This is a genomic window from Nonomuraea sp. 3-1Str, assembly GCF_031570565.1.
Classification (GTDB): Bacteria; Actinomycetota; Actinomycetes; order Streptosporangiales; family Streptosporangiaceae; genus Nonomuraea.
The window spans coordinates 115,343-226,336 of record NZ_JALHBK010000014.1; the positions used below are offsets into that span (position 1 = coordinate 115,343).

At 72.1% G+C, this 110,994-nt stretch carries 116 protein-coding genes, 3 tRNA genes and 1 pseudogene (1 of these 120 running past the window's edge); 50 read left to right on the plus strand and 70 right to left on the minus strand.

The features are described from left to right. A protein-coding gene (locus tag MTP10_RS22860) for an SDR family oxidoreductase (RefSeq protein ID WP_310711621.1) crosses the window boundary here: on the minus strand, positions 1-498 show its 5' portion. 291 nt of this gene lie to the left of the window's left edge; only the first 498 of its 789 coding nucleotides appear in the window; the start codon lies at positions 496-498; its stop codon lies beyond the left edge, outside the window. Positions 499-590: 92 nt separating this feature from the next. On the opposite strand from MTP10_RS22860, the gene MTP10_RS22865 reads away from it, so the two are divergent. The 3 genes from MTP10_RS22865 (at position 591) to MTP10_RS22875 (ending at position 3,538) form a co-directional block, all read left to right on the plus strand. Continuing rightward, positions 591-965, plus strand: a complete 375-nt coding sequence (locus MTP10_RS22865; protein ID WP_310711622.1) for an FKBP-type peptidyl-prolyl cis-trans isomerase — start codon at positions 591-593, stop codon at positions 963-965. Positions 966-1,080: 115 nt separating this feature from the next. After that, entirely contained in the window at positions 1,081-2,604 is a 1,524-nt protein-coding gene (locus tag MTP10_RS22870) for an ATP-dependent DNA ligase (protein ID WP_310711623.1), read from the plus strand. Between the two features lie 322 nt (positions 2,605-2,926). Beyond that, positions 2,927-3,538: a septal ring lytic transglycosylase RlpA family protein gene (locus tag MTP10_RS22875; RefSeq protein WP_310711624.1), complete on the plus strand. Its 612-nt coding sequence runs from the start codon at positions 2,927-2,929 to the stop codon at positions 3,536-3,538. A gap of 151 nt (positions 3,539-3,689) precedes the next feature. On the opposite strand, the gene MTP10_RS22880 is transcribed toward MTP10_RS22875, so the two are convergent. Beyond that, on the minus strand, positions 3,690-4,283 hold the full coding sequence (locus tag MTP10_RS22880; protein WP_310711625.1) for a DUF1707 and DUF4870 domain-containing protein: 594 nt from the start codon (positions 4,281-4,283) through the stop codon (positions 3,690-3,692). Positions 4,284-4,415: 132 nt separating this feature from the next. Between MTP10_RS22880 and MTP10_RS22885 the strand changes: the two genes are divergently transcribed. Continuing rightward, positions 4,416-4,760 (plus strand): hypothetical protein, encoded by a 345-nt coding sequence (locus MTP10_RS22885; protein ID WP_310711626.1) that lies wholly within the window; start codon positions 4,416-4,418, stop codon positions 4,758-4,760. A 57-nt stretch (positions 4,761-4,817) separates the two neighbouring features. Here MTP10_RS22885 and MTP10_RS22890 read toward each other — a convergent pair whose 3' ends face one another. Further along, entirely contained in the window at positions 4,818-5,603 is a 786-nt protein-coding gene (locus tag MTP10_RS22890; protein ID WP_310711627.1) for an IclR family transcriptional regulator, read from the minus strand. A gap of 126 nt (positions 5,604-5,729) precedes the next feature. On the opposite strand from MTP10_RS22890, the gene MTP10_RS22895 reads away from it, so the two are divergent. Genes MTP10_RS22895 through MTP10_RS22935 form a run of 9 tightly spaced genes read left to right on the plus strand, consistent with a single transcriptional unit; the run spans position 5,730 to position 14,190 of the window. Then, positions 5,730-6,704 (plus strand): ABC transporter substrate-binding protein, encoded by a 975-nt coding sequence (locus MTP10_RS22895; protein ID WP_310711628.1) that lies wholly within the window; start codon positions 5,730-5,732, stop codon positions 6,702-6,704. Further along, on the plus strand, positions 6,697-7,683 hold the full coding sequence (locus MTP10_RS22900) for an ABC transporter substrate-binding protein (protein WP_310711629.1): 987 nt from the start codon (positions 6,697-6,699) through the stop codon (positions 7,681-7,683). Before MTP10_RS22895 ends, MTP10_RS22900 begins: the two co-directional genes overlap by 8 nt. Positions 7,684-7,709: 26 nt before the next feature. After that, positions 7,710-8,543 carry an ABC transporter permease gene (locus tag MTP10_RS22905; RefSeq protein WP_310711630.1) on the plus strand — a complete coding sequence of 278 codons (834 nt, stop codon included), beginning with the start codon at positions 7,710-7,712 and terminating at the stop codon, positions 8,541-8,543. Further along, complete coding sequence (locus tag MTP10_RS22910) at positions 8,540-9,268, plus strand: ABC transporter ATP-binding protein (RefSeq protein WP_310711631.1); 729 nt, start codon at positions 8,540-8,542, stop codon at positions 9,266-9,268. Before MTP10_RS22905 ends, MTP10_RS22910 begins: the two co-directional genes overlap by 4 nt. Further along, the gene (locus MTP10_RS22915; protein WP_310711632.1) at positions 9,265-10,707 is read left to right on the plus strand and encodes a hypothetical protein; all 1,443 of its coding nucleotides are present in this window, start codon (positions 9,265-9,267) and stop codon (positions 10,705-10,707) included. Before MTP10_RS22910 ends, MTP10_RS22915 begins: the two co-directional genes overlap by 4 nt. Position 10,708: 1 nt before the next feature. Continuing rightward, positions 10,709-11,206 (plus strand): NADPH-dependent FMN reductase, encoded by a 498-nt coding sequence (ssuE, locus tag MTP10_RS22920; RefSeq protein ID WP_310711633.1) that lies wholly within the window; start codon positions 10,709-10,711, stop codon positions 11,204-11,206. Then, positions 11,206-12,048, plus strand: coding sequence for an LLM class flavin-dependent oxidoreductase (locus tag MTP10_RS22925; RefSeq protein WP_310711634.1), 843 nt, complete (start codon positions 11,206-11,208; stop codon positions 12,046-12,048). Before ssuE ends, MTP10_RS22925 begins: the two co-directional genes overlap by 1 nt. Next, positions 12,038-13,291: an LLM class flavin-dependent oxidoreductase gene (locus tag MTP10_RS22930; RefSeq protein ID WP_310711635.1), complete on the plus strand. Its 1,254-nt coding sequence runs from the start codon at positions 12,038-12,040 to the stop codon at positions 13,289-13,291. The genes MTP10_RS22925 and MTP10_RS22930 overlap by 11 nt, the downstream gene beginning before the upstream one ends. After that, complete coding sequence (locus tag MTP10_RS22935; protein ID WP_310711636.1) at positions 13,288-14,190, plus strand: ABC transporter substrate-binding protein; 903 nt, start codon at positions 13,288-13,290, stop codon at positions 14,188-14,190. The genes MTP10_RS22930 and MTP10_RS22935 overlap by 4 nt, the downstream gene beginning before the upstream one ends. 143 nt (positions 14,191-14,333) lie before the next feature. Here the strand turns inward: MTP10_RS22935 and MTP10_RS22940 are convergent, their stop codons facing one another. Then, positions 14,334-15,404, minus strand: a complete 1,071-nt coding sequence (locus MTP10_RS22940) for a DUF4192 domain-containing protein (RefSeq protein WP_310711637.1) — start codon at positions 15,402-15,404, stop codon at positions 14,334-14,336. 303 nt (positions 15,405-15,707) lie between these two features. Here MTP10_RS22940 and MTP10_RS22945 point away from each other — a divergent pair, with 303 nt between their 5' ends. Continuing rightward, positions 15,708-15,887, plus strand: a complete 180-nt coding sequence (locus MTP10_RS22945) for a hypothetical protein (protein WP_310711639.1) — start codon at positions 15,708-15,710, stop codon at positions 15,885-15,887. On the opposite strand, the gene MTP10_RS22950 is transcribed toward MTP10_RS22945, so the two are convergent. The 13 genes and pseudogenes from MTP10_RS22950 to MTP10_RS23005 form a co-directional block, all read right to left on the minus strand. Beyond that, positions 15,884-16,420: a hypothetical protein gene (locus MTP10_RS22950; protein WP_310711640.1), complete on the minus strand. Its 537-nt coding sequence runs from the start codon at positions 16,418-16,420 to the stop codon at positions 15,884-15,886. The two genes, MTP10_RS22945 and MTP10_RS22950, sit on opposite strands and share 4 nt — an antisense overlap. Before the next feature lie 110 nt (positions 16,421-16,530). Then, on the minus strand, positions 16,531-18,120 hold the full coding sequence (locus MTP10_RS22955) for a NucA/NucB deoxyribonuclease domain-containing protein (RefSeq protein WP_310711641.1): 1,590 nt from the start codon (positions 18,118-18,120) through the stop codon (positions 16,531-16,533). Next, complete coding sequence (locus MTP10_RS42010; RefSeq protein ID WP_397334493.1) at positions 18,066-18,362, minus strand: IS3 family transposase; 297 nt, start codon at positions 18,360-18,362, stop codon at positions 18,066-18,068. Before MTP10_RS42010 ends, MTP10_RS22955 begins: the two co-directional genes overlap by 55 nt. Beyond that, positions 18,343-19,536, minus strand: a complete 1,194-nt coding sequence (locus MTP10_RS22965; RefSeq protein WP_310711642.1) for an IS30 family transposase — start codon at positions 19,534-19,536, stop codon at positions 18,343-18,345. Before MTP10_RS22965 ends, MTP10_RS42010 begins: the two co-directional genes overlap by 20 nt. A gap of 10 nt (positions 19,537-19,546) precedes the next feature. Beyond that, positions 19,547-20,389 (minus strand): IS3 family transposase, encoded by an 843-nt coding sequence (locus tag MTP10_RS22970; RefSeq protein ID WP_310711644.1) that lies wholly within the window; start codon positions 20,387-20,389, stop codon positions 19,547-19,549. After that, positions 20,386-20,673, minus strand: coding sequence for a transposase (locus MTP10_RS22975; protein WP_310711645.1), 288 nt, complete (start codon positions 20,671-20,673; stop codon positions 20,386-20,388). The genes MTP10_RS22970 and MTP10_RS22975 overlap by 4 nt, the downstream gene beginning before the upstream one ends. A gap of 270 nt (positions 20,674-20,943) precedes the next feature. Further along, positions 20,944-21,078: pseudogene (locus MTP10_RS42015) on the minus strand (IS481 family transposase); the annotation flags it as partial. Positions 21,079-21,118: 40 nt separating this feature from the next. Continuing rightward, positions 21,119-21,244: a hypothetical protein gene (locus MTP10_RS22980; RefSeq protein WP_310711646.1), complete on the minus strand. Its 126-nt coding sequence runs from the start codon at positions 21,242-21,244 to the stop codon at positions 21,119-21,121. A 114-nt stretch (positions 21,245-21,358) separates the two neighbouring features. Further along, positions 21,359-22,105, minus strand: coding sequence for an EI24 domain-containing protein (locus tag MTP10_RS22985; RefSeq protein WP_310711647.1), 747 nt, complete (start codon positions 22,103-22,105; stop codon positions 21,359-21,361). Positions 22,106-22,115: 10 nt separating this feature from the next. Then, entirely contained in the window at positions 22,116-22,697 is a 582-nt protein-coding gene (locus tag MTP10_RS22990) for a nucleoside triphosphate pyrophosphatase (protein WP_310711648.1), read from the minus strand. Positions 22,698-22,713: 16 nt separating this feature from the next. Next, the gene (locus tag MTP10_RS22995) at positions 22,714-23,277 is read right to left on the minus strand and encodes a DUF937 domain-containing protein (RefSeq protein WP_310711650.1); all 564 of its coding nucleotides are present in this window, start codon (positions 23,275-23,277) and stop codon (positions 22,714-22,716) included. 99 nt (positions 23,278-23,376) lie between these two features. After that, positions 23,377-25,305 carry an ATP-dependent zinc metalloprotease FtsH gene (gene ftsH, locus MTP10_RS23000; RefSeq protein ID WP_310711651.1) on the minus strand — a complete coding sequence of 643 codons (1,929 nt, stop codon included), beginning with the start codon at positions 25,303-25,305 and terminating at the stop codon, positions 23,377-23,379. A 36-nt stretch (positions 25,306-25,341) separates the two neighbouring features. Further along, positions 25,342-26,220, minus strand: a complete 879-nt coding sequence (locus MTP10_RS23005) for a hypothetical protein (protein WP_310711652.1) — start codon at positions 26,218-26,220, stop codon at positions 25,342-25,344. 170 nt (positions 26,221-26,390) lie between these two features. Between MTP10_RS23005 and MTP10_RS23010 the strand changes: the two genes are divergently transcribed. Beyond that, positions 26,391-27,362: a DUF3616 domain-containing protein gene (locus tag MTP10_RS23010; RefSeq protein ID WP_310711653.1), complete on the plus strand. Its 972-nt coding sequence runs from the start codon at positions 26,391-26,393 to the stop codon at positions 27,360-27,362. A 23-nt stretch (positions 27,363-27,385) separates the two neighbouring features. Here MTP10_RS23010 and MTP10_RS23015 read toward each other — a convergent pair whose 3' ends face one another. Both MTP10_RS23015 and MTP10_RS23020 read right to left on the minus strand, forming a co-directional pair. Continuing rightward, positions 27,386-28,075: an aminoacyl-tRNA hydrolase gene (locus MTP10_RS23015; RefSeq protein WP_310711654.1), complete on the minus strand. Its 690-nt coding sequence runs from the start codon at positions 28,073-28,075 to the stop codon at positions 27,386-27,388. After that, a complete protein-coding gene (locus MTP10_RS23020; RefSeq protein WP_310711655.1) occupies positions 28,072-29,337 on the minus strand; it encodes an MFS transporter in 1,266 nt (421 codons plus the stop codon). The genes MTP10_RS23015 and MTP10_RS23020 overlap by 4 nt, the downstream gene beginning before the upstream one ends. Positions 29,338-29,409: 72 nt before the next feature. Here MTP10_RS23020 and MTP10_RS23025 point away from each other — a divergent pair, with 72 nt between their 5' ends. Both MTP10_RS23025 and MTP10_RS23030 read left to right on the plus strand, forming a co-directional pair. Beyond that, positions 29,410-30,360 carry a helix-turn-helix domain-containing protein gene (locus MTP10_RS23025; protein ID WP_310711656.1) on the plus strand — a complete coding sequence of 317 codons (951 nt, stop codon included), beginning with the start codon at positions 29,410-29,412 and terminating at the stop codon, positions 30,358-30,360. Positions 30,361-30,520: 160 nt separating this feature from the next. Beyond that, positions 30,521-31,828 (plus strand): MFS transporter, encoded by a 1,308-nt coding sequence (locus MTP10_RS23030; protein WP_310711657.1) that lies wholly within the window; start codon positions 30,521-30,523, stop codon positions 31,826-31,828. Positions 31,829-31,834: 6 nt separating this feature from the next. Here the strand turns inward: MTP10_RS23030 and MTP10_RS23035 are convergent, their stop codons facing one another. Beyond that, positions 31,835-32,728, minus strand: coding sequence for a LysR family transcriptional regulator (locus MTP10_RS23035; RefSeq protein WP_310711744.1), 894 nt, complete (start codon positions 32,726-32,728; stop codon positions 31,835-31,837). Between the two features lie 80 nt (positions 32,729-32,808). Here MTP10_RS23035 and MTP10_RS23040 point away from each other — a divergent pair, with 80 nt between their 5' ends. Beyond that, positions 32,809-33,753: a reductase gene (locus MTP10_RS23040; protein WP_310711658.1), complete on the plus strand. Its 945-nt coding sequence runs from the start codon at positions 32,809-32,811 to the stop codon at positions 33,751-33,753. A gap of 1 nt (position 33,754) precedes the next feature. Next, on the plus strand, positions 33,755-34,672 hold the full coding sequence (locus tag MTP10_RS23045) for an aldo/keto reductase (protein WP_310711659.1): 918 nt from the start codon (positions 33,755-33,757) through the stop codon (positions 34,670-34,672). Between the two features lie 10 nt (positions 34,673-34,682). Here the strand turns inward: MTP10_RS23045 and MTP10_RS23050 are convergent, their stop codons facing one another. Next, positions 34,683-34,829, minus strand: a complete 147-nt coding sequence (locus MTP10_RS23050; RefSeq protein WP_310711660.1) for a hypothetical protein — start codon at positions 34,827-34,829, stop codon at positions 34,683-34,685. A 75-nt stretch (positions 34,830-34,904) separates the two neighbouring features. Here MTP10_RS23050 and MTP10_RS23055 point away from each other — a divergent pair, with 75 nt between their 5' ends. The 6 genes from MTP10_RS23055 (at position 34,905) to MTP10_RS23080 (ending at position 43,582) form a co-directional block, all read left to right on the plus strand. Next, a complete protein-coding gene (locus tag MTP10_RS23055) occupies positions 34,905-35,807 on the plus strand; it encodes a LysR family transcriptional regulator (RefSeq protein WP_310711661.1) in 903 nt (300 codons plus the stop codon). Positions 35,808-35,882: 75 nt separating this feature from the next. After that, positions 35,883-36,347, plus strand: a complete 465-nt coding sequence (lepB, locus tag MTP10_RS23060; protein ID WP_310711662.1) for a signal peptidase I — start codon at positions 35,883-35,885, stop codon at positions 36,345-36,347. 45 nt (positions 36,348-36,392) lie between these two features. Next, a complete protein-coding gene (locus tag MTP10_RS23065; protein ID WP_310711663.1) occupies positions 36,393-39,359 on the plus strand; it encodes a BTAD domain-containing putative transcriptional regulator in 2,967 nt (988 codons plus the stop codon). Between the two features lie 78 nt (positions 39,360-39,437). Further along, the gene (locus MTP10_RS23070; protein ID WP_310711664.1) at positions 39,438-39,632 is read left to right on the plus strand and encodes a hypothetical protein; all 195 of its coding nucleotides are present in this window, start codon (positions 39,438-39,440) and stop codon (positions 39,630-39,632) included. 115 nt (positions 39,633-39,747) lie between these two features. After that, entirely contained in the window at positions 39,748-40,254 is a 507-nt protein-coding gene (locus MTP10_RS23075; RefSeq protein WP_310711665.1) for a hypothetical protein, read from the plus strand. 91 nt (positions 40,255-40,345) lie between these two features. Continuing rightward, positions 40,346-43,582 carry a BTAD domain-containing putative transcriptional regulator gene (locus MTP10_RS23080; RefSeq protein ID WP_310711666.1) on the plus strand — a complete coding sequence of 1,079 codons (3,237 nt, stop codon included), beginning with the start codon at positions 40,346-40,348 and terminating at the stop codon, positions 43,580-43,582. Here the strand turns inward: MTP10_RS23080 and MTP10_RS23085 are convergent. Beyond that, entirely contained in the window at positions 43,567-44,268 is a 702-nt protein-coding gene (locus MTP10_RS23085) for a hemerythrin domain-containing protein (RefSeq protein ID WP_310711667.1), read from the minus strand. The two genes, MTP10_RS23080 and MTP10_RS23085, sit on opposite strands and share 16 nt — an antisense overlap. A 116-nt stretch (positions 44,269-44,384) precedes the next feature. On the opposite strand from MTP10_RS23085, the gene MTP10_RS23090 reads away from it, so the two are divergent. From MTP10_RS23090 to MTP10_RS23100, 3 genes are all read left to right on the plus strand, one after another. After that, a complete protein-coding gene (locus MTP10_RS23090; protein WP_310711668.1) occupies positions 44,385-45,332 on the plus strand; it encodes a hypothetical protein in 948 nt (315 codons plus the stop codon). Between the two features lie 209 nt (positions 45,333-45,541). After that, positions 45,542-47,140, plus strand: a complete 1,599-nt coding sequence (locus MTP10_RS23095) for an alkaline phosphatase D family protein (protein ID WP_310711669.1) — start codon at positions 45,542-45,544, stop codon at positions 47,138-47,140. A 14-nt stretch (positions 47,141-47,154) separates the two neighbouring features. After that, on the plus strand, positions 47,155-48,108 hold the full coding sequence (locus tag MTP10_RS23100) for a discoidin domain-containing protein (protein ID WP_310711670.1): 954 nt from the start codon (positions 47,155-47,157) through the stop codon (positions 48,106-48,108). Positions 48,109-48,202: 94 nt separating this feature from the next. Here MTP10_RS23100 and MTP10_RS23105 read toward each other — a convergent pair. From MTP10_RS23105 to MTP10_RS23120, 4 genes are all read right to left on the minus strand, one after another. After that, a tRNA-Ala gene (locus MTP10_RS23105) sits at positions 48,203-48,275 on the minus strand. Positions 48,276-48,365: 90 nt separating this feature from the next. After that, entirely contained in the window at positions 48,366-49,835 is a 1,470-nt protein-coding gene (locus tag MTP10_RS23110) for a von Willebrand factor type A domain-containing protein (RefSeq protein ID WP_310711671.1), read from the minus strand. Positions 49,836-49,990: 155 nt separating this feature from the next. Beyond that, positions 49,991-50,533: a TIGR03086 family metal-binding protein gene (locus tag MTP10_RS23115; RefSeq protein WP_310711672.1), complete on the minus strand. Its 543-nt coding sequence runs from the start codon at positions 50,531-50,533 to the stop codon at positions 49,991-49,993. Positions 50,534-50,566: 33 nt separating this feature from the next. After that, on the minus strand, positions 50,567-51,586 hold the full coding sequence (locus MTP10_RS23120; RefSeq protein WP_310711674.1) for a 3-oxoacyl-[acyl-carrier-protein] synthase III C-terminal domain-containing protein: 1,020 nt from the start codon (positions 51,584-51,586) through the stop codon (positions 50,567-50,569). Between the two features lie 42 nt (positions 51,587-51,628). Here MTP10_RS23120 and MTP10_RS23125 point away from each other — a divergent pair, with 42 nt between their 5' ends. Further along, positions 51,629-52,648 (plus strand): helix-turn-helix domain-containing protein, encoded by a 1,020-nt coding sequence (locus MTP10_RS23125; protein WP_310711675.1) that lies wholly within the window; start codon positions 51,629-51,631, stop codon positions 52,646-52,648. Between the two features lie 21 nt (positions 52,649-52,669). Here the strand turns inward: MTP10_RS23125 and MTP10_RS23130 are convergent, their stop codons facing one another. The 11 genes from MTP10_RS23130 to MTP10_RS23180 form a co-directional block, all read right to left on the minus strand. Continuing rightward, the gene (locus tag MTP10_RS23130) at positions 52,670-53,062 is read right to left on the minus strand and encodes a DUF3224 domain-containing protein (protein WP_310711676.1); all 393 of its coding nucleotides are present in this window, start codon (positions 53,060-53,062) and stop codon (positions 52,670-52,672) included. Between the two features lie 56 nt (positions 53,063-53,118). After that, a complete protein-coding gene (locus MTP10_RS23135) occupies positions 53,119-54,348 on the minus strand; it encodes an FAD-binding protein (RefSeq protein ID WP_310711677.1) in 1,230 nt (409 codons plus the stop codon). Continuing rightward, a complete protein-coding gene (gene araA, locus MTP10_RS23140; RefSeq protein ID WP_310711678.1) occupies positions 54,348-55,805 on the minus strand; it encodes an L-arabinose isomerase in 1,458 nt (485 codons plus the stop codon). Before araA ends, MTP10_RS23135 begins: the two co-directional genes overlap by 1 nt. Beyond that, positions 55,802-56,449, minus strand: a complete 648-nt coding sequence (locus tag MTP10_RS23145) for an L-ribulose-5-phosphate 4-epimerase (RefSeq protein ID WP_397200707.1) — start codon at positions 56,447-56,449, stop codon at positions 55,802-55,804. The genes araA and MTP10_RS23145 overlap by 4 nt, the downstream gene beginning before the upstream one ends. Positions 56,450-56,457: 8 nt before the next feature. Then, entirely contained in the window at positions 56,458-58,107 is a 1,650-nt protein-coding gene (araB, locus tag MTP10_RS23150) for a ribulokinase (RefSeq protein ID WP_310711680.1), read from the minus strand. A gap of 42 nt (positions 58,108-58,149) precedes the next feature. After that, entirely contained in the window at positions 58,150-59,148 is a 999-nt protein-coding gene (gene yjfF / locus MTP10_RS23155) for a galactofuranose ABC transporter, permease protein YjfF (RefSeq protein ID WP_310711681.1), read from the minus strand. After that, a complete protein-coding gene (locus MTP10_RS23160; protein ID WP_310711682.1) occupies positions 59,145-60,158 on the minus strand; it encodes an ABC transporter permease in 1,014 nt (337 codons plus the stop codon). Before MTP10_RS23160 ends, yjfF begins: the two co-directional genes overlap by 4 nt. Beyond that, a complete protein-coding gene (locus MTP10_RS23165; RefSeq protein ID WP_310711683.1) occupies positions 60,155-61,663 on the minus strand; it encodes a sugar ABC transporter ATP-binding protein in 1,509 nt (502 codons plus the stop codon). The genes MTP10_RS23160 and MTP10_RS23165 overlap by 4 nt, the downstream gene beginning before the upstream one ends. 68 nt (positions 61,664-61,731) lie before the next feature. Further along, positions 61,732-62,712 (minus strand): ABC transporter substrate-binding protein, encoded by a 981-nt coding sequence (locus MTP10_RS23170; protein WP_310711684.1) that lies wholly within the window; start codon positions 62,710-62,712, stop codon positions 61,732-61,734. Between the two features lie 106 nt (positions 62,713-62,818). Beyond that, positions 62,819-63,802 (minus strand): LacI family DNA-binding transcriptional regulator, encoded by a 984-nt coding sequence (locus MTP10_RS23175; protein ID WP_310711745.1) that lies wholly within the window; start codon positions 63,800-63,802, stop codon positions 62,819-62,821. Positions 63,803-63,989: 187 nt separating this feature from the next. Beyond that, positions 63,990-64,994: a LacI family DNA-binding transcriptional regulator gene (locus MTP10_RS23180; RefSeq protein ID WP_310711685.1), complete on the minus strand. Its 1,005-nt coding sequence runs from the start codon at positions 64,992-64,994 to the stop codon at positions 63,990-63,992. Between the two features lie 124 nt (positions 64,995-65,118). Between MTP10_RS23180 and MTP10_RS23185 the strand changes: the two genes are divergently transcribed. From MTP10_RS23185 to MTP10_RS23205, 5 genes are read left to right on the plus strand one after another with little or no spacing between them, the layout of a single operon-like run. Beyond that, entirely contained in the window at positions 65,119-66,381 is a 1,263-nt protein-coding gene (locus tag MTP10_RS23185; RefSeq protein ID WP_310711686.1) for a sugar ABC transporter substrate-binding protein, read from the plus strand. Next, positions 66,378-67,292, plus strand: coding sequence for a sugar ABC transporter permease (locus tag MTP10_RS23190; RefSeq protein ID WP_310711687.1), 915 nt, complete (start codon positions 66,378-66,380; stop codon positions 67,290-67,292). The genes MTP10_RS23185 and MTP10_RS23190 overlap by 4 nt, the downstream gene beginning before the upstream one ends. Further along, positions 67,289-68,053, plus strand: a complete 765-nt coding sequence (locus MTP10_RS23195; RefSeq protein WP_310711688.1) for a carbohydrate ABC transporter permease — start codon at positions 67,289-67,291, stop codon at positions 68,051-68,053. The genes MTP10_RS23190 and MTP10_RS23195 overlap by 4 nt, the downstream gene beginning before the upstream one ends. After that, positions 68,046-69,902 (plus strand): beta-L-arabinofuranosidase domain-containing protein, encoded by a 1,857-nt coding sequence (locus MTP10_RS23200; RefSeq protein WP_310711689.1) that lies wholly within the window; start codon positions 68,046-68,048, stop codon positions 69,900-69,902. The genes MTP10_RS23195 and MTP10_RS23200 overlap by 8 nt, the downstream gene beginning before the upstream one ends. 24 nt (positions 69,903-69,926) lie before the next feature. Then, complete coding sequence (locus MTP10_RS23205) at positions 69,927-73,961, plus strand: Ig-like domain-containing protein (RefSeq protein ID WP_310711690.1); 4,035 nt, start codon at positions 69,927-69,929, stop codon at positions 73,959-73,961. An 87-nt stretch (positions 73,962-74,048) separates the two neighbouring features. Here MTP10_RS23205 and MTP10_RS23210 read toward each other — a convergent pair whose 3' ends face one another. Genes MTP10_RS23210 through MTP10_RS23255 form a run of 10 tightly spaced genes read right to left on the minus strand, consistent with a single transcriptional unit; the run spans position 74,049 to position 80,245 of the window. Further along, a complete protein-coding gene (locus MTP10_RS23210; protein WP_310711691.1) occupies positions 74,049-74,363 on the minus strand; it encodes a gas vesicle protein K in 315 nt (104 codons plus the stop codon). 5 nt (positions 74,364-74,368) lie between these two features. Then, the gene (locus tag MTP10_RS23215) at positions 74,369-74,692 is read right to left on the minus strand and encodes a gas vesicle protein (RefSeq protein ID WP_310711692.1); all 324 of its coding nucleotides are present in this window, start codon (positions 74,690-74,692) and stop codon (positions 74,369-74,371) included. A gap of 1 nt (position 74,693) precedes the next feature. Next, positions 74,694-75,584: a GvpL/GvpF family gas vesicle protein gene (locus MTP10_RS23220; protein WP_310711693.1), complete on the minus strand. Its 891-nt coding sequence runs from the start codon at positions 75,582-75,584 to the stop codon at positions 74,694-74,696. Then, on the minus strand, positions 75,574-76,077 hold the full coding sequence (locus MTP10_RS23225; protein WP_310711694.1) for a gas vesicle protein: 504 nt from the start codon (positions 76,075-76,077) through the stop codon (positions 75,574-75,576). The genes MTP10_RS23220 and MTP10_RS23225 overlap by 11 nt, the downstream gene beginning before the upstream one ends. A gap of 2 nt (positions 76,078-76,079) precedes the next feature. Further along, positions 76,080-76,610: a gas vesicle protein GvpO gene (gvpO, locus tag MTP10_RS23230; RefSeq protein WP_310711695.1), complete on the minus strand. Its 531-nt coding sequence runs from the start codon at positions 76,608-76,610 to the stop codon at positions 76,080-76,082. 4 nt (positions 76,611-76,614) lie between these two features. Beyond that, the gene (locus tag MTP10_RS23235) at positions 76,615-76,872 is read right to left on the minus strand and encodes a gas vesicle protein GvpG (protein WP_310711696.1); all 258 of its coding nucleotides are present in this window, start codon (positions 76,870-76,872) and stop codon (positions 76,615-76,617) included. Positions 76,873-76,878: 6 nt separating this feature from the next. After that, positions 76,879-77,670: a GvpL/GvpF family gas vesicle protein gene (locus MTP10_RS23240; protein WP_310711697.1), complete on the minus strand. Its 792-nt coding sequence runs from the start codon at positions 77,668-77,670 to the stop codon at positions 76,879-76,881. A 2-nt stretch (positions 77,671-77,672) separates the two neighbouring features. Further along, on the minus strand, positions 77,673-78,095 hold the full coding sequence (gene gvpJ / locus MTP10_RS23245) for a gas vesicle protein GvpJ (RefSeq protein WP_310711699.1): 423 nt from the start codon (positions 78,093-78,095) through the stop codon (positions 77,673-77,675). 39 nt (positions 78,096-78,134) lie between these two features. Continuing rightward, positions 78,135-79,322 carry an SRPBCC family protein gene (locus MTP10_RS23250; protein ID WP_310711700.1) on the minus strand — a complete coding sequence of 396 codons (1,188 nt, stop codon included), beginning with the start codon at positions 79,320-79,322 and terminating at the stop codon, positions 78,135-78,137. 5 nt (positions 79,323-79,327) lie between these two features. Then, positions 79,328-80,245 (minus strand): hypothetical protein, encoded by a 918-nt coding sequence (locus MTP10_RS23255; RefSeq protein WP_310711701.1) that lies wholly within the window; start codon positions 80,243-80,245, stop codon positions 79,328-79,330. Between the two features lie 220 nt (positions 80,246-80,465). Between MTP10_RS23255 and MTP10_RS23260 the strand changes: the two genes are divergently transcribed. The 3 genes from MTP10_RS23260 (at position 80,466) to MTP10_RS23270 (ending at position 83,751) form a co-directional block, all read left to right on the plus strand. After that, positions 80,466-81,104, plus strand: a complete 639-nt coding sequence (locus MTP10_RS23260) for a cadmium resistance transporter (protein WP_310711702.1) — start codon at positions 80,466-80,468, stop codon at positions 81,102-81,104. Between the two features lie 82 nt (positions 81,105-81,186). Beyond that, on the plus strand, positions 81,187-81,969 hold the full coding sequence (locus MTP10_RS23265) for an SDR family oxidoreductase (protein ID WP_310711703.1): 783 nt from the start codon (positions 81,187-81,189) through the stop codon (positions 81,967-81,969). A 282-nt stretch (positions 81,970-82,251) separates the two neighbouring features. Continuing rightward, positions 82,252-83,751, plus strand: a complete 1,500-nt coding sequence (locus MTP10_RS23270; protein ID WP_310711704.1) for a serine/threonine-protein kinase — start codon at positions 82,252-82,254, stop codon at positions 83,749-83,751. Between the two features lie 71 nt (positions 83,752-83,822). Here the strand turns inward: MTP10_RS23270 and MTP10_RS23275 are convergent, their stop codons facing one another. The 6 genes from MTP10_RS23275 to MTP10_RS23300 form a co-directional block, all read right to left on the minus strand. Beyond that, positions 83,823-84,251 carry a type II toxin-antitoxin system VapC family toxin gene (locus tag MTP10_RS23275; RefSeq protein WP_310711705.1) on the minus strand — a complete coding sequence of 143 codons (429 nt, stop codon included), beginning with the start codon at positions 84,249-84,251 and terminating at the stop codon, positions 83,823-83,825. Further along, positions 84,248-84,535, minus strand: coding sequence for a hypothetical protein (locus MTP10_RS23280; RefSeq protein WP_310711706.1), 288 nt, complete (start codon positions 84,533-84,535; stop codon positions 84,248-84,250). The genes MTP10_RS23275 and MTP10_RS23280 overlap by 4 nt, the downstream gene beginning before the upstream one ends. Before the next feature lie 191 nt (positions 84,536-84,726). Beyond that, positions 84,727-84,799: transfer RNA gene (locus MTP10_RS23285), tRNA-Ala, on the minus strand. Between the two features lie 63 nt (positions 84,800-84,862). Then, on the minus strand, positions 84,863-85,465 hold the full coding sequence (locus MTP10_RS23290; RefSeq protein WP_310711707.1) for a Clp protease N-terminal domain-containing protein: 603 nt from the start codon (positions 85,463-85,465) through the stop codon (positions 84,863-84,865). Between the two features lie 4 nt (positions 85,466-85,469). Next, the gene (locus tag MTP10_RS23295) at positions 85,470-85,727 is read right to left on the minus strand and encodes a helix-turn-helix domain-containing protein (protein WP_310711708.1); all 258 of its coding nucleotides are present in this window, start codon (positions 85,725-85,727) and stop codon (positions 85,470-85,472) included. A 93-nt stretch (positions 85,728-85,820) separates the two neighbouring features. Further along, a complete protein-coding gene (locus MTP10_RS23300) occupies positions 85,821-86,240 on the minus strand; it encodes a MarR family transcriptional regulator (protein WP_310711709.1) in 420 nt (139 codons plus the stop codon). Between the two features lie 69 nt (positions 86,241-86,309). On the opposite strand from MTP10_RS23300, the gene MTP10_RS23305 reads away from it, so the two are divergent. Further along, entirely contained in the window at positions 86,310-87,092 is a 783-nt protein-coding gene (locus MTP10_RS23305) for a dienelactone hydrolase family protein (protein WP_310711710.1), read from the plus strand. A gap of 39 nt (positions 87,093-87,131) precedes the next feature. On the opposite strand, the gene MTP10_RS23310 is transcribed toward MTP10_RS23305, so the two are convergent. The 5 genes from MTP10_RS23310 to MTP10_RS23330 form a co-directional block, all read right to left on the minus strand. After that, on the minus strand, positions 87,132-87,959 hold the full coding sequence (locus MTP10_RS23310; protein ID WP_310711711.1) for a metal-dependent hydrolase: 828 nt from the start codon (positions 87,957-87,959) through the stop codon (positions 87,132-87,134). After that, positions 87,956-89,269: a CynX/NimT family MFS transporter gene (locus MTP10_RS23315; protein ID WP_397334496.1), complete on the minus strand. Its 1,314-nt coding sequence runs from the start codon at positions 89,267-89,269 to the stop codon at positions 87,956-87,958. Before MTP10_RS23315 ends, MTP10_RS23310 begins: the two co-directional genes overlap by 4 nt. A gap of 144 nt (positions 89,270-89,413) precedes the next feature. Next, complete coding sequence (locus MTP10_RS23320; RefSeq protein ID WP_310711714.1) at positions 89,414-90,076, minus strand: SRPBCC family protein; 663 nt, start codon at positions 90,074-90,076, stop codon at positions 89,414-89,416. 31 nt (positions 90,077-90,107) lie between these two features. Next, complete coding sequence (locus MTP10_RS23325; RefSeq protein WP_310711715.1) at positions 90,108-90,488, minus strand: hypothetical protein; 381 nt, start codon at positions 90,486-90,488, stop codon at positions 90,108-90,110. Next, the gene (locus MTP10_RS23330; RefSeq protein WP_310711716.1) at positions 90,485-90,850 is read right to left on the minus strand and encodes a hypothetical protein; all 366 of its coding nucleotides are present in this window, start codon (positions 90,848-90,850) and stop codon (positions 90,485-90,487) included. Before MTP10_RS23330 ends, MTP10_RS23325 begins: the two co-directional genes overlap by 4 nt. 79 nt (positions 90,851-90,929) lie before the next feature. Between MTP10_RS23330 and MTP10_RS23335 the strand changes: the two genes are divergently transcribed. Further along, positions 90,930-91,427 carry a DUF523 domain-containing protein gene (locus MTP10_RS23335; protein ID WP_310711717.1) on the plus strand — a complete coding sequence of 166 codons (498 nt, stop codon included), beginning with the start codon at positions 90,930-90,932 and terminating at the stop codon, positions 91,425-91,427. Between the two features lie 15 nt (positions 91,428-91,442). On the opposite strand, the gene MTP10_RS23340 is transcribed toward MTP10_RS23335, so the two are convergent. Further along, positions 91,443-92,222, minus strand: coding sequence for a hypothetical protein (locus tag MTP10_RS23340; RefSeq protein WP_310711718.1), 780 nt, complete (start codon positions 92,220-92,222; stop codon positions 91,443-91,445). A 200-nt stretch (positions 92,223-92,422) separates the two neighbouring features. Here MTP10_RS23340 and nhaA point away from each other — a divergent pair, with 200 nt between their 5' ends. Further along, entirely contained in the window at positions 92,423-94,219 is a 1,797-nt protein-coding gene (gene nhaA, locus MTP10_RS23345; protein WP_310711719.1) for a Na+/H+ antiporter NhaA, read from the plus strand. A gap of 49 nt (positions 94,220-94,268) precedes the next feature. After that, positions 94,269-94,589 (plus strand): hypothetical protein, encoded by a 321-nt coding sequence (locus MTP10_RS23350; protein WP_310711720.1) that lies wholly within the window; start codon positions 94,269-94,271, stop codon positions 94,587-94,589. A 7-nt stretch (positions 94,590-94,596) separates the two neighbouring features. Here the strand turns inward: MTP10_RS23350 and MTP10_RS23355 are convergent, their stop codons facing one another. Next, a complete protein-coding gene (locus MTP10_RS23355; protein ID WP_310711721.1) occupies positions 94,597-95,049 on the minus strand; it encodes a hypothetical protein in 453 nt (150 codons plus the stop codon). A 44-nt stretch (positions 95,050-95,093) separates the two neighbouring features. Here MTP10_RS23355 and MTP10_RS23360 point away from each other — a divergent pair, with 44 nt between their 5' ends. Further along, the gene (locus MTP10_RS23360; protein WP_310711722.1) at positions 95,094-96,107 is read left to right on the plus strand and encodes a YafY family protein; all 1,014 of its coding nucleotides are present in this window, start codon (positions 95,094-95,096) and stop codon (positions 96,105-96,107) included. On the opposite strand, the gene MTP10_RS23365 is transcribed toward MTP10_RS23360, so the two are convergent. Continuing rightward, a complete protein-coding gene (locus MTP10_RS23365) occupies positions 96,081-97,037 on the minus strand; it encodes a GNAT family N-acetyltransferase (protein WP_310711723.1) in 957 nt (318 codons plus the stop codon). The genes MTP10_RS23360 and MTP10_RS23365 overlap by 27 nt on opposite strands. A gap of 101 nt (positions 97,038-97,138) precedes the next feature. Here MTP10_RS23365 and MTP10_RS23370 point away from each other — a divergent pair, with 101 nt between their 5' ends. The 3 genes from MTP10_RS23370 (at position 97,139) to MTP10_RS23380 (ending at position 99,766) form a co-directional block, all read left to right on the plus strand. Next, positions 97,139-98,251 carry a MerR family transcriptional regulator gene (locus MTP10_RS23370; protein WP_310711724.1) on the plus strand — a complete coding sequence of 371 codons (1,113 nt, stop codon included), beginning with the start codon at positions 97,139-97,141 and terminating at the stop codon, positions 98,249-98,251. 82 nt (positions 98,252-98,333) lie between these two features. Beyond that, complete coding sequence (locus tag MTP10_RS23375) at positions 98,334-98,810, plus strand: sigma-70 family RNA polymerase sigma factor (RefSeq protein WP_310711725.1); 477 nt, start codon at positions 98,334-98,336, stop codon at positions 98,808-98,810. Further along, complete coding sequence (locus MTP10_RS23380; protein WP_310711726.1) at positions 98,807-99,766, plus strand: DUF523 and DUF1722 domain-containing protein; 960 nt, start codon at positions 98,807-98,809, stop codon at positions 99,764-99,766. The genes MTP10_RS23375 and MTP10_RS23380 overlap by 4 nt, the downstream gene beginning before the upstream one ends. Positions 99,767-99,863: 97 nt before the next feature. Here the strand turns inward: MTP10_RS23380 and MTP10_RS23385 are convergent, their stop codons facing one another. Then, positions 99,864-100,418, minus strand: a complete 555-nt coding sequence (locus MTP10_RS23385; RefSeq protein ID WP_310711727.1) for a fasciclin domain-containing protein — start codon at positions 100,416-100,418, stop codon at positions 99,864-99,866. A 195-nt stretch (positions 100,419-100,613) separates the two neighbouring features. On the opposite strand from MTP10_RS23385, the gene MTP10_RS23390 reads away from it, so the two are divergent. Next, positions 100,614-101,279 carry an AIM24 family protein gene (locus MTP10_RS23390; protein ID WP_310711728.1) on the plus strand — a complete coding sequence of 222 codons (666 nt, stop codon included), beginning with the start codon at positions 100,614-100,616 and terminating at the stop codon, positions 101,277-101,279. A 438-nt stretch (positions 101,280-101,717) separates the two neighbouring features. Here the strand turns inward: MTP10_RS23390 and MTP10_RS23395 are convergent, their stop codons facing one another. Next, a complete protein-coding gene (locus MTP10_RS23395; RefSeq protein ID WP_310711729.1) occupies positions 101,718-102,245 on the minus strand; it encodes a VOC family protein in 528 nt (175 codons plus the stop codon). Between the two features lie 48 nt (positions 102,246-102,293). Continuing rightward, positions 102,294-103,475 (minus strand): MFS transporter, encoded by a 1,182-nt coding sequence (locus MTP10_RS23400; protein WP_310711730.1) that lies wholly within the window; start codon positions 103,473-103,475, stop codon positions 102,294-102,296. A gap of 86 nt (positions 103,476-103,561) precedes the next feature. Here MTP10_RS23400 and MTP10_RS23405 point away from each other — a divergent pair, with 86 nt between their 5' ends. After that, positions 103,562-104,530 (plus strand): helix-turn-helix domain-containing protein, encoded by a 969-nt coding sequence (locus tag MTP10_RS23405; protein ID WP_310711731.1) that lies wholly within the window; start codon positions 103,562-103,564, stop codon positions 104,528-104,530. 54 nt (positions 104,531-104,584) lie between these two features. After that, positions 104,585-104,839, plus strand: a complete 255-nt coding sequence (locus tag MTP10_RS42020) for an epoxide hydrolase N-terminal domain-containing protein (RefSeq protein WP_397334494.1) — start codon at positions 104,585-104,587, stop codon at positions 104,837-104,839. 192 nt (positions 104,840-105,031) lie between these two features. Here the strand turns inward: MTP10_RS42020 and MTP10_RS23415 are convergent, their stop codons facing one another. Together MTP10_RS23415 and MTP10_RS23420 are read right to left on the minus strand one after the other, a co-directional pair. After that, complete coding sequence (locus tag MTP10_RS23415; protein ID WP_310711732.1) at positions 105,032-105,703, minus strand: SGNH/GDSL hydrolase family protein; 672 nt, start codon at positions 105,701-105,703, stop codon at positions 105,032-105,034. A gap of 194 nt (positions 105,704-105,897) precedes the next feature. Then, positions 105,898-106,947, minus strand: coding sequence for a helix-turn-helix domain-containing protein (locus MTP10_RS23420; RefSeq protein WP_310711733.1), 1,050 nt, complete (start codon positions 106,945-106,947; stop codon positions 105,898-105,900). Between the two features lie 200 nt (positions 106,948-107,147). On the opposite strand from MTP10_RS23420, the gene MTP10_RS23425 reads away from it, so the two are divergent. Beyond that, complete coding sequence (locus MTP10_RS23425) at positions 107,148-108,014, plus strand: polysaccharide deacetylase family protein (RefSeq protein WP_310711734.1); 867 nt, start codon at positions 107,148-107,150, stop codon at positions 108,012-108,014. Between the two features lie 211 nt (positions 108,015-108,225). Here the strand turns inward: MTP10_RS23425 and MTP10_RS23430 are convergent, their stop codons facing one another. Beyond that, positions 108,226-108,816 carry a TetR/AcrR family transcriptional regulator gene (locus MTP10_RS23430; RefSeq protein ID WP_310711735.1) on the minus strand — a complete coding sequence of 197 codons (591 nt, stop codon included), beginning with the start codon at positions 108,814-108,816 and terminating at the stop codon, positions 108,226-108,228. Positions 108,817-109,033: 217 nt separating this feature from the next. On the opposite strand from MTP10_RS23430, the gene MTP10_RS23435 reads away from it, so the two are divergent. Beyond that, entirely contained in the window at positions 109,034-109,654 is a 621-nt protein-coding gene (locus tag MTP10_RS23435; RefSeq protein ID WP_310711737.1) for an L-threonylcarbamoyladenylate synthase, read from the plus strand. A 56-nt stretch (positions 109,655-109,710) separates the two neighbouring features. Here the strand turns inward: MTP10_RS23435 and MTP10_RS23440 are convergent. The 3 genes from MTP10_RS23440 to rsfS all read right to left on the minus strand — a co-directional run bounded on the left by MTP10_RS23440 (position 109,711) and on the right by rsfS (position 110,923). Continuing rightward, a tRNA-Ala gene (locus MTP10_RS23440) sits at positions 109,711-109,783 on the minus strand. Positions 109,784-109,901: 118 nt separating this feature from the next. Further along, complete coding sequence (locus MTP10_RS23445; protein WP_310711738.1) at positions 109,902-110,531, minus strand: histidine phosphatase family protein; 630 nt, start codon at positions 110,529-110,531, stop codon at positions 109,902-109,904. Then, positions 110,528-110,923, minus strand: a complete 396-nt coding sequence (rsfS, locus tag MTP10_RS23450; RefSeq protein WP_310711740.1) for a ribosome silencing factor — start codon at positions 110,921-110,923, stop codon at positions 110,528-110,530. Before rsfS ends, MTP10_RS23445 begins: the two co-directional genes overlap by 4 nt. Positions 110,924-110,994 lie beyond the last annotated feature (71 nt).

Here is a 110,994-nt window from a genome sequence, read left to right on the forward strand (position 1 = left end):
CAGCTCCAGGGCGAGCGACCTGGTCAGGCTCTCCACCGCCGCCTTCATCGCCGCGTAGATCGCGAATCCCGGCGCCGCCTGGTGCGCCTCGCTGGACGTCACGTTGATGATCGACGCCCCCTCGCCCATCATCGGCAGCAACCGCCGGATCATAGCGGTGACCTGGGTGAAGTTCTCCTCGATGAGGGTGCGCTCGCCGCGCTCGGACGTGCCGGCGAACGGGGCGTGGAACGTGCCGCCCGCGTTGTTGACGAGGATGTCCACCCTCCCCCACCGCTCACGTACGGCGCCGGCGAACACCTCGGCGGACACCGGGTCGCGCACGTCCAGCGTCATCGCCAGGTCGCCGCCGGGCGGCGTGACGCGGTCGCACACCGCCACCTCCGCGCCGAACGCCGCGAACGCCTCGGCGATCGCGCGGCCCAGCCCGCGCGCCGCGCCGGTCACCACGGCGACGCGCCCGGTGAGCAGGATCCCGTCGGGTGAAAGGGCGGCCATGGACGTCGACGATATCCCGAGCACATAGAGTCGTCGGGTTGTCCGTTCACAAGGTCAACACCAGCATCAGCCATCGTCAACAGGAGCACTTCGTGGCACTCGAGAAGCCGGAAATCGACTTCCCGGAGGGCGAGCCGCCCGCCGACCTGGAGATCGTCGACATCGTCGAGGGGGACGGCCCCGAGGCCAAGCCCGGCCAGAACGTCAGCGTCCACTACGTGGGCGTCGCCTTCTCGACCGGTGAGGAGTTCGACGCGTCGTGGAACCGCGGCCAGGCGTTCGAGTTCCCGCTGGGCGGCGGCCGGGTCATCGCCGGCTGGGACCGCGGGGTCGCGGGCATGAAGGTGGGCGGACGGCGCAAGCTCGTCATCCCGCCGCACCTCGGTTACGGGAACAGCGGCGCCGGCAGCCGTATCAAGCCGGGAGAGACGCTCATCTTCGTGGTGGATCTCCTGGGCGTGCGCTAGCCGTCGCGGACAGGCGGGCCGGCCGGGTCTCCCAGGCCCGGCCGCCCCGCTTCGCGACTGAATCGATGCACCCCGAGGTGGGGAAATGTCGGTGTCGTGGGGCACCATAGGCGATGTGCTACTGATCGACGTGGTGCGGGTCTCGGAGGCGGTGACGCGGACATCGGCGCGCCTGGGCAAGATCGGCCACCTGGCCGAGCTGCTCGGCAGGGTGGGCCCCGGCGAGGCGGAGATCGCGATCTCCTACCTGTCCGGCGAGCTGCCCCAACGCCAGATCGGTGTCGGCTGGCGCACCCTCCAGGACCTGCCGCAGCCCAAGCTCGCCGCCACGGCCACACTGGCCGGCGTCGACACGCGGCTGAGCGCGATCAAGGGCGTGTCCGGGCAGGGCTCGCAGTCCGCCCGCAAGGCGCTGGTCGACGAGCTGTTCGCGGGGCTGACGAGCCAGGAGCAGGCGTTCATGCTGCGGCTGCTCAGCGGTGAGCTGCGGCAGGGCGCCCTCGACGGCGTGATGATCGAGGCGGTCGCCAAGGCGTCCGGCGCGCCCTCGGCCGACGTGCGGCGGGCGCTGACGCTGCGCGGCTCGCTGCCCGCCGTGGGGGCGGCCGCGCTGGCGGGCGGGACCGAGACGCTGCGGGAGTTCCGGCTGGAGGTGGGGCGCGCGGTGTCGCCCATGCTGGCCGGCAGCGCGCCCAACGTCGCCGCCGCCCTGGCCAAGGCGGGCGCGCCCGCCGCGCTGGAGTGGAAGCTCGACGGCATACGCGTGCAGGCGCACCGGTCGGGCCCGGACGTCAAGGTGTTCACCCGCACGCTCGACGACATCACCCCGCAGGTTCCGGAGCTGGTCGAGGCCGTGCTGGGCCTCCCGGTGGACGACGTGGTGCTCGACGGCGAGGTGATCGCGCTGCGCCCCGACGGGCGGCCGCACCCGTTCCAGGTGACCGCGAGCCGGGCCACCAGCAAGCTCGACGTGGCGCGGCTGGCCGAGCGGACGCCGCTGAGCGTGTTCTTCTTCGACGCGCTGCGGGTGGGCGGCGAGGACCTGCTCGACCTGCCGTACGAGCGCAGGCAGGAGGCGCTGAGCGGCACGGTCCCGCCGGCGCTGCTCACGCCCCGCCTGGTCACGAGCGACGTGGCCGAGGCGGAGCGGTTCTTCGCCGACGTGGTCAGGGCCGGGCACGAGGGCCTGGTCGTCAAGTCGCTGACCTCCCCGTACGCCGCGGGCCGCCGGGGCGCGGGGTGGGTGAAGGTGAAGCCGCGGCACACGCTCGACCTCGTCGTCCTGGCCGCCGAGTGGGGGCACGGGCGGCGCCAGGGCAAGCTGTCCAACCTGCACCTGGGGGCCCGCGACCCGGAGGGCGGGTTCGTGATGCTCGGCAAGACGTTCAAGGGGCTGACCGACGAGCTGCTGGCCTGGCAGACGGAGCGGTTCCTGGAGCTGGCGGAGGGGCCGACCGACGACTGGACGGTGACGTTGCGGCCCGAGCTGGTGGTGGAGATCGCCTTCGACGGGGTGCAGCGCTCGCCCCGCTACCCGGGCGGCATGGCACTGCGCTTCGCCCGCGTGCTGCGCTACCGCCCCGACAAGCGGGCTCAGGACGCCGACACGGTGGAGACGGTCCGCTCGCTCATGCTGTGACGCGCGGGGCCGCGGCCGTCCCAGCCGCTTGATCAAGAGGCGACAAGAAACCATCAACGCCTCAAATGATCAAATATCGGTCTAACTGCGAATACGCGGCGATCATCCCACCAGAGAGCGCCATTTTGCGATCTCTATTACAGAGTGGGATATATCACTCACCATCACATTAACTTGCCTTTACCTGCCCGCGGTCGCATATGTTCGTCCACGCCGCCGGGGCTCGCCGCCCCGCCCGCGGGATCGGCCGACGTGCGCCCCCTTCATCCTCCCCCGTCTGGCCTTTCCCTGTCCTGTCCCCTAGCTAGGACTGTGGTTTACCTTGGGCCAGCATTCGCAGAAGCCGTTCCACGACCGCCCCCTGAGCCGCCTGACGGCTCCCGGCAAACGCCGCTGGACCACCGTGGCCGCCGGCGCAGCCCTCCTGGCAGCCGCGTCCACCACCGCCTGGGCCGCCGTCTCCGACGACGAGCCGCCCACCGCCGCGGCGCTCGCCTCGAACCCCTCCCCCGCCACGGCAGCGGCCACCACAGCCGCTCCCAGCCCGCCGGCTCCCAGCCCGGCCGCCACGGCACCGTCCGTCCCGGCCTCTCCCCCCACCGCCGCGGCCAAGCCCCCGGCTCCCGCCAAGCCGAGGCCGGCCGCCGCCCCGGTCGCCGCGGCCAAGGTCAAGACCGTCAGAACCAAGACCGTCAAGGCCAGGAGCACCACAGCCAAGAGCACCAAGGCCAGGACGAAGAGCAAGGTCCTGTCGAGGGGGACGTGCGGCGCCTCCTACTACGACGAGGGCCAGATGACGGCCAGCGGCGAGCGGTTCAACCCGTCGGCGATGACCGCGGCCCACAAGACGCTCCCCCTGGGCAGCCGCGTCCGGGTCATCAATCCCCGCAACGGCGACTCGGTCACGGTCCGCATCAACGACCGCGGCCCGTAGGTGGGCGGCCGCTGCCTCGACCTGTCCCGCGCCGCCTTCGCCGCCATCGGCAGCACCGGAGCGGGCGTGATGCGCGTCAGCTACGAGGTCCTGGCGCGCTGAGACCGGGATCACCCGCCCCCGCACCCCCCAACCGCCCCGGACGAGCGGGCTACTTCACCATGCGCAGCGTCAGCGGGTAGCGGAACGCGTTCTCCGACAGGGCCGAGATGCCGCCGACGATCGAGAGCACGAACGCCACCACCCAGATCACCGGTACGAGCACGATGCCGACGAACGTGAGCGGGAGCAGGATCGTCGCCCCCACCAGCGTGAGCTGGAAGTTCAGCGCCTCCACCGCGTGGCGGCGGATGTAGGGGGACGTCTTGCCGGCCGTGAGCATGAGGATGAGCGGCCCGACGACGGGGAAGCCGACCAGCGCGAGCAGGTGGGCGGCCGAGGCGCCGAACCGTTCGGCGCCGTCGGCCGGACCCTCCCGGCGCATCGGCGCGGGCGGCGGCACCAGCGCGGGGATGGCCTGCGTGCCGTACAGCTCGGTCATGATGGGCATCAGGTCGCCGTGCGTGCGCGCGGTCATCGCCTGCTCCAGGCGGTCGTCGAACTCGAACTTGTCGAACCGCCCCTCCGCGTAGGCCGTCTTGACGTGCTCGACGACGTGTTCACGGTCCTGGTGGGTGACGCGCAGGTGTGCCTGCGGCACCTGCCCCGGGCCCGGGGGTGTGGGGACCCCAGCCATGGCAACCATGCCTCTCCTTCGGTCGAGCTGTCACTGCCCATACTGCTTCATGCGGGATTTGCTGACCATCAGGAAAATCCCGGAGGCATCCCCTAGATCAGCCCCGACGCGCCGGTCGCTTCGACGGTATAAAAAGGATCCATGAGATGGCGAGACCGCTATGGCATCCGGCGGCTGCGCGGTTCCCGGATCGCGAAATTCGACCGCGAGGCGACGGACGCCGACATCGAGGCGCTCATCGCCTTCGCCAGGTCGCGGCGGGGCGTCGAGTTCTACGTGGAGCCCGAGACGTTCGCCACCGACACGACGGCCGTCGCGGTGGCCGACGACGGCGAGTGGACCCGGCGCCGGGTCGGCTCTCCGGGAGTGATCCACAAGGTGGCCCGTGATCTCGCCCTCCCGGTGTACGACGTCCAGCTCACCGGCTATCCGGCGCGGATGAGGGCGTACAACGAGCGTCGCCGTCGCGAGCAGGACGGGGTCTGAGCTTTTCCCACATACCGTTTTTGCGCCTTTTGTCGTAAATGACGTGTTTAGTGCTTCTCATACTGAAAAGCGGTCCGCGGTGCGCGGCCTTCGCTCGCCGGGCGGAAGCAGGAGCACCTCCAGTGCCCTGGCGCAGGCCCGCGCGTGCGTGACGAACCAGCCGATCCGCGCGTCGCTCATCACCTGCGGCGTGGAGCGCACCGCGAGCGCGTACCGCACATGGCTGAGCCGGTCGAGCACCGGCACCGCGATCGTCCGGACCCCGTCGTAGGACTCCCCGTCGTTCAGGGCGTACCCGGCCTCACGGACCCTGTCCAGCTCGGCGCGCAGCTCGACGTGGTCCACGATCGTCCGGTCGGTCAGGGCCGGCAGCGGGCCGAGCGCCTCCAGGTCCACCTTCCGCTCCGGGGCCCAGGCGAGCAGCACCTTGCCCAGCGCCGTGGAGTGCAGCGGCCGGCGCAGTCCGGCGCCGCTGTCGGGATCGAGTGAGCCACCGCTCAGGATGACCGCGTACCTGTCGTTGCGCACGGCGAGGTCCACGGTCGCGGACGTGACGCGGGCCAGCTCGGCGAGCTCGGGCGTGATCCGGTGCAGCCCGCGCCGGTGGAAGGAGAGCTGCCCCAGCTCGATGATCGACGGACCCAGACGGTAACGGCCGGTCCGCGCCTCCTGCTCCAGGAAGCCCGCGCCGGTGAGAGTTCTGGCCAGGCGGTGCGCGGTGGAGGTCGGCAGCTCCATCCTGCGTGACAGGTCGGACAGGCTGAGGGAGGTGTCCCCTCCGCCGAAGCAGTCGAGCATGCCGATCGCCCTGCGGACGGCCTGGACGCCGCCATCTGCTGCCATGCGGGAAACTCCGGTTTCCGAGTAGGGAGAGCCAGGACCAGGTGGGGGCCGGTCCGGCGGGGAGGGCTTCCCGCATCGCGGGACATACTTTGCATTTCCTACCAATTTACTAGCAAACTCTCCGGCATGAGCACAGCCGCACTCGACACCCTCTGGTTCACCCGCTGTCCCGTTCCGACCGCGACGGGCATCGCGGCGGACCAGGGCTGGCTGGCCGCGGAGTTCGCCGCCGACGGGATCGCGGTCCGGTCCCTGCAGGACGACTCGCCGGGCGTCCCCCGTGAGACGCACTACACCCACGCCCTGACCGGCCTGTTCCGCGAGGGCGGCAATGTGCCCGCGCTGTGGGCGCGCTCGCGCGGCGAGGCCACCCGGCTCATCGGTCTCACCTGGATCGAGGAGCGGCAGGCCGTCCTGGTGCGCGGCGGCACCGCCCTGGAGAGCGCCGAGCAGCTCAAGGGCCTGCGCCTGGCCGTCCCCCGGCACCGCATCGCGATCGACTTCTGGCGGGCCATGGCCCTGCACGGCTTCCACGGCGCCCTTTCCCTGGCCGGGCTCGGCCTCGGCGACGCCGAGCTGGTCGACGTCGAGGCCGAGCCGGGCGGCGGCCAGTGGGAGGCCGAGCTGGCCGCGCTGGTCCGCGGCGAGGTGGACGCGGTCTACGTCAAGGGCGCGCTCGCCGTCGAGGCCGCCCTGCGCCACGGCGCGGAGGTCGGGATCGACCTCGACGCCGTCCAGGACCGGCGGGCCAGGGTCAACAACGGCACACCTCGCCCGATCACCGTGCACCAGCGTCTCCTGGACGAGCACCCCGAGGTGGTCACCCGCTTCCTGGGCGTGCTGCTGCGCGCCGCGGGCTGGGCCGCGGAGCATCCGGCGGAGGTGGCGAGGATCCTCGGCGCGGAGACGGGCGCGGGTGCGGCCGGCGTGGCCGCCGCCTACGTCCCCGGTGCCTCGCTCCACCTCGACCTGTCCGCGGAGCGCCTCGACCTGCTGGCCCGGCAGGAGCGTTTCCTGCGTGACCACGGCTTCCTCGCATCGCCCGTGGACGTCGCGGCCTGGGCCGATCACACCCCTCTGCAAGGAGTCACCCATGCGTAAGCTGCTGCTCGCCGTCCCCCTGCTCCTCCTGGCGGCCGCCTGCGGGGGCACCGGGGCCGCGGCCGGCCAGGAGCAGGTGGTCGTCAGGATGGCGGACCCCGGCAACAGCGGCTTCCTGGCCGTCGCGAAGAAGGACGGCAGCCTGGACGCCGCGCTGGCCAAGGTCGACGCCAAGGTGAAGTGGGCCGGCGACTTCCCCGTGTTCGCGCCCGCCGCCCAGGCGATCAACGCCGGCTCGCTCGACGTCGCCACCGGCTCGATCACGTCCGGGGTCACCGCGCTGGCCGTCAAGCCCAGCTTCAAGATCTTCGCCACCGTGCCGCCCGACCTGGCGGGCGAGGGCATCGTGGTCAAGAACGGCTCGCCGATCAAGTCGGTCGCCGACCTGGCCGGGCGCAGCGTGGCCGTCGGGCACGGCGGCACCAGCGAGTACCTGCTGCTCAAGGCGCTGCAGACGTTCGACGTGCCCGTGGACAAGGTCAAGCGGGTCTACCTGCAGCCGCCGCAGACCGCGCCGGTCTTCGGCTCGGGCAAGGTGGACGCCTGGTCGACGTTCTCGACCTTCCTCATCCCCGCCGTGACCGACCTGGACGCCCGTGTCCTGGCCGACGGCGAGGCGATCAAGTCCGACAACTACGTCATCTACGTCGCCGCCAACACGCTGCTCCAGGAGCACCCGGAGGTGGTCAAGGCCCTGTTCTCGTTCCTTCGCGAGGGCAGCGCCAAGGAGATCGCCGACCCGGCGGCGTACCTGAACGTCTTCACCCAGGCGGGCCCGCAGGCCGTTCAGGGGGCGCAGAAGGACCTGGTGGTCGACATCCAGAGGAAGGGCAAGCCCGCCCAGGCCGTCACCCCCACCGAGATCGCGAAATATCGGGACGTCGCGACCTTCTTCTACGACCAGAAGGTGCTCACCGCACCTCTGGACGTCTCCCAGCACGTCGTGGACGTCACCACGCTCGGGAACGCCAAGCCATGAGCCCCGTCCCCCGGCACCACGAAGCCATGAGCCCCGCCGCCGCGCCCACCGTCGAGGGGCTTGTCGCCCCGAACCCGCCCCGCTCCACCGGCCGCCATCCCGCGGTGACGCTCGCACTGCGGGCCATCGGCCCCGTGCTGCTGCTCGCCGCCTGGTACGCGGCCACCGCCTCCGGCGTCCTCACCGAGGACGTGCTCGCCGGCCCGCAGGACGTCGCCGCCACCTTCGGCGAGCTGTGGGCCGACGGCCAGCTCCCCGAGGCGCTGCGCGTCTCGGTCACCCGGGCGGGCCTCGGCCTGGTGCTCGGCGCCTCCACCGGGCTGGTCCTCGGCGTGCTCGCCGGCTTCACCCGGCTCGGCGAGGAGCTGGTGGACTCCTCGATGCAGGCGCTGCGCGCGATCCCGTTCCTGGCGCTGACCTCGCTGTTCATCGTCTGGTTCGGCATCGAGGAGGCGTCCAAGATCCTGCTGATCGGCGTCGCCTGCACCTTCCCGATGTACGTCAACGTCTCCAGCGGGGTGCGCAACGTGGACCGCAAGGTCGTCGAGGCGGCCCGCTCGTTCGGGCTCGGCCGCCTGGCGATCGCCCGCGAGGTCGTGCTGCCGGGCGCGCTGCCGTCGATCTTCTCCGGGTTGCGCCTGTCCACCACGCTCAGCGTGATCGCGCTCATCGCCGCCGAGGAGATCAACGTGACGGCCGGGCTCGGTTACCTCATGGCCAGGGCCACCGACTACCTGCGCACCGACATCCTGGCGCTGTGCGTGCTGCTGTACGCGGTGATCGGGCTGCTGGCCGACCTGACGCTGCGGGTGGCCGAGCGGGCGGCGATGCCCTGGCGCAAGGCGGTGACGATCCGATGAGCCTGGCCGTACGGACCAGAGGGCTGCGCAAGGTCTTCGGCGAGCGGGCCGTGCTCGACGGGGTGGACCTGGACGTGCGACGCGGGGAGTTCCTGGCGCTGCTGGGGGCGAGCGGCACCGGCAAGACCACGCTGCTGCGCGTCCTCGCCGGACTGGACGCCGCCACCGGCGGGACGGTGCTCGTGCCGCCGGTGCGCACGGTCGTCTTCCAGGAGCCGCGTCTCATCCCCTCCAAGCGCGCCCTCGCCAACGTGATCATCGGGCAGGGCCGAGCCGCCCGCGCCAAGGGGCTGGCGGCCCTGGCCGAGGTGGGCCTGAGCGGGCACGCCGACGCCTGGCCCGCGACGCTGTCCGGCGGCGAGGCCCAGCGGGTCGCGCTGGCCAGGGCCCTGGTACGCGAGCCGGAGCTGCTCCTCCTCGACGAGCCGTTCGCCGCCCTCGACGCCCTCACCCGCCTGCACATGCAGGACCTGATCGCCGAGCTGTGCGCCCGGCACCGGCCGGCCGTGGTGCTGGTCACGCACGACGTGGAGGAGGCGATCCTGCTGGCCGACCGGATCGCGGTGCTGCGCGAGGGCAGGTTCGTCACGGACCTGCGGGTCGGCCTCGACCGGCCGCGGGACCGTACCGACCACGACTTCGTCGAGCTGCGCCGCCGGCTCCTCGCGGACCTGGGCGTGGACACGCACGCCGGGGCGGACACGCACACCGGAGTCGCGCCATGACGCGCTGGATCGACGAGAACGCCCCCGCGCTGACCGGGCTCGCCGACCGGATCTGGGCCTACGCCGAGCCGTCGCTGCGCGAGTGGCGCTCGACGCTGGCCACCGCCGAGCTGCTGCGCGCGCACGACTTCGCGATCGAGTGGGGCACGGCCGGCCTGCCCGCCGCGTTCGTCGCCACTCACGGCGACACCGGCCCCGTGCTCGGCTTCAACGTCGAGTACGACGCCCTGCCCGGCCTGTCGCAGCGCGCCGGCGTCCCTCGCCACGAGCCCGTCGTCTTCGACGGCGACGAGTACGCGCCCGCCTACGGCCTCGGCCACGGGTGCGGGCACAACGCCCTGGCGGCGGCTTCGGCAGGCGCGGCCATCGCCGCCGCCAGGGCTCTGCGTGGCCGGGCGACGGTCAAGGTGTTCGCCTCCACCGGCGAGGAGCAGCTCGTCGGCAAGGCGTACGCGGTGCGCGACGGCGCGTACGACGGGCTCGACGCCTTCCTCGACTGGCATCCCGCGCCCGTCACCGCGACGGGCTGGGACGTGACCAGCGCGCTGTACTCGTCCACGTTCTCCTTCCTCGGCTCCCCCGGCCACGGCTCGAACCCGCTGGGCACCCGCAGCGGCCTGGACGGCGCCCTGCTGCTGGCGGGCATGGTCGAGCGGCTGCGCGCGGGCAACGTCTCCCCGTCCGGCCGGATCAGCTACGCGATCGGCGGGGGCGGCGCGCCCAACGTCACCCCCGACCTGCAGACGGTGTGGGTCTACGTCCGCGAGTCCACCCACGCCGCGGCGAAGACGCTCCACGACAAGGTCGTGGCCTGCGCCGGTGCCGCCGCGACGGCCAGTCAGACCCGGCTGGAGCACCGCCTGGTCACCGCGATCCGGCAGGGACTCGGCAACAGGGCGGGCGCGGAGCTGCTGCACCACACGATGAGCGACCTCGGCCCGCCCGCGTTCACCGACGCCGACCAGGAGTTCGCGGTGCGGCTGCAGGAGGAGATCGGCAGGCCGCGCTCGGGCCTCGCGACCGGGATCCTGCCGCTGCGCCCGCCCGCGGAGCCGAGCCTGGGCGGGCCGTCCAGCGACACCTCGGAGGTGAGCTGGACGGCGCCGCACCTCAGCCTGACCGCCGCCGTGGTCCCGCTCGGCGTTCCGCTGCACTCGTGGGCGGCCACGGCCTCCACCGGCACCCCGATCGCCCACGCCGGGCTGCTGGCCGCGGCCCGCTACCTGGCGGCGGCGGCCGTCACGCTGGTCGAGCAGCCGGAGACGCTCGCGGCGGTCAAGCAGGAGTTCGACGGCCGTGAGCGCGGACCCGGCCCGCTGCCGGCGCACGCCGAGCCTCCGCGTCCGCTGCCACCGGCCGAGTTCCTCGAAGAGACGGGCCAGTCGGCGCCGCCTCCCAGGACGCCGCCCGTTTCCGCTGAACTCCTAGGAAAGATCTGACATGACCGTCTTGTTCATCTCGGGCAGCCCGTCCGCCGCCTCGCGGACCGGCCGGCTGCTCGACCACCTGGCGGAGCGGCTGGAGCGGCCCGCCGAGATCCTGCGCCTGCGTGACCTGCCCGCCGACGCCCTGCTGCGCGGCGACGCCGTCCATCCGGAGCTGGAGGAGGCCGCGCGCCTGGTGGCCGCGGCCGCAGTGATCGTCGTCGCCACCCCCATCTACAAGGCCGCCTACACCGGCCTGCTGAAGGCGTTCCTGGACGTCCTGCCGCAGGGGGCCTTCTCCGGCAAGACGGTGGTGCCGGTGGCCACGGGCGGGACGGTCGCGCACCTGCTCGCCGTGGACTACGCCCTGCGGCCGGTGCTGAGCGTGCTGGGCGCGCGGCACGTCACGCGGGGCCTGTTCGTCCTGGACACCCAGATCGAGCCCTTCGCCGAGGAGCTGCGCCCACGTATCGACGCGCTCCTGGACGAGCTGCCCGTGGCGGCGGTGGCGTGATGGCCCGTTTCCACATGGTCCTGCCGACCAGAGGCGTCGTCCGGGCGGAGCTGCCGGCCTTCGTCACCGACGTGCGGCCCGCCGCCTCCGACCCGGCCGGGCGCGCCGCCGTGGCCGCCGACCTGGCCGGGCTCGCGGGCGCGCTGGTCCCGTTCGACCCCGGCGGGCAGGAGTCGCTGACCGTCGCGGCGAACGCCCTGCGCCGCACCCGCCACCTGCGCGTCGTCGCGGAGTTCCACCCCGGCGTCGCCACCCCCGTCTACGCGGCCAAGCTCTCGGCCTCTCTGCAGCGCTTCGCGGCCGGCCGGCTGGGCTGGCGGCTCGCGGTGGAGCTGGACCCGGCGGTGGCCAGGGCGCAGGGCGACTTCCTGACCGGCGCCGAGCGCTACGCCCGTGCCGACGAGTTCCTGACCGTCGCCAAGGGCGTCTGGCGCGAGCCCTTCGACTTCCGGGGCGACTTCTACGAGGTGGCCGCGGGTGGCTTCGCGCCGCCGCTGTCCGTGCCGCCCTTCCCCGAGGTTCACCTGTCGGGCACCTCGCCCGAGGCGCTGGCCCTGTCGCGGCGGCACGCGGACGTGCACGTCTTCTCCCCGGAGGACGACCTGGACGCCCTCGTCCCCGAGCTGCCCGGCCTGCGGTACGGCATGAGCCTGCCCTCGCCCGACCGCTCGGAGGACAGTCGCTCGGAGCACAGTCGCGTCGAGCCCAGTCGCCTCGAGCACAGTCGCTTCGAGCACAGCGTCGAGGACTACGCGCGGCGGGGCGTCACCGAGTTCTTCGTCCAGACCGAGGACGTCTACCGCCTCGGCGAGCACGTGAAGGAGCGGGCTCTTGCCGGTTGACATCTACTGGCGCATCCACATGGAAGGCGACCAGCCCTCGCTGCGCCGCCGGGTACGCAGCCGCGGCGGCTTCGCCCCCGGCGGCACGGCGCCGGGCGTCAGGGACGGCCGCGACGACGGCTACAGCCACGCCGACTACATGGCCGAGGTCGCCAGGGCGGCCGAGGAGTCGGGCTTCGTCGGCGGGCTCCTGCCGAACTTCCCGCACACCGACGACCCCTGGGCGGCCGCCGCGACGCTGGCCCGCGAGACGACGTCGTACCGCTTCATGGTCGCCTTCCAGCCCGGATTCCTGCATCCGGTCCAGGCCGCCAGGATGACGGCGACACTCCAGCGGGCGACCGGCGGCCGGATCGTCTACAACGTGATCTCCGGCGGCGGCGGGCCCGCGCAGCTGTGGTGGGGTGACAAGGTCGACCACGACGACCGCTACGCCCGCACCTCCGAGTTCCTCGACGTGCTCAAGGGCGTCTGGGCGGGCGGCCACACCCATCACGGCCGCTTCTACCAGGTCGAGAACGCCGGGCTCCCCGAGGAGCTGGCCGGCCAGCCGTTCCCGGAGATCTTCTTCTCCGGCTCCTCCCCGGCCGCCATCGCCGCCGCCGGTCGGCACGCCGACTACTACCTGTCGTGGCTGGAGCCGTTCGAGGCGCTGAAGGAGAAGTTCGACGCCGTGCGCGCGCACAGCGACACGCCGCCCCGGTTCGCCGTGCGCGTGGACCTGCTCGCACGGGAGAGCGAGGAGGAGGCATGGGAGGAGGTCAGGCAGGGCTGGCAGGCCCGCACGAGCACGGCGCACAACGACCGGCAGGGCACCCCCGCCGGCGGGCGGCAGGACTCCGCCGGCGTGCCGCAGGATTCCGCCGGTTCGCGGCAGGACTCCACCGGCGTGCCGCAGGATTCCGCCGGTGCCGGCCCGAACTCCGCTGCTGTGGTGCCGGGCTCCGCCGGGCGGCAGCAGGGCGATTCTGTCGGGGTGCGGCGTAGTCACTCCTTCCTGGCCGACGTGGGTGACGACTACCGCCGGCTGGAGGTCGCGCCCAACGTGTGGGGCGGGTTCGGCGCGCTCCGCGACGGCCCGGCGTTCGGTCTGGTCGGGGACTACCGGCAGGTCGCCGAGCGACTCGACCAGCTCCTGGACCTCGGCGTGGACGCCTTCATCCTGGCCGGCATCCCCCATCTCGAAGAGGCCCGCCGCGTGGGCCGCCATGTGTTGCCACTCCTGAAAGGACGTAGGTCATGACCACCAGAGTCGGCTTCTTCCCGCAGAACAACACGCTGTGGGTGGCCCGCCACCGCGATCTGCTGCCCGATGTGGAGTGGGTGGACCTCAACGCCCTGGGCCGGGGCGAACGGGTGGACCCCACCCGGGCGCTGCCCTCGGCGCACGGGGACCACCTGTTCGACGGCGGGTACGACTTCATCGGCACCGGCTCCACTCCCCCGGTCACCGCCCAGGCCAAGGGCCACGACATCGTGTACGTGGCGATCTCGGGGCCGCGCGTCGAGAACGGCCGCCTGGTCGTGCGGGACGACTCGCCGATCGGCTCGGTGGCGGAGCTGAAGGGCAAGCGGGTCGCGCTCGGCCACGGCTCGTGGCAGACCACGCTGCTGCTGCTCGCGCTGGAGCGGGCCGGGCTCGGCTGGGGCGACATCGTGCCCGTGGACGCCTACGGCAACGCCGCCGAGCTGCTGGTGAACGGCGACGTGGACGCCTGGGTGGGCTCGTACCCGTACCTGACGCCGGTCGAGTCGCGCACCAGGACGCTGGTCGAGACGGACGGCCTGTTCAGTCACCGCTCGCTCTGGTTCACCCGCCGCGACTTCGCGCGGGAGCAGCCGGAGGAGCTGGCCCGGATCGTGACGGCGCTGCAGGAGGCCGACCGCTGGACCGAGGAGCGCCCGCGCGAGGCGGCGGCGCTGTTCGACGGCGACCTCGACGCGTGGGAGCACGCCCTGCGCACCCGTCCGTGGGGACTGCAGCCGGTGAGCGAGGAGTTCGTGGCCGAGCAGCAGCACGCCGCCGACCTGTTCCACGCCAACGGGCTGATCGAGCGGAAGATCAGGGTCGCGGACGCCGTGCTCCCCGAGATCGGCGAGCTGGTGCTGCGGACGGGCCGGTCGATCACCCCCTCGGTCTGAGCCCTCCGAGCCCGATCGTGAGCCGCCAGAACGCTCGGACCGGCGAGCGTGAGCCGTGTCCTGGGCCTGTTGCCACCGGGATGGACCTGCTGCCGCAGGGATGGGCCTGTTGCTACCGGGATGAAGGGGCTGGCGCCGGGAGGTCAGGCGGCGTGCGGCTCTTCCTCCTCCAGGGCGGCCAGGAGGGGGAGGAGCCAGCCGGAGTGGGCGGGGCCCATGGCGGTGTCGAGCTCGGCCGGGGTGGGCAGGCGGCCCCGGAGCGTGTCCGGGGAGAGCAGGCTCTGCAGGGCGTGCATGAGCAGGTTGGCCATGGAGTAGCCGGGGTCGATGGCGAGGGCTCGCTCCAGGGCGACCGTGGCCAGGGTGCTGTCGCCCGAGCGCCAGCAGGCCATGGCGAGCAGCGACGCGGCGGGCGGCACGAAGCGGGGCTCCAGGCGGCGCGTCAGGTCCTTCCAGAGGCCGAGGTGGGTGCCGTCCATGAGGGTCCAGGCTTCGTCGCGCACGCGGACGACGGCGAGGTCGAGGCCGAGCCGGGCCGCCACGGCGTCGTCGAGGCGGTCCCCGGCGGCGTGCGTGGCCAGGGCCGCGCGGACCCTCGCCAGGCCGGCGGAGACGAACGCTCCCGCGAAGGCGTCCGCGTCGCCGGACGCCGTGAGCCCGGCCCGCAGCTCCGCCACCGCGTCGGATGTCGCGCGCCGCATCGCCAGGCGGACGGGGCCCGTGAGCGGCGCGCTGGTGCGTTCGAGGGATCGGCGGTCGGGGAGGGCCACCAGGCCGCGCACCGTCGCCTCGGCCGCGACGCGACTGGCGCGCGGGTCGTACGGCATGCCCTGGGGAGGGCAGCACTGCGGCAGGTCGCACACGTACGACCAGTAACGCCCTTCATGGGCCCGCAGCGCCTCGTCGACCTCCACCCCCGCCCGGGCCGCCAGTGATCTCGCCTCGTCGATCGCCGGGGTGACCTGCTCCCCCGGCCCGTAGCCGACGACGATGATCCGCTCGACGTGCTCCCGCTCCCACAGGCGCGACAGCGGGGCCAGCGTGCCCGGCGGGAACGGGAGGTCCCAGCGGACCGCCACCTTCGCCCGGCCCTGGGCGAGGCCGACCACGATGAGGCTGTGGTCGGGGTGGAAGCCCACGAGGTAGGGGACGGCGGCGAGGATGTCGGCGGGGCCGGCCAGGGTGAGGCACGGCTCGGAGGTGTCGGTCGTCATGGGGACGAGAGTGCCGGGTGGTGAGCGGCGGCCGAAGGGCCGAACGGTGTTCTGGGGATGAACCGTGGGAGGCGGACCGAAGCTGTGGACAGCGGCCGGGCTTGCGGCCAGGGGATCCGGTGTTCGTACGCCCGGATTTTCAGGTGGATCCGGATCTGCTGGATTTCGTGATGTCGCGAAAGTTCCGCCATCCGGCGCGGAGCTCGAGAGAAGACTATGCAACGGATATCCGCATGCTGCTGGACTGGTTGTGGACTCGCGTAGCCGGATGGGCAAAGCGCGACCTGGCGCGACCGCGCGCATGTGCTGTTCAGCTTTGCCGCGGCGATCGTGTGTGGCGCACGCAGCGCGCTGGAGGCCGAGCGGCTGCAGGCCCATCAGGTGGCGCTGTTTGGAGCGCCGTCGGACTCCACCACCCACCGCATGGTGGCCGGCATGGACGCGCCGATGCTCGCCCGTATCGCCAAGGTGCGGGCCGTTTAATCAGGGAATGTAACGCCGACGTGTGTGGATCGCATCCATTCTTCGTCAATAGCAGCTTGCAGCAGCGCTTCGGCGGTGATAAGAATGGCGCGGCTCCAGCGATTATCCCATGTTTCCGCGTCGGCGGGCGTAGTGGCGATCCATTGTTCGACGCTGGCTATATTAGGATCCGGGTACCAGTCCCGTTCGCTTGCGTCGAACCGCACTACGCGACCGTCGTGAGCATAATAGGAAACTATCGCCGGGACGTCGCCGCACCATGCGGCGCTTAGACAAGGACCGCACTGCGCCAGGGCGGGAAGAATCTGCGGCGTGGGAGAATCGACGCTGTAATCCATGATGATGGTGCCGTTGCCGAGACGCCCGATGAGCATATCGATATCGCCGCCTAGGAAGTTCATCGGCTCCGTGATCTCGGGCGATATGCCGTAGGCTGCCAGGACCTCCTCGGTCGTGGTGGCGGAGCACCAGGTAAGTGCGAGGACGTTAGTGGTGTACCCACGGAACCAGCGAGTATAGCTCTCATCAATCATGGCTCTTCCTTTGGTCGACGTGTGGTGCTGTCGGCCAGGTTTATGGTTGACAGATCGGCGTGCCGTCCGCCGCTTGGATGATGAGGTGGCGGCGGACGGCGACGCTTCAACTATCTACAGCTCGCGCCGAAGCCGGAGGTATCGACTTGAGCGATGTCTGGTGGAGGGACATCTTCGGGCGGTGTTTCGCCCTTCTTGGTCGCATCGACCCAGAAGGGATCCTTTTCTAAGATGCGTTCCCGGTCGTACCAGCCGTTGAGCAGTCCGCCCGCAGTGTTATTGTCTCTGCACTCGACGATTGCGACCGAAATATTATAGCCCGCAGAAGCGGCTCCCTCGTATGTGGAGGCGAAGGGATACTCGTCGCATGAGGGTTTTTGTAGGCCGCTTGGAATTGGGGCTAGTTTGCACACTTTTTTCCGGGCTATGTCATTCTGCCCCGGAACGGTGTCTGGATCGCTACGGTCTCCCTCAGCTCTGGTCAGGCACCTGTTGTTTTCAGATGCGCATCCAGGATCGTTCTCGCTGTAGCGGCCGGGGATTCTTTTCCTTACGGGGGACAGCGGCACGGTGTCGTCCGGTTCGTAGAGAGCCTTCCAGATGTGTGCCGCGGTTTGGTCAACACCAGTCATTTTTCCGGTTACAGGATCCGGTGTTTGTGCCCGGTTGCCGTCGAGGTGCCAGACTGGCCGCGAGCTCCAGACGACACAACCGCCGGTGTGATTCAGGATCCTGGGAGAGCTGTCACAGCGGAACTCGACGCGGTCGGGGGAGAGCCATCCGAGCCGCTTGTTTATATCATCGGTTTCCGGGTAGTAGACTGAGGGCTTGATACCGCAGAATCCCTTATAGTCCGGCGCTGGAAACCAATCCTTCGGCGAGGTCAGGGTGATCAGTCGATCGGCGCCGCGAATCCAGTCACCTATATCTTCGGTGATTTTCTGCTTATCGGCGAAACATCCGCCGGAGTTGCTGAGGCGTATCGAAACGGGGCGACCTGCAGCTTCAGGGAAGCCGTGTGGATAAAATTGATCGATCTTGATCCATACCTTCATCTGACGGCTGTGGATCCCCGCTTCGCCACGGGCTGCTGTCGGGTCCGCAGTGCCCGCAGAGTGTCCCACGTACGTGTGGACGACGATGCTGACGCGGGCCGACCATGCTATTCCGGTGGGGAGGTCATTTTCAACAAGGGTTTCACCGATGCGGCCAGTGAAACACACGTTAAAGGAATTTTTTATCCAGCGCCACGTTGCAATACTCTCTTCCCGTGACAGCTGGCAATCGCCCTGTTTATCAATGCGGTCGTAGTTGAAACTCTGGACCGCTTGGGTACCTGCGAGCGGACTCTCTGCTAATGAGGCAGTAGGTGCGCCGGTGCGAGTAGCCTTTTGCTTCGTCTCTGGGCCCCGACTAGGCAAGGGACCGTCAACAGGCTCTTCCTTGGTCGGCGTTTGGGCCGACTGTTGCTGCTGAATGGTGAGATCCTGCCAGCGTGTCCAGCCTCCGGAGGAGTCGGCGACGCGGGAGCGCCATCTGACCTTCCCAGCGTCTTGAAGTTTGCCCTCGGGGATCTGCAATGTAACCCGGGCTTCCCCAGGCTTGGCGGTGCCCTGTCCCGACCAGGTCAGATGTTCGTCCCTGATCACCTTTCCGGCCTTGAACGATTTGGTGGGCTTGGCGGCGATCTCCACTTCCACCTTCGCCTCGCCGCTGCGCCCGGTTCGATATAGCTGAAGACGGCCCTTTCGGCTTCTGACCTGGTGTGGAAGGTGCGCCAGTCGATAAGTTCGCACTCCAGCGAGGCGAAGAAGCTCTCGGTGATCGCATTGTCGAAGCACGTCCCGGTTCGGCCCGTCGAGGGGCGCACCCCGGCCTGCTTACGCCGCTGGCCGAAGGCGATCGAGGTGTACTGCTCGGGTTCAAGGAGTCGTTGCAACACTGCCTGTCAGCAAGCATAGGGGCTCGTTGAACGCCTCGGCGGGAGTACGCCAGCCGAGGGTCTTACGGGGGCGGCTGTTAAGTGTGGCGGCGACTGCATCCAGATCGTTTCGGGTGTGCCTGCTGAGGTCGGTGCCTTTGGGAAAGTACTGCCGAAGCAGGCCGTTGGTGTTTTCGTTCGTGCCGCGCTGCCAGGGACTGTGCGGGTCGCAGAAGTAGATCTCCAGCCCGGTGTCGATACGCAGTTGAGCGTGCTGAGCCATCTCCGCGCCCTGGTCCCAGGTCAGCGACCTGCGCAAGTGCTCGGGCAGCGTGATGATCGTGGCCGCAATGGCGTCGCGCACGGCTTCGGCGCCGTGCCCAGCGAGCGCCGGGCCGTTCTTGACCCGCTCGCTCTCGCCGTGGCCGTCTATCCGGGGTAGATGCAGCAGCATCGTGTACCGGGTAGTGCGCTCGACCAGTGTGCCGATCGCGGAGCTGTCCAGACCGATGATGAGGTCGCCTTCCCAGTGCCCGGGCACCGCTCGATCGGTGACTTCGGCGGGCCGCACACTGATCAGTACCTCTTCGGTGACGAACTTCTTGCCCCGGCCACGGGTCCGGGCCCGAGGCACTCGCAGTGCCCGGCCTGTGCGCAGGCAGGCCGTCAGCTCCCGACGCAACGCGCCGCGGCCCTGGACATACAGGGCCTGGTAGATGGCCTCGTGAGAGATCCGCATCGTCTCATCCTCGGGAAAGTCGACCAGCAGCCGGTTCGCGATCTGCTCCGGACTCCATGACGTCGCCCAGCGCCGGTCCTGGCGGCGCCCGTGCCGTCGCCCGATCCAACGGACCTGTGGTCCTTCGATCTCGCTGCCGTCCGGGGCGCGGACGATGCCGGCCAGCCGGTCCTGCACATACTGCTGCAGCCGGTCGTTGTCGGCGAGCTTGCACGTCTTGGGCCGGCGCGCTTGCCGGTCGGCGTGCCACTGCGCGACCGAGGCCCGGTAGTCCAGGCGGCCGCCACGGGTCGCCGCGTTGCGCCGCAGCTCCCGCGAAATCGTCGACGCGGCCCGTCCCAGGCTGCGGGCGATGTCCCGCACTCCGCACTTCTTGGCACGCAGCAGGGCGATCTCCTCGCGTTCGGCGAAGGACAGGTAGCGGCCTGACAGTGGCTCCAGGCTGATCGGCGGCATACCGCCACCCTCACGAAACCACCGCGGCCCCAACGGCATCGACACGCCGCACGCGACGGCGGCCTCCTCGCTCGACCGCCCTTCGGCGATCAGCCTCCAGAACCGCTGCTTCTCCTCGCGCCGGTTGACCGGCGGCCGGCCCGGTGACCGAAGCGGCGGACGACCAGCCTGAAGCGCCGCACGCGCCCTTCCCTGCGCCACAACATCCTCCTCGAGAATCGAGGTGTTGCGACGACCAGTTGAATTCGCCCTGACTGCCCTTATCGCTGTGATGAATCACCCCGGCCTGCGGGCGGCGCTGGTGGATCGCCATCGCCAGCGCGTCGGTCACCAGTTCGGTGCGCATGTGCTCGGCCATTGCCCAGCCGACGATCCGGCGGGAGAACACATCCAGCACCACCGCCAGGTAGACCAAGCCCTGCCAGGTCGGCACGTACGTGATGTCGGCCGTCCAGACATGGTTCGGCTCATCGGCGGAAAACCGGCGTTTGACAAGGTCGGACGCGGATGCAGCGTGCTGGTCAGTGATGGTGGTGCGGCACCCCTTACGCCTGCTCACCCCGGCCAGCCCGGCGGCGCGCATCAACCGGGCCACCCGCTTGCGGCCTACCCGCTCCCCGTCGATCTCGCGCAGATCGGCGTGGATGCGCGGTGCCCCGTAGATGTCATCCGAGGCCTGGTGATGCCGCTGGATCTTTCGGGTCAGCTCGGCGTCGCGACGGGCCCGTGCCGACGGGCCACGCCGCAGGCGAGCGGCCCACGCGGAGCAGCCCTGGCGCGACACACCCAGCACCCGGGCCAGCAGGGAGACCTCGTGGTGGTCCTTCTCCGCATGGATCAGCCGGAATCTCATCTCGGCAGATCCGTCTCCCGCGCGAAGAAAGCCGCGGCCTTGCGCAAGATCTCCTTCTCCTCGCGGAGGATCTTGTTCTCACGACGCAGCCGAGCCAGTTCCTCCTTCTCGGCGCTGATAAGCCCGTCCTGACGGCGGCCATCATCGAGGTCGGCCTGGCGCACCCAGGTACGGATCGACTGCGCGGAGGGCTGGAACTCCGTGGCCAGTTCCTCCGGCGTCCGTCCGTCACGCACCAGCTCCACCATCTGCCGGCGAAACTCCGGCGGATAGTTGTTGGGCACTGCAGACTCCTTCTTCCAGGAACCAGGGTTCCCCAGAGATCAGGTGTCCACCAAACCGGGCCAACTCCACGTCCGGCACCAGCCGTTGCTTGAAGGCATCCACGGATGATCTAACGATCGACGTCCAAATGAGTCACGATCTAAGCCCCTCTTCCGATTCTTGCGACGGCCACGAGACCTTACGCCAAGACCCCCGCTGGGGGCTCATGATCGTCGGCCAGCCGACTCCTCTCTCCGGCGAGTGCGTATTGGAGGACGTCGGCAACCGGGCTAGCTGTATTGACCCGCAGGGTTGTTGACGCGGGTGATCGGTGGTTGCCCTCCGAGTGCGGTGTGGCAGTGGTGGTGGTTGTAGGTGTGCAGGAAGTCTTGCAGAGCTGCGGTGCGTTCGTCGTTGCTGGTGTAGGAGCCGGGCAGCACCCGCTTCGACGTCTGAACACGACGCCTAGAACTGAACACAGTGACTTGACAGAGAATGGTCGGAGTGGAAGCCCACGAGGTAGGGGACGGCGGCGAGGATGTCGGCGGGGCCGGCCAGGGTGAGGCACGGCTCGGAGGTGTCGGTCGTCATGGGGACGAGAGTGCCGGGTGGTGAGCGGCGGCCGAACGGCCGAACGGTGTTCTGGGGATGAACCGTGGGAGGCGGACCGAGGCTGTGGACAGCGGCCGGCGCGTGACCCCCTGGTCAGGCCCGCGTCACGTCGCCCGCCGCGAGCTCCGTCCGTACCAGCAGGGCGGCGCCCGCCACCGCCGCGGGCATGGCCACCACCGCCACGAACGGCACCAGGAACAGCACGAACACCGCCACCCCGAACCCCAGGGACAGCCCCTTACGCCCTCTCAGCAGGGCGAAGCGCTGCTTGCGGGCGTACCCGCGGCGCTCCAGCGACAGCGTGGTCAGCTCCGCCGACAGGAAGAAGCCCGACACCGCCGCCCCCAGCACCGGCACCACCGTCTGCCCGACCACCGGGATGAAGCCCAGGAAGAACAGCGGCACGCTGAACACCAGCACCCAGCCCAGCGTCACCAGGCTGTCCCTGATGGACCGCGGCAGCGTGCGCCACCACGGCTGCTCCACCTCTCCGGACACCTCGTCCACGGCCGCCGAGAGCTTCTCGTAGAACGGCTCGCCGATGGCGAGGGTCACCGCCGTGAAGGTGATCACCGCCAGGGCGAGGCCGCCCAGGAAGAGCATCACCTGCACCATCACCCGGAACGCGTCGCGCCACGACCACGTGTCGGCGAACGGCGTCAGCCACTCGGCCAGGCCGGCGGCGTTGGTGCCGAGGTAGACGAGCCCGGCCACGTAGACGGCGAAGGCGATGAACGCGGGGATCAGCCCGAACAGCCACCACCGGCCGTGCCGGGCGACCCATCCCACACCCTGGAAGAAGAAGCCCACGCCCGCCAGGAAGTCGCGCACTGATCGCATGCCCGGCAGGCTAGCGCCAGAACGACGTCACCGCGTAGCCGAGATCCTCGAACAGCCGCCGGACCAGCGGCAGGGAGATGCCCAGCACGTTGCCGTGGTCGCCCTCGATGCTGTCGACGAACCAGCCGCCCCGGCCCTCGATGCTGAACGCCCCGGCCAGGCCGAGCGGCTCTCCGGTGGCGACGTAGGCGGCGACCTCCTCGTCGGTGGGCTGGCCGAAGCGGATGACGGTGGTGCCCACTTCGGCGACCTCCCGGCCGGCGGCCACGTCGATCACGCAGTGGCCGGTGACCAGGCGTCCCGTCCGGCCGCGCAGGATGCGCCACCGCTCGGCGGCCTCCTCCGCGGAGGCGGGCTTGCCGTACGGCCTGCCGTCGAGCTCCAGGATCGAGTCGCAGCCGATGACCAGCCCCTCGTCCAGCCCGCCCGCCACGGCCGCGGCCTTGGCCCTGGCCAGCTCCAGGGCGAGCGCGGCGGGCGAGTAGGCGGAGTACGCCTCCTCGTCGACCCCGCTGACGATCACCTTGGGGTCTAGCCCGGCGCTGCGCAGAAGAGCCAGGCGGGCGGGAGAGGCTGAGGCCAGAACGATCACTGTTCCAGCTTACCGGTCACCAGTCGACCTGCGGCCGGGGCCTGGTGCGGGCCCGGGGCGGCGCCGGAGGGCCGTAGACGCTGTCGAGCAGCCCCGCGACGAAGGCGGCCAGGTGAGCGGGCAGCGCGGCCTGCTCGCGGCGCAGGACGACGGCGACGTCCCGGGCGTCCATGTCCTGCTCGGCGGCATGACCGGCGAGCACGGACATGACCATGGGCGCGAGGAGCGGAAGGGTCTTCATGAGGACGGCCGGGTCGGCGCCCGCGAGACGGGCCAGCTCGACGGAGGCCTGTTCGGTGCCCTGCGCGCCGAGCACGTGGCCGAGGATGCTCTGGCCGTCGCGCGTGAGCGACGCTATGTCGCTGTTGAAGGGGTCGGCGTCGACATGGTCCTCCAGCGCGGCGCGCAGCGCCTCGGCCCCGTCGGGGTCGTAGGCGTTGCGGGCCATGCCGCCGACGATCGTGCCGGTCACCGCCTGGAGCACGGTGCGCGTCGTGGCCGTGCAGGCGCCGAGCATCCCGGCGAACTGCTCCAGGCCCGGGTCGCCGAGCCGGTCGAGGATCTCATCGGTCAGGGTCATGAGAGTCCCCCGTTCCTTCTGCGGAGGCGTTCCCCTGACCGGACCCGGCTACTGTCCCTTTTCTGTTAAGACTCGGAAAAACCAGCCCTGAACGGGCTACTAGCTCTCGATCGGCTGGCGCTCGCGGCCCACGCCCGCCGCCGCGTAGGCGTCGGCCTCGTCGAGCGTCTCGTGCTGCAGCAGCGCCGCGACGATGGCCTCCAGCTTGTCGCGGTTCTCCCGCAGCAGGTCGAGGGCCCGGATGTAGCACTCGTCCACGATGCGCCGCGCCTCCTCGTCCACCATCGCGAGCGTGGCGGGCGAGGCCTGGGGCTGCTGGCCGTCGGACGGCAGGATGGTCAGCGGGCCGACTTTCTCCGACATGCCCCAGCGGCCGACCATGCCGCGCGCGATCATGGTGACCTGCTCCAGGTCGTTCTCGGCGCCGGTGGTGACCACGCCGAAGATCACCTCCTCGGCGGCCATCCCGCCGAGCGCGCCGACGATGCGGCCGCGCAGGTACCGCTCGTCGTAGGCGTAGCGGTCGGTGTCGGGAGTGGACAGCGTGACGCCGAGCGCCCGCCCGCGCGGGATGATCGAGATCTTGCGCACGGGGTCGGCGCCGGGCTGGAGCATGCCCAGCAGGGCGTGGCCCGCCTCGTGGTAGGCGGTGCGGGTGCGCTCCTCCTCGGGCATCACGATGCTGCGCGCCGCGCCGAGCTGGAGCTTCTCCAGCGCGTCGGCGAAGTCGCCGCTGGTGACCTTCTCCTTGCCGCGCTTGGCGGCGAGCAGCGCCGCCTCGTTGACGAGGTTGGCCAGGTCGGCGCCGGTCATGCCGGGAGTGGTGCGGGCGATCTGGTCCAGGACCACCGTGCCGTCGAGCGGGACGCTCCGCGTGTGGACCTCCAGGATGGCGGTACGGCCGGCGGCGTCGGGCAGCCCCACCTGGACGGTCCGGTCGAAGCGGCCGGGCCGCAGCAGGGCGGCGTCGAGGATCTCGGGCCGGTTGGTGGCGCCGATGACGATCACGCCCTCGGCGCCGGAGAAGCCGTCCATCTCGGTGAGGATCTGGTTGAGCGTCTGCTCGCGCTCGTCGTGGCCGCCGATGCCGCCCGCGCCGCCGCGGGCCCGTCCGATGGCGTCGATCTCGTCGATGAACACGATCGACGGCGCGACCTTGCGCGCCTCCTCGAACAGGTCTCGCACGCGCGAGGCGCCCACACCGACGATCATCTCGATGAACTCGGAGGCGCTGGCGGAGAAGAACGGCACCTTGGCCTCGCCGGCCACGGCCCGCGCCAGCAGTGTCTTGCCCGTGCCGGGAGGGCCGGCGAGCAGCACGCCCTTGGGCAGCTTGGCGCCGAGCCGGCGGTACTTGCCGGGGTCCTTGAGGTAGTCGACGATCTCGACGAGCTCGTTCTCGACCTCGTCGATGCCGGCGACGTCGTCGAACGTGACCCGCACCTGACCGGCCTCGACCGGCTTGGCGGCCTTCGACTTGCCGAGCCCGCCGAGTCCGCCGCCGCCCATCATGCTGGCCCCCCGGCGCATGATGAAGATCCACAGACCGGCCAGGAGCAGGACGGGCAGCAGCGACAGCAGGAGGTTGAGGAAGAAGCCGCGGCCGCCGTTGATGGGCTCGGCCTTGATCTCCACGCCGGACGACTGGAGCTGCTGCGAGAGCTGGTCGGTGTCGGCGAAGGCGGGGATCTCGGTGCGGAACTGGGTGTAGGTCTGGTTGTCGCTGTCGGGGTCCTTGGCGGGGGTCCTCAGGTCACCCTCGACGGACAGGCCGGTGGCGTAGATCTCCTTGACGTTCTTCGCGGTCACCTGCTGGGTGAACTGCGTGTAGGAGACGGTCTCGACCTGGCTGTTGTCGAAGAACGACGACACCAGGAAGAAGGCTGCGTACACCACCAGAAGGGTGACGGCGAACCGCCACCAGTTGATCTTGGGCCGGCCCCCGGGCGTGCCCGGCAGGCCCTCGGCCCGCCATGGCGGCTTGGTCTTGCCCTTCTCGGGGGCCTGCGGCGTTCCAGAGCGTTCCACGGCGTCACTCCCCAAATCGCCGCATACATGATCCTTTTACCCTAGAACACGAACCCCGGAAATGACGCGGGTCACATCCCCCCATCGCTTCCGCTGCGTGTCGGGCACTGTCACGAACGCCAGGCCGGGCTTCCGCATTCCCCCGTCGAGCACGACCACCGCCGCACGGGAGCTGTGCCTGCCGTACTTCACCCGGTACATCAGCATCCAGCCGTTCCTGACCGGCTGGGAGGCGAGCCAGCTGATCGTGGCTCCCTCGGGGTGGTGGTTGAGCGTCCAGCGCGCGGCCAGCAGGGCGCTGTCGCGCGGCGCCTTCTGCGTCTCGATGGGCAGCGGGCACGTCACGAACATGCCGCGGGTGCCGGCGCCGCGCACCTTGGGGAGCACCTGCCGGGTCGTGAACGGGGCCGGGCCGGACAGCTTCCACGGCTTGCCGAGCCTCGGCAGCGCCAGGCCGGTGCGCCTGTCCTCGACCGGACGGCCGGCCGCCGCCTTGAGCCGGACCCTGACGGTCCTGGCGGGCAGCGCGGGGAGCCGGGCGTCGGCGTGCAGGGCCTCCATGGCCGTGTAGCCGGGGGCGAGCGAGGTGCCGGGCGTGGGTGCCGGCCGGCCGGTCGCCGCGAGGGGCGTCGTGGTGAGAGGCGTGGGGGCCGGAGCCGATGTGACGGAGCTCGCGGGGGCCGGCTCGGTGGGGGCCGAGACCGGGGACACCTCCGCGGAGGGGACACCGGACGAGAGGGGGCCGGACGGGAGAGGGCCCGACGAGAGGGGGCCGGACGAGGACGGCCGGGCCGATGGCGCGGTGATCGGCCCGGCGGCGACCTCGTCCGGCCCCTGCGGGAGCACGAAGACCACCCCCGCGGCGACGGCCGCCGCCGCGGCGAGGACGGCCAGCCCCCGGTACACGTCCCGCATCCGCAGATCGCCGATGCGGGAGCGCCTGGGCGGAGAGGCAGGGGGTCCCGAGCGCGCAACAGTAGTCACATCGGAACGCTTGGTCCCGTCATCCCCTTCGAGCACGACGGGAGCGTACGACATATCCCGCCATTCCGCTGGAGAAGCGACCGAAGTGAAATCATGGCCCCGTGGAACAGGTGGAGCTCCGATTCGACCCGGCCTCGCGCGAGGCCCGTACGCACACGAACCTCTCGGCGCTCCTGCAGGACGAGACCGGCCTCTGGGTGGCCGGCGACGAGACCGCGACCGTCGAGCACCTGGTGTGGACGGGCGAGCGGTACGCGGGACAGCGCACGTTCTTCCTGGCCGACTACGTGCCCCTGCCCGCGGGGCGGCACGACGAGGCCGACATCGAGGGCCTGGCCCGCGCCGACGGCCATCTGTGGGCCGTCGGCTCGCACAGCCTGAAGCGGCGGCGGGTCAAGTCCAAGGACCCGGCCAAGGCGGCCCGCCGGCTGGCCACGGTGGTCAGGGAGGAGAACCGGTTCGTCCTGGCCAGGCTGCCGCTGGACCCGGTCGCCAACGCCCCGCTGCCCGGCTCGGTCCTGTCGGGCGCCGACAACCTCGCGGCGCGGCTGACGGACGACCCGCACCTGGCGCCGTTCCTGGCGCTGCCCGGCAAGGACAACGGGCTGGACATCGAGGGCGTCGCGGTCGTGGGCGAGCGGGTGTACCTGGGCCTGCGCGGGCCGGTGCTGCGCGGCTGGGCGGTGGTGCTGGAGATCCGGCCGGTGGAGGCGGGCGACCAGCGGTTACGGCTGGACGGGCCGGTCCGCAAGCACTTCCTCGACCTCGGCGGCCTCGGGGTGCGCGACCTGGCCGTGGACGACGGCGACCTGCTGCTGCTCACCGGGCCGAGCATGAGCCTCGACGGGCCGGTGCGGGTGGTGCGCTGGCGGGTGCGGCACGCGGGCGACGTGGTGCCGGCGGACGAGCTGGAGACGGTCGCCGACCTGCCGTACGGGGTGGGCTGCGACCATCCGGAGGGCCTCGCGGTCCTCAGGGACGGGCGGCTCATGGTGGTCTACGACAGCCCGTCCCCCGCGCGGATCACGCCGGCCGGCGGGGTGCTGGCCGACGTCCACACCGTCCCCCGCTGAAGCCGCACCCGGACCAACCCCGGCTACGGCTGGGACACGCGCCCGTACAGCCACGGCGCCTCCGCCACGAACGTGCACGACCCGGGCTCGATCTCGGTGAACCCGGCGTCGCGGACCACAGGCAGCCCGGCGGCGACCAGGGCGGCGAAGTCGTCGCGGGCCGCCGTGCGGGCGCTCACCGTGAGGCCCCGCGCCCGCCAGGCGTCGCGCTCGGCGGGGCTGCTGGCCCACCAGGCGAGCTGGGCGGCGTGCCCGGCCTGGGCCATGGCCTTACCCGCCGACATGGACAGCCCGGGGTTGGCCCACAGGACCGGCGGCTCGACCGGCCGGAGTTCGCGGGTGTCGGTCAGCTCGGTGCCGGACACCTGGAGCCGCGCGAGGTCGCGCGGCCACGCGTCGAGCGGCACGGGAGGGTGGACGCGCACCTCGGCCGTGCGGTGCCCGACGGTACGGCCGGGCAGCGCCTCGGCCCTGCGCCACTCGGCGCCCCTGGCCCGGCGCACCACCTTGCGGATCCTGCCGGTGGACTGCCAGGCGTGCAGCTCGTCCGCCCACTCCCCCGGGTCGTCGAGCAGGCTCAGCACGGCCATCGCGGCCGCCTCCAACGCGTCGGTGCGCTCGGGGGGCGCGGCCCGCTCGATCCTGACGACGAGGGGCAGGACCATCAGGTCGGAGACGTTCGGATCGGAGTCGTTCGGATCGGAGTCGTTCATCGCCCCCTAGCATGCCGGATGGCCAGAGACATGCCGGTGGCGGCCAGGCACAGCAGCCCGGAGCCGTACCACGCGAGGTCGTAGGCGCCGAGGTGGTCCCGGGTCAGGCCGGCGGCGACGGCCGCGATGGCCGCGCCCACCTGGTGCGCGCCGAACACCCAGCCGAACACGATCGCGCCGTCGGCCCCGTAGACCTGCCGGCACAGCGCCACGGTCGGCGGCACGGTCGCCACCCAGTCGAGGCCGTAGAACACGATGAAGATCAGCATGCTCGGCTCGGTGGTCGCCGCGAACAGGCTCGGCAGCACCATCAGCGACAGCCCGCGCAGCCCGTAGTAGACGCCGAGCAGCACCCGGGGGTTCATCCGGTCGCTGAGCCACCCGGAGGCGATCGTGCCGGCGACGTCGAAGATCCCGATGACGGCGAGCAGGCCGGCCGCGGTGGGCTCGGCCATGCCATGGTCGTGCGCGGCGGGGATGAAGTGGGTGCCGACCAGGCCGTTCGTGCTGGCACCGCAGATCGCGAAGCCGCCCGCGAGCAGCCAGAACGGCCGGGTCCGCGCCGCCGACCGCAGCACCGACAGCGCCCGGAGCGCCGCGTTGCCCGCGGCCGGCCGGACGAGCGGGGCGCCGGGCTCGGCGCCCAGGGCGGTGGTGCCCACGTCCTCGGGCCGGTCGCGCAGCAGCCACCACACGAACGGCACCACCGCCAGGGCGGAGCCGGCCACGGTCAGCGAGGCCACCCGCCAGCCGGGCCCCTGCGCCAGGTGCGCCAGCACAGGCAGGAACACCAGCTGCCCGGTGGCGCCCGCGGCGGTGAGCACGCCGGTGACCAGGCCGCGGTGCCGGACGAACCAGCGGTCGGTGACGGTCGCGACGAAGACCAGCGCCATCGACCCGGTGCCGAGGCCGACGAGCACGCCCCACAGCAGCAGGAGCTGCCAGCTCGCCGTCATCAGGACGGTCAGGCCGCTGCCGGCGGCGACGAGCAGCATGGCCGCGGCCACGACGCGGCGCATGCCGAAGCGGTCCATGAGGGCGGCGGCGAAGGGCGCGGTCAGGCCGTAGAGCACCAGGTTGATCGACACGGCGAGCGAGATCGTGCCCTTGGTCCAGCCGAACTCCTGCTGGAGGGGGGTGATCAGCACGCCGGGGGTGGCGCGGAAACCGGCGGCGCCGAGAATCGCCACGAACGCGACGGCCGCGACGAACCACGCGCGGTGGAGCCCGCGCGTGCCGGCAGGGGTGGTGCTCAAGGTCATGGGCCCCATCCTGGAGGGACCCGCGCCATGGCCGCGAGTGGCCAGAAAGCCATCATGTGAAAGAATCGGGCCATGGCACACCGGGTGGCGGTCCTCGTTCTCAACCACTTCGCGCCGCTCGACCTCGGGGTCCCGGGGCAGGTGTTCTGGGCCGCGGAGACGGCGGCCGGGGAGAAGCTGTACGAGGTGGTGACCTGCTCGCCCGGCCGCCGGGCCGTACGGTGCAGCGCCGGCTACAGCGTCGTGCCCGACCACGACCTCGACGTGCTCGACACCGCCGACACGGTCGTGGTGCCGGGCATCCACGCCGGCCGGGCCATGAAGGACGGGACCATCACGGCCGAGCTGCGTGACGCGCTGCGCGGCCGGCCCCGCGTCATGTCCATCTGCACGGGCGCGTTCGTGCTGGCCGCGGCCGGGCTGCTGGACGGCCGGCCGGCGACCACCCACTGGCGGGAGGCGGCCCGGTTCGCGGCGCTGTTCCCCCGCGTGCGGCTGGACCCGTCCGTCCTGTACGTGGACGACGGCGACGTGCTGACCTCGGCCGGCGTGGCCGCCGGGATCGACCTGTGCCTGCACGTCGTGCGGCGCGACCACGGCAGCGAGGTGGCCAACCGCGCGGCCCGCCGCTGCGTCACCCCGCCGTGGCGGGAGGGCGGCCAGGCGCAGTACGTCGACCGGCCGCTGCCCGACGCCACGGGCAACGGCACCGCCGCCACCCGCTCCTGGATGCTCGGGAGCCTCGACGCCGATCTGCCCCTGGAGGCGCTGGCGGAGCACGCGCGGATGAGCGTGCGGACCTTCACCCGGCGCTTCCGCGAGGAGACGGGCATGAGCCCGGCCCGGTGGCTGGCCCGGCAGCGGGTCGAGCACGCCCGCAGGCTGCTGGAGACCACCGACCTGCCGGTGGAGGAGGTGGCGCGGCGCTCCGGGTTCGGCACGTCGGTGTCGCTGCGCCAGCACCTGCACGCCGCCGTCGGGGTCGCGCCCCTGGCCTACCGCCACACCTTCCGGCCCGCCTGAAAGGCGCCCGGAGCCTTCGCGGCCCGATGGCCGAAAATGAGCGGCGTGCCGCCAACCTGGAGGGATAGCCTCATCCGCGTGATCTCCCTCCGGATCGGCACGTACCGATCATCCCGGACCCGTCAGGCCACCGCCGAGCGCGACAGGCGGAGGATGATCGTTGCGGGTTGAGAAGCGGCAGGCGACCGGTTCCCTGTGGCGGGACCGCGACTTCCTGATCTTCTGGTGCGCGCAGACACTGTCGGTGGCCGGCGACTCCTTCGCGCTCATCGCCGTGCCCCTGCTCGTCCTGAACGTCACCGGGTCCGTCACGCAGATGGGCGTGCTCACCGGCGTGTCGGGCGCGGCGTCCGTGGCGGCCGGGGTGTTCGCGGGCGTGCTGGCCGACCGGTTCGACCGCCGCCGGCTGCTCGTCATCTGCGACGTCGTCCGGCTCGTCCTGTACGCGACGATCCCGGTGGTCTGGGCGTTCGGCGAGCACGTCTGGCTCCTGTACGCCCTGCTGCCGCCGGCCGCGGGCGTGGGCATGGTCTTCCAGGTCACGTACGTGGCCTCGGTCCGCAGTCTGGCCGGCGAGCAGCGCGTCACCGAGGCCAACGGCATGCTGTACGCCACGGCCGCCGCGGCGGGCATCCTCGGGCCCACCCTCGCGGGGGTGGTGGCCGGCCATCTGGGCGCGACCGCCGCGATCGCCATCAACGCCGCCAGCTTCGGCCTGTCCGCGCTCGGCGTCCTGCTGACCCGCGCCTCCCGCTACGCCGTGGAGCCGGCCGAGACCGCTGGGCTTGCCAGGACCCCCGGGACCGCCGGGACCGCCGGGACCGCCGGGACCGAGGAGGCCGGGACCGCGTCCGAGCGGCGGCCGTGGCGGGAGCTGCTGGCCGGGGCGGGGTTCCTCGTCCGGCAGCCGGTGCTGCGCACCCTGACCGTCCTGCTGTCGTTCTTCATCTTCATGACCCTCGGGCTGACGGACATCGTGATCTTCCGGCTCAAGCACGATCTCGGTCAGGCCGACTCGGTGGTGGGCCTCGTCCTCGGCGTGGGGGCGGCCGGCACGATGGTCGGCTCGATGCTGGTGGCGCGGGTGCGGCGCTCGCTCGGGTTCGGGCCGACGTGGATCGGGGCCCAGGTCGTGTCCGGGCTCGCCATCCTGGGACTCGGCCTCGCGGGCTCCGTGTGGGGCGTGGCCGCGATCATGGCGCTCTACCTGGCCTGTGTCAGCCTGGCGGGCATCTGCTCCATGTCGCTGCGGCAGCAGGTGACGCCCCCGCACCTGCTGGGCCGCGTCACGTCGGCGTTCTGGACGATCCACTTCTCGCTGGGCCCGGTGGGCGCGGCCGTTCTCGGCTGGGGCGCCGGGACGTACGGGGCGACGACGGTGTTCGTCTTCGCGGGCGCGTCCTGCCTGGTGCTGGCGCTGACCGCGCTGTTCACCCCCGTACGGCAGCGCCACCCCGAGCGCGCCTGACCCGGGTCAGCCCCGCCCCGCGGCCCGGAACAACAGCTTCACGAGATCCTCGACCGGGCCGGGGTCCGCCGCGCGCCGCGAGGTGACCACCCCCAGGTGACGGACCGGCCCCGGCGGCCGGATCGGTACGACGGCGACACCGTCGGCGGAGCGGTCCAGCGCGACCTCGGGGATCAGCGACACGCTCACGCCCGCGGCCACCAGCGCCTGGGCGAAGAAGTAGTCGCTGGTGCTCCCGGCGAACACCGGCTCGAACCCGGCCCCGGCGGCGTACCGGCGCAGGAACGCCTCCGTCTTCGTGCAGCCGAGCACCCACCGCTCGCCGGCCAGGTCGGCCAGGTCGACGGTCTCGCGGCCGGCCAGCCGGTGCCCCACCGGGAGGACCACCGACAGCGGGTCGTCCATCAGCGGCGTCCACTCCAGCGCCGGCCGGTCGCCGTGGACGAGCGGCAGCGGGCCGTCGAAGTGGTAGGCGAGGGCGAGATCGGCCACTCCTTCGCGCACGAGCGGCAGGCTGTCCTCCGGCTCGCGCTCCAGCACGTTCACCTCGACGTCGGGGTGGGCGGCCACGAACGCGGTGAGCGCCCCCGGCAGCAGGCGCCGGCCGCCGCTGCTGAAGGTGGCGACCGTCAGCCGGGGACGGCCGGCCGCGATCCGGTCGATGCGCTCCTGCGCGCTGCGCAGCTCGGCGAAGACCACCTCGGCCGCCTCGACGAGCAGGCGGCCCGACTCGGTGAGGACCACGCCGCGCGTGCTGCGCTCGACGACCGGCGCGCCGATCGAGCGTTCGAGGCCGGCGATCTGCTGCGACACCGCCGAGGGCGTGAACCTCAGCGCGGCGGCGGCCCTGCTGAAGCTGCCGTGCCGGGCCACCTCGCGCAGGACCCGGAGCCGCTGCACGTCGATCAACAGTTCTCCTAACGGCCTGGTAAGCGGATCGGCACTTCTGCTCACCGCCGCGTCCCGGCAGGCTCTGTGCCGTGAAGAGCGTATGCGTCATCGGCGGCAGCCGTTACTTCGGACTGCGCCTCCTCGAACGGCTCCGCGACGCGGGCGCCGCCGTCACGGTGGTCAACCGCGGCTCGGCCCCACCGCCTCCGGGCGTCGCGCACGTCGTCGCCGACCGCGACGACGAGCAGGCGCTGAGCGCCGCCCTCGGGGCGCGGACGTTCGACGTGGTGGTGGACCAGGTCTGCTACACGCCGCCGCAGGCGGCGGTCGCGCGGCGGGTCTTCGGGGGACGCACGCCCCGGTACGTCATGACCTCCACCATGGAGGTGTACGACCCGGCCACGTCCGGACTGGTCACCCCCGCCCCACCGGGCGTCCTCGTGCCGGAGAGCGCGCTGGACCCGTCCTCGTGGCCGGCGGACGGTGGTCCGGCGGCGCCTCGCGGCTCCCGGCTGCCCGCCGGGGCCGTCCGGTACGCCGAGGACAAGCGGCGGGCCGAGGCGGTGCTGGCCCGGGAGAGCCCGTTCGCGTTCCTCGCGGTGCGCGCCGCCCACGTGCTCGGCCTACGGGCGCACGACTTCACCGGCCGGCTCCGGCACTACGCCGAGCGGATCCTCGCCGGCCGGCCCGTCGCGGTCCACCGCGACCCGTTCCGCACCTCCTTCACCAACGACGAGGAGATGGCCGGGCTGCTGGCCTGGGCGGCGTCCACGGACCACACCGGAGCGCTCAACGCCTGCTCCCACGGGCCGCTCGGGGTGACCGAGCTGTGCGACGCCGTCGCGGCCCGGACCGGCCGGACGCCGGTGTACCGCGTGGTGAGCCCCGGCGAGGAGGCGTCGCCGTTCTCCTTCGACCGCCACTACGCCATGGACAACGGGCTGGCCTCCCGGCACGGCTTCGCGTTCACGACCACCGCCGACTGGCTTCCCGAGGCCGTCGCCACGACCCTCCACGACCTGAAGGCGGCCTGACATGAGCACGAGCCCTCCACCCGCCGCAGCGACGCGGAGCCGCCGCCTCGGCCACACGGACGTCGGCGCGATCGGCCTCGGCGCCATGCCCCTGTCCATCGAGGGCCGCCCCGGCGAGGCGCGGGCCGTGGCGACCGTCCACGCCGCCCTCGACGCGGGCGTCACGCTCATCGACACGGCCGACTCCTACCACTGGCACGCGGGCGAGACCGGCCACAACGAGGAGCTGATCGCCCGCGCCCTCGCCTCGTACGGCGGCGACCGCGACCGCGTGCTCGTCGCCACGAAAGGCGGGCGCGGCCGGCCCGGGGACGGCTCCTGGACCGTGACCGGCACGCCGGAGCAGCTGAGACGGGCCTGCGAGGGGTCGCTGCGGCGGCTCGGCGTGCCAACCCTCGACCTCTACCAGCTCCACAAGCCGGACCCGGACGTCCCGTGGGCCGACTCCGTCGGCGCGCTGCGCGACCTCCTCGACGAGGGCAAGATCCGCATGGCGGGGCTGTCGAACGTGGACACCGCCCAGATCCTGGAGGCTCGCGACATCCTCGGTGACGGCCTGGTCTCCGTCCAGAACCGCTACTCCCCCGCGGTCCGCGACGGCGAGCCCGAGCTGGAGCTGTGCGAACGTCTCGGGCTCGCGTTCCTGCCGTGGAGCCCGCTCGGCGGCCTGTCGCGCAGCTCCCTGGACGGCCCCTCCCGGGAGCAGCGGCCCGCGCCGCGGTTCGCCGCGTTCCACGAGATCGCGGCCGAGCGCGGAGTCAGCCCGCAGCGCGTCGCCCTCGCGTGGCTCCTGGCCCGCTCCCCGGTGGTCATCCCCATCCCGGGCGCGAGCCGCCCGGAGACGATCCGCGACTCGGCCGCCGCCGCGGCCCTCACCCTGACCCCCGCCGAGCTCTCCCGACTCACCATCGCCCGATGATCCCGGGTGGTCACTGTGTCAGGAAGGCCTGGTGGTCGGTCAGGGCGAGCATGCGGACGAAGGAGATGAGCCTCAGCAGGCCGCGGGCCGGCGGGCGCAGCCACGGGCGGCTGTTCGGTGCGTGTGCGAGCGCCCACAGGCGCGGAACTCGGTTCACGCCACCAGCCTGACCCCGCCCCCTCCCATCGGTCCAACACACTCTTTCGCTACCAGCCATCGCTATCGTAGATGGGTGGAGATCCGCCAGGTCCGTCATTTCGTCGCCGTCACCACGCACGGCAGCTTCACCGCCGCCGCGCGGGCCGAGGTGATCGTCCAGTCCGCGCTCAGCGCCTCCATCCGCAAGCTGGAGCGCGAGCTGGGCGCAGAGCTGTTCGAACGGACCGGGCGCCGCCCCGTGCTCACCCCGGCGGGCGCGGCCTTCCTGCCGGCCGCGCGGGCGCTGCTGGCCGAGGAGGCGTCGGCGCGCGAGGCGGTCTCGGCGGTGACGGGCCTGACCTCCGGGCGGGTGGCCATCGGCACCATCCAGACGCTCACCAGCGTCGACCTGCCCGCCGAGTTGGCTGCCTTCCACCGCGTCCGGCCCGGCATCCAGATCTCCGTCATCGACGCCACCACCGCGGGCCTGCTGGACGCCCTCCTGGCCCGCGAGATCGACCTGGCCTACCTCGCCCTGGACGACTCCGCCCTGCCCGGCGGGCTGACCGGATTCGCCTCCTGGCAGGAGGAGCTGGTGCTCATGACCTCGCCCGAGCACCGGCTGGCGGGCGCCGGACGCACGCTGCTCTCGGACCTGGTCGCCGAGCCGTTCGTGGACTTCCGCGCCGGCACCGGGCTGGAGACCAGCGTGCACCGCCTGGCCGCCGGATGCGGCCTGCACCGCCGCATCACCTGCGAGGTCACCCAGATACGGCTGCTGGCCGACCTGGTACGGGCCGGCATCGGCGTGGCCATCGTCCCGCGGCAAGTGGCCGAGTGGGCCGGCCTGCCGAGCGTGCGCATCCGCCAGCCCGACCCGCTGAGGACCGTGGTGCTGGCGGGCCGCTCCCCCGCCCCCGCCAACCCGGCCGCGGGCGCGCTCCTGGCCCACCTGACCTCGGGCTCCGGCCCCGCCCGGACGAGGTCCCCCCGCTAGCGGTTGACAGCGTCGCGCACCAACGGAGATCGTTCCTGACAAAGATCGATTCTGGCTCGACCGGGGAAGAGCGCGATGAAGCTGATCAACGGCGGATTGCTCGCCGGTGTTGCCGTGGCGGTCGTGGGAGCCCTCCTGGCCCGCCGGCGTTACGTGGTGGTCACCGTCGAGGGGCCCAGCATGGCCCCGACGCTCGACGACGGCGACCGCGTCCTGGTACGGCGGCGGACGATCGACCAGGTGTCCCGAGGCGACGTCGTCGTGCTGGAGCCGCCCCCGGATCCCGCCGGACGGATCCTGCCCGGCCCGCCGGGGGCGGACGGACGGCGCTGGAACATCAAGCGCGCCGTGGCCTTGCCCGGCGACCCCGTGCCACCCGGCGTACCCGGCGGCGACGCCGAGGAGCGGGTGCCCGCGGGCGCGCTCGTGGTCCTCGGCGACAACGGCCCCCAGAGCGTCGACTCCCGGCAGCGCGGCTTCTTCCACGCCGGCAGCCTGCTCGGGGTCGCGCTGCGCCGGCTGGGCGGGAGCTCTCTCTAGAGCGGAGCGGAGGGCACGCCTGTGGAGTTCCGACTTCTTGGCCCGATGCGGATCCAGGCCGGCGGCTCGGCCGTCAGGATCACGGCGCCCAAGCAACGCACCGTGCTCGCCATGCTGCTGGCGCGGGCCGGTCACGTCGTCCCGATCCGGTCGCTGGTGACGGAGGTCTGGGACGACCGTCCGCCCCGCTCGGCCGTGGCGAACCTGCGCACGTACCTCGCGCAACTGCGCAAGCTGCTGCCGCCCTCCGCCGACCCGGCGGCCGAGCGGCTAGTCACCTCCGAGGCCGGCTACCTGCTGCGGGTGGGGCCGGGGGAGTTCGACCTGTTCCAGTTCGAGGAGCTGTCCGGGCACGGCGGCCGGGCGCTGGCCCGGCGCGACCTGGGGGCCGCGCTGGACGCCTACAGCCGGGCCCTGTCCCTGTGGGAGGGGATGGCGGCCGAGGACGTGCCGCTCGGGCCGACCCTGCGGGAGGTCGTCGCCCGCCTCACCGACCGCTACCTGGGGGTGGTGGAGGAGCACACCGAGATCCAGCTCGCCCTCGGCAGGTACCCGGCGGCGGTCGGACGGCTGCGCGAGGTCGTCGCCCAGTACCCGCTGCGCGAGCGGCTCCACGGGCAGCTCATGGTGGCGTTGTACCGCAGCGGCGACATGGTGGGGGCGCTGGAGGCGTTCGCGGTGGCCCGCCGGGTGCTCGCCGAGGAGCTGGGCATCGACCCGGGCCCGGACCTGCTGCGCCTGCACCAGGCGGTGCTGCGCCGCGACGCGAGCCTCCTGGCGCCTCCCCCGCCCGCGGCTCCGGAACCCTCCCCGGCCGCCCCCGGCCCGCTCCTCCCCGGCCCGCTCCCGCCGGCGGCGGGCGCCGGATGCGTCCAGGCGCGGTGCGCGGGCGGTTTCGGGCCGCGCCAGCTTCCCCTCGCGCCCAAGGTGTTCGTCGGCCGTACGGCGGAGCTGGCCCGCCTGCGAACCGTGCTGACCGCCGCCCCCGAGTCCGGCGCCGGCCCGGCGGTGCTGGCGCTGCACGGCCCCGGCGGGGTCGGCAAGGCGGCGCTCGCGCTGCGCGCCGCCCACGCCGTCGCCCACCACTACCCCGACGGCCAGCTCTACGTCGACCTCCAGGGCTCTTCCCCCGGGCTGCCGGCGCTGAGCCCGGCCGAGGCGCTGGGCCGGTTCCTGCGCGCCCTCGGGGTGGCTCCGGAGGGGGTCCCGGCCGCCCCGGCCGAGGCGGCGGCGCTCTACCAGTCGTCGCTGGCGGGCAGGCGGGGCCTGGTCGTGCCCGACAACGCCGTGGGGGGGGGCCCGGGGGCGCCGCTGCTGCCGGCGGGAGGCGGCTGCGCGGTCCTGGTCACCAGCCGGGCGGCGCTGACGACCGTGGACGCCGTACCCGTGGCCGTCGGGCTGCTCGGCGAGGCCGACTGCGTGCGGATGCTGGCCGCGCTGGCCGGGGAGGCGCGCCTGGCGGCCGAGCCGGAGGCGGCGGCCGAGATCGCCCGCTGGTGCGGCGGGCACCCGCTGGCGTTGCGCATCGCCGGCGCCCGCCTGGCGGCGCGGCCCGACTGGTCGTTCGCGCGCTTCGGCGAGCGGCTGCGCGACCAGCGGGGCAGGCTGGACGAGCTCCAGGCGGCCGGGCTGAGCCTGCGCTCCTGCTTCGAGGTGGGGTACGGCACGCTGACGGGCGCCGCCCAGGCCGTGTTCCGCCTGTTCGGCGTGCTGGAGGTGCCGGAGATGGGCGTGGAGCCGGTCGCCGCGATGGCCGGCACGGGTCACAAGGCGGCCGAGGCGGCACTGGACGAGCTGGCCGAGGCGCGGCTGCTGGAGCCGGTGGGCGACGGGCGCTTCCGCGTCCACGATCTGCTGCGGCTGTTCGCCGCCGAGCTCGCCGCCGCCCACGACCCGCCGAGGGAGCGGGCGCGGGCGTTGCGCCGCGCCCTCGACGCGTACCTCGACCTCTGCCGGCAGACGCACGACCTGCTGCAACCGCACCTGCGCGGCGGCGGGGGGCGCCGCAGGGGCGGGGGACGCGAACCCGGGCCGCTGCTTTCCGGCCCGGTCGCGGCCGCGCGCTGGCTGGACACGGAGCTGCGCTGCCTGGTGGCGGCGGCCGCGCAGGCCGCGCGCGGTGAGCCGGACGTCGCGCGCTTCGTCACGGAGCTGATGCCGCTGGTCAAGTCCGTGGCGATGAAGGGCGGCCACTGGCGGGAGCTGGAGACCCTCTCCCGCCTGGCGATCAGCGTGGCGCGACGCGAGGGCGACCGCGCCACGGAGGCGGCCACGCTCGTCACGCTGGGGCTGCTGGAGTGGCGGGGCGGCCAGCCGGAGGCGGCGCGCGACCTGATGAGCCGCGCCCTGGGCCTCTGGCACGAGGTGGGCGACCGCGAGTCCGAGGGCCTGGCCCTGCACAACCTGGGCTGGCTGAGCATGAGGACCGGCGACCTCGGCGCGGCCCTCGACCACATCACCGCGAGCCTGCGGCTGCTGGAGGCCCACGGGTCCAGCCGCCTCGGGCTGGTCGGCCACAACCTGGGCGAGGTGCTGCTCCGGCTGGGCAGGCACGCCGAGGCGGCCGACCGGTTCGAGCACTGCCTCGCCGTCCGGCGCGCCGACGGCGACCTGTACGGCGAGAGCATCACGCTGGCGGCGCTCGGCCGCGCGTACGGGCTGCTGGACCAGCGGGACAGGGCGCTGGCGACGCTGGCCGAGGCGCTGGCCCGCTGCCGGGACACGGGCAACCGGGAGGACGAGTGGGAGGCGCTGCTGGCCAGGTCCGAGATCCTGCTGCGCCAGGGCGACCCGGCCGCGGCCGAGGCGGACCTGGTCCGCGTCCTGGAGCTGACCGCGCGGATCGGCGACGCGTACGGCCAGGCGGCCGGGGCGCGGCAGCTCGCCCGGGCCCGCTCGGCGATGGCCGACCCGCGCGCCGATGCGGACGCGCGCCGGGCCGGGGAGCTGTTCGCGGACCGCGCGCTGCGCCGCGACCCGGCCCTGGAGCGGCTGCTCACGGGCCGGTTGTAGCGCAACTGTATGAGTCGCTGTATGCCCCCCAAATAGCTTTTTGGCCTGACCGCATCGCAACGGAAGGAGCGTGGATCCATGTCCAACGTCCTGGGCAGGCTCGGCGACCGCATGCTCGAGAAGCTGGTCCCGAAGACGTCCGCGAAGGCCGCCTACGAGTACTACGTTCACTGCTACTGCACGGAGCGCTCCGACTACCGGAAGCTCTGCACGATCATCAACGGCAGGACCGCCTGCGGATCCTGCTACGTGTTCAGGACCTGCGGAGCCTGATCCTTACCGCGCCGGTCCGGCGGCGGCTCCCGCCGCCGGACCGGCGCCAGGCTCGCCGCCGCCGCGCGTGCCGGCACCTGATGGAGCTGTCCACCGTCTGATGTGAGGTCACCCCATGGCTTTCCTGATCGCCGCAGTCGTGCTCGTCGGCGTGCTCTGCCTGCTGAATCTGCTGCTCATGATGGGCGTGCTCCGGCGGCTGCGCGAGCACACCGCCGAGCTGCAGCGCCTGGCCGGCGGGACGATGACCCCCCTGGCGTACGACCCGACGGTGCTGGTCGGGCGGGCGCTGCCCGAGGGCGCGGCCGGTGCGCGGCTGGTGGGCTTCTTCGACGTCGGGTGCGACACGTGTCACGAGCGGGCGCCGGAGTTCGCCGAGACGGCCCGCGGCGAGAACGGCGGCGCCCTGGCCGTCGTCACCGGCGATCCCGCCGAGGCGGGCGACCTGCTGCATCTCATGAGCGGTGTGGCCGGCGTCGTGACCGGCGACGACGCCCTCCGGATCGCGGAGTCGGTCGGCGTCAAGGCGTTCCCGACCTTCCTGCGCACCGGCTCCGACGGCACGGTCGTGGCCGCGGACACGGAGCTGACCGGCCTCGCCCCGCTGGCGCACCGCGGGTGACCATGGTGGGCGAGGAGCGGCGCCCACCTGAGAACAATCCCGACTTCTCTCGTGTCGTAAGATCAGGGCACTTCACGAGAGTGGTAGGGCTGTGGACATCCGCGTGCTGGGCCCGCTGGAGATCGTCGGCGACGACGGGCGGTCGCTTCGGATCGGCTCGCTGAAGCTGCGGGCGATGGCGAGCGTGCTGGTGCTGGCGGAGGGCCGGCCGGTGGCCCCGGCCACACTGATCGACCGGTTGTGGGGCGAGGAGCCGCCGGCCGAGGCGCAGGCGTCGCTGCACTCGTACGTGTCCAACCTGCGCCGCCTGCTGGAGCCGGGACGCCGCGCCAGGGCGCGGAGCCTGCTGACGTTCGGGCCGGTCGGCTACACGCTGGCCATCGATCAGGAGCACGTGGACACCACGCGTTTCCTGCGCCTGGTCGGGCAGGCCGAGCAGGCGGCCGAGCCCGCCGAGGCGGAGCGGCTGGCGGCCGCGGCGCTGGCGCTGTGGCGTGGCGAGCCGTACCAGAACCTGGACGACCAGGCGTACGTGGGCGCTGTCCGGGCGCGGCTCACCGAGGCCCGGGAGCGGGCCCGCGAGCTGCGGGTGAGCGCCGTCATCCAGCAGGACCGCCACGGCGAGCTGCTGGGCGAGCTGGAGGCGCTGACGTACGAGCACCCGCTGCGCGAACGGCTGTGGGCGCTGCGGGCGCTGGCGCTCTACCGGAGCGGCCGCCAGGGCGAGGCCCTGGAAACGCTGCGCACGGCGCGCCGGATCCTGGCCGAGGAGCTCGGCATCGACCCGGGCGAGGAGCTGCGCGAGCTGGAACGCGACATCCTCGGACAGTCCCCCGCGCTGCTCCCCCACCGGCCGCCGCCCAAGCCGCGGGTGGCCGGGCAGGGGATCACGGGCCGGAAGGAGGAGCTGGCCGCGCTGGACGGGCTGCTGGAAGCGGCGGCGGCGGGCCGGCCGGGGTTCTCGCTGGTCACCGGGGAGCCGGGGATCGGCAAGACGCGACTGGCCGAGGAGCTGGTGAGCCGGGCCCGCGCCCGGGGGTTCACGGTCGCGGTGGGACGGTGCGCGGCGACGGAGGGCGCGCCGGCGTTCTGGCCGTGGGTGACGGTGCTGGAGCGGCTGGCCGAAACGCTGCCGCCGCTGCCCGCCGACGTGCGCGTCAACCTGCCCGGAGTCGGCTCCGCGACCGGGACCGACCCCGAGGGCGCGCGGTTTCGCACCTACGAGGCGGCCGCGCGGGCGCTGACCGCGGGCCGGCGGCCGGTGCTGGTGGTGCTGGACGACCTGCACTGGGCGGACCGGTCCTCGCTGCGGCTGCTGGGTTACCTGGCCGAGTACGTGCTGGACGGCAGGCTGGCCCTGGTGGGGACGGCACGCGACTGGCCGCCGCCGGAGGGCGCGCTGGCCGAGGCGTTCGAGGCGCTGTCGCGCCGGCAGGCGGTCCGGCTGCCGCTGTCCGGCCTTTCGGCGGCCGACCTGGCCGAGCTGACCCCGGCGGGCACGGACGTGTCGGCGCTCAGGGACCGCACGAACGGCAACCCGTTCTTCGTCACGGAGCTGATGCGTTACCTGGAAGCCGGATCGCCGGGCCACGGCACGCTGCCGCTGGGCGCGCGGGACGTCGTGCTCGGCCGGGTCAACCGGTTGCCCGAGGCGTCGGCCGCGTTGTTGCGGGTGGCGGCGGTGGCCGGGCGCGAGTTCGACGTGGCGATCGTGGCCGAGGCCGCCGGGCTCGACCTGGACGCGGCGCTGGACCGGCTGGAGCCGGCCATCGCCGCCCACCTGGTCGCGGAGGGGCGGCCCGGCCGGTTCCTGTTCGTGCACGCGCTGGTCCAGGAGGCGCTCACCGAGGTGGTGCCGGTGCTGCGCCGGGCCCGGCTGCACGCCGCCGTGGCCGCTGCGATCGAGTCGCGAACCGGCGGCTCGGCCTCCGACCGGCTGTCCGCCGCCGCGCACCACTGGCTCCAGGCGATCCCCGCGGGCCACACCGCCCGTGCCTGGCGGGCGGCGTGGCGGGCGGCCGAGGAGGCCAAGCGGCTTCGCGCGTACGACGCGGCCGTCGAGCTGCTGGAACGGGCCGAGCGGGTGGCCGAGGACGACCCGGAGCTGGGCGAGGCCGAACGCATGGACCTGCTGTCCGCCCTGGCCGAGGCCAGGTTCGGGGCGGGCGACTCGCTGGGGCAGGAGGCGGAGCTGACGCGGATCCGCCGCCTGGCCAAGCAGGCGGGCGACCGGCGGCGCTGGATCGAGGCCGCGACCGGGTACGGCGGGCGCATCCTGCAACCCTGGAAGGTCTACGGCGACCACGACGCCGACCTGATGGCGGACCTGACGGAGCTGGCCGCCGACGAGGGGCTGGAGCCGTCCGCCCGGGCCCGGGTGCTGGCCTGCCTGGCGCTCCAGTCGTACTACCAGCCGGGGCGGGACCCCGCGCAGCGGGACCGGTGGAGCGCTGAGGCGGTGCGGCTGGCCCGCCAGGAGAACGACGCGACGCTGCTGGGCCGGGTGCTGTTCGCCCGCTACTACGCGCTGCTCGACCCGGACTCGGTGCTCCCGCGGCTGGCGGCGGGCGAGGAGATGGCCCGCGCCGGGCTGGAGGCGGGCGACGACGAGCTGCGCACCATCGGGCTCACCTGCCAGGGCGGCACGCTGCTGGAGCTGTGCCGGGTGCGGGAGGCCCTGGACGTGCTGGCCGAGGCCGAGCGGCTGATCGGCCGCACGCACATGCCGTACCTGCGCATCATGCTGAACTGGCTGCGGCTCGGCGTCCTCGTCAACCGCGGCGACCTGGAGGCGGCCGAGTCGCTGCTCGCGGCCACCGCCGCCGAGCAGCGGACCACCTCGATGTGGGGGGTGGAGACCACCACGGCCGGCGCCACGTACCAGGTCGCGCTCATGCGCCTGCGCCGCGGGGCGGCGGACGCGGTGCAGCCTCCGCAGGACATCTCCCACGATGAGCTCGACCGGTTCAACCTGGACGGGTACGCCCACTACCTGGTGGTCAGCGGCCGGCTGGAGGAGGCCCGGCGGGTGCTCGGGCCGTGGGAGCGGCAACCGCCGATCCCCCGCACGTTCGTCTACCTGTTCTGGCTGGTCGTCCGCTGCGAGGTCTGGGCGGCGCTGGGCGACCGCAGGGCCTGCGCCGACCTCTACGCGGCGGCCTCGCCGTACGCCGACCGGATGGGGATCGCCGGGCTGAGCATGCTGATGTGGCCGGTCAGCCGGTCACTGGCGCAACTGGCCGAGGCCATGGGCGACACCGAGGCGGCGCGGCGGCACGCCGAGCACGCCGAGGGCGTGGAGCGGGAGCTGGCTCAGCCCCACAGGTAGGCGGCGCGCCTGCGGTAGCGACCGCCGGCCAGGGTGCTGAGCAGCAGCAACGGCTTGGGGGACGTCCTGCGCAGGTGGGCCTCGACCTCGGCCGGCAGCTCGGAGGTGATCCAGCCGAGCAGCGTGACCAGCCCGCGGAGGCCGTACTGCTTGCTGATCGTCTTGTGCGTCTCCGCGTCCTCCTCCGGCGTGATGTGGGCCATCATCAGCGGGATCCCGTCGATCTCCTCGTGCGCCAGGTGCGCGCCCAGGGTGTCGGCCAGCGCGCGCAGGGCGACCATGAGCCGCTCGCGCCCCGGCTCGGACGGGCCGGCGTCGAACGCCTGGAAGGCCTCGGTGCTCTCGCGGATCCAGTGGTCGCAGGCCGTGTGCTCGGCCTCCAGCGCGTCGATCGTGCCGATCGCCTGCGGCGCCCGCTCCCGCAGCAGCGGCCAGATCGTCTCGTCCTCGGCGGTGTGATGGTGGTGCAGCACGAACAGCACCCACGCGTGGTGCTCGCGCAGGGCGGTGACGCGCCGGCGGTCGTCGAGGCGGACCCGGCCGACCGCGGTGATCAGGTGCCCGAGGTCGCGGCGGAAGCCGAAGTGCGCCAGGTACATGTTGCTCATGTCGAGCGGCCCGGGCGCGGCGGCGGCCTGGCCGGGAAGCGTGATCTGCGGCACGTTCGGGTGGGCGGCGGTTCGCATGGTCGTCTTCCTTGTCGTCCTGGAGGGATGCCGCCATCGTGGCCCCCGGCTCTTGGGCGGCTCTGGAGGCCCGGCCCCAAGAGCGGCTCAAGGGCCCGTCATTAGCGTGTGCGGTCATGACGCTCACGCCCCCCTCCCCGACGCTCCGGAGCTCCATGGTGTGCGCCTACACCTCGCTCACCCGCGACGAGCGGCCCATCACCTGGCCGGTCACCCCGTACACCGGTCCCCGCGGCACGATCGACGTCAGCACCGGCCTGACCTATCCCGACAAGGCCGAGCGGGCGCGCCGCGATCCGCGCGTCGCCCTGCTGTTCGAGGGTGACCCGGTGGTGCTGGTGCAGGGCCGCGCCACGGTCCGCGACGCCGACCTGCAGGCCAACACCGACCGGTACGTCCGCGACTCCCAGGCCAAGGTCCCGGACGCCTTCTCGGGGCTGCCGCGGTTCCTGGTCAGGCGCCTGACCTGGTACTTCGCCCGGATCTACGTCGAGGTGACACCCGAACGGATCACCTGGTGGCCCGGCGGCGACCTGACCCGCGACCCGCTGACCTGGACCTGCCCGCCCGGCACCACGGCCCCCGCCTCCGACCCGGCCCCGTCGGGCCCCCGCCTGCCCGGCCGCTCCGCTCCGCCCGCCGACTGGCGCCCGTACGCCCGCCGGGCCCGCGACCTGGGCCGGCCGACCGTGTCGGCGGTGGCCGACGGCCTGCCCGTGACCGTGCCCGCGCGTGCCTTCTCCGCCACCGCGACCGGGTACGAGCTGCGCCTCCCCGCCGGTGTGACCGTCGGGCCGGGACCGGTGTGCCTGACCTTCCACCGGCACGATCCCGGCATGCGGTGGCAGGAGAACGTCGTGCTGCTCGGCACCGCCACCGCCCCTGGCGACGACCGGCTGACCGTCGCGATCGACCGCGCGCTGCCCGACTGGAGCCTGCCCGAGGACCGCCGCCTGCGGACCCGTTCCTTTCTCGGCCACGGCAGGCAGCTCAGGCGCCGGCTGAAGGCCGAGGCCGCCCGCCGCGCCCAGCCGGTGCCTAAGGTCCGCCTCCAGGCGCGCTGACGCCGCGGGGTCAGGCCGCCGGTTCGCAGCGGACCCGGCGGCCGCGCGCCGGGCCACCCTCACCTTTCACTGTTAGTTCATCCGAGAAGTTAACGCAAGATCTAGTTAAAACCACATGACTCTTGCTAAGAATTGGGAGCTGCAGCAGATCGACTCCCGTTCCGCCCCCCGTGGGAGACCCCTCTCCCGCCCTCCCCCCTGGGAGACGCATGGACGACGATCGGCGGCTCGCCGGCCACCTTCTCGACCGTTCCCGCCGAGGCTTCCTCGGCATGACCGGCGCCGCGTTCGCGCTGGCGTTCACCACCCGCCTGGCCGACCCGTGGACGGCGGAGTCCACCGTCTCCCGTTCGGCCGACTACCCCTTCCAGCTCGGCGTCGCCTCGGGAGATCCGCTGCCCGACGGCGTCGTGCTCTGGACCCGCCTCGCCTCCCGTCCGCTCGAACCGCTCGGCGGCATGCCGTACACCCGCATTCGCGTCTCGTGGGAGGTGGCCGAGGACGACCAGTTCAAGCGCCGCGTACGGCACGGCGACGCCTGGGCGACACCGGAGTACGGCCACTCCGTGCACGTGGACGTGCGCGGGCTCAAACCGGGACGCGACTACTTCTACCGGTTCAGGACCGGCGGCGAGATCAGCCCGGTCGGCCGCACCAGGACCGCGCCCGTCACCGCCGACCGGCTCAAGATCGCGTTCGCGTCGTGCGCGTCGTGGCCCGACGGCTTCTACACCGCCTACCGGCACCTCGCCGCGGAGAACCCCGACGTGGTCTTCCACCTCGGCGACTACATCTACGAGTACGGCATCGTGCCCACGGGCGGCCGCCGGAACACGCCCGTGCCGGACCCCTTCCGCGTCCAGTGCGACACCCTCGACCGCTACCGCATCCAGTACGGCCTCTACAAGAGCGACCCGGACCTGCAGGCGGCCCACCACGCGGCCCCCTGGATCGTCACCTGGGACGACCACGAGGTGCTCGACAACTACGCCGGCGACGTCGGCCCCGGCGGCAACGTCACCGAGCAGGACTTCCTGGTGATCAGGGCCAACGCCTACCGGGCCTTCTGGGAGAACCTGCCCCTGCGGTTACCGCAGCTGCCCGACGGGCCCGACAGCCGGCTCTACCGGCGGTTCGACTTCGGCAGGCTGGCCCGGTTCAACGTGCTCGACACCCGCCAGTACCGATCCGACCAGGTGTGCGGCGACGGGCAGCAGATCGACTGCGCAGAACGCCTCGACCCCTCCCGCACCATGCTCGGTGACGAGCAGGAGAAGTGGCTGCTCGACGGCCTCGGCCGCTCGCCCGCCAAGTGGAACGTCCTCGCCCAGCAGATCGCCATGTGCCAGCTCGACTTCGACCCCGGACCGGCGCAGAAGCTCAGCATGGACCTGTGGGACGGCTACAAGGCCGCCAAGGACCGCGTGCTCAACGGCATCGTGGAGCGCGGCGTGTCCAACCCGGTCGTGCTCACCGGCGACATCCACTACAACCTCGCCGGCGAGCTCAAGGCCGACTTCAACGACCCCGCCTCCCCCACCATCGGCGTCGAGCTGGTCTGCACCTCCGTCACCAGCGGCGGCAACGGCAGCGCCTCGACCGGCGTCCCCGCCGGCGGGTCCGACCCGGTCAACCCGCACATCAGGTTCTCCGGCTACCAGCGCGGCTACGTGAGCTGCGAGGTGACCCCTGACGCCTGGCGCACCGACTACCGGGTGGTCCCCTACATCGACCGGCCCGGCGCGCCGGTGGAGACCAAGGCCAGTTTCGTCACCGTCGACGGCCGGCCCGGCCTGAACGTGGCGTGAGGAAGGAGATGACCGTGAACAGACACCGACTGGCCGCCGGGATCCTCGCGCTCGGGCTCCTGTCCGGCCCCGTGGTGGCGGCCGTGGCCGACGCGGGCGAACCCCCGGAGCCGGCCGTGCGGACCCCCGAGCCGGCGCTGGCCCCGCAGTCCCAGCCCGAGCCGCAGGTCCGCCTGCGGCCCTCCCGCGAGCGCGGGCGCACGGGCCGGATCACGCCCGTCGCCGGCGCGGAGCGCCTCCAGGTGCCCGCGGGCGTCGACCCGGCCTGCGCGCCGTGGATCGAGGCCGGCCTGCGCAACGGCGGCGGCAAAGCCGTCTACGCCGACCTGTTCGCCGAGATCAAGCCGCCGCTGACCGCCTCCCGGCCGATGATCTCCAGCTACCTGCCCGCGGGCTACGAGCTCGGCGTCAAGCTGCTCATCGGCATCCCGCCGGAGGCGCCGCTCGGCGAGTACCCGCTGACCCTGCGGACCGGCTCGGAAAGCCTGACGGTGCCGATCACCGTCGTGGACCTCGCCGGCCTGGACAACGGCGGCAACGTGGCGCTGCGCCGTACCGTGACCGCGTCGTCGGCCCACACCGGCGGCAACTACCCCGCGTGCAGCGTCGTGGACGGCGACCGCAGCTCCGACGGCTGGGCGGGCGGCAACGGCTGGAACGACGCCACCTCCCGGACGTGGCCGGACACCCTGGACATCGCGCTCGGCCAGGAGCGGACCCTGTCGCGGGTGGACCTGTACACCATCGACACCGCGCGCTACCCCGCCTCGACGTACGGCCTGCGCGACTGGGACGTCCAGGTCCGGACCGGCGGGCAGTGGCAGACGGTGGCGGAGGTGCGGGGCAACACCTCGGGCGTGGTCCGCTCCGACTTCGCCCCGGTCTCGGCGGACGCGGTCCGCATCCTCACCCGGGCCTCCAACGGCGCCAACGATTTCAGCCGGGTCATCGAGGTGGAGGCCTACTGACGGGCCTGCGGGAAAGGGCTGCCGCATCGGCCGTGAGACGACGAGATCCCGCCCGATCGAGGTGATCGGACGGGATCTCGTGAACAGTGCGGGGTGGAGCTATGGGGATTCGAACCCCAGACCTCCTCCATGCCATGGAGGCGCGCTACCAACTGCGCTATAGCCCCGTGGTGCGTGCACCAGTGTATCGGACTCCCCGGGCCGCCGCGCACGGCCGGCGGCCCGCGGATCCACCCGTCCAGGGGGACGGGCGGCGGTCAGCCGAGCGTCCGGGCCTGGTCGATGAGGCGGGCCAGCTCGCCCACCATCGGGTCCTCCGCCGCCTCGGCCAGCCGCCTGGCGTGCTCCCCCAGCACCGGCAGGTCGAGCCCGAACGCCTCCCGGTCGCGCAGGTACAGGGCGAAGGCGGCGGCCGTCACGTCCACCTGGAGCCGGACCGGCGCCTTCTCCCAGATCGAGGGGGCCAGCGCGGCCACGTCCACCGCCCGGCCCGCCTCCGCGGGGGCACGCGTGTCGGGGTCCTGCCAGCGGACGGTCGCCTGGGCGAGCTGCCCCGTGGCGCCCGGCTTCAGCCGCACGCTGTAGAGGGCGGTCACGGCGTGGCCGGGGCCGATCTCGCCGCCGTCACGGTCGTCGTCACGGAACTCTTCGGCGGACATGGCCCGGTTGTCGTAGCCGAGCAGCCGCTGGCTCTCCACGACCGACGGGTTGAAGACGACCTGCGCCTTGGCGTCGCGGGCGCGCAGCTCGATGGTGGCGGGCAGGCGGGCGGCGAAGACCTTCTCGGCCTCCTCCCGGCTGCTGACGTACACGGCGGCGCCGTCGCCGTTGTCGGCGAGCTGCTCCATGAGCTCGTCGCCGTACTGCCTGCCGACGCCGACGGTGAGCAGCGTGACCTGCCGGCCCGCGTACTCCTTGACCCGGTCCAGGATGGCCTGCCAGGCGGTGGCGCCCTGGTTGGCCAGCCCGTCGGACAGCAGGACGACCCGGTTGGTGGCGGCGGCGCGGAACGCCCCGGCCGCCTGCCGGTAGCCGGTCACCAGCCCCGCCTCCAGGTTCGTGCCGCCCTGGACGGCCAGCCGGTCCACGGCGGCGTGCAGCTCCGGCCGGGCGGTGAGCGAAGTCATCGGGACGACGGTCTCGGCGGTGTCGCTGAAGGCCACGACCGACACCCGGTCGCCGGCCGCGAGCTGGTCGATGAGCGTGTGCAGAGCCTGCTTGACCAGGTCGAGGCGGCCGGGCTCGCCCATCGACCCGGAGACGTCGACCACGAAGGTGAGGTCGGCGGGGCGGCGCGAGGCGGCGTCGGACCCGCGCGTGCGCAGGCCCACCCGGACGACCGCGGTGTCGGAGCCGGGCATGCGGGCCCCGTCGACGTGGACGGTGAACCCGTCGCCGGCCGGCTCGGCGTAGTCCTGGCCGAAGGCGTTGACGAACTCCTCGGGCCGGATCTGGGCCGGCTCGGGCCGGCGCCCCTCGCCCAGGGTGCGGCGGGCGTAGGCGTACGAGGCGGTGTCGACGTCCAGGGCGAACGTCGAGATCTGAGCCTCCACCGCGTCGCGCCGGGCCTCGCCCTTCCGGTCGGCCGCCCTGCCGGCGTCGGCGCCGGTGTCGGGGCCGGTGCGGCGCTCGGGGGCGCGCTGGGCTGAGTCGCCGGCCGTGCCCCCCGGCCCGCCCCCGCAGGCCGCGAGCGCGAGCAATGCGACAAGTCCGACGCCCGCTGCCAAAGGTCGAAATTTCACTGCGAACCACCTCCACACGGATCGACGGTTCCCCGTCGCCGCGTGGCCGGGCGAGTGATCCAAGCGAGCGCGAACCGCGACCGGGGCGTGACCGCCGGGATCACCCGGCTCACTCCCGCCCCGGGCGAGGTGTCAGGCCCTCACGGCTTCCACGACGGGTCGCGGCCGAGCTCGCCCAGGGCGCGCTCCAGATCGGAGGCGTCCGCGGGCACCTCCACCGGCTCGCCGAACGCGCCCATCCTGCGCCCCGTCGGCGCCATGTCCGCGACGAACGCGAGCAGCCGCTCCGCCTCCTCCTCGTCCACCTCGTACGGCCTGCCGGTCGCCACGGCCAGGTCCCAGCCGTGGACGACGAGGTCGCACAGGGACATCGCGGCGAGCGTGGTCATCGGCAGCCCCATGCCGGCGCTGACTCCTTCCCACGCCTCCGGCCGGCGCCAGACGGCCAGCATCCGCTCGGCCCGCGCCCGGAAGTCTCCGGTGTACTCACCCTGCGGGATCATGGGCCCGCCCGAGGCGAGCGACTCGAACAGCGACGCCCCCCACTCCAGGTGCGCGATCAGTCCCCGGACGTCGAACTCGGCACACGGCGTCGGCAGCGTGAGCTGCTCCTCGCCGAGGCTCTCCACCAGGTCGGCCGTACGACCTGCGGCGCGTTCCATCAACGGCAGCGTCTCGTTCATGACCCCAAGCATGCCAGCGCCGCGGTGGCGCGATCACCAGTGCAGCAGGAGCAGCTCCGCCGAGAAGCCGGGCCCCACGGCCATCAGCAGCCCGGACTGCCCCGGCCGGCCGTGCGTCCGCTGGAGGACGTCCAGCACCGACACCGACGACAGGTTGCCGTGCTCCCGCAGCGACTCCCGGGTCACCGCGAACGCGGACGGCGGGACCCCCAGCACCTCCACCATCGTCTCGATCACCTTGGGGCCGCCGGGGTGGCAGATCCAGGCGCCGACCTGGTCGGGGGTCAGGCCGTTGTCGGCGAGGAACGCCTTGACGTCGCCGCCCAGCACCTGCTGGACGAAGCCGGCGAGCCCGTCGTCCAGGACGACGCGGAAGCCGTGCCTGCCGATCTCCCAGCCCATGAGGTGCCCGGTGCCCGGATACAGCTTGCTGCGGGTGGTCACCACCTCGGGTCCCGCCCCGTGCCCGGTGGCCACGACCGCCGCGGCGCCGTCGCCGAACAGGGCGCCGGCCAGCAGGTTGGCGACGGAGGTGTCGTCGCGCTGGAGGGTCAGGGAGCACAGCTCCACGCAGACGAGCAGCGCCACGTGGCCGGGCCAGCCACGCAGGTAGTCGTTGAGCCGGGCCAGGCCGGCCGCCCCGGCCGCGCAGCCGAGCCCGAACACCGGCACCCGTTTGACGTCGTCGCGCAACCCGGCGCGCTGGGCCAGCAGGGCGTCGAGCGACGGGGTGGCCAGGCCCGTGCTGGAGCAGAACACCAGGTGGTCCACCTTGTCCGGGGAGAGCCCGGCCTTGGTGAGGGCGCCGAGGACGGCCCGCTCGGCGAGGTCGAGCGCGATCTCGGTGTGCGTCTCGTTGGCGCGGGTGAAGGAGTCGAGCTTGCCGTAGTCCTCCAGCGCGAGGGCGAGATTGCGGCCCTGGACGCCGGTGGCGGTCTGGAAGTGTTCCAGGAGGTCCCGGTCGGCCTCGGTCAACCGGGAGAACGCCTCGGTGATCTCCGCCTGGTCGTAGCGGTGATCAGGAAGAACGGTGTGGACCCCCGATATGTGCATGCACTGTTTCTCCCGCTCTGGAGGGCGGGCTAACATGCGCCCATGCCGATCCCGGTCTCGCTCACCCCTTCTTTGCCGACCGTGGCGGTGCTGGCGTTCGACGGGATGGGGCCGTTCGAGCTGGGCTGCGCCGTGGAGATCTTCGGGCTGTCCCGGCCGGAGCTCGGGGTGCCCTGGTACGACCTGAGGGTCTGCGCCGAGACGACGCAGCCGCTGCGCGCGGTCGGCGGGTTCACCGTCCAGGCGGCGCACGGGCTGGACGTGCTGGCCACGGCCGACACGGTGATCGTGCCGGGCGTGCCCGACGTGCGGGGGCCGGTCTCGCCGCCACTGGTCGAGGCGCTGCGCAGGGCGCACGGGCGCGGGGCGCGGCTGGTGTCGATCTGCTCGGGCGCGTTCGCGCTGGCGGCGGCGGGCCTGCTGGACGGGCGCGAGGCGGCCACCCACTGGCAGTACGCCGACCTGCTCCAGCGGCGCTTCCCCGAGGTGCGGGTCAACGCCTCGGTCCTGTACGTGGACGGGGGCGACGTGCTGACCAGCGCGGGCAGCGCCGCGGGCCTCGACCTCCTGCTGCACCTGGTGCGCGCCGACCACGGCCCGGGGATCGCCAACGCGGTGGCGCGCCGTCTCGTCGTCGCGCCGCACCGGGAGGGCGGCCAGGCGCAGTTCATCGAGGCCCCGATACGTCCGCTGGAGGACGACGGCGCGGTGGCGCGGGCGATGGAGTGGGCGCTGGCCGACCTGGCCCGGCCGATCAGCGTGGCCGACCTGGCGCGGGTGGCGCACATGTCGGAGCGCTCGTTCCTGCGGCACTTCCGACGGCGCACCGGGACGACCCCGCTCAAGTGGGTGATCTCCCAGCGGGTGGCGGCCAGCCTGCCCCTGCTGGAGGGCACGGCCGCGCCGGTGGAGGAGATCGGGGCGGCGGTGGGGTTCGACAGCCCCGTGACGTTCCGCCAGCACTTCTCCCGGACGATGCGCACGTCCCCGTCGGCCTACCGTCGTGCCTTCACCACCCGAACCGGCCAGGACGTCATGTCGTCAGGCGCCGCGGCGAGGTGACCCCGACACTGCGGGCGCGGGTCAGAGCCGGTAGTCGAAGGTGTAGGAGTGGGATCCGTCGGGCGCGACGTGGATGTCCATCTCGCCCCGGATGCCGCGCAACTCCCCCGTGCCGGAGTCGGGGACGACGGCGACGCGCAGCGACGGCTCTCCCCGTTCGCTGACCGCGGTGTGCTGGACGACGAAGCCGCCCTTGCGTCCGCCGAGCGTGCCCTCGATCCGCTCGACCGCCACGTAGGCGCGCGAGTCCTCGACCTCGGTCCCCGTGGCCAGCATGGTGACGGTCGAGGTGCCGTCGAGGTCGCCGTGGAAGGTCTTGGTGAGCGTGATCTGGGCGAGCGAGACGCCGTCCTGCTCGGAGAAGGGCGGCTGGGGATTCCAGCCGGCGGTCTCGAAGGTGCCGTGTGCCGTCATGGCACCAGGATGCCGGTCGTACCTGTCAGCTCCTGTCAGGTACGACCGGCGACAGTTCACTCCCCCAGCACCCGCCGGAGGAAGCCGTTGGCGAACTTGCCCTCCGGGTCGTACGCCCGCACGAGGGCGCCGAAGCGCTCCGACGGCTCCGGCCACCGGGTGAACAGCTTGCCCCAGTGCGGCCGGGGGTCGAACGGCGCCAGCGTCTCCTCCACCAGCCGCAGCGCCGGGAGCACGGCGTCCCAGTCCTTGATCCAGGTGAAGTGGACGGCGACGCTGTCACGCCCGTGGAACGGGCTCAGCCACAGGTCGTCGGCCGCGACCGTGCGCACCTCCGAGATCCGCAGCGCGGGCCGGATCCGGTCGCCGGCGGCGTACAGGGCGGCCAGCGCCTCGGCCGCCCGCTCCCGCGGCATCGCGAACTCCGACTGCAGCTCGTCCCCGGCGTTGCTCGGCGGCGCGTCGGCCCGGAAGTGCGGCAGCCGCTCGTGCCACGGCCCCGGCACGCCGAGCTGCCCGGTGCAGCTGTCCGGCGGCATGCCCGGCACCGGGTGACGCGGGCCGTCCGCCGCCCGGGTGCCGAGCCAGTCGCCGTCGGGCAGCTCGGTGAGCCGCTTGAGCCACACCCGGGTGGAGCTCCAGTCGGTGAACTGGCTGACGCTGTAACCGCCGGCCATGACCTCGTCGAACGGGGCGTCGCGGGGCAGGTCCTCACGGACGTACTGGCGCAGCTCGAAGGCCGGCACCAGGTCGAGCGTGAGCGTCGTGACGACGCCGAGCGCCCCGAGCGCGACCACCGCGCCCGGGAAGTCGTCGTCGCCGCGTTCCAGCGAGACCAGCTCGCCGTCGGCCGTGACCAGCTCCAGCCCGGACACCGCGGCCGAGAGGCTGCGGTTGCCGTCACCCGAGCCGTGCGTGCCGGTCGCCACCGACCCGGCCACCGAGATGTGCGGCAGGGACGCCAGGGCGGCCACCGCCAGCCCGCGCGCGTGCAGCCCGGCCGCGAGCCGCGCGTAGGTCATGCCCGCCCCGACCCGCGCCCGCGCCGCGCCGTCCGCCCCGGTGTGGATCTCCAGCGTGTACGGCATGCGGTCCAGCGAGACGAGCTCGCCCGGCGTGTCGGCGACGTCGTTGAACGAGTGGCCGCTGCCCAGCGCCCGCACCCGGGGGCTCCCGGCGACGAGGCGCCGGAGCTCGTCCAGCGTGGCGGGCCGCCGCCCCTCCCGCGCGCGGAAGGCGACGTTGCCCGCCCAGTTGGTCGGCCCGGCGGTCGTCCCCGCCGTCATCAGAAGCCCTGCGCCAGCCGGTAGTACGCCTGGTTCCAGCGCAGCTCCTTGGCGAACTGCCGGGTCGTGGTGTCGGCGTCGATGACCAGCAGCTCAACGCCCAGCATGTCGGAGAAGTCCGTCAGCTCCTCGGCGCCGACGGCCGTGGACAGCACCGTGTGGTGCGGCGCGCCGGCGGTCAGCCAGGACTCGGTGCTGGTGCGGAAGTCCGGCCGGGGCCGCCAGACGGCGCGGGCCACCGGCAGCGCGGGCAGCGGCTCGGACGGGGCGACGATGTCGATCTCGTTGGCCACGAGCCGGAACCGGTCGCCCATGTCGGCCAGGCCCACGACGACACCCGGGCCGGGGGCCGCGTCGAACACCAGCCGGACCGGGTCCTCGCGGCCGCCGATGCCGAGCGGGTGGATCTCGCACGACGGGGTGTCCGCGGCGATCGAGGGGCAGACCTCCAGCATGTGCGCGCCGAGGATCAGCTCCTCGCCCGGCGTCAGGTGGTAGGTGTAGTCCTCCATGAACGACGTGCCGCCGCCGGGCGCCATGGCCTTGAGCGTGCGCAGCAGCACCGAGGTCTTCCAGTCGCCCTCGCCGCCGAAGCCGTAGCCCTCGGCCATGAGCCGCTGCACGGCCAGGCCGGGAAGCTGCCGCAGGCCGCCGAGGTCCTCGAAGTTCGTGGTGAACGCCTTGAACCCGCCGTCCTCCAAGAAGGTGCGCAGGCCCAGCTCGATGCGGGCGGCGTAGCGCAGCGACTCCCTGCGCTCGCCGAGCAGCACGGGCGCCACGTGGTAGAGCTCCTCGTACTCCTTGACCAGCGCGTTCACGTCGGCGTCGGAGGCCGCGTCCACGGCCTCGACCAGGTCGTTGACGCCGTAGGTGTTGACGGAGACGCCGAAGCGGAGCTGCGCCTCGACCTTGTCGCCCTCGGTGACGGCCACGTCGCGCATGTTGTCGCCGAAGCGGGCCAGCTTGAGGGTGCGTACCTCGGCCAGGCCGGCGGCCGCCCGCGCCCACGCCTCGATGCGCTCGCCGACGCGCGGGTCGCTGACGTGCCCGGCGACGGTCTTGCGGGCGACGCCGAGCCGCGTCTGGATGTGGCCGAACTCGCGGTCGCCGTGGGCGGCCTGGTTGAGGTTCATGAAGTCCATGTCGATGGAGCTCCACGGCAGCTCCACGTTGGCCTGCGTGTGCAGGTGGAGCAGCGGCTTGCGCAGCGCGTCCAGGCCGGCGATCCACATCTTGGCCGGCGAGAACGTGTGCATCCAGGCGATGACGCCGGCGCAGGAGTCGTCGGCGCTCGCCTCCAGCATCACGCGGCGGATGGCCGCGGCGTCCGTGAGCACGGGCTTCCACTCCACGGGCACCGGCAGGGCCTCGGCGATGCGCCGGGACTGCTCGGCGACCTGCTGAAGCGTGTCCTCTCCGTACAGTCCTTGGCTGCCGGTCAGAAACCAGATGGTCAACGCGGGCTCCTCTGTCCATAGACGTTCTGGTAGCGGTCGTACAGGCGGTCGATGTCGTCCTGTGCGATGGTCAGCGGCTCGCCGAGCTGGCGGGCGACGTGCACCGTGCGGGCGACGTCCTCGCACATGACGGCGGCCTTCACCGCGGCCTTGGGGTCCTTGCCGATGGTGAAGACGCCGTGGCTGCGCATGAGCACGGCGGGCGAGCGGTGGCCCTTGAGGGTCTCGACGATGCCCTGGCCGATGGAGTCGTCGCCGATCAGGGCGAACGGCCCGACCGGGATCTCGCCGCCGAACTCGTCGGCCATCGCGGTGAGCACGCAGGGGATGGCCTCGCCGCGGGCGGCCCACGCGGTGGCGTAGGTGGAGTGGGTGTGGACCACACCGCCGACCTCGGGCATGTTGCGGTAGACGTAGGCGTGCGCGGCGGTGTCGCTGGAGGGCGAGTGGTCGCCCTCGACGAGGTTGCCGTCGAGGTCGCACAGCACCATGTTCTCCGGGCCCAGCTCGTCGTAGCTCACGCCGGACGGCTTGATGACGAACAGCTCCTCGCCGGGGATCCGGCCGGAGACGTTGCCGGCGGTCCACGCGACGAGGTTGTTGCGTACGAGCTCGGCGTGCAGGTCGCTGACCGTCCTCCTCATGCGCTGGATCATGCGCCGGCCTCGTTCCTGATCTTCCGCAGGGTGTGCAGCATGCGTCCGTCCCCGAAGTAGTCGTGCAGTGTGCGGTATTCGGCGTAGAGCTTGTCGTAGGCGTCGGCCCGGCCCTCGTCGGGCACGTAGACGTTCTCGCGGCGCGTGCCCATGGCGGCCGCGGCCTGCTCGATGTCGGCGTACGCGCCGGCGGCGACGGCCGCGTGGATGGCCGAGCCGAGCGCCGGTCCCTGCTCCGAGCCGATCACCGAGATCGGGCGGCGCAGCACGTCGGCGTAGACCTGCATGAGGAAGTGGTTCTTCAGCAGCCCGCCCGCCGCCACGAACTCCTCGACCGGCACGCCGGACGCCTCGAACGTCTCGACGATGACGCGGGCGCCGAACGCGGTGGCCTCGATGAGCGCCCGGTACACGTCCTCGGGCCGGGTGCTGAGCGTCTGGCCGACGATCACGCCGGACAGGTTGTGGTCCACCAGCACCGAGCGGTTGCCGTTGTGCCAGTCGAGCGCGACCAGGCCGTGCCGGCCGACCTCCTGGGCGGCGGCCAGCTCGGTCAGGTACGCGTGGACCGTCTGGCCGCGCTCCTCGGCGGCGCGCGTGTAGGAGGCGGGCACGGAGTTGTCGATGTACCAGGCGAAGATGTCGCCGACGCCCGACTGTCCGGCCTCGTAGCCCCACAGGCCGGGCACGATGCCGTCGCGGACCACGCCGCACATGCCCGGCACCTCGGCGAGCTGGTCGGAGGGCATGACATGGCAGGTGGAGGTGCCCATGATGGCGACCATCTGGCCGGGCCGGACGGCGTCGGCCGCGGCGGAGGTGACGTGCGCGTCGACGTTGCCGACCGAGACGGCGATGCCCTCGGGCAGCTTGGTCCAGGCGGCCGCCTCGGCGGTCAGCCGGCCGGCGAGCCCGCCGAGATGGGAGATCTCGTGGGCCAGCTTGGCGGTGAAGCCGGCGAAGCCGGGGTTGAGCGCGGCCAGGAACTCCTCGGCGGGGTAGGCGCCGTCCTGGTAGATGCCCTTGTAGCCGGCGGTGCAGGCGTTGCGGCTCTCGACGCCGGTGAGCTGCCAGACGATCCAGTCCGCGGCCTCGATCCAGCGCTCGGCCCGCTCGTACACCTCGGGGTCCTCCTCCAGCACCTGGAGGCCCTTGGCGAACTGCCACTCGGAGGAGATCTTGCCGCCGTACCGGGGCAGCCACGCCTCGCCGCGCTCGGCGGCCAGCGCGTTGATGCGGTCGGCGTGGGCCTGCGCGGCGTGGTGCTTCCACAGCTTGGGCCAGGCGTGCGGCCGCTCGGGCGTCTCGAAGCAGAGTGGTGTGCCGGCGGCCGTCGCCGGCAGCACGGTGCAGGCGGTGAAGTCCGTGCCGATGCCGATGACCTGGGCCGGGTCGACCCCGGCGGCGGCCACGGCCTCGGGCACCGCGGTCCTCAGCACCTCCAGCCAGTCGTGCGGCGACTGCAGGGCCCAGTCGGGCCCGAGCCGCACGTCACTGCCGGGCAACCGCTCCTCGATGACGCGATGGGCGTACTCGTGGACGGCCGTGCCCAGCTCGGCGCCGTCCCCGACGCGCACCACCACGGCGCGTCCCGACAACGTGCCGAAATCGACGCCGATCACATAGCGGTCATTGTTAACGCTCACACACACTCCCACAGTCGGGTACGGCAGACGCCGCACGAACGGTCAGTTACGGCGCCGCGCCGAGAATAGACGCTGCAGCAGGATGAACACGAACAGCAGCAACCCGATGAAGATTTTGGTCCACCAGGAGCTCAGCGTGCCCTCGAAGCTGATCACGGTCTGGATCAGCCCCAGCACGAGCACGCCGAGGACGGTGCCGAGCAGGAACCCGGAGCCTCCGGTCAGCAGGGTGCCGCCGATGACGACGGCCGCGATGGCGTCGAGCTCCATGCCGACGGCGTGCAGGCCGTACCCGGAGAGCATGTAGAACGACAGCAGCACCCCGCCGAGCGCCGAGCAGAACCCGCTGATGGTGTAGACCGCGACCTTGGTCCGCCCCACCGGCAGGCCCATGAGCAGGGCCGACTGCTCGCTGCCGCCGGTGGCGTAGACCGTGCGGCCGAGCCGGGTGTAGTGCAGCACGTACGCCGCCGCCAGCACCACCACGGCCGCGATCACCACGCTCGGCGAGATCCACAGGTCGGCGAACAGGTCGATCCTGGTCTGCGCGAAGGCGGTGAACGTCGGGTCCTCGATGGGGATCGAGTCGGTGCCGATCGTGTAGCACAGGCCCCGGGCCAGGAACATGCCGGCCAGCGTCACGATGAACGGCTGGATGTCGAAGGCGTGCACGATGTAGCCCATCACCAGCCCCAGCGCCGACCCGATGAGCAGCACCAGCGGCACCACGAGGTACGGCGGCCAGCCCGGCCCGGCCATGAGGCTGGCCGAGATCATCGTGGACAGCGCGACGACCGACCCCACCGACAGGTCGATGCCGCCGGTCAGGATGACGAACGTCATGCCGACCGCGACCACCAGCAGGAAGGCGTTGTCGATGAAGACGTTGAGGATCACCTGCCCGCTGGCGAACCCCTCGTAGCGGATGCCGCCCGCCACGAACATCGCCACGAACAGCCCGGCGGTCACGAGGACCGGCACGTACTTGGCCGGGACGGACCGGCCCCGGTCGCGCACCCGGTCGAGGATGGCCGTCGTCATGCCGTCACCCGCACCTTCTCCTCGGCCGCCGGCCGCGGCGGGATCGCGGGCCCGGCACGGCGGAACACCTTGTCGCGGAACTTCGGCGACTGGACCAGGCAGACGGCCGTCACCACGAGCGCCTTGAACAGCAGCGTGGTCTCCGGCGGCACGCCCACCGAGTAGATCGTGGTCGTCAGCGTCTGGATGATGAGCGCGCCCAGCACGGTGCCGCCCAGCGAGAACCGGCCCCCGGCCAGCGAGGTGCCGCCGATCACCACTGCCAGGATGGCGTCCAGCTCGATCCACAGGCCCGCGTTGTTGCCGTCGGCGCTGGACACGTTCGAGCTGATCATGAGCCCGGCGACGCCCGCGCAGAGCGCGGCGACCGCGTACACCGTGATGACGATCCCGCGCGAGCGGATGCCCGCGAGCCGGCTGGCCTCGGCGTTGCCGCCGACCGACTCGATGAGCATGCCGAGCGCCAGCCGGCGGGTCAGGAACGCCATGACGCCGAGCACCACGAGCACGAGCAGGATGCCGAACGGCACGGTCAGCAGGTAGCCGCCGCCGATGAGCTTGTAGGACGGGTCGTTGATCGTGATGATCTGGCCGTCGGTGATGAGCTGGGCCAGACCGCGCCCGGCGACCATGAGGATCAGCGTGGCGATGATCGGCTGGATGCCCACGACGGCCACCAGGAAGCCGTTCCACGCGCCGAGCAGCAGGCACAGCCCGAGCGCCAGCACCACGGCGGTGAACACCCCGGCGTCGTCGCTGATCTGCAGGCACGCCAGCGCTCCGGAGATCGCCACCACGGAGCCGACCGACAGGTCGATGCCTCCGGTGGCGATGACCAGCGTCATGCCGAGCGAGACGAGGATGAGGGGGGCGCCGAAGCGCAGGATGTCGATGAGGCTGCCGTAGAGGTGCCCCTCCTTCATCTCGACGGACAGGAAGGAGGGGGTGAAGAAGAGGTTGACGGCCAGCAGCGCCACCAGGATCAGCAGCGGCCAGAGGAGTCGCTTCATGCCCGTCCCCCGCTCGCGATGGTCTCCATGAGCACGTCCGTGGTGAGGGTGTCGTCGTTGGGCAGGTCGGCCACCAGCCTGCGGTCACGCAGCACGCCGACCCGGTGGCTGAGCCGCAGCACCTCCTCCAGCTCGGCGGAGATGAACAGCACGGCCATGCCGCCGCCGGACAGCTCGGCGACGAGCCGCTGGATCTCGGCCTTGGCGCCCACGTCGATGCCGCGGGTGGGCTCGTCGAGGATGAGCAGCCGCGGCTCCAGGATGAGCCAGCGGGCCAGCACCACCTTCTGCTGGTTGCCGCCGCTGAGGTTCCGCACGAGATGGTCGGGGTTGGGCGGGCTGATCTTGAGCGCCTTGATGTAGCGGCTCACCAGCTCGTCCTGCTGGTCGCGGGGCACCGGCCGGGTCCAGCCGCGGGTCGCCTGGAGGGCGAGGACGATGTTCTCGCGGACCGTGAGGTCGGGGATGAGGCCGTCCCGCTTGCGGTTCTCGGAGCAGAACGCGATGCGGTGCGCCATGGCGGCGCGGGGCGTGCGCAGTGCCGCGGTCTCGCCGCCGACCGCCACCTCGCCGCTGGTCGCGTGGTCGGCGCCGAACAGCAGCCGGGCGATCTCGGTACGACCGGAGCCGAGCAGCCCGGCCAGGCCCACGACCTCGCCCTCGTGGATGGTGAGCGTGAACGGCTCGACGGCGCCGGCCCGGCCCAGCTCGCGGGCCTCGACCAGCGGCCGGTCGAAGGTCCTGGCCTCGCCGTGCAGCCGCTCCAGCTCGGCCAGCTCCTGGCCGATCATCTTGGCCACGAGCCCGACCTGGCTGAGCTCGCTGGTGAGGTACTCGCCGACGAGCCGGCCGTTGCGCAGGATCGTCATCCGGTCGGAGATCTCGTAGATCTGGTCGAGGAAGTGGGAGACGAAGAGGATGGCGATGCCCTCCTCCTTGAGCCGCCGCATCACCCGGAAGAGCTGCCCGACCTCGCCCGCGTCGAGGCTGGAGGTGGGCTCGTCGAGGATGAGCACCCGGGCCTCGACGTCGATGGCACGGGCGATGGCCACCATCTGCTGCAGCGCCAGGGAGTACGACGACAGCGGCGCCGAGACGTCGATGTCGAGCTCCAGCCGGTTCAGCAGCTCGGCGGCGCGGGCCCGCATCCGCTTCCAGTCGATGCGGCCGCGGCGGCGCGGCTCGCGGCCGATGAAGATGTTCTCCGCCACCGACAGGTTGGCGCAGAGGTTGACCTCCTGGTAGACCGTGCTGATGCCGGCCTGCTGGGCCTCCAGCGGGCCGGCGAAGGACACGGTCCGGCCGGCCAGCTCGATCGTGCCCGTGTCGGCGGAGTGGACACCGGTCAGGACCTTGATCAGCGTGGACTTGCCCGCGCCGTTCTCGCCCATGAGCGCGTGGACCTCGCCCGGCAGCAGCCGCAGGTCCACGCCGTCGAGTGCCCTCACTCCAGGGAACTGCTTGCCGATCCCGCTCATCCGCAGGACCGGAGCGGGTACGTCCATCGCGGCGCCCCCTCCTGTTCGCGTGATCTGCGCGGCCGGGCCGGTCGGGGGACCGGCCCGGCCACCGGTCAGTACTTGCGCTCGGGCAGCGCCGTCTTGGCCTGGTCCTGGGTGAACGTCGTCTCCTCCGTCACCACGCGGGCCGGGATGCTCTCGTTCTTGACGACCTTCTTGGCGAGGTCCATGAGCTGCGGGCCGAGCAGCGGGGAGCACTCGACGATGTAGTTGATCTTCCCGTCGGCGAGGGCCTGCATGCCGTCGTGCACCGCGTCGACCGTGATGATCTTGATGTCCTTGCCGGGCACCTTGCCCGCGCCCTCGATGGCCTCGATGGCGCCGAGGCCCATGTCGTCGTTGTGGGCGTAGAGGACGTCGATGTCGGGGTTGGCCTTGAGGAACGCCTCCATGACCTCCTTGCCCTTGGCGCGGGTGAAGTCGCCGGTCTGCGAGGCGATGATCTTGAACTTGGGATCCGCCCCGATGACCTCCTGGAAGCCGGCCTTGCGGTCGTTGGCCGGAGCGGAGCCGGTCGTGCCCTGGAGCTCGACGATGTTGACGGTGTCCTTGGCGTCCTTGTACTCCTCGGTCAGCCACTTGCCGGCCTTGCGGCCCTCCTCGACGAAGTCGGAGCCGAGGAACGTCTTGTAGAGGCTGGTGTCCTTGGAGTCGACGGCCCGGTCGGTGAGGATGACCGGGATCTTGGCGTTCTTGGCCTCCTTGAGCACGGTGTCCCAGCCCGACTCGACCACCGGCGAGAAGGCGATGACGTCCACCTTCTGCTGGATGTAGGAGCGGATCGCCTTGATCTGGTTCTCCTGCTTCTGCTGGGCGTCGGAGAACTTCAGCGTGATGCCGGCCGTCTTGGCCGCCTCCTGCACGGACTTCGTGTTCGCGGTCCGCCAGCCGCTCTCGGCGCCGACCTGCGAGAAGCCCATGGTGATCGAGCCGTCGCCGCCGCCCGAGCCGCTGCCGCCGCTGCCGCCGCCGCACCCGGCCACCGTCACGGCGGCGAGGCCGGCGAGCGCCAGCATCGAGATCCTCTTCAACACGTGGTGTCCCTCTTTCTCGATGTGAGCGCTAACATCAGCGAGCTGACGAGAGCGCCCGCTTTCCGTGTCCCCGATGTCCCCGATGGTCTAGGTCGTAGGTGTGTGGTCAGACCCGTGCCGTGCTGGCCCGGGCCACGAAGGCCGGCGGGACGACGAGACGCTCGCACGCCTGCGAGCCCTCGCCCTCGATCTGCCGGAGGAGCACCTCGATGCTGTGCCGGCCGACCGCGTCGAAGTCCTGCCTGATGGTGGTGAGAGGAGGCGAGAAGAACTCCGACTCCGGGATGTCGTCGAAGCCGACGACGCTCACCTGGTGGGGCACCCTCACCCCCTGCTCCGAGAACGCCCGCAGGACGCCCAGCGCCATCTGGTCGTTGGCCACGAAGACCGCGCTCACGCCCGTCATGGACGCCAGGCTGCGGCCCGCCTCGTAGCCCGAGCGCGGGCTCCAGTCGCCGGCCAGCGGCTCGGGAGCCTCGCGGCCCGCCTGGGCGAGCGCGGCCCGCCACCCGGCCACGCGGCCCTCGGCCTCCAGCCAGTCGGACGGGCCCCGGACGTGCCACACGGTCTCGTGACCCAGCGAGAGCAGGTGCTCGGTGGCGAGCCTGCCGCCCTCGACCTGGTCCACGCAGACCACCGACACGTCGCCGGCCTCGCCGCCCTCGACCGCCACGGTGGGCACGCCGAGCGGCAGGTCGGCCAGCGTCTGGGCCGCCGAGCGCTGCGGGGCGACCACCACGATCCCGTCGACGCCCTGGTCGGCCAGGTAGTCGAGGGCGTCGCGGACGCCGCTCCTGTCGATGGACTTGAGGCTGACGATGCTGACGAAGTAGCCCGCGGCCCGGGCGGCCTGCTCGATGCCGTACACCGTGCTGGCCGGGCCGTACAGGGTGGTGTCGAAGCTGACGACGCCGAGCGTGCGGGAGTGCTTGGTCACCAGGGCGCGGGCGACGAGGTTGCGGCGGTAGCCCAGCTTGTCGATCGCCTCCAGCACCCGCGTGCGGGTCTCGCTGCGCACGTTGGGATGCTCGTTGAGCACACGTGAGACCGTCTGGTGGGACACGCCGGCCTCCCGGGCGACGTCCGCCATGACCGGCGCGCGCCGGGCTTGCGTCGATCCCACGAAGTGCTCCTTCCCCGGCCCCTCACGCTGGGCCTGGGAAGACTGTGAACGTTAACAACGGGTCTCGTCAAGAGCTCGCGGGATTACGGAAACGTCACATGCGCGCTTGTGATCGCCCGTACGGGCACTCAGGCCCGATGGGCGCGGGGAAACCTCACGCGGCGGCGGTGGAGTCGCGAATCACCAGGTGACACGGCATGCGGTGGACCCCGGGCGTCGCCCTGCCGTCCATGGCCGCGAACAGGTGCTGGGCGGCGGTGCGGCCGAGCAGCTCCAGGTTCATGTCCACGGTCGTCAGCGCGGGCCGGGCCTCGGTGGACAGCACCTCCCAGTTGTCGTAGCCGATCACCGCGATGTCGGCGGGCACGGAACGGCCCCGCTCGCGGGCCGCCTCCACGAACCCGGCGGCTATCTGGTCGCTGCCGCAGAACACCGCGTCCACCTCGGGCTCGGCCATGAGCAGCATCTCGGCGGCGTGCCGGCCCCAGCGCTGCGACCACGACCCCCAGAGCGTGTCGCCGGCCTGCTCGCAGCCGGCCGCCTCCAGCGCGATCCGCAGCCCCTCCTCGCGGTCGCGGGCCGCCTTGTAGTGGCGGGGACCGGTGACGTGCGCGACGCGGCGCCGGCCGAGCGCCAGCAGGTGCTCCACGGCCATCACGGCCCCGCCCACGTCGTCGGGCACGAACGACACGTCCTCCGGGTCGTCGGAGGGCCCGTAGGCGTACACGACCGGGACCGGCACGTCGTTGCTGACCGAGGGCCGCGGGTTGGTGCTCTCCCCCACCACGATGATCCCGTCCACCCGGCGCGACAGCAGCGCGCGCAGGTGGTGCTGCTCCCGGATGGCGTCGCCGCGCGCGTCGCACAGCATCACCGCCATCTCCCCGGCGCCGAACGCGTCCTCGGCCCCGAGCAGCACGGGTATCCCGAACCTGCCCACGCTGTCGGAGGTGAGCAGCCCGACCGTGCGCGTCTGCCCCGACAGCAGGCCCCTCGCCAGGGCGTTCGGCTGGAAGGACAGCTCCGCGGCGGCGGCCAGCACCCGGTCGCGGGTCGATGCCCGCACGTCGTGCCGCCCGTTGAGCGCCTTGGAGGCCGTGGCGATCGACACCCCCGCCAGGGAGGCCACGTCGTTGATGGTCACGCGCCTACCCGCCATGTTTCGAAACCCTTTTCAGTCACCTGACAACTGCGAGGCACCTTAACACCCATTGACAGGCCCGGATGTTTCTTCTACGTTTCCGAAAACCTTTTAGTTCTCGGGGGTCCCGAAGGAGACAACCATGAGACGACGGCTGGCCGGGATCGCCATCCTCGGACTGTTAGCGCTCACATCAGCCTGTGGCGGCGGGAACGGATCATCGGCCGAGCCCGCCGAGGGCCCGGTCACCATCACCATGTGGACCCGCGCCGCCACGCAGGCCCAGAGCGAGCGGCTGGTGAAGGCCTACAACAGCAGCCACAAGAACCAGGTCAAGCTGACCGTCATCCCGACGGACAACTACCAGCCCCGCATCGCGGCCGCCGCCGGAGCCAAACAGCTTCCCGACGTGTTCGCCGCCGACGTCATCTTCGTCCCCAACTACACCTCGCAGGGCCTGTTCCTGGACATCACCGACAGGATCGCCGCTCTGCCGTACAAGGACAAGCTGGCGCCCTCGCACATGAAGCTGGGCACGATGGACGGCCGGCAGTACACGCTGCCGCACACGCTCGACCTGTCGGTCTGGTTCTGGAACAAGGACCTGTACGAGAAGGCCGGGCTCGACCCGGAGAAGGGGCCGAAGACGCTCAAGGAGTTCGCCCAGCAGGCGACCACCATCCAGGAGAAGCTCGGCAAGGACGGCAAGGTCCACGGCACGTTCTTCGGCGGCAACTGCGGCGGCTGCTACGTCTTCACGTTCTGGCCCTCGGTCTGGGCGGCCGGCGGCCAGGTCATGAACGCCGAGGGCACGACGTCGCTCAACGACCAGCCGCCGATGACCGACGTCTTCAAGATCTGGCGCGAGATGTACGACAAGAAGGCCGTCGGCCCCACGGCCAAGGAGGAGCAGGGCCCGACCTGGACCGGCTTCTTCCCCAAGGGCGAGATCGGGGTCATGCCGATGCCCTCGACCACGCTCGGCCTGATGCCGAAGGACATGAAGATCGGCGTCACCCCGATCGCCGGCCCGGACGGCGGCGAGTCGACCTTCGTCGGCGGTGACTCGGTCGGCATCTCCTCCACCACGAAGAACGCCGACGCGGCCTGGGACTTTCTGTCCTGGACCATGTCGGACGACGCGCAGGTCGAGGTCATGGCCAAGAACAAGGACGTGCTCGCCCGCACCGACCTGGCCGGCAACAAGTACTCCTCCGAGGACCCCCGCGTGGTGCTGATCAACTCGCTGGTGGCCAAGGGGCAGACGCCGTTCGCGCCGCGCTTCGGCCAGACGTACAACGACCCGCAGGGGCCGTGGCTGCGTCTCGCCCGCGAGGCGATCTTCGGTGACGCCTCGAAGCTGCCGCAGCTCAACGCAGAGATCACGAAGTCGCTGCAGCAATGACGTTGACGCTCACGCGTACCGGGCGGCGGGCGGCGCACGGCGCGCCGCCCGCCCGATGGCGCAGCAAGAAGGTCCAGGGCTGGCTGTACGCGGCGCCCACCGCCGCCATCGTCGGGGTGCTCTTCCTCGTGCCCCTGGTGCTGGTGGTCTGGATGTCGCTGAACCGCTGGCCCCTTCTCGGCCCCGCCCGCTTCAACGCCCCGGACAACTACGCCAAGATCGCCGACAATCCGCTGTTCCTCGACGCGGTGCTCTTCACCCTGAAGTACACCGTGATCACCACGGTGCTGCTGTCGACGGTGGCGCTCGGGCTCGCCCTGCTGGTGCAGGAGCGCAGGCCCGGCGTCGCCTTCTTCCGCACCGCGTTCTTCCTGCCGGGCGCGGTCGGCTTCGCCGCCGCCGCGCTGCTCTTCTACGGCATGCTCAACAACGACTTCGGCCCCATCGACCCGATCCTGCAGGGGCTCGGCATCACCCACGAGCCGGTGAAGTGGATCGGCACGCCGAACATGGCGCTGTTCTCCACGATCGCGCTGGTGCTGTGGCGCTTCGCCGGGTTCAACATGCTCATCCTGCTGACCGGGCTCCAGGCCATCCCGATCGAGGTCTACGAGGCGGCCCGCAGCGACGGCGCCGGCCGCTGGCAGATCTTCACCAGGATCACGCTGCCGCTGCTGCGGCCCACGCTCGCCCTGATGCTGATCCTCAGCGTCACCGGCTCCCTGCTGGCCTTCGACCAGTTCTTCATCTTCACCAACGGCGGCCCCGACAACAGCACCGTCTCCATGGTCATGGTCGTCTACCGCGACGCGTTCTTCCGCTTCGACCTCGGCGGCGCCGCGGCCCTGTCGGTCGTGCTGCTGGTGGGCCTGGTCGGGCTGAACGCCCTGATGATGCGGAGGCTGCGGTGACACGCCACCTCACCCTTGCGGCCCTGGCCGTGCTGTTCCTGTTCCCGCTGGTGTGGAGCGGCTGGGCGTCGCTGGAGGACCCGTCCAACTACGTGGAGATGGCCGGGTTCGGCGAGGGGCTCGGCACGTACGCCACCAACAGCGTGCTCGTGTCGGTCATGACCGTCGGCGGCACGCTCGTGGTGTCGGCGCTCGGCGGCTACGCCTTCGCCCGCTTCGACTTCCCCGGCAAGAACCTGCTGTTCCTGGCCACGCTGGCGATCCTCATGGTGCCGTACGCGACGATCCTCATCCCGCTGTACGTGCTGCTCGGCTACATCGGCCTGCAGAACTCGCTGGTCGGGCTGGCACTGGTGTTCGTCATGTTCCAGCTCCCGTTCGCGCTGTTCATGATGCGCAACGCGTTCGAGGCGATCCCGCGCGAGCTGGAGGAGGCGGCGCTCGTGGACGGCTGCGGCACGTTCCGCGCGTTCTCCCGCATCCTGCTGCACGCGGTGCGGCCGGCGCTCGTCACGGTGGGCCTGTTCGCCTTCCTCGCCTCGTGGAACGACTTCTTCGCCCCGCTCATCCTGCTCAACGACGGCGCGTCGTTCACGCTGCCCGTGGCGGTGGTCAGCATGACCCAGCGCACGTTCGGCGCGATCGACTACGGGATGCTCCAGGCCGGCGTCATGGTCATGGCCCTCCCGTGCCTCGTCCTCTTCATCGTCCTCCAGCGCCACTACGTGCGCGGATTCATGTCGGGAGCTCTGCGTGGCTAACCCTGTCCTGCCCTCCTCGGGCATGCTCTCCCCTCTGGGTCTCGACTCCGTACGGCTCGCCCCCGGCTTCTGGGGCGACCGGGCGGCGCTCAACCGGGACGTCACCATCGCGCACTGCCAGGAGTGGATGGAGCGTGAAGGCTGGATCGGCAACTTCCGCGGGCAGCGCCCGCGCAGGGGCCGGGAGTTCAGCGACTCGGAGATCTACAAGCTGCTGGAGGGCATGGCCTGGGCCGACCACCCGGCGCTGCCGGAGCTGGCCGAGACCGTGGGCCGGGCGCAGGAAGGCGACGGCTACCTCAACACGCGGTGGAGCGGCAACCGCTACACCGACTTCGAGTGGGGCCACGAGCTGTACTGCTACGGCCACCTCATCCAGGCGGGCGTGGCCCGGCTGCGCATGCACGGCGAGGACCGGCTGACCGAGATCGCCGTCCGCGCGGCCGACCACGTGTGCCGGCGCTTCATGGACACCACCGAGACCTGCGGCCACCCGGTGATCGAGATGGCCCTGGTCGAGCTGTACCGGGCGACCGGCGCCGAGCGCTACCTGGAGATGGCCCGCCGCTTCGTCGAGCGCCGCGGCCTGCCCGCGCTCGGCGACATCCCCTTCGGCCGCGCCTACTTCCAGGACGACGTCCCGGCACGGCAGGCGCAGGTCTTCCGCGGGCACGTCGTCCGCGCCCTCTACCTGGCCTCCGGCGTGGTGGACGTGGCCGTGGAGACCGGCGACCAGGAGCTGCTCAAGAGCGTCGAGGCGCAGTGGGAGCGGACCCTGGCCCGGCGCACCCACCTGACCGGCGGCATGGGCTCGCGGCACGCCGACGAGTCGTACGGCGAGGACTTCGAGCTGCCGCCGGACCGCGCGTACAACGAGACCTGCGCGAGCATCGCCTCGATCATGCTGGCGCACCGGCTGCTGCTGGCCACCGGCGACGCCAGGTACGCCGACGTGGCCGAGCGCACGATGTACAACACGCTGGCCACCGGCGTCGCGCTGGACGGCCGCTCGTTCTTCTACGCCAACCCGCTGCACGTGCGGGTGGCCGCCGAGCCGCCGCAGGGCGTCAACCACGCGGCCGAGGGGAGCCTGCGCTCGCAGTGGTTCGACGTCTCCTGCTGCCCGAACAACATCGCCCGCACCCTCGCGTCGCTGGGCGCTTACGTGGCCGCCGCCGACCCCGGCGGGGTGCGGATCCACCACCACACGCCCGCCGAGATCCGGCACGGCGACCTGGCGCTGCGCGTGGAGACCGGTTACCCGTGGACGGGCGGCGTGACCGTGCGGGTCCTGGAGGACGGCGCCGGCACCGTGTCGCTGCGCGTGCCCTCGTGGGCGTCCGGCGCCACGCTCTCCCACGGCTCCGGCCCCGCCCGCGAGGTGGCGCCCGGCTACGCGGCGGCGGAGGGGCCGTGGAAGGCCGGCGACGAGATCCGGCTGGAGCTGCCCATGGCGCCGCGCTGGACGTTCCCGGACCGCCGGGTCGACGCGCTGCGCGGCTGCGCGGCGGTGGAGCGGGGGCCGATCGTGTACTGCGCGGAGTCGGTCGGCGACGAGCCGCCGCTGGCGCACCTGACCGTCCGCGTGTCGTCACCGCCCGCCGAGGCTGCGCCTGCCCAGGCGGGCCCTGCCGAGGACGACGTGGACCACGGCCCGGCCGGCGGCGAGGCGGTCGAGCTGGAGGTCGCCGCCGTGCATGCGGCGCCCTCCGGGAACGGCTGGCCGTACGGCCCCGACCCGGACCACGCGACCGGCGGCACGGACACCGCGCTGCGGCTCGTCCCCTATCACCGGTGGGGCAACCGCGGCCCCGCCACCATGCGCGTCTGGCTTCCCATCGCCGAGTGACACCCCCCGCTGGAGGAAACCCCCGTGCGTAGAATTCTGCCCTGTCTGATCGCCGTGACGCTGGCGGGCGGACTGCTCGCCGGCACCCCGCCGGCCGCCTCCGCCGTGACGGCCCGGGCGGCCGAGGACGGCCTGGGCATGCCGGTCTTCACCGGCGCGGACCCGGTGCCCGACGAGCCCGTCGGCTACCACCCGCGCAAGATGATGGAGGAGATCTACAACAAGGAGAAGGGCGGCGACTCCTACTGGATCGACCGCATGCTGGCCCGCCCCGGTGACGACCCGGCGGGCGACTGGCTGATGTCGCGCGGCCGGGCGCTGTTCATGAAGGAGCACGACCCGGCCAAGCTCGGCTTCGGCGGCAGCGTCGCCTACTGGGAGAGCGTCGACAACCGCGACGCCTACACGATCTCCCTCGGCGCCGACCTCGCCGAGGACAAGGCCAAGCGGCTGCAGATGCCGAGCCACTGGACCGGCGCGTACACCGGCGACGGCCTGTCGGTGAGCGTGAAGAAGTTCATCACCCACGAGAACGTCGCCGTCACCACGCTGGCCGTCACCAACACCGGCACGGACCGGCGGGAGGTTCCCGTCAGCGTCGTCTCGCCGTACGCGAGGACCGCCGACGGCGAGCGCGAGCTGACCGGCGTGGTCACCGCCAAGAACCGCCTGACCACGATCTTCCCGCGGCTCAGCGGCGACGGCCTCAAGGCCGCGGACGGCGAGCTGAGGGGCACGCTCACCCTCAAGCCCGGCCAGACCGCGACCACCAAGGTCCAGCTGGGCTTCGTGACCGAGGAGCTGCCCGGCTCCCGGACGGAGTACGACGGCTACCGGGGGCGCTCGCCCGAGAAGGCGCTCAAGCGGCAGCTCCAGGACTACAACGCCTGGTGGGCGGAGAACCTGCCCTACATCGACGTGCCCGACGAGAACATCAAGAAGTTCGTGTACTACCGCTGGTGGCTGATGAGGTTCAACTTCCTCGACGCCGACATCCCGGGCAACGACTTCCAGTTCCCGACGTCGGTCGAGGGAGCCCTCGGCTACAACAACGCCATCGTGCTGACCGTGCCGATGTTCATCCAGGACCTCAAGTACCTGCGCAACCCGATCTACTCGTACGGGCCGTGGGTGTCGGCGGGCGAGGTGTCGCGCAACTCCAAGTACACCGACAACCCCGGCGACCCGGAGAACTGGTCGAACAGCTACACCCAGTACATCTCGGCCTCGGCCCTGGAGAGCTACCAGCTCCACGGCGGCCAGCCCGGCGTCCTGCGCAACCTGGCCCGCTACGCCGAGAAGGACGTCTACGGGCAGCTCAACGCCTACGACTCCAACAAGAACGGCGTCATCGAGTACGACTGGGAGGCCATGACCGGCAACGACGCCGACGCGGTGTCGTTCCACTACTACGACCGGGCCAACGAGCGGCTCGAAGGCGCCTACGTGTACGCCAACGCCATGGCGGCGGCCCAGGCGTACGCGCTGATCGGGGACACGGCGAAGGCCACCGAGATGCGCGGCGTGGCCGACAAGGTGAAGAGCGGCATCCTGTCCCTGCTCTGGGACGACAAGGACAAGCTGTTCAAGCACCGCGACCTCCAGACGGGCAACCTGATCCCGTGGAAGGAGTCGAACAACTACATCCCGTACGCCACGGGACTGGTGCCCACGGACGACCCGAAGTACCGGGAGGCGCTGCGCCTGTGGGCCGACCCCGCCGAGTACCCGATCTTTCCGGCCTACACGGCCAACCAGAAGGACAAGGCGGAGGCCGCGGCCCAGGGCAAGCCCGGGTCGAACAACTTCTCGCAGATCAACTCCACCCGGAACTTCGCGCTGTTCTCCAAGGCGCTGCGCGAGTACGCCTCGCCGTACATCACGGCCGACCAGTACAAGCAGCTCCTGTACTGGAACGCCTGGTCCCAGTTCGTCGGCGGTGACACCCGCTACCCCGACGCCAACGAGTTCTGGGCCAACTGGAACCCGGCCACCAAGAGCATCGACTACCGCTCGTGGATCCACCACACGATCCTCGGCAGCAGCAACTGGACCGTCATCGAGGACGTGATGGGCCTGCGCCCGCGCTCCGACGGCAAGGTCGAGCTGTGGCCGGTGGACATCGGCTGGGACCACTTCACGGTCAACGGGATCGACTACCGCGGCGACGACCTGACCATCGTCTGGGACAAGCCGGGTGACGGGACCACCCACTACAAGGGCGTGCCCGAGGGCTACTCGATCCTCGTCGACGGCAAGCGCAAGGTCACGCTGTCCGGGCTGGCGCACGCCACCTGGGACCCGGCGACCGGCAAGGTCGAGGGCGCCACGGGCGTCACCGTCCTGCACAGCGAGAAGGCGCCGGCCATGCGCGCCCCCGCCGACGTGAAGCTCAAGGGCGCCAGGGTCGAGGACCTGTTCCAGAAGGCCGGCGTGGACCTGCGCTCCGCCGGCCCCAACCTGGTCACCGGCGCCACGGCCTCCCACGGCGACGCCGCCCCGGCGGCCGACGGGTTCACCATCAACGAGCCGTTCTGGGGCAGCAAGGGCTCCGGCAAGCCGCAGGACTGGCTGGCGGCCGACCTCGGCGGGGCCAAGCCCGTGGACCTCGTCCGGCTGTACTTCACCAACGACCGCAAGCCGGGCGGCTACAGCGAGCCCGCGTTCTACCAGGTGCAGTACCTCGACGGCGACACCTGGAAGGACGTGCCCGGGCAGGCCAGGGAGCCGGTCCACCCGCGGGCCAACCTCAACACGATCCGCTTCCCCAAGGTCGTCACCTCGAAGCTGCGGGTGCTCGTCACCCACCGCCCGGGGTACGCGACCGGGCTGAAGGAGGTCCAGGCGTACGCGACGGGCGAGGACGTGCCGCGGGCGGGCAACGCCGCGCCGTACGTGCTGGCCGTCGCCGACCCGTCCTTCAACCGGCCGGGGCAGGCCAAGGTGGATGCCGTGGTCAAGGACGACGGGCTGCCGTCGGGGACGCTCACCACGCAGTGGAGCGTCGTGGACGGGCCCGGTGAGGCGTTCTTCACCGACCCGGCCGGGACCAGCACCGTCGTGTCGTTCACCGAGCCGGGCACGTACCGGCTCAGGCTGACCGCCTCCGACGGCGCCAAGCAGACGACCGCCACGGTGACCGTCACCGCGGGCGCGCTCGGCGCCCAGGTGAACGTGGCCCCGTACGCCACGCCCACCGCCTCCTACACCTCTTCGTGGGAGAAGGTGACGGCGGTCAACGACGGCATCGACCCGCCCCGCTCCAACGACGGCGCCAACCCGCGCTGGGGCACCTGGCCGCAGCAGGGCACGCAGTGGGTGCAGCTCGAATGGCCCTCGCCCGTGCGGGTGAACAAGGCCGACGTGTACTTCTTCGACGACGGGGGCGGCGTCCGCGTGCCGAAGTCGTGGAAGATCCAGGCGTGGAACGGCCAGGAGTTCGCCGACGTCACCGGCGTCGCGTCCTACCCGGCGGCCGCCGACGCCTACAACACGGTCGCCTTCGACACGGTCACGACGACGAAGCTGCGCGTCCAGCTCGAAGCGGCGGAGGCGTCGGTCGGGCTGCTGGAGGTCAAGACGTACGCGGTGCCGCCGGACTCGGTGCGGCCGGTCCACGTCCCGACGCTCGCCGGGACGCTGCCCCAGCTCCCCGCCACGGTCGAGACGCTGTACGACGACGGGGTGCGCGGCCGGGCGGCGGTGACCTGGCAGCAGGTGACGGCCGACCAGGTCAGGACGGGCGGCACGAGCTTCACCGTCACGGGCCTCGCCGAGGGTCTGCGGCAGCCGGTCCAGGCCACCGTGTACGTCAGGACGACCGGGGCGGTGACCATCACCTCGCTGGCCGAGGAGGCGGTGCGCACCCGCGCCGGCACGGCTCCGGCGCTGCCGGCGACGGTCGTCTCCACCTACAACGACGGCTCCAAGGACAGCGGCGTCGCGGTCACGTGGGCCGCGGTCGGCGCCGACCAGTACGCCAGGCCGGGCACGTTCACGGTGACCGGTGAGGTGGCCGGCACCACGCTCCAGGCCAAGGCGACCGTGACGGTCGAGTAGACACACGGCCGTCCGATGAGACCTGGGGCCGGGCTCCCGCCGCGAGGGGCGGGAGCCCGGCCCCGGATCGTTCAGTCCTCGGGTCGTTCAGTCCTCGGGCAGCAGGGTGCCGAGCGGGCCCAGGTCGAGGTTCAAGTCGGACGGCGACAGGCCGAACCGGTCGCACAGCTCCGTCATGGCGTCCTCCAGCCGCATCAGGGTGAGGCCCAGCGCCTCGACCTGCTCGTCGGACAGGTCGCCCTCCTCCATCCGGCGTACGGACTGCCGCTCGACGAGCTGCCGCACGAGCTCCACCAGGGTGAGCACCAACCGGGACAGGTCCCGCTCGACGGCCTCCCGGTCGGCCTCGATCCGCAGGCGCGGCGAGCGCACCTCACGGACCGGCTCGCGCCTCCCCTCCATGGAGCTCATTCCTCCGGCTCGTCCTCCCGCACGCGCTCCACGTACCCCTGGATGGGCGGCGCCCCGTGCCCCCTGACCGGTTCGTCCTCGCGGCCGGGCCGGCGGACCGGTTCCAGCACGCGGAGCGGCTCGGACTCGCGGATCGAGGCGAAGACCGCCCGGATCGAGATGCGGACGAGGTCGATGTCCGCGATCGACAGCACCAGGTCACCGCTGACCACGACACCGCCGGCCAGCAGCCGGTCCAGCAGGTCCACGAGGGCCACCCGTTCGGGCGGCAGCCGCCCCTCGGAGGCGAGCACGGAACCCCGCGTCTCCTCGAACGCCACGTCAGACCTCCTCTCGCCGCGCGCCGTCGTCGTCCTGCACACCGTCGTCGTCCAGCGTGATGAACGAGTACGGCGCCCACGGGCCGGTGAGCTGGATGTCGCCGCCGTCCCCGCGCAGCTCCTCCACGGCCCGCGCGAACTCCTCGCCCCGGTCCCGTTCGACCAGGTAGGCCCCGTTCAGCACCATCGACTCCTCGCGGCCGGAGAGCTGCGGATCCTGCGCTCGGTGGCGGCGGCTCGCGACGGCGATGGAGCTGAGGGCGCCGTGGACGCGCTCGGCCCGCGCGCCGGCCTGCCGCCACGCCTCCTCGCGGCTGCGCATGTGCTGCTGCCGCCGCTTCAGGTACGCCGTCCCGGGCCGCTCCGTCTCCTTCCGCGTCTCCCTGCCGCCCGCCTCCGCGCCGCGCGCCTCCCCCTCCGGTCCGGGCCGCTCCCCCGGCGAGGCGTACACCTTCACGCCCCACTCCTGCCGCCCGGCGACGCGGCCGAGCGCCCGCGCGAAGTCGTCGCGCCGCTCGGCCAGCAGGGTCCGCACCTGCGCGTCCTCGCTGTAGACGGTGACCAGGCGCACGGGCACGACCGGCGCCCGCAGCGCCACCGCCTCGACGACGCGGTGGTGGGCGCGCGCGGTCTCCTCCAGCCAGTCCAGGTCCTCCATGGAGCGCCGCAGCGGCTCCTCGCCGAACTGGTCGAGCGGCACGGTGCTCACGTACGCCACGAGACCGGCCCCACCGATCGTCCGCACCTCGCCGTCCGCGATGCCTCGCGGAAGCGCACCGGCGCCCGCCGGGGCCGCCTGCTCCCGCGAAGGCACCTCGTCCCGGCCGGCGTGACCGGGCCCCTCCGCGGCGACGGCGTAGAGGTACGTGCCCGAGCCCGGGTCAGCGGCCACGGTCGTCCTCCTCGGCCTCCTCGGCCCGCACGGCACGGCGGCGCGGGCGGCCCTCGCCCGCCCCCCGCTCCACGGCACGGCGGCGGGAGCGGCCCTGCCCCGGCTCCTCCTCCACGGCACCGCGGGAGCGGCCCTCGTCCACCTCGCGCCCGCCCCGGCGGTCCGGCGGGTAGCCGTCCTCCAGCTCGGCGACCCGGTCGCGCAGCCGGCGGTTCTCCTCCTGCAGGCCGCGGTCCTTGCCGCTGAGCCACGGGTCGTGCTCCCACCAGTCGATGCCCATCTCGCGAGCCGTGTCCACCGACGCGATGATCAGCCGCAGCTTGATCGTCAGCAGCTCGATGTCGAGAAGGTTGACCCGGATGTCACCGGCGATGATCACGCCCCGGTCGAGGACGCGCTCCAGGATGTCGCCCAGGTTGGTCGGCTCGCGGCCGCCGGAGGCCGACGAAGGGTAGGCCTGGCGCCCGATCGGTCCCGTCCGCGCTGGCTCCACGATCAGCCCCTCTCGCTGTCACCGCTGCCACGCCGGTAGCGGCGCAGCCTCCGGTAGGAGAGCAGGTCGCCCTCCGCGTCCAGCTCGGCCTCGTACAACGCGAGGATGTCGCCCGACGACGGGATCCGGCGGTCCTCCACCACCTCGACGTCCACGGTCCAGCCGTTGTCCCCCGGCTTGACCAGCGTGACCCCCTCGGGCTCGCGGGCCGTCAGCCCGGCGATGTGCCGCAGCCCCGTCTCGCCGGCGGTCGCCGCGGACAGCCGCCGCCGCGGCTCCTCCTCGTAGCCGTCGCCGCCCTCGTCCTCGTACTCCCCCTCGTCCTCCTCCTCATACTCCCCTTCGTCCCCTTCGTCCTCGTCGTCCTCGTCGGCCGGCTCGTCGTCATCGGCCGCTTCGTCCTCGTACTCCTCGTACTCGGCGTCCTCGTCCTCGCCTCTGTCCGCCGCACCGGCGTCGGTGTCGTCCGATGAGAGATCGTCCCGCTCGCGCTCGAACGTGTCGTCGGCGCGGCCGCGTCGCCTGGCCGGCACGCGATCACCTCCTGCCTTCTCCGGGGTCGATTCCGGTGGGCGGGCCGATCATCCTCTGCAGGACCTCGCGCATCCGCTCCTCCTGCTCCTCCTCGGAGATGAGGCCCTCCGCCGCGGCCCGTTCGATCTCCTCCAGCTCGCGCCGCACCGCCGCGGGGTCGCTCATCTCACGCTCGACCTGCTCCTGGATCAGCTCACCGAGCCGGATCACCCCTTTGACCGGCGCCAGCGGCCAGCCGAACAGAAGGCTGAGCAGGCCCATGCGCCGTCACCCCGCCGGCGTGACGATGAAGTCGTACGGAGCCAGCGGCCCGAGCAGCCGGATCTCGACCCGGCCCTCCCACCGCGAGGCGAACCCCTCCAGGGCCTCCTCCAGGTCGTCCTGCCGGTCCAGCTCCACGAGCAGCGCGATGTGCGCGGCGTCCTGCTCGTGCGTGGGCTCCCGTACGGACGTCAGCACGGAGACCGGCGCGAGCGCCTCCGCGAGCGCCTGCGTGTCGGCCTCGCGCTTGGCGCTGACGGCCTGGTTGACGATCTCTCCGAGCTGGATGCGCGCCTCGCGGCTGGCGTCCTCGGGCAGGCTCCGGATCTGCTCGCGCAGCTCCGCCACCGCGGGCTGCTCCTCCAGGACCTCCCTGAGGACGGCCTGCTCGACGTAGCGGGCCTTGACCACGTACTCGGCCCGGCCGTCCAGCTCCTCCAGCGCCGAGCGGAAGTCGTCGTGGTGCGGGGCCAGCAGTTCCTCCACGACCGCCTCGGAGCTGGTCATGACGGCGCCGAAGCGGATGGGCAGCACCGGCACCTCGGCCGCGGTGGCGTCGAGCAGCCGCTCGTGGGCCATGAGGTCGTCGGGCGTTCCCAGCGGGCGGTCGAGGTCCAGCTCGCTGACCAGCGCGCCGACCTCGCCGTGCCGTACGAGACTGACCGCGGCGGACGGGTCGCCCACCCCTCGCGCCTCGTCCGACACCTGCACGTCGGCCGGCACGATCCCGTAGAGGTAGACGCCCACTCCCACCTCGGACGTGGAGCTCCGCTCGTCCTCCCTGCCGGTGGTGGTCATGGTCAGTCCTCCCCTCTGCGCCGCCGGCGGCTCGGCCGCGGCTCGCTCTCTTCCTCGTCACCGGAACCGCCGATGAAGTCGTCGAGCTTCTCCGCGGCGGCCTCCAGGACACCCTGCGCCGCGCCCTTGCCCGTGTCGGCGATCTTGTTCTGCTTGATGTTGTGCATGAGCTCGGGCAGCCCCTGGCCGCCCTGCTCCGCGAGATCGAGCCGGTTCACGGCCTCGGCGAAACGCAGGTACGTGTCCACGCTCGCCACCACGATCCGCGCGTCGATGGTCAGCAGCTCGATCCCCACCAGGGAGACCCGCACGTACGCGTCGATCACCAGGCCCTTGTCCAGGATGGTGTCGATCACGTCCGCCAGGCCGGACGCGGAGGGGCGCTGGGCTATTCCGCCCCCGCCTCCCGCGGGCTGCACAGTCATACGCTTACCCCTCGATCCTCAGCCATCGCTCCGGCGCCCTCACCTGCGGCCGGCGGTCGCAGCCCTGCGGCGGGCCGGTCGCCGCGCCGGGGGCGGCTCCTCTTCCTCTTCTTCCTCTTCCTCGTCGGCCCGGCCTTCGGGCTCCTCCTCGGCGCCCTCGTCCTGGGGCTCCTCGGGCTCCTCCTCTTCGCCTTCTTCGCCTTCTTCGCCTTCTTCGCCCTCTTCGCCTTCTTCGCCCTCGTACTCGTCCTCGGGCTCCTCGGGCTCTTCGCCTTCTTCGCCTTCTTCGGGCTCCTCGCCCTCCTCGGGCTCGCCCTGGTCCTGCGGCTGCTCCTCGGCGCCCTCTTCCTCTGCGCCTTCCTCTTCCTGGCCCTGCTCCTCCTGGTCGCGCTCCTCCTGCCTGGCGGTCTCGTCGTCCTTGGTGACCTTGCCCTCGTGGATCTCGCCGCGCCAGCCGCCGTCCTCCGACAGCTCGTCGGGGTGCAGCATGACGTGCGTCATGACGTGCCGGGCGAAGTGCTTGATCTCCAGCCGCGCCCGCCTGCCCTGCGCCCGCCAGATGTTGCCCGTACGCTCGAACAGCCCTTGAGGGTGGTATTCGAGGATGACGATGACGCGGGTCAGGTTCGGGGTGAGCTCGTGGAACGTCACGGCACCGTCGACGTAGCCCTTGGCCCCCTCCGACCGCCAGATGATGCGGTCCTCGGGGACCTGCTCCTGGATCGAGGACTTCCAGACCCGGTGGGACCAGAAGACCTGCGCCTTCCAGGAGAGCTTCTCCTCGGACTCCTGGTTGACGGTCTCGACCTTCTTCATGAAGCTCGGGAAGTCCTGGAACTGCGTCCACTGGTTGTAGACGACGCGGATGGGCGCACCGATGTCGATCGCTTCGACGATGTTGGTGAGCTTGAGCTTCTTGCCGCCTTTGCCCTTGCCGCCCTTCTTGCCGCCGGTGAGGGCGCTGCCGATGGCCTTCGTCGCCCCGGACAGCAGCATCTTGCCGGGCGAGAACCCGCCACCCTTGCCGGTGATCGCCCCGAGCAGCCCCTCACCGCCGCCCTCGGCGACGTCGGTGAGCCGCCCCGTCAAGCCCCCCAGCTTGTCGGTGATGGAGCCCATGGCGCGCTCTGCCAGCGCCATGGCGAGGTCCTGCAGAGCCGATACCAGCTCGTCCTTCGGACCTTCCAGGTCCGGGGCGGCCTCGTCGGCCTTCGATACGTCAGCCACCTGGCTCACCTCCGCGCCTTGCCTGTCGTCGTCGAGGAGCGCCCGCCCCTCGTACCGGACCGCTCCTCACTCTGCGATCCGTCTCCGCCGGACCCCGCCCTGCGCCGGACCGGCCGGGCGCTCGTCTCGCCGTCGCCGCCGGACCCTCCGGAGGACCTGCCTCCCGAGGACTTGGCCGCTGACGACCCGGACGCCTTGGAACCGGACGCCTTGGAGCCGGTCGACTTGGAGCCGGTCGGCTTGGAAGCGGACTTCGCACCGGACGACCTGGACGTGGACGGCTTGGCAGTCGAGGACTTCGACGCCGTGGACCTGGACGCCGACGGCTTGGACGCCGCCCCGGAGGCCCCGGCCCCGGCGGCCCTGCTCACGGGCGACCCGCCGGTCGAGCCCTGGGCGCGGACACGTCCGCCCCGCGCGCGGGGCCGCTCCTCGGGCTCCTCCTCCTCTTCCTCCTCGTCCTCTTCACCCCGGTCCTCGTCCTCGCCGGACTCCTCGCCCTCGTCCTCGTACTCGTCCTCTTCGCCCTCGTACTCCTCGTCCTCCGGGCCTTCCTCGTCTTCCTCGCCTTCGCCGGAGGCGCGCCGGCCCCCGGGACGTTCCGCATGCCGCAGCCCCTCGGCGCGGTCGTGCAGCTTCGAGGTGATGTTGTCCACCTGCTTGCTGGCCGCAGCCACGGCGGCCGCCTTGCCGACCTCCAGCAGCTCGCCCCGGAGCCGGTTGGTGATGTCTTCGATCTGGGGAGAGCCGCCGAGCAGCTTCGCCCCTTGTTGCAGCAGCCCGCCGACGCCCTCGTCACCTTCCTTGCGCAACCGCTTGGCGATCCCGATCGCCGTCAGGAGAGTCGCCAAGCGCAGCTTGTGACGCCGACCGAGGTAGTAGCCCGCGGCGAGAGCCATCGCCACTCTGGCCGTGTCCTTCATGGCATGCGCTCCTTCTTCCGGCATCCGTCCGGCATCCCTTCCGGCACCGCGACTGACCCGTGCCAGCCTGCCCATCCGGTGCCCGACAGATGGACAAAGAAACACTTACAGGCATAAAACGGTCAGACTTGACGCTCGCGCACCCAGGCGTTTAATTAGCCCCCGGAGCCGCGTCATCCGGGCCGCCGGATCGGCCGCTTTCGCGGTAGGTTCAGCCGACATGGAGGGCATCGCGGGGACCGTGGTCACGGCCGCCGGCATGTTCGCCGGCACGAACGTGGACGACCTCATCGTCCTGACCGTGCTGTTCCTGTCGTCCCGTGCGGGCGGAGTGCCGCGCCCGTGGCAGATCTGGGCCGGCCAGTACACCGGGATCGCGACGCTGGTGGCCCTGTCGGTGATCGCGGCACTCGGCCTGACGATCATCCCGGACGCCTGGGTCGGCCTGCTCGGCCTCCTGCCCTTCGCCCTCGGTGTCCGCGGCCTGGCCGCGGCCTTACGCTCCCGCAAGCACCCGGACGGCGGGGACGGCGCCCCCTCGGCGGCGGGCGTGCCGGCCGTCGCGTCCGGGGTGCTGCCGGTGGCCGGGGTGACCATCGCCAACGGCGCGGACAACCTGTCGGTCTACACGCCGGTGTTCCGCACGATCGGCCCGGTTGCCTCGCTGGTGACGATCGCCGTGTTCGCCGCCGGCGTCGCCCTGTGGTGTCTGGCGGGCTCCTGGCTGGGGTCGCATCGCCAGGTCATCGGGGTCGTCGAGCGGTACGGCCACTGGATCGTCCCGGTGGTGTTCATGGCCGTCGGCGCCCTCATCGTGCTCGGCTCGGGCGTCCTCACCCGCCTCCCGCCCTTCGCCTGAGACCGCCGCTCGCGGCCCCGGCATCCTCCTCCCCCAGCCGGGTACGAACGGCGCCACGGAGAGACGCGTCCTGGGAGGTCTCGTGGAGCTGGGTCTGGCCGGCAAGGTCGCCGTCATCACCGGCGGCAGCTCGGGGATCGGCCTCGCCGTGGCGCGGGGCCTGGCGGCCGAGGGCGCGCATCTCGTCCTCGCGGCACGCGGCGCCGCCCGCCTCGAACAGGAGGCACGCGCCATCGCCGAGACGCACGGCGTCCGCGTGGTCCCCGTCGTCTGCGACGTGGCGACGCCGGGGGGCACGGCCGCGCTGACGTCGGTGGCCGAGGAGGGCTTCGGAGGCGCCGACATCCTGGTCAACAACGCGGGCGCCGGCTCGAACGAGACCATCGTCGAGGCCCCCGACGAGAAGTGGCAGGCGTACTGGGATCTTCACGTCATGGCGGCCGTCCGGCTGGCCCGCGGGCTCGTCCCCGGCATGCGGCGGCGCGGCGGCGGCGTCATTCTGCACAATGCGTCGATCTGCGCGGTCCAGCCGCTGTGGTACGAGCCGATCTACAACGTGACCAAGGCCGCCCTCATGATGTTCTCCAAGGTGCTGGCCACGGAGGTCGTCGGCGACGGCATCCGGGTCAACTGCGTCAACCCCGGCCTCGTCCTCACTCCCGACTGGGTGAAGACGGCCAAGGAGCTCAGCGGCGACGACTGGCGGAGCCACCTCGACGACGTCGCCCGGGAGCACGCGCCCATCCGGCGCTTCGCCGCGCCGGAGGAGGTGGCGAGCTTCATCGTCTTCCTGTGCTCGGACCGGGCGAGCTACTCGGTCGGCTCGGCGTACTTCGTCGACGGCGGGATGCTCAGGACCGTATGACTCGCCCCCTTCTCGCGCCGGGATGCGTGACGAACGGATCGACCGGATGATCGCGCAGGCCATGGCGAAGGCCGCCGCCATGCCCGGACCGAGATGTGCGCTCGGCGACCTTCGGGCCGCCAGAGCAGTCGCTGCTGCTGCGTCACAGAGGCGCTGCGCAACGTGCATGATAGATCAATCACCGGGACCCGCCGGTGGCACGTCATGCCGAAGAGCTCGCGCCGAGATCGCCAGGAGGCTTGGAATGGTCGGAGAGTCCGGGACGTCGGCAAGGGCACGGTGATGCTGCTCGCAGGCCGTTATCGGCTGCTGTCGCAGCTCGGCCAGGGCGGCATGGGCACGGTCTGGCGGGCGATGGACGAGCTCCTCCGGCAGGAAGTGGCCATCAAGGAGGTGCGGCTCCCGCCCGACCTCGACGAGGCGTCACGGGCCGAGCTGACCGAACGCACGCTCCGCGAGGCGCGCGCCGCGGCGACACTGCGCTCCCACGCGTCCATCGTCACGGTGCACGACGTGGTCCTCGACGGAGGACGGCCGTGGATCGTCATGGAGCTGGTCCGCGGGCGCTCCCTCGATCGGGCTGTTCGCGACGACGGCCCGCTGCCGCCGCACCAGGTGGCCGCCATCGGGCTCCGGATGATCGACGCCCTCACGGCCGCGCACACCTCGGGCATCCTGCACAGGGACGTCAAACCCGCCAACGTCATGCTCACCGACGACGGGCGGGTGCTGCTGACGGACTTCGGCATCGCGACCATCGTCGGAGACAACGGGCTCACGCAGACGGGGATGCTGACCGGCTCGCCCGGCTACATCGCCCCGGAGCGCCTGCGCGGCGAGGCCGAGGGCCCGCTCGCCGACCTGTGGTCCCTCGGCGCCACGCTCTTCGCGGCGGTGGAGGGCAGCCCGCCGTTCGCCCGCCCGAACCAGGCCGCGGCGCTGGCAGCCGTGCTCATGCAGGAACCCGCCCCCTTCCGGCTGGCCGGCCCGCTCGCTCCCGTCCTGAGCGCGATCCTGGAGAAGGACCCGGCACGCCGCTGCTCCTCGGACGAGGCGGCCGGCTGGCTGGACGCCGTCTCGCGGGGCGACACCGCGACCGGCACGACCCGCCCACAGAAGCGGACCACGCCGGGACGCTCGTCCCGGCGCGTCCGCCCCCAGATCGTCGTGGGCGCCGTGCTCGCGGTGGTGCTGACCGTGGCGGCGGCGATAGTGGTCGTGCCGCTGCTGTTCCCGAACACCGTCCGCTTACTCGGCTACGTGCTCACGCCCCGATCCACCTACTCCGCGGCACCGACGTCGAGCCCGTCGGCCGGGCCGTCGGTCTCGGCCACGCCGCTGATCTCCCGCGACTTCGAGGCGTGCGACCTGCTGACCAGCAAGCAGACGCGCTCGCTGTTCGACGCTCCGATGAAGCGGCAGTTCCTCAGCGCCTCCGCTTGCAAGTGGGGCCGGGCGGACGGTGCCACCCTGAGCGTCACGGCGTTCCGTCTGCCCAGCGCGTCGACGGCCGGGTTCTCCTACAAGCAGTCGGTCAAGTTCATGAAGGAGGAGCCCAGGCGCAACGCGGGAACCAAGCTCCGCAACGGGCCGGACGCCGGCGATGAGGCGTACAGCTATACCCAACCGCGGCCCTTCGGGCTCCCGGGCTACCAAACGCGGACAGTGCTGCGCGTGACGAACGTCTTGGTGACCATCGACGTCTACGCCCCGCGGCCCGGTCACACCATCGCCGATCGGTCGGCCGAACTCGTCGCGGCGGCTATCGAGAAGTACCGATAGTCCCGTTCTCGCCCGTTCCGGAGCCCTCAACGGACGCCCTGAGTCGAGGGCGACAAACCGGGGCCTTGAGGTCAGCCCGTCGCGCCGTACGGTCGCGTCACGCCGATCACGTTCACGAGCCGTTCCAGCCCGTCGAAGTCCTTGGGGTTGGCGGTGAACAATGGCAGCTCGTTACCGGCGGCAGTGGCGGCGATCATCAAGTCGGCGGTCCTGCTTCGTGGCTGTCGACCCCGCGCGTACACGACGGCACAGATCTGCCCGAACATGCGAGCCGCTTCGGCGTCGTACGGCAGCGGAACACCGAATGCCGCTTCAGCATGCTGGAGCACCGCGACCCTGCCCGCACGCTTGACCGGATCATCAGTGGCGTAGGGGCCGCGCGACAGCTCGCCAAGGGTGACAGCTGTGATCGCCGACTCTGCGGGCAGTTCGGCGGGGTCGAAGAGCTTGAAGGCGGCCACGATGTTGGTGTCGAGAACGCCTCGCTCATACCCGATCACAGGCCGGTCCCGTCGAACGGATCGCGCAGTTCGTCATCGATCACCGTGTCCAGATCAGCCCGCACCTCGTCCCAGTCAACAGCCGGGGCGGTGGCGAACACGGCCTGTGCCTCGGCTGTGGGAACGAACCGGCGGCGCTTGATCGGCTTCACTTCGGCGAGCGGCTCGCCATTGATCGTCAGAATGTAGCGCTTTCCCTCGCGCAGGCCGCGCGTGACGCTACCGGAGTCGTTGACGAACTGGCGCACGCTTACCTCGGTCGGACGAGGCTTCGGAGCATCCATGTCTCAATGATATGCGGCCGTACCACGATGTGCCACAGGATCTAACCCGGAGCGAAGCGGAGGGGCCTTCAGGCATCACGGCTCCGGCACGACTGGAATGAACGCCTGAGGCCCTGAGCGCGCAGCGCCGCAATGGCGTCCTGCACAGCGAAACGGCGACACCCGTAACGGATGCCGCCGCATTATCGCAGTGGAGCTATGGGGATTCGAACCCCAGACCTCCTCCATGCCATGGAGGCGCGCTACCAACTGCGCCATAGCCCCTTGATTCATGGCAAGTGTATCGGAGATCCCGCCGTCCCCGTGCCACCCACGGCGAACCGGACGCTAGGCCGCCCGCCGGATCGGCATGCCGAGCTCACGGACGAGCCCGCACACGTCCACCCCGGCGGAGCGCAGGATCGCCGCCGTGCCGTTGCCGCCGTCGGCCAGCAGGCCCCACAGCAGGCTCACGCCCGTCACCGGGCCGGGCCGCAGGCGGGCGACCTCCACGACCTTGCGCATGTGGCCCGCCAGCGGGATGGAGCCCAGCGGCCCGTGCAGCGTCATCCTCAGGGGCCGCAGCGGCGAGCGCGTGAGCCGCCACCGGTCCGGGTCGCCGGCGCTCGCGCGGGTGCGGCGGCGCACCTCGTCGAGGTCGATGCCGAGCGTGGCGAGCAGCGCCCGCGCGTCCGGGCCCGTGTCGACGCGGGAACCGATCTCCTCGCGCGTGGCGGTGAACGAGGTGAGGTCGAAGGGGCGGGTCTCGGCGAGGGCGAGCAGCAGGACGCCGGTGGTCAGCGCCGGGTGGCCCGCGTCGAGCGCGATCGTGCCGGCCGTGGCCACGGCTCGGCGCGCGGGCCGGGTGAACCGGGCGAAGCCGTGGCGCACGACGGACGCGGCCGGCCCGCCGGGCGTCGCGTCGGGCGTACTGCCGAACGATTGCGGCATTGTTCTACCTCCCGAGTCTGCGGGCGTGCTTGCGGTGGACCGTCTGCCGCTTCACGCCGAGCGCGTCGGCGATCCGCTCCCAGGACCAGCCGCGGTCGCGGGCGTGCGACACGTGCGCCGCCTCCAGCTCCTCCAGCAGGGTCCGGAGGGCGGCGACCGCCGCGAGCCCCACGCCGGGGTCGGGGCCGGCCGCTGCACGGGCCAGGTCTGCGGCGTCCACCGGAACGGGCCCGGTCGTGGATACGGTCGTGGGTACGGTCACGGCGTCAGCATATGCTGACACGGCAGTGTTTGTCACCACATGCTGACACCGGACGAGGCGCGCCGCGGCGACCCGGAGACGGGCCGCGCGAACTCAGAGCCGGTCCGCCAGGACGGCCAGGATCGGCAGCGCGGCCGCCAGGCGTTCGCGCTCCTCGGGGGTGAGGGTGTCGACGGCGGCGGCGAGGCGCTCGGTGATGACCAGGTCGCGGCTGACGAGCGCGGCCTGCCCCTTGCCGGTGATCGAGGAGATCACCCGGCGGCCGTCCTCGGGATCGGGGTCGCGCGCCACGAGCCCGCGCCGGTGCAGGCCGCCGAGGATCGTGCCGATGGCCTGGGCGGTGATGCGCTCCAGCGCGGCCAGCCGGGCCGAGGTGAGCGCCCCTTCCCGGTCCAGCCGCGCCAGTACGGCGAGCTCGCTGAACGACACGTCGTCGTCCGCCCCGTTGGTGTAGAGCTGGCGGATGCGCCGCGCCAGGCGGCCGACGGCGATCCGGAGGTCCTTCGCTAGCACGGGCCCAAGGCTAGCGCCACCGACGCCAAGCCTGGATTTATCAATCTGGCTTTGGTAAATTCCTGAGCCATGTGCTACGACCCCGAGGCCGCCCCGCCCGCCTTCACTCCCCCCGTCACCGGCACCCGCGCCCGGTCGCTCCGCCTGACCTCGGCGGACGGTGCGACGTTCGCCGCCTACGAGGCCCGTCCCGACGACGTGCGCGGCGCGGGCGTCGTCGTCCTGCCCGACGTGCGGGGCCTGCACGGGTTCTACAAGCACCTGGCCGTACGGCTGGCGGAGCAGGGCCACCCGGCCGTCGCCATCGACTACTACGGGCGCACGGCGGCGGACGACGACCGCGGCGAAGCCTTCCCGATCATGGAGCACGTCACCAGGCTGGGCAGGGACACCATCCAGGCCGACATCATGGCCGCGGCCGACCGGCTCGGCCGACCGGCGGTGGCGCTGGGCTTCTGCATGGGCGGGCGCAACGCGTTCCTCGCCTCCGCGCCCCGGTTCGGGTTCGCCGGGGTGATCGGTTTCTACGGCGCGCCGGGCATCGCGGGGCCGTACGGGCCGGGCCCCACCCAGCACGCCGCCGAGCTGTCGGCGCCGGTCCTCGGCCTGTTCGGCGGCGCGGACGAGGGCATCCCCGCCGAGCAGGTGGCGGAGTTCGGGCAGGCGCTCACGGCCGCCGGGGTGCGGCACGAGCTGGTCACCTATCCGGGCGCGCCGCACGGCTTCTTCGACGCCGCGCACACCGCGCCCAGCGAGCACGCCACGCACACCGCGCCGAGCGGGCACGGCGCGCACGAGGCGGCCTGCGCGGACGCCTGGAGGAGGGTGCTGGACTTCCTTGGCGCCGTCTGAGCGCGCCTCAGAAGTGCCGGCCGGCCGTGCGCGAACGGCTCAGCGGGTCACGGTGGTGCGCATGGTCAGGGTGGCCTCCTCCAGGGCCAGCTCGACCGTGACGGTCCCCAGCTCTGACGTGCGCGACACGTGCGTGCCGCCGCACGGGATCGACGCCTCGCCCTCGGGCAGCGCGCAGTGCCAGGTGCGGCGGGCGGTCAGCTCCGGCCCGGGCACCTCCAGCCGTACGGGCGCGTCGGCCGCCGTCCACGCCTTGAGGCGGTCGTCGACGGCGGCGGCCACCTCGGCGAGGCCGGCGTCCAGGCCGTCGGCCGTGAAGCCCTTCTTGCGCAGCGACTTGCCCAGCCGGTACACGTCGAGGCTGGCGCCGGGCGAGATGCGCGAGGAGGTGATCGCCGTCTGGTCGAAGTCGGGGTGGCCGAGCCCGTCCAGGGCCGGCTCCTTGCGCCAGCGGCCGGCCAGGGCGGCGTTCAGGGCCAGGGCGGCCAGGTGGCAGGCGGTGTGCCCGGCCGACAGGGCCGCGCGGTGGGCGGGGTCCACGGCCAGGTCGACGCTCTCGCCCACCGGCAGCGGGGTGTCGGTGACGTGCACGACGAGCCACTGCCAGCCCTCGGCGCCCCGCCGCGCGGGGATGTCCTCGCCGAGGTGCAGCCGGCCCTCCGCCCAGGCGCCGGTCACGCAGTCGACGACCGGCAGCCCGCCGATCGTGCCGCGGTCGGCGGGCTGGTCGGGCCAGGTGTGGTCGAGCGGGTGGAACGGGGTCTCGGACACGACGAGACCGTGCCGCTCCCCCACCGGCACGGTCCCGACGATCTCGGATCGGCCGGTGACCCGGCCCTCGGGGAAGGTGACGACGGTGGAGTTCACCCCTGAATTGTCGCAGGCTCCGCGGCCACGCGCTCCCGCCGCTCGTCCTCGATGTAGCGGCGCCGTCCCGCGTACAGGCCGGTGACGAGCTGCGCGGCCAGCACCACGAAGAGCATCGCGTACGGCAGCGTCCACCCGCCGGTCAGGTCGTGCAGCAGGCCGACGGCGAGCGGCCCCGCGCCGGCCATGAGGTAGCCGGCGCTCTGCCCGAACGCGGACAGCGCTGCCGTGGACTCGGCGGTGCGGGTGCGCAGGCCGAGCATCATGAGCGCCAGCGGGAACGACCCCATGCCGAGTGCGATGAGCACCACCCACACCATGGCGGTGGAGACGGGCGCGAGCCACAGCCCGAGGAAGCCGGCCGCGTACGCCGCGACGAGCCCCACCACCACGGGCCGCTGGTCGCGGAAGCGCGAGGCGACCACGGGGATGATGATGGAGACGGGGATGTTCAGCGCGGTGAAGACCCCGAGGACGAACCCGGCCTCGCCGGTGCTGTAGCCGCCGTCGGTGAGGATCGTGGGCAGCCAGCCGAACATGATGTACGCGATCATCGACTGGGTGCCGAAGTAGACGGCGACCATCCAGGCCAGCCGGCTGCGGGCGAGCTGACGCAGCCCCGAGGCGGGCGCCGCGGCCTCAGGCGCGACGCCGTCCTGCGTGTCGCCGGACGCGTCCCCCGCCGCGTTCCCGGGTGTCCGGCGGCGGGCCGGGTCGCTGCGCAGCAGGGCCAGCCACGGCAGGGTGGCCACGGCCGCCAGGGCCGCCCACACGCCGAGCGCGATGTGCCAGTCGCCCGACGCGCGCTCGATCGGCACGGTGGCCGCCGCGGCCAGCATGGTGCCGGCGGCGAGCGCGGTCGTGTAGACGGTGGTCATGACGCCGGTGCGGGCCGGGAAGTGCCGCTTGATCAGGGTGGGGATGAGGACGTTGCCCACGGCCCCGCCGGACAGCGCGACCGCGCTGCTCAGCAGGAACACCGGCGCCGAGCCGACCAGCGACCTGACCAGCAGGCCCACGCCGAGGGTGACGAGGGCGAGCAGCAGCAGCCGGTGCTCGCCCAGCCGCCTGGACAGGGAGGGCGTGATCGCCCCGACCGTCGCGAAGGCGAGCACGGGTAGCGTGGTGAGCAGGGCGGTGCCGACGCTGCTCATGCCGAGGCCCTGGGCGAGCTGGTCGAGCAGCGGCCCGACGCTGGTGACGGCGGTGCGCAGATTGAGGGCCGCGAGGACGATGCCCAGCACCAGGAGCCAGGCGAGGGGGCCGGTCCTGCCGCGGGACTCGCTTCGGAGCTCGGCGAGCACGGTCATGTGGGGGAGATCCTCCACTCATCTAATCATGGGACGAATGGCAATCTTAACAGCCCCAAAACCGGCATTTATTCCTGACACATGACAAAGCCCCCGGTCTCGGGGGCTTTGTGATCGGAGGGAGTGTCCTGTCAGAGCGCGCCGTTACAGGACCGGGCGCGGCGGCTGCGGCGGGTCGTCGTGCGTCCCCAGCGGGCCGGGCGGCGGAAGCGTGGGGCTGGTGCCGGTGCCGGGCGGGTAGTCGCTGCCGCCGACGCTGCCCGGCAGCACGGGCTCGCCCGAGCCGGGCGGCATGGGGTCGCCGGAGCGGGGCGGCATGGAGCCGCCGGTGTCGAGGCCGGAGCCGTGCTGGTGCGGGCCGGGAACGTCGCCGCGCCACGCGCCGGTCGCCCCGCCGCGCGACTCGATGAACTCCTTGAACCGCTGGACGTCGTTGCGGACGCGCATGCGGACGATCTGCAGCCAGTCAGCGGCCGTCTCCAGGAAGCCCTCGGGGTCGTACTCCATCTGGAGCGTGACCCGCGTGGTGTTCTCGTCGAGCCGGTGGAAGGTCACCACCCCGGCCTGCCGGGGCTTGTCCACCGAGTGCCAGGCGATGCGCTCGTCCGGGTGCTGCTCGGAGATCTCGGCCTCGAACTCGCGCCGCACCCCGGCGATCTCGGTGATCCACGCGGTGCGCGTGTCCGTGAGCTGTTTGACCGACTCGACCCCTTCCATGAATTCGGGGAAACTCTCGAACTGCGTCCACTGGTCGTAGGCGACCCTGACAGGAACGTTGACGTCTACCGAGTGTTCGATCGTGCTCATGGTGTCCGCCCCTGCCCTTGCGGGGCCGGCGTTAACGCCTGCGCAGCAACCAGTAGAGGCCGACGAGCGGGAGCACGAGCGGAATGAACAGGTAGCCCTTGCCGTACACCGACCACACCGTCGCCTCCGGGAAGGCGGCCGGGTCGAGCACGCTCGCCGTGCCGATGACCAGCACCCCGGCCAGCTCCACGAACAGCGCCGCCAGCGCCAGCCGGCGCGCGCCGCGGGCCAGCGCCACGGTGAGCAGGATGTAGACGAGCGCGGCGAAGGCCGACAGCGAGTACGCCAGCGGCGCCTCGCCGAAGCGGGTGAGGATCTGCACGGCGGCCCGCGCGCCCGCGGCGAGCGCGAACAGCCCGTAGACCGCCAGCAGCGCCCGGCCGGGGCCGGTCCCGATCGAGGGGGACGTCATGGCCCGCCCTGCCAGATCTGCAGCAGCCGCGCGGTCATCACCGCGATGGCGAACCCGGCCACGGTCAGGATCCCCGGCCCCCACCGGCTGCGCTCGGCCAGCGCCAGGAACACCCCGGCGGGCGGGATGACCGCCTCGCCCGCGAGGTAGCCGAACAGCGTGCCCTTGGACACGTGCGCGCCCTCGCCCCCGGCGACGGCCGCGATCACGATGCCCGCCTGCACCAGCACGGCGACCTCCAGCACGGCGAAGCCGACGAGCAGGACCATGCCCATGGGCCGGTCGCGGATCGCGGTGATCAGGCTCGCCAGCGCGAGCAGCAGCGAGCCGGCGATGACGATCGTGGCCACGGTGGTGTTCATCGCGGAAAAGGCTATCGCCCGCCCCCCTCGCCCCCGGACGGGGCGGGCGACGCCGGCGACGCGGCTTAGGATCGAAGACATGGAGAGGATCCTGGTCAGCGCGTGCCTGATGGGCCGGAGAGTGCGCTACGACGGCGGGGCCAGGACGAGCTCCGACGCCCGGCTGGCCGGGTGGCGCGAGGAGGGGCGGCTGGTGCCGTTCTGCCCCGAGGTCGAGGGCGGGCTGCCGACGCCGCGTCCCGCCGCCGAGATCGAGGCGGGCGCGGGCGGCGCCGCCGTGCTGGCGGGCGCCGCTCGCGTGCTGGCCGCGGACGGGTCCGACGTGACCGCGCACTTCCTGGAGGGCGCGCGGTCGGCGCTGGCCGTGGCCCGCTCCTCCGGGGTACGGCTGGCGGTGCTGAAGGAGGGCAGCCCGTCGTGCGGCGCGCTGGCGATCTACGACGGCACCTTCCAGGGCAGGCGCACCCCCGGGCAGGGCGTCACCACGGCGCTGCTGGAGGCCAACGGGGTCCGCGTCTTCACCGAGGACCGGATCGCCGAGGCCGCCGCCTACCTGGCCACCCTCGAACCCGCCTGAGCGACGAGACCCCGATCAGGAGACCTGCGCGGCCGACGCCGTCCAGGTGTTGCACGCCCCCGGGTCGCCCTGGGCGTACCCGCGCCGCATCCACGCCTTGATGGTCCCGGTCTTGCCGTAGTAGCGCGGCTCACCGGCCCTGTCGCCCTGCACGAGCGAGAGCAGGTCGTTCCAGTCGCGCTTGGTGCGGCGGTCCAGCGGCCACACGCTCTTCAGGAACGCCGTCGCCAGGCAGGAGCTCTGCAGGCTCGCCCGGCGCACCTGCTCCGCCAGCTCCGCCTTGTTGCGGTACGGCTCCTTGTCCAGCGCCTCCTGAATACCGACCAGATTCTGCACGTGATAGGCGTACATGCCGGCGGTCATGTCGGCGAGCCACAGGTCGTACGGATTGTCCATCCAGTCCTTGCCGATCTGGAAGGCGATGGTACTGGTTCTGGAGCAGTACAACGCCATCGACTGCTCCTTGCCGACGTCCATTCGGCAGTAGTTCTTCGGAATGCGGGTGTAATGCTTCACCCGCACCTTCTTGAAGGGCAGCCCGGCGGCGGTGAGGTGCTGTTCCCAGGTGGCGTCGAGACATCCGACGACGCCGTCGACGTAGGCCCGGACGGAGGCGCGGTTGCGGGCCTTGACCGGCTTCTCCTCGCACTTCACGGCAGGCAAGGCGCCTTTGTCGTAAAGGGGGCTGGCGGTCAGCCCGTCGCCTTTGACGGGATAGCCGGCGGGATAACCGGCAGCGGCGGCGGCCGTGCCGGTCAGCGGGAGCGAAACGAGGGCGGCGACCATGGCGGTCATGCGTAATCTCATGAGGCGCGACAATAGAGCCAAGATCATGTAGCGGGCAAGCCGATCATCCGGAAATGCCGGCCATTACCCGGCGCCATTCCGGTGGCCACATTTGGGACGTGTCGAATTGCCGGTCCGGCCCTGTCGTCCGACCGCGCTCGGGAGCACACGGACACTCCCCCTATCATCGGACCACTGGGGGGTTCAGGATGTTGCGGGCGTTCTTCAAGACCGAGGCGGGGAGCACGAGCGTGCTGCTCGGCGCGACCCTGCTCGCCCTGTTGTGGGCGAACTCGCCGTGGAGCGGCACCTACGAGACGTTCTGGCACACCCCGATGGGCCTGTCCTTCGGGGACGCCGACTTCTCCCTCGACCTGCGTCACTGGGTCAACGACGGCCTGATGGCGGTGTTCTTCTTCCTCATCGGCCTGGAGGCCTCCTACGAGGTGCGGCTCGGGCAGCTCCGGGACCGGCGGCTGCTGGCCGTCCCCGCCGTGGCGGCGTTCGGCGGCATGATCGTGCCGGCGGCCGTCTACCTCGCGCTCAACGCGGGCGGACCGGGCGCCGGCGGCTGGGGCGTGCCGATCGCCACCGACACGGCGTTCGTGCTCGGCCTGCTGGCCGTGGTGGGAGCCCGCTGCCCCGAGCCGCTGCGCGCGTTCCTGCTGACGCTGGCGATCGTGGACGACGTGCTGGCGATCATCATCATCGCCGTCTTCTACACCCGCGACCTGTCGGTGCCGGCCCTGATCGTCGCGGCGGTGCTGCTCGCGGCCATCATGACGCTGCGGCGGCTGCGGATCTGGCGCGCGCCGGCCTACATCCTGCTCGGGTTCGGCGTGTGGGTGGCCACGCTGGAGAGCGGCGTCCACCCGACGCTGGTCGGCATCGCGCTCGGCGTCCTCGTGTTCGTGTACGCGCCGAGCGAGTACAAGCTGCTGGCCGCCGGAGAGGCCGTGCAGGGGCTCACCAGCGACCCCAACGCCCGCGCCGCCCGCGAGGCGACCCGCCGGGTGCGCGCGGCCGTGTCGGTGAACGAGCGGCTGCAGCTCCAGCTCCACCCGTGGAGCAGCTACGTGATCGTGCCGCTGTTCGCGCTGGCCAACGCCGGCGTCGCGCTCGACGGCGACACGCTGCGCCAGGCCGCCACCTCGCCCATCTCCATCGGCGTGGCCGCCGGGCTGCTGCTCGGCAAGTTCGCCGGGATCTCGCTCGGCACGTGGCTGCCGCTGCGCCTCGGCTGGGGGATGCTGCCGGGCAACCTGGTGTGGGGCCAGCTCCTCGGCGGGGCGGCGGTGTCGGGCATCGGGTTCACGGTGTCGCTGTTCATCGTGGACCTGGCCTTCGACGACCCCGCCGTGCAGGCCCAGGCCAAGATCGGCATCCTCGCCGGGTCGCTGCTGTCGGCTCTGACCGGCTGGATCGCGTTCCGGCTGGCGTGGGACCGGGGCGGCGTGTGCGCGCCGCCCGAGGCGGAGCCGGAGGAGGAGCTGCCCGTGCTGCTGTCGGAGCCGGTGGGGCCGGACGACCACGTGCGCGGCCCGGCGGACGCCAAAGTCACGATCGTCGAGTACGGCGACTTCGAGTGCCCGTACTGCGGCCGGCTGGAGCCGATCCTGGACGAGCTGCTCAGCAGGCACCCCGACGTCCGCCTGGTGTTCCGGCACTTCCCGCTGCGGACCCTGCACCCGAGGGCCATGTCGGCCGCGCTGGTGTCCGAGGCGGCGGCGCGCGAGGGGAAGTTCTGGGAGATGCACGACGTGCTCTTCGGCAACCAGCGGTTCCTGACGGAGGCCGACCTGGTCCGCCACGCCGCCGAGATGGACGTGGAGCCGTGGCCGGACGTGCCCGGGCAGGCCGCGCGGGTCGCCAGGGACGAGCAGTCGGGCCGGGCGAGCGGCGTGCGGGGCACGCCGACGCTGTTCGTCAACGGCGTCCGCTACCAAGGTGGCCTGGATCTGGTGTCGATCACGCGTGCGGTGGAAGAACAGGAACAGTCCGTCTGAACGACACCCCGCCACGCACCGCCCACCGCCTTCACGGTCAGGAGCCTCGATGACCGCCGACCGCCCCCTTCCGGACGACCCGGACGCCCGCAAGACCATGCACATCCCCGTCCCCGCCCAGCCTCCGTCGCCCGACGAGACCCCGGCCCCCGACGATCCGCCCCGGCACACGCCGCACCCGTCGCTCCTGGAGGACTCGGGCACGCGCCGCCTGCCGTACACACCGGACATGCTGCCCGACGTGCCCGTGTACGAGGCCGAGCCCGCCCGCTCGCCCGGTCTGCGCTGGGTGCTCGTGGTGGGCGGGACCCTGCTGGTGCTGGCCACCGTCGCCATCCTCGTGATCCTCTGGGCCGGCAGCCAGACGTAGCCGGGGCTCAGGCCCGGGTGAAATCCATCGTCCAGTTGGTCTCCCAGGTGCGCTCGCCGTCCACCGAGAACGCCTGCTCCCAGCGGCAGGAGTCCGGGCCGACGACCGTCCAGACGAACCGGCAGCGCACCGGCCGGCCCTCGTGCTGGTCGTCGGCGTAGAACTCGCCCCTGCCGCCTTCGAACCGGCCCACCATGGGCGGCAGGCCGAGCGCTCCCCCGGTGCTGCTGGCCCAGTAGATCGACCACTCCCGCGTGGCCGGGTCGCAGACGCGCACGGTCAGCCCGGAGAAGCCCTTGGCGGGAAAGACGATCTCGTCGACGTTCGCGGCGCCGTCGAAGTGCCTCGTGCACGTGGACCGGCCCGCGAACTCCTCCCACTCGTCGCTTCCGGTGAGCCGGCTGACGAGCCTGCGGTTGTGGACGTTCCAGGTGCCGATGAAGAAGTCGAAGTCGTTCATGCGGGCGACGATAGGGGTGGGTCACTGACAGGTAGTGTCAGCGAATGCGCGCTTCCCGGCTCGTCTCCATCCTGCTGCTCCTGCAGACGCGCGGCCTCATGACCGCGCGGGAGCTCGCCGAGCGGTTGGAAGTGTCCGTGCGCACGATCTACCGCGACGTCGAGTCGCTGCACGCCGCCGGCATCCCCCTGTACGGCGACGCCGGCCCGAGCGGCGGCTACCGGCTGCTCGACGGCTACCGGACCAGGCTGACCGGGCTGACGGCCGACGAGGCGGAGTCGCTGTTCCTGGCCGGGCTGCCGGGCCCTGCGGCCGAGCTGGGGCTGGGGGCGGTGGTGACGGCCGCGCAGCTCAAGCTCATGGCCGCGCTGCCCGTCGAGCTGCGGGACCGGGCCGGGCGGATCCAGGAGCGGTTCCTGCTCGACGCGCCCTCGTGGTACCGCGACGCGGAGCCGGTCACCCACCTGCCGGCCGTGGCCGCCGCCGTGTGGGACGAGCACGCGCTCCAGGTCAGGTACCGCCGCTGGAAGGCGCCGCAGGAAGTGGAGCGGCGGCTGGAGCCGTACGGGCTGGTGGTCAAGGCCGGGCGGTGGTACGTGGTGGCCCGCTCGGAGGGACAGGTGCGCACGTACCGGGTGTCGCAGATCCTGGAGCTGCACCCGCTGCACGAGGAGCGCTTCACCCGCCCGCCGGGATTCGACCTGGCGGCCCACTGGGAGGCGTACCGGGCGGAGTTCGAGGCCCGGCTGCGGCGCGGCGAGGCCGTGGTCCGGCTGTCGCCGCGCGGGCTGGAGCGCCTGGCCGACCTGATGACCCCGGGCGTGGTGGAGGCGGCGAGGGCCACGGCGGGGCCGCCGGACGAGGAGGGCTGGACGCGGGTGACGGTGCCCATCGAGTCGGTGGAGCACGCGACGGGCGAGCTCCTGCGGCTGGGCCTGGACGTGGAGATCCTGTCGCCGCCGGAGCTGCGCCACGCGGTCGCGGCCGTCGCGCGGGCCCTCACCCGCCGGTACGCGTACCCCGCGGACCGGTCAGCCGTCCTGGACGGCCCCGGCTGAGCGGCGCATCACGTGGAAGCGCCGCGTGACCTCGTAGCCCGCCTTCACGTACAACCGGGCCGCGGGCCCCGTCTGTCCCGTCCACAGGAACCACGACGCGTGCAGCCCCTCGGCCCGCATCATGGTCATCGCCCCGTGGAGGAGGATCGCGCCGATCCCGGTCCCCCGCTCGGACGGGTCCACGCCGAACGGCCCGAACCGCTCGGCGATCCCCCGGTACGCCCCGTACGCGGCGAACCCGACGACGCGCTCCCGCACGGCCACGAGCAGCCGCGCCGGGTCCCCGAGCCGCCTGATCGCCTCGCCCCACTCGGGGCTGAACTCCCGGGAGGCGAACCGGATCAGCTCCGGCAGCTCGCCGTCGCCTGGACAGCGGAAGCGGTAGCCCTCGCCCTCGCGGCGCTCCCGCAGCGCGCGAACCACGTCGGGCGTGACGTAGCCGGCCAGGCTCCGGTCCATCGCCACCGGCGAGGAGACCGTCTCGAACCCGGCGTCGCGCAGCAGCGCGCACCCGGCGGGGTAGCGCTCGGGGTCGGCGCCCGGGAGCACGTAGTGGGGCGTGTAGCAGGCGAACTCGACCCGGGTGCGGTCGTGGGCGGCCAGGAAGGCGAGCGCCTCGTCGAGGAGCCGCCGGCCCAGCCCGCCGCCCCGGTGCTCCGGCGCCACGAACAGGAACGGGATCCAGCCGGTCTCCGGCTCCAGGCCGGTGCCGGGCGCGAGCGGTGTCAGCCGGCGCACCGCGTACGCGCAGCCGGCGACCTCACCGGCGGCCGTGACGGCCACGCGCAGGCCCTCGGGGTCGAAGTTGGGGTCGAGCAGCACGCAGTCGCGGAACCAGCTCCGGGTGGTGGGGTCGGCCGGCATGGCCCGGTTCCAGGCGTCGACCAGGGCGCCCTCGTCCCCTGCGGCGAAAGCTCGGACGGCCGTCATGCGGGCCCTCCCCCTGGGCGCGCGGGCGGGATCATGACGCCAGCCTTCCAGACGCGCCGCCCGCACTCCAAGATCCGTTACGGCTCCGTTACGCGGCCCGCGTGCTCGCCGACCCGCAGGTCGCGGTGGAGGAGGACGATGACGGTGTCCGCGCCACGGCCCTCGGCGACCGGCCGGGCGCCGGTTGCAACCCGCGGGGCGCGCGGTCCGAAAGAATGAGCCAGAGCGTCACGGATCGGACCGCGAACGGGGACACCTGCATGGAGGAGACGGGCTCGGCTCCCGCCGCCGAGGAGCCGGGATACGGCATCGGCGCCGTGTCACGGCGGCTCGGCGTGCCCGCGCCCACCCTGCGCACGTGGAACCTGCGCTACGGCATCGGCCCGAGCCGCCGCAGCCCCGGGGGCCACCGCCGGTACGGCGCGGCCGCCCTGGCCCGTCTTGAGGAGATGACCCGGCTCGTCCACGCCGGCGGCCCCCCGGCCGACGCCGCCCGCCGGGCGCTCCGCCTCCCCGCCCCTCCCGCGACGTCCCGGGTGGAGCGGCCGGACTCGTCCCCGGCGTCCCAGGCGGAGGAGCCGGCACGCCCGCCCTCGGACGAGGCGCCCGTGCCGTCCGCCGCGATGCTGGCCAGGGCCGCCCTGGCGCTGGACGGCCGGACGGTGACCGCCGGCCTGGCCGCCTCCCTGGCCCGGCTCGGGGTCGTGGCCACCTGGGAGCGCCTGGTCGTGCCCACGTTCGGCACGATCTGCCGCAGGCAGGCCGAGACCGGCGGCGGCATCGACGTCGAGCACCTGTTCTCCGAGCGTCTCCTGGCCGCCCTGCACCCCCTGGCCGCCCGCCCCGCCCGTCCGGCGAACGACCGGCCGGTTCTGCTGGCCTGCGCCGAGGAGGAGCAGCACAGCCTGCCCGTCCACGCGCTGGCCGCCGCGCTCGCCACCGACCGCCTGCTGGACACGCGCGTGCTCGGCGCCCGCACCCCGTATCCCGCGCTGGCCGACGCGATGCGCCGCCTCGGGCCGGCCGTCGTCTTCGTCTGGTCGCAGCTGGCCGCCACGGGCGATCCCGCCCCGCTGGCCGCCCTGCCGGCCCTGCGCCCGCCTGCGGCCGTGGTCGTCGGAGGCCCCGGGTGGGGGCCGGAGCTGCCGCCCCGCGTTCCCCGCGCCGCCTCCCTCCAGGAGGCCGTCACCCTCGTCGCCGCCCGGGCGCACTGATCTCCCTGCCCTTGGTTGCCGCACGGCTGCAGGCCGCGTTGAATAAGTTTTGAAGAGATTATCTGATGGAAGGGTGGAGCGCATGGAACCGCTCGCCGACTGCTTTCGCACCCACGCCCCCCTGGTCCGCTCGTACCTGCGCCGCCTGGTCCCGCCGGGCGAGATCGACGACGTGACGCAGGTGGTGTTCATCGAGGCCTGGTTGACCGGGCACCGCTACGACCCGGCGCGCAGCCTGGAGGCGTGGCTGCTGGGCATCGCCCGCAAGCGCGGCGTGGACCATCTGCGCGCCCGCAAGGCCACCGTGCCGCTGGAGGCCGCCGGGGAGCCGGCCGGCGACGACGGCCGCGACGACAGCGAAGGGCTGGCCCGGCGCGACCTGGTCCGCAGGGCCCTCTCGGAGCTGCCGGCCGCGCAGCGGGAGGCCATCGCCCTCGCCTACTACGGCGACCTGAGCCAGCGCGAGATCTCCGAACGGCTGCGCGTGCCGCTCGGCACCGTCAAGGCCCGGACCGCCCGCGGCCTGCATCGGCTGTCCGCCCTGCTGGAGGCGGCATGACCGGCCCCGCCCCGGTCCGGCCCCGGGTGGCCGTGTCGAGCTGCCTGATCGGGGAGCTGGTGCGCTTCAACGGCGGCCACAGCCGCGACCGCTTCCTGGCCGGCCCGCTCGACCCGTACGTCGACTGGGTGCCGGTCTGCCCCGAGATGGAGGTGGGCCTCGGCACCCCGCGCGAGACGCTCCGCCTGGAGCGCTCGCCCGACGGCCCGCGCCTGATGACCCGCAGGACCCGCGCCGACCTGACCGGCCGCATGGCGGCCCTGGCCGAGGCCCGCGCCGCCGCCCTCGACGTCGACGGCTACGTGTTCAAGTCCAAGAGCCCCACCTGCGGCATCCACGGCATCCCGCTCTACCCGGGCGCGGAGGGGCAGCCGGTCGACCGGCGCCGGCGGGGCGTGTTCGCCGCGGCCATCGTCGAGGCGCACCCGCTGCTGCCCGTGGAGGACGAGGGCCGGCTGCACGACGCCGTGCTCCGGGAGGCGTTCGTGGAGCGGATCTTCGCGCACGCGCGGCTGCGCGCGCTGCTGGAGGACGACTGGCGCACGCGGGACCTGGTCGCCTTCCACGCCCGCCACAAGATGCAGCTGCTCGCCCACGACCCGGCGGGCCACCGCGCCGCGGGCGCCGTCGTGGCCCGCGCCGGCACGCGTCCCCGCGCCGAGGTCGCCTCCGCGTACACCGGGGCGTTCCACGCGGCGCTCGCCGAGCGGGCCCGCCCCGGACGCAACGTCAACGCCCTCCAGCACTGCCTGGGCATGCTCGGCCTCGACCCGGCCCGCCGCGACCACCTGGCCGGCGTCATCGGCGCCTACCGGGCCGGCCTGGTGCCGCTGAGCGTCCCGGCCGCGCTGGTCCGGCACGACGCGGAGGGCGAGGGAGCCGCCTACGTGCGCGACCAGACGTTCCTGTCGCCGTACCCGGACGAGCTGGCGCTGCGCCACCACGTCCCCGCATGACCTGCGCCCGCGACGGCAAACACCGCCTCAAGCCATCGGCCTCACCCGCGGGTCACGAGACCTTCGAGCGGGTGAGGCGCCCCTGCCCCCTTCGCCACTACTCCGGCATGAGGACCTTGTCGATGACGTAGACGGAGGCGTTGCCCGTCGGCACGTTGCCGCAGACCACCTTCGCCGTGTTCACCGTGTAGCTGTCGCCGGAGCCCCGCACCGTGAGACTGCCGCCCTCCAGCGTGGTCAGCCGGGCGTCGGCCAGGTCGGCGGGCGCCTGCCTGCCCTCGGCCACGTGGTACGTCAGGATCTTCGTCAGCGCCTGGCGGTTGGCCAGGACCTTGTCCAGGGTGCCCTTCGGGACGGCCGCGAACGCCTCGTTGGTCGGGGCGAAGACCGTGATGTCCTGCGCGGTGTTGAGCTTGTCGGCCAGGCCCGCCTCCTTGAGCGCGCCCACGAGCGTGGACAGCTCGGGGATCCGCGAGGCCGCGGTCGCCACCGGCTGGCCCGCGATGGCCGCCACGTTCGCGTCGGCGGCGGCGGGACACCCTGGACCGAACGGCGCTTCCGGCGCGGCCGTGGAGGAGGCCGCGGACGCGGCGTTCGCGCCCACGAAGGTCGTGGCCAGTGCGAGCGCCGCCGCGAGCAGAGATCTCTTCATGTTTCGTCGTTCCCCTCAGTGGAGCACCTGGCGGGCCGCTGCGGGCCGCGCCTCTTTTCCTCTCCTCCGGTACGCGGGACGTCCGGGGATGCGGATTTCAGCCCAAGAAGGGGCAAAGAGGCGAATGGAACTGGAGCGGCACGCCGTTCGTCACCCTCATACCGGTACAAACCGCCGAACATCGAAAGAGGCCCCATGCGCAGCGCCCTGTTAGGAAATCTCGGCTCCCAGCAGGGACCCGGCACCTTCGCCCTGGCCAACTCCAAGATGCTCCGCGTCGAGCTCCCGCCCGAGGTGCTGGCGCGTCAGGGCTCGATGGTCGCCTTCCAGGGCCGGATGGACTTCTCCTACGAGGGCGCCGGCGGCGTGGGCAAGCTGCTGAAGAGGGTGGTGACCGGTGAGGGCGCGCCGCTCATGCGCGTCACCGGCGAGGGCGTGCTGTTCCTCGCCGACAACGCCGACGACATCCACCTGTTCCACCTGGACGACGACGCCCTGACCGTCAACGGCCGCAACCTGCTCGCCCTCGACGCCTCGCTCACCTGGGACATCCAGCGGCTGCAGGGCGCCGGTGTGGCCGCGGGCGGTCTGTTCAACATGACGATCAGGGGCACGGGCTGGGTGGCGGTCACCGCGCACGGCGCCCCCGTGGTGCTCGACGCCTCGCGGCTGCCGACGTTCGCCGACAGCCAGTCGGCCGTGTGCTGGAGCGCCGGGCTGCGCGTGGGCGTCAACCGCACGTTCAAGGCGGGCGCCCTGATCGGCCGGGGCAGCGGCGAGGCGGTGCAGCTCGCCTTCCAGGGCCAGGGGTTCGTCCTCGTCCAGGCGAGCGAGGGCCGGCCGGTCGTCCGCGCCCAGTGAGCCGGAGGGGACGCCCTCGCGCGCGGTGCCGCCCGCGATCCAGTCGCGGAGGAACGCCTCGTGCTGGGCGGCATCGCCCGCACCGCCGGGCAGGTGGCGGCGGAGCAGACGGGTCGCGGTGTAGTGACGGTCGTAGGTGCGGTGATCCGACAGGAACGCGGCCTCGGCCCGCGGACAGGTCGAACCGGAGCGGCCGATGGGCTCCAGCCGCTCGCGCACGACCTGAGACCCCTCCCAGTGCGTGTGGGATGTTCACAAGTACAGCTGACCTGCGGAGTAGTGGTGTTCCTCGCGGCCGGCACGCGAACGGTTCCGCGAGAGACGATTGCATGTTCGCTATGCCGAGCGGCTGGTGAAGCTTGCAGAGCTGCGCTCAGGCGCGAATTTCGCGAGCGCCGTTACGCGACTGAGGACGGACGGACCCATCCTCCGTCGACATCAATCCCGATCGTGGTGACAGACGGCCTCCAGCATGATGCCGAACGGGTCGAGCCAGAAGGTCGCATAGTAGGGCTGCGGGTACTCCGGAAATACGCGCGGCTCGTGCAGCACGGTCGCCCCAAGCTCAGTGACCAGTTCATGCACCTCTTTGACCACCGAACGGCTTCTCACCATGAAGGCGACGTGCTGTAGCCCGGTACGGTGCCGGGAGTAGTCACTCACCTCGTTCGCGGGGTAGATGAACAGGTAGGTGCCTGGTTTCCCGTTGGCCGGCCGGTAGGCGAACTCATCCTCGGCCGTGAAGAACTCCGTGAAGCCCAGCAACGGCATAAGGCTGTCGTAGTAGGTCTTGGCCGTCCGCAGATCAGGAACGTTGATCCCGATGTGACCGATCATGGCAAGATTCTCCCTCACAGCCCCACATGTGAACAGCCGCCGCCACCTCCGCCGCGCCGTACACGCCTCGGCCACCTTCACCGGCACCCTGGCACGCTGCTCCACCGTCATCACCGGCAGGGCCATCATGCACCCTGTGAGGCGAGGACGGCGTGGGGCGCGGCCCGCTCGGGGCGGTCACACCTTTTCTTCTGCCGCGCGCCGCGTCCGGGCGCGGGCGAGGAGGAAGGTGGCCAGGGAGACGGCGATGATGCCTGCGCCGAAGACGCGGAACGTGACCACCGGGCCCAGGGCGCGCACCACGAATCCGGCGACGATCGCGGGCAGGGAGATGGCGGCGTACGCGACGACGTAGAACGCGGACATGACGCGGGCGCGATGGTCGCGCGGCGCCGCCGCGCCCAGCAGTCCCAGGGACCCGCCGAGCCCGAGGCCGCCGCCGAGGCCGATCACCACACTGGACACGATGAACCCGGCGGCGCTGCCGGCCGAGATCGACAGGGCCAGCAGGGCGACGCCGGCGGCGAGGATGAGCATGCCGGACGAGAGCTGGGTGGAGATCGGCAGGCCCCGTGCGGCGGAGGTGGGGAGGTGGCGGGCGAGGACGGGGGCCAGGGCGGCGGCCGTGCCCATGACGAAGATGGCCAGCCCACCGGGAAGGTTCCCTGCCGAGCCCATGAGGGCGGGCGCCAGCGCGGGCACCAGGGCCAGGTAAAGCCCGACGATCGACCAGGACGACGTCACCCCGAGCCCCGACAGCACGAACGACCCCAGGATCTCCCTCGGCACCCCGGGCGCCGCCATCCTGAACCCGGCCCGCGCGCCCGCCGTCTCCGGCCGCCGCCAGACCCCGGCGAGCAGGAGGAGGTCCACCACCGCGAGCACGGCGAAGGGCGTCAGCAGCGGGGCGGGCGCGTACTCGACCAGGACCGCGCCGAGCAGCCCGCCGACCCCCATCCCGAGCCCGCTGGCCAGCGTGTTGAGCAGACCCGCGGCGGCGGGACGCAGGTCGAGCAGGGCCGCGCCGGCGGCGCTGATCGCGACGCCCGTGGCCACGCCCTGCAGGCCGCGCGCGACGAACAGCCAGCCCACCCCAGAGGCCGCCAGGAACATCGCCAGCGAGACGAGTAGCCCGGCCAGCCCGGCCAGAATGGCCGGACGCCGCCCCCACGAGTCGGAGATCCGCCCGAACAGCAGCAGCGCCGCGAGCACTCCGAGGCAGTACGTGGCATAGATCAGCGTCAGCGTGGGCGTGGGGATCGCCCAGGCGGAGGCGTAGAGCTTGTAGAGCGGGGACGGCGTGGCCGACGCGGCCAGACAGAGACCGATGACCCCGGCCTTGATGGTGATGTCATTCACGCACCTCACCTTGGCGAAGCTGTTTTCCCCACACGAGTGGCAGGACTGCCCATCTTCGTCAAGATACTGCCGCTAAGCTGGAGCACGTGAAGCACCCCGGAGTGGTCGCGCTTGCCGTGATCGACGGCATGCCCATGTTCGAGCTGTCCATCGTCTGTGAGACGTTCGGCCTGGAGCGGCCCGACCTCGCCGACCCCTGGTACGAGCTGCGCCTGGCCGCCGCCGGCCCGGTCCGCACTCGCCACGGGTTCGCGCTGACGCCGCCGTACGGGCTCGATGCGCTGGTGAGCGCCGACACCGTCGTCGTCCCCGCGCTCCCGGGCGACCACGTGGACGGCGACGCCAGGCTGGACCCGGACCTGCTGGACGCGCTCAGGGCCGCGCACGGGCGCGGCGCGCGCATGGTCTCGCTCTGCACGGGAGCGTTCGCGCTGGCCGCGGCGGGACTGCTCGACGGCCGTACCGCCACCACCCACTGGATGCGCACCGACCTACTGCGCGCCCGCCACCCGCGCGTCCACGTAGACCCATCCGTCCTGTACGTGGACGACGGCGACATCCTGACCAGCGCGGGGCGGAGCGCCGGCCTCGACCTGTGCCTGCACATCATCCGCAAGGATCTCGGCTCGGAGATCGCCAACCAGGTGGCCCGCCGCCTCGTCGTCCAGGCGCACCGGCCAGGCGGCCAGGCTCAGTACATCGACGCCCCGATGCCCCGCGCCGACGACGACGGCCTCGCGCCCCTGCTGCAGTGGGCGGCCCAGCGCCTGCACCGCCCGCTCACCGTCGCCGAACTGGCCAGGCAGGCCGGACTGAGCCCCCGAACCCTGGCCCGGCGCTTCCACGACGCCACCGGCACCACGCCCCTGCGCTGGCTGCACACCCAGCGGCTGTCCAGGGCCAGGCAACTCCTGGAGTCCACCGACCTGCCCGTGGACCGCGTCGGCGAGGAGTGCGGGTTGGGCTCGGCAGGCAATCTCCGGCACCACTTCACCCGTGCCGTCGGCGTTACCCCAACCGAATACCGCAGAGCCTTCCACGAGACGCGCGCGTGAGCGTGCCTTCGGGAGGGCATCTGCCGCTCGTACGCGAAGGAAACGGCTGCGTATTTGCGGACGGCGTACGACTGGCGCGGGCAGGAGGCGGCACTCCATGAGCACCCGCAGTTCACCACCGAGGTCGACGGCCAGACCATCCGCTTCCTGCACGCCCGCTCCCCGACCCACACGCCCACGGCGGCGACCCGGCCGATGCCTTTCATGTGGATGCTCGGTGCAGAGGCAAGGGATCCGCCGGCGGCCCTCAGCCCCGACAGCCGGCTGCTCGCGTTGTCCGCCGTTGCCCCGAACGACCACTACGGCTAGGGCAGTCTGCTCATCGCCGAGGTCGCCATGCCGCGTCAGGTGACGACGCTGACCGGGATCCACGCGGTGGCGTTGGCTTTCAGCCGCGACGACAGGTTCCTGACCACCGGTGACGCGCGAAGCGTCGACGTGATCGACCTGGCCACCCGCGCTGCTTCCCCGGGCGCAGAGGCCGGGCACCGAGGAGCGTGCTCACGCGCCGGCCTCCTCGCCGATGCGCAGCGCCAGGGCCTTGACCAGTTCGGCGGTCATCACGGCCTGACCGGCGGCGGAGAAGTGGATGCGGTCGGCGCTCAGCAGGTCCGGGCGTTCGTTGACGGGGTGGTCCCACATGTCGGCCAGCACCACGCGATGTTCGGCGGCCAGGGCGCGGACGATGTCGTTCAGGGCGCGGACCCGCTCGTGCCAGTCCTGGAACCCGGGCACGATGAAGGCCCTGCCCAGGGTGAAGGTCGTCAGCAGTGCGCCGGTGGTGGCGGCGCGTTCGAACAACTGCCGCATGGTCCGCTCGATCGCGGTGATGTCGGGTGCGGTTCGCCACAGGTCGTTAGCGCCGCAGGAGATGTGCAGCAGGTCCGGGCGGAACTCCAAGATCGCGCCCAGCTGCCGGTCCAGCGTGCCGGCCGTGGTCGAACCGATGGTGGCGGTGTTCAGGTACGCCAGGTCGGGGTGCACGCGGCGGAGGAGGCCGGCGAGCCGGTCGCACCAGCCCATGTCGGCATAACCAGGGCTCGGGTCGTGAGTCCCCGCCGCCAGGCTGTCGCCCATTGAGGCGAACCGACGCCAAGGCGCACCGGCCAGCCACGTCGCGCTCTGCACCGGCAGGCAGAAGGGGTCCGCCTCTTCTGCGTGAAAGGTCGACATGGGTAAAACATACGATCGTTCGTATATATGATGCAAGTCGGCAGGCGAACGTCCTAACTCACTGCATCGCCCTGACATCGTCGCCAAGATCGGCCACAGGCGGGGCATCGCCGGCTCCTGAAACGCGCCGAACCGGACACCGACTGAACGGCTCCCGCCCTGGACGGCTCTGCCGCGATTTCTGGCGGATGATCCTAGGTGGGGCCGCTCGCGCGGATGGCGGCCGGGCCGTGGCCGTACCAGCGGTGGATGGCACGCCGCAGGGCGCGGGGGTCGGTGAAGCCGACCCGCGCAGCGATGGATTCGACGCTGAGCGAGCTCTCCCGCAGCAGACGGTCCACCCGGCTCTGCCGGAGCCGCTCCAGTTCCTCCCGCCAGGTGGTGCCCTCTTCGCGCAGCCGGCGCTGGAGGGTGCGGGGACTCATGGCCAGGCGGTGGGCCACGAGCTCGACGCTCGGCGGGCCGTCGGCGACCGCGGTCTCGAGGGCGGCGTGGAAGCGGTCGAGCCAGCTCAGCACAGGCCGGGCGGCCGCCGTGGACAGCCGCGCATGCTCGTCCAAAATGGCCGCGAGCGCGGGATCGGCGCGCAGCAGCGGCGCGCGTACGTCCGCTTCGGCGAAAGTGATCGATGGGTCGCCGGCCTCGTACTCGATCTTCGCGGTGTGGTAAAGCTCCACATGGCGCCGGGAGAGGGTGGGTGCGGGGTTTGGCAGCCGGACGCGCAGGGGGGTCAGCCGGCGCCCGGCACCCGAGCTTGCCACTTGGAGCAGCATGTGCGGCACCAGCTCCGCGATCAGCGGATACTGCTCGTGATCGCGATAAGGGCCTCGATAGGTGACCGTCACGCCGTCGTCGCCAGGAGTGAGAAGGAGCCGGTCGGCGGGGTCGGCGATGGCCGTGAAGTGGCGGCTGCAGGCGGCCAGCGCGTCGCCGAGGGTGCCGGAGACGGAGAACAGATAGTCCCACACGCCCAGCGCGCCTGGCCGCCACAGCTCCATGACGCGCTTGCTACCACCCGCTTGCCATGTCGTGCCGGAGATCACTTCCCAAATCCGCAGGCAGGTCGCGGTGGGGATGCGAATCCCGGGCTCATCGAGCACGGTGAGACCGGGAATACCGGCCAGTCGTCGCTGATCCAGGCCCGCCGCAAGACCCGCGCGGATCAGCAGGCGGGTCAGGTGGGGCGAGACGGTGTTCTTGACGTTGCCGGCCACCGCGCCGTCGCGCATCACATTGCTCGTCATGAACGGCGTACTCCGGAAGAAAGAGGGGCCTCCCCAGCCCGGCAAATCAGGAGGAACGTGACATAACGCAACACGAAGTATGGCGCCTTCGGCCCACCCGATGACGTTTTCAGCCCTCCTGGCGCTCGGTCCGGATTCCTATCGTGGGCAACGGAAAGCCCCCTTGCCGGGGCCGGTGCAGTGATCCGAGAGGAAACGCCATGGAGAACACCCTGTTCGACTACAGCCCGATCGTCGGGCGCGAACCGATCAGCTGGCCGGGAGGCGCCCGCGTCGCCTTCTACGTGGGCCTCAACGTCGAGCACTTCACGATTGACCACCCCTCCACCAGCATCAACGAGGCCACCGCGACTCTCGTGCCGGACCCGCTCAACTACGGCTGGCGCGACTACGGGCCCCGAGTGGGCATTTGGCGCGTGACGGACGTCCTCGACCGGCACGGGATCCGGGCGAGCGTGCTGCTCAACGCCGACGTGTGCGAGCAATACCCGCAGATCATCGAGGCCGGCAACGCCCGAGACTGGGCGTGGTTGGCCCACGGCAAGAACAACTCCACCCTGCAGGCAGGCGTCGGCGACGAGCGCGCCTACCTGACCGAGGTGGTCGAGACCATCGCCAAAGCCACCGGGCAGCGACCGCGCGGCTGGCTCGGGCCCGCGCTCACCGAGACGTTCCAGACGCCGTCCCTGCTGGCCGAGCTCGGGCTGGACTACGTGCTGGACTGGACCAACGACGACCAGCCGTACCGGCTGAACGTCCCCGGGATGCTGAGCGTGCCGTACTCGCTGGAACTCAACGACCTGGGCATCTTCACCATGCAGGGCAAGAGCGGCGGCGACTTCGTGCAGATGGTTACCGACCAGTTCGACCAGCTCTACGCCGAGTCGGCCGAGAGCGGGCGGGTGATGGCACTGGCGCTGCACCCGTTCGTCATCGGCCAGGCGTTCCGGGCCAAGTACCTCGACCAGGCGCTCGCGTACATCGCCGGCCACGAAGGCGTGTGGCTGACGACGAGCGACGAGATCGCCGCACACTACGCAAGCACGACCACTGGCACAACATCCTGACACCTGCCCGTTCAGGGCTCCCGTCGGTTTGTGGATCATCACCGCACCCCGTCCGACCCGCCCCAGAGATCCGCCACGCACCGGCGCCAGAGCCCGGCCATGGTGCGCTGGCGGACTCCGTGGGGCATCGGTGCTTTGGGCGTCGCGTCCGAGCCTGGTGGCCGACCAGAGAAGGGATGAGCCGAACGCTGATCGGCTTGCGTTCGCCACCTCAGGACAGAAGCTCATCGATCACCCGGCGGACCTTGTGCGCGGCGCCCGATTCGCCGAGACGCATCGCGATGTTGGCGGCGTGCAGCACCGCGTCGATCTGGAACGCTGTGAGTTCGGTGTCGACCTCGGTGATCTCCCCCTCGGCGATGGCGCGAGACAGTTGTTCTGCGAGCAGGGTCAGCCAAGCCTGCCGCTGACGCGCCAGGGTGTCGCGGACCGGCCCGGGGCGGCTGTCGAAGTCCGGGATGTTGGCCGCCCAGAAGCAGCCGCCGGGAAAGAGCGGCGCTTCGACGTAGGTGATCCACCGTTCGACCAGGGCCCGTAGCCGGGCGGCACCCGGCGGCGCCGCAGTAGCCGGCTCGACGACCGCCTCCAGGAAGACCTCTCCTGCGGTCTTCGCCGTGGCGATCTGAAGTTGCTCCTTGGTCGGAAACAGCGTCGCCACGCCGCCCTTGCTCAGGCTCAGATCAGCGGCAAGGCGGCCGAAGGACAGACCGCTCAGACCCTCGACGGAGGCCACATCCACGGCATGACGCGTGATTGTCCTCCTGGCGCGCGCCCCACGGGCCAGCCGCTGATCGGCGGTCATGATGTCCTCTCTACCGACGCGTCAATTAATTACGAACGATCGTACCTTCACCAGTGGCTGGCGTCATCCCGACGGACAGTTCCAGGTTGAGAGCATCTCGAGCCGCTGCTCAAACGGTTGTCAGTGCGGATTCAGGGAGACGGCGCCTGCCGGCGAGACCGTTCCGCCCTGGGCCCGCCTGTCATGCCATGGTGTGCCGGCTCCTAAGATCCGAGGCGTGGCCAGATACTTCGATCTTCATCCGGACAATCCCCAGCCTCGCCTGATCAGCCAGATCGCCGAGATCCTGCGGGCGGACGGGCTTATCGCCTACCCCACCGACTCGTGCTACGCCCTCGGATGCCAGCCGGGCAACAAGGAGGGCATCGACCGGATCAGGGAGATCCGCGGCCTTGGCAGCGACCACCACTTCACCCTGCTCTGCCGCGACTTCGCCCAATTCGGCCAGTTCGTTCACCTCAGCAATGCGCTGTTCCGCCAGGTCAAGGCGGCGACTCCCGGCGGTTACACCTTCATCCTGCCCGCGACCAAGGAAGTGCCGCGGCGGCTGCTGCATCCCCGGAAGAAGACCGTCGGCGTCCGCATCCCTGATCACGTCGTCACCCAGGCGCTGCTGGCCGAGTTCGGCGAACCGCTGGTGTCCAGCACCCTGCTGCTGCCCGACGAGACCGAGCCTCTGACGCAGGGCTGGGAAATCAAGGAGCGGCTCGACCACCTGGTGGACGCCGTCCTCGACTCCGGCGAATGCGGCGCCACTCCGACGACTGTCGTCGACTTCTCGCAGCAGGAGCCGGAGATTCTTCGCCGGGGCACGGGAGATACGTCCCTGTTCGAATAGGCCCGGGAAAGCAACATCCCGCCCGATCAAGATGATCGGACGGGATCGGCTGGTTGTGGAGCTATGGGGATTCGAACCCCAGACCTCCTCCATGCCATGGAGGCGCGCTACCAACTGCGCTATAGCCCCTGGTCACCGCTTCGAGTGCTCTCGCGAACGGCGCTCAGGAAGCATATAGTCATCCGCACGATTCGCCTAATCGCGGCCCCGCACCACCGGTGAGCGGCGGTGCGGGCCGTGAAGGGGCTCAGGTCTGGGCGTCGGGCCGGTCGTCGCTGCTGATGGGCTCCGGCAGCGTGCCCGCGTTGTGCTCCAGCAGCCGCCATCCCTTGCGGCCCTCCTGCAGCACCGACCACGAGCAGTTGCCCAGCCCGCCCAGCGCCGGCCACAGCTCCTCGGGCAGGCCGAGCAGCTCGCAGATGCCGAGCCGCAGCGCGGCGCCGTGCGAGGCGATCACGAGCAGGCCGTGGTCGTCGAGCTTGGCGGCCCAGCGGCGCATGGCCGCGGCCACGCGCGCCGCCACCTCCGTGACGGGCTCCCCGTCGGGGGCCTCCCAGGCGATGTACTCCTCCGGCCAGCGGGCGGCGATCTCGTCGCGGGTGAGGCCCTCCCACTGCCCGCCGCCCCGTTCACGGAAGTCCTTGTCCACGGCCACGTCGAGGCCGACGAGCCGGCCGAGCGCGAGCGCGGTGTCGTTGGCGCGCCGCAGGTCGGAGGAGACGATCATGCTGGGGCGCAGGGACGCCAGCAGCGAGGCCGCCCGGGCCGCCTGGGCCTGGCCGGTCTCGTCCAGGGGGATGTCGGAGTGTCCCTGGAAGCGGTGCTCGACGTTCCACAGTGTCTGCCCGTGCCGGAGGCAGACGATCCGCTTGCTCAACTCCTGGCTCGCTGGATGTTGGCCTGCATCACGGCCTCCGGCAGCGTGATGGCGGGGCAGTCCTTCCACAGCCGCTCCAGGGCATAGAAGGTGCGGTCCTCCTCGTGCTGCACGTGCACGACGATGTCGAGGTAGTCGAGGAGCACCCAGCGGCCCTCACGCTCGCCTTCGCGGCGGACGGGCTTGGCGTCGGCCTCGGTGCGCAGCCTCTCCTCGATCTCGTCGACGATGGCGCGGACCTGGCGGTCGTTGGTGGCGGAGCAGAGCAGGAAGGCGTCGGTGATGACGAGCTGCTCGCTCACGTCGTAGGCGAGGATGTCGTCGGCCAGCTTGTCCGCCGCGGCCTCGGCGGCGATCCTGACCAGCTGGACGGCTCTGTCAGATGCGGTCACGATGCGGGTCTGTCCTCCTGTGTAGGCAATCTGCCTTGTGCTGAGCCTACCTTCTCCGCCCGGACCCCTCA

Coding starts and splice junctions, on each gene's coding strand:
- MTP10_RS22895 (WP_310711628.1), top strand. CDS start 5,730: ATGAGCACAGCCGCACTCGACACCCTCTGGTTCACCCGCTGTCCCGTT.
- MTP10_RS23095 (WP_310711669.1), top strand. CDS start 45,542: ATGGACGACGATCGGCGGCTCGCCGGCCACCTTCTCGACCGTTCCCGC.
- MTP10_RS23350 (WP_310711720.1), top strand. CDS start 94,269: ATGACCGCCGACCGCCCCCTTCCGGACGACCCGGACGCCCGCAAGACC.
- MTP10_RS23020 (WP_310711655.1), bottom strand. CDS start 29,337: ATGACCTTGAGCACCACCCCTGCCGGCACGCGCGGGCTCCACCGCGCG.
- MTP10_RS23015 (WP_310711654.1), bottom strand. CDS start 28,075: ATGAACGACTCCGATCCGAACGACTCCGATCCGAACGTCTCCGACCTG.
- MTP10_RS23395 (WP_310711729.1), bottom strand. CDS start 102,245: ATGATGGCCCTGCCGGTGATGACGGTGGAGCAGCGTGCCAGGGTGCCG.
- MTP10_RS22985 (WP_310711647.1), bottom strand. CDS start 22,105: ATGCGATCAGTGCGCGACTTCCTGGCGGGCGTGGGCTTCTTCTTCCAG.
- MTP10_RS23125 (WP_310711675.1), top strand. CDS start 51,629: ATGCCGATCCCGGTCTCGCTCACCCCTTCTTTGCCGACCGTGGCGGTG.
- MTP10_RS22885 (WP_310711626.1), top strand. CDS start 4,416: ATGAGATGGCGAGACCGCTATGGCATCCGGCGGCTGCGCGGTTCCCGG.
- MTP10_RS23210 (WP_310711691.1), bottom strand. CDS start 74,363: ATGGAGGGGAGGCGCGAGCCGGTCCGTGAGGTGCGCTCGCCGCGCCTG.
- MTP10_RS23385 (WP_310711727.1), bottom strand. CDS start 100,418: ATGAAGAGATCTCTGCTCGCGGCGGCGCTCGCACTGGCCACGACCTTC.
- MTP10_RS22940 (WP_310711637.1), bottom strand. CDS start 15,404: ATGACGACCGACACCTCCGAGCCGTGCCTCACCCTGGCCGGCCCCGCC.
- MTP10_RS23305 (WP_310711710.1), top strand. CDS start 86,310: ATGTGCTACGACCCCGAGGCCGCCCCGCCCGCCTTCACTCCCCCCGTC.
- MTP10_RS23070 (WP_310711664.1), top strand. CDS start 39,438: ATGTCCAACGTCCTGGGCAGGCTCGGCGACCGCATGCTCGAGAAGCTG.
- MTP10_RS22995 (WP_310711650.1), bottom strand. CDS start 23,277: ATGACCCTGACCGATGAGATCCTCGACCGGCTCGGCGACCCGGGCCTG.
- MTP10_RS23380 (WP_310711726.1), top strand. CDS start 98,807: ATGACCGGCCCCGCCCCGGTCCGGCCCCGGGTGGCCGTGTCGAGCTGC.
- MTP10_RS22910 (WP_310711631.1), top strand. CDS start 8,540: ATGAGCCTGGCCGTACGGACCAGAGGGCTGCGCAAGGTCTTCGGCGAG.
- MTP10_RS23160 (WP_310711682.1), bottom strand. CDS start 60,158: ATGAAGCGACTCCTCTGGCCGCTGCTGATCCTGGTGGCGCTGCTGGCC.
- MTP10_RS23085 (WP_310711667.1), bottom strand. CDS start 44,268: ATGCGAACCGCCGCCCACCCGAACGTGCCGCAGATCACGCTTCCCGGC.
- MTP10_RS23255 (WP_310711701.1), bottom strand. CDS start 80,245: ATGAAGGACACGGCCAGAGTGGCGATGGCTCTCGCCGCGGGCTACTAC.
- MTP10_RS23115 (WP_310711672.1), bottom strand. CDS start 50,533: ATGAACGAGACGCTGCCGTTGATGGAACGCGCCGCAGGTCGTACGGCC.
- MTP10_RS23280 (WP_310711706.1), bottom strand. CDS start 84,535: ATGGATGCTCCGAAGCCTCGTCCGACCGAGGTAAGCGTGCGCCAGTTC.
- MTP10_RS22925 (WP_310711634.1), top strand. CDS start 11,206: ATGGCCCGTTTCCACATGGTCCTGCCGACCAGAGGCGTCGTCCGGGCG.
- MTP10_RS23425 (WP_310711734.1), top strand. CDS start 107,148: ATGGAGAACACCCTGTTCGACTACAGCCCGATCGTCGGGCGCGAACCG.
- yjfF (WP_310711681.1), bottom strand. CDS start 59,148: ATGACGACGGCCATCCTCGACCGGGTGCGCGACCGGGGCCGGTCCGTC.
- MTP10_RS23185 (WP_310711686.1), top strand. CDS start 65,119: ATGAGACGACGGCTGGCCGGGATCGCCATCCTCGGACTGTTAGCGCTC.
- MTP10_RS23270 (WP_310711704.1), top strand. CDS start 82,252: ATGCTGCTCGCAGGCCGTTATCGGCTGCTGTCGCAGCTCGGCCAGGGC.
- MTP10_RS23175 (WP_310711745.1), bottom strand. CDS start 63,802: ATGGCGGACGTCGCCCGGGAGGCCGGCGTGTCCCACCAGACGGTCTCA.
- MTP10_RS23315 (WP_397334496.1), bottom strand. CDS start 89,269: ATGACCGTGCTCGCCGAGCTCCGAAGCGAGTCCCGCGGCAGGACCGGC.
- ssuE (WP_310711633.1), top strand. CDS start 10,709: ATGACCGTCTTGTTCATCTCGGGCAGCCCGTCCGCCGCCTCGCGGACC.
- MTP10_RS22980 (WP_310711646.1), bottom strand. CDS start 21,244: ATGACGACCGACACCTCCGAGCCGTGCCTCACCCTGGCCGGCCCCGCC.
- MTP10_RS23045 (WP_310711659.1), top strand. CDS start 33,755: ATGAGCACGAGCCCTCCACCCGCCGCAGCGACGCGGAGCCGCCGCCTC.
- MTP10_RS23325 (WP_310711715.1), bottom strand. CDS start 90,488: ATGACGTCCCCCTCGATCGGGACCGGCCCCGGCCGGGCGCTGCTGGCG.
- MTP10_RS23330 (WP_310711716.1), bottom strand. CDS start 90,850: ATGAACACCACCGTGGCCACGATCGTCATCGCCGGCTCGCTGCTGCTC.
- MTP10_RS23025 (WP_310711656.1), top strand. CDS start 29,410: ATGGCACACCGGGTGGCGGTCCTCGTTCTCAACCACTTCGCGCCGCTC.
- MTP10_RS23005 (WP_310711652.1), bottom strand. CDS start 26,220: ATGCGGGACGTGTACCGGGGGCTGGCCGTCCTCGCCGCGGCGGCGGCC.
- MTP10_RS22965 (WP_310711642.1), bottom strand. CDS start 19,536: ATGCCGCCGATCAGCCTGGAGCCACTGTCAGGCCGCTACCTGTCCTTC.
- MTP10_RS22935 (WP_310711636.1), top strand. CDS start 13,288: ATGACCACCAGAGTCGGCTTCTTCCCGCAGAACAACACGCTGTGGGTG.
- MTP10_RS22915 (WP_310711632.1), top strand. CDS start 9,265: ATGACGCGCTGGATCGACGAGAACGCCCCCGCGCTGACCGGGCTCGCC.
- MTP10_RS23430 (WP_310711735.1), bottom strand. CDS start 108,816: ATGACCGCCGATCAGCGGCTGGCCCGTGGGGCGCGCGCCAGGAGGACA.
- MTP10_RS23320 (WP_310711714.1), bottom strand. CDS start 90,076: ATGAGCACGATCGAACACTCGGTAGACGTCAACGTTCCTGTCAGGGTC.
- MTP10_RS23235 (WP_310711696.1), bottom strand. CDS start 76,872: ATGGGCCTGCTCAGCCTTCTGTTCGGCTGGCCGCTGGCGCCGGTCAAA.
- MTP10_RS22970 (WP_310711644.1), bottom strand. CDS start 20,389: ATGAGATTCCGGCTGATCCATGCGGAGAAGGACCACCACGAGGTCTCC.
- MTP10_RS23145 (WP_397200707.1), bottom strand. CDS start 56,449: ATGAGGAGGACGGTCAGCGACCTGCACGCCGAGCTCGTACGCAACAAC.
- MTP10_RS23090 (WP_310711668.1), top strand. CDS start 44,385: ATGACGCTCACGCCCCCCTCCCCGACGCTCCGGAGCTCCATGGTGTGC.
- MTP10_RS23065 (WP_310711663.1), top strand. CDS start 36,393: ATGCGGATCCAGGCCGGCGGCTCGGCCGTCAGGATCACGGCGCCCAAG.
- MTP10_RS23375 (WP_310711725.1), top strand. CDS start 98,334: ATGGAACCGCTCGCCGACTGCTTTCGCACCCACGCCCCCCTGGTCCGC.
- MTP10_RS23420 (WP_310711733.1), bottom strand. CDS start 106,947: ATGACGAGCAATGTGATGCGCGACGGCGCGGTGGCCGGCAACGTCAAG.
- MTP10_RS22950 (WP_310711640.1), bottom strand. CDS start 16,420: ATGATTGATGAGAGCTATACTCGCTGGTTCCGTGGGTACACCACTAAC.
- MTP10_RS22900 (WP_310711629.1), top strand. CDS start 6,697: ATGCGTAAGCTGCTGCTCGCCGTCCCCCTGCTCCTCCTGGCGGCCGCC.
- MTP10_RS23390 (WP_310711728.1), top strand. CDS start 100,614: ATGCGCAGCGCCCTGTTAGGAAATCTCGGCTCCCAGCAGGGACCCGGC.
- MTP10_RS23165 (WP_310711683.1), bottom strand. CDS start 61,663: ATGGACGTACCCGCTCCGGTCCTGCGGATGAGCGGGATCGGCAAGCAG.
- nhaA (WP_310711719.1), top strand. CDS start 92,423: ATGTTGCGGGCGTTCTTCAAGACCGAGGCGGGGAGCACGAGCGTGCTG.
- MTP10_RS23360 (WP_310711722.1), top strand. CDS start 95,094: ATGCGCGCTTCCCGGCTCGTCTCCATCCTGCTGCTCCTGCAGACGCGC.
- MTP10_RS23340 (WP_310711718.1), bottom strand. CDS start 92,222: ATGACCGCCATGGTCGCCGCCCTCGTTTCGCTCCCGCTGACCGGCACG.
- lepB (WP_310711662.1), top strand. CDS start 35,883: ATGAAGCTGATCAACGGCGGATTGCTCGCCGGTGTTGCCGTGGCGGTC.
- MTP10_RS23180 (WP_310711685.1), bottom strand. CDS start 64,994: ATGGCGGGTAGGCGCGTGACCATCAACGACGTGGCCTCCCTGGCGGGG.
- MTP10_RS23130 (WP_310711676.1), bottom strand. CDS start 53,062: ATGACGGCACACGGCACCTTCGAGACCGCCGGCTGGAATCCCCAGCCG.
- MTP10_RS23260 (WP_310711702.1), top strand. CDS start 80,466: ATGGAGGGCATCGCGGGGACCGTGGTCACGGCCGCCGGCATGTTCGCC.
- MTP10_RS23355 (WP_310711721.1), bottom strand. CDS start 95,049: ATGAACGACTTCGACTTCTTCATCGGCACCTGGAACGTCCACAACCGC.
- MTP10_RS23190 (WP_310711687.1), top strand. CDS start 66,378: ATGACGTTGACGCTCACGCGTACCGGGCGGCGGGCGGCGCACGGCGCG.
- MTP10_RS23120 (WP_310711674.1), bottom strand. CDS start 51,586: ATGCACATATCGGGGGTCCACACCGTTCTTCCTGATCACCGCTACGAC.
- MTP10_RS23415 (WP_310711732.1), bottom strand. CDS start 105,703: ATGTCGACCTTTCACGCAGAAGAGGCGGACCCCTTCTGCCTGCCGGTG.
- gvpJ (WP_310711699.1), bottom strand. CDS start 78,095: ATGACTGTGCAGCCCGCGGGAGGCGGGGGCGGAATAGCCCAGCGCCCC.
- MTP10_RS23240 (WP_310711697.1), bottom strand. CDS start 77,670: ATGACCACCACCGGCAGGGAGGACGAGCGGAGCTCCACGTCCGAGGTG.
- MTP10_RS23135 (WP_310711677.1), bottom strand. CDS start 54,348: ATGACGGCGGGGACGACCGCCGGGCCGACCAACTGGGCGGGCAACGTC.
- MTP10_RS23365 (WP_310711723.1), bottom strand. CDS start 97,037: ATGACGGCCGTCCGAGCTTTCGCCGCAGGGGACGAGGGCGCCCTGGTC.
- MTP10_RS23335 (WP_310711717.1), top strand. CDS start 90,930: ATGGAGAGGATCCTGGTCAGCGCGTGCCTGATGGGCCGGAGAGTGCGC.
- MTP10_RS23290 (WP_310711707.1), bottom strand. CDS start 85,465: ATGCCGCAATCGTTCGGCAGTACGCCCGACGCGACGCCCGGCGGGCCG.
- MTP10_RS22905 (WP_310711630.1), top strand. CDS start 7,710: ATGAGCCCCGCCGCCGCGCCCACCGTCGAGGGGCTTGTCGCCCCGAAC.
- MTP10_RS22880 (WP_310711625.1), bottom strand. CDS start 4,283: ATGGTTGCCATGGCTGGGGTCCCCACACCCCCGGGCCCGGGGCAGGTG.
- MTP10_RS23075 (WP_310711665.1), top strand. CDS start 39,748: ATGGCTTTCCTGATCGCCGCAGTCGTGCTCGTCGGCGTGCTCTGCCTG.
- MTP10_RS22890 (WP_310711627.1), bottom strand. CDS start 5,603: ATGGCAGCAGATGGCGGCGTCCAGGCCGTCCGCAGGGCGATCGGCATG.